Consider the following 114,447-nt stretch of genomic DNA (forward strand, 5'->3'; position numbering starts at 1 on the left):
AGACCAAACGGATCATCGCGGCAACATCTGACGAGTACCGTGCTCACTTACTCGGACTCAAATAAGAATCAATCTCTATGTGCGATTGCCCTGGGTTTCAGGCAAGGGTTCACATCGCTTCACGAATCAAAATCGGTAACGCGTGGTGAGACGCACGTCCCGCCCCGGTTCCGGGGCCGCCTCGGCATCCGAACCCGCCGAGGCCTGGCTGCTGTACTGCGCATCCAGCAGGTTGTTCACTGCCAGCTGCAATTCCAGCCGCCGGGCAAAGCCGGGACGCCACTGCAACTGCACGTCGTGCACCTGGTAACCGTCCCGCTCCACCGCATCCCGATGCACGGCATCCACCCATTGCAGGGTGTATCCCAGCCTCAGATCCTCGTGCAGCGCCCAGGTGCTGCCCCAGGTGAAGCGGTCCCCCAGACTGACTCCCTTGCGCCGGGAGAAGCCCACGGCCTCCCCACGATCGTTGTGGGTCTTGGCATGGAGATAGCCCAGGCGGGTCTCGAATCCCCCCAGCCCCCAGCCGGCGCGAATCTCGTGGCCTTCGCTCTGGATGCCCTCATCATTGAAAAAGCCGGTCACCGGCTCGCCCCGGCGCCCGCCCTCGGCCACGATCCAGTCCTCGATCTCGGTATCGAAGAAGGACACCTGCATGTGGAGATGGTCGCCGGTACGCAGCAGATCCAGCCCCTCGAAGCGCCCGCCCAGCTCCCGGGTACGGGAACGCTCCGGCTGCAGGTCCTCCCCGTAGCGGGGCTTATCCGGTACCTGGTTGACCCTGGCGCCCGGGACGGTGTCCGCCAGCCAGCCGATGGGCACGGTACCCGTGCCGCGGGTGGCCTCGCCGTAACCGGCGAAGGCCGAGAACCCACGGCCCAGATCCACCTCCGCCCCCAGGTTCGGCGAGAGCTCGGCCCCGCTCAGACGCACGTTCCCGAAACGGGTATCGAAGTCGTCATGGCGCACCCCCAGGGACAGATGCCAGCGCCCCGCCGTGAGGCGGTTCTGCAGGTACAGCCCCCGGTTCTCCAGATCCACCCGGGCGCTGTCGCCTCCGCCCGACAGGGCGGTCTGCCGCCCTTCCTCCTGATCCAGGGAGCCCCCCACGGTGAGGGCGTTGTGCACGGAACCCATCTCCATATGAAAGACGTTGCGCAGATCCACTCCCTGACCCTTGCTCTCCATGCGATTGCCCCAAAGCTCCAGGGTCTGCTCGTTCTGATAGAGATTGGCCCGCCAGTGGATCAGGCCATGCCCCGACGATGCATAGCGGTGGTCCAAGACATAGCTCTCCCGCTGAGAGACCTGATGGGTAGGGGCCCGAGCCCCGTCGTCATAGGCCCAGTCCCCCGTGTACAACCCCTCATCCCGCAGACGCTCCGCGCTCAGGCGCAACCGGTGGCCGCTCTCATGGAGCAGGCTGGCCTTGGCGAAGAGGTCTTCCACCTCCCCCTCCGATCCCGTCACCGCCCGACCATCGCCGTCCTCATAGGGATCGAACAGGGTGCGGCTGTGATTCACCAGCATCCCCAGCCCGCCGGAGGTCTCACCAAAGGCCGTGACCCCATGACGATAGCCCTGGTCCACCGTGCTCAGGCCACCGCGCACCAGTGCCCCCCGGTCCCGACCGGGTTCCAGCAGGTCCTGGGCATCCACCGTTTCGAAGCGGATACTCCCGCCCAGGGCCCCGGCCCCCTGATCCGCCGAGGGCAGGGTCTGCACCTCCACGCGCTTGAGCAGCTCCGGTGCGATACCGGTGATCCCGCCCCGGTGCTGAAAGAGATCCTGCCCCTGCCGGGCGCCGTCCACGGAAACATTCACATTGCTGCCCTCGATGCCGCGCAGGTAGAGACGCCGTGCCGCTGGGGTACCACCGCCCACCTCCACGGCAGGCTCATCCCGGAACAGGTCCTGGGTATCCCGTGACTGGGAGCGGGGGCGGACCTCCCGGCGCCAGGGAGCGTCCCCGGCATGGGAAGTGACGCCGATCTCCTCCAGCACCAGGGCCTCCCCCGCATCCCCATTTGCCATGGCCGGGGCCGCACACACCGAAAGGCAGAGCAGTGGGAGCATGCCCCGGTGTCCCCCGGCTGCCCGCGGCCCGATTTGTCGCGTTGGTTTCTTCCTCAAGGCCATACATTCCTCCATCAACAAAGAAATCGCAATGCGATTCATTTGCATTTCATTAGAATGGAGACCGGCCCCGGACAACACCCCAAAAGGCGGAACGATCCGTCCACGAAACGCAACGCCATGCATGATTTCGACGCCCTGCGGGCCCTCCTGGCCCTGCAACAACACGGCACCCTGAGCGCAGCGGCCGGGCAACTGGGCTGCCCCAAGTCCACCCTGAGCCGGCGCCTGGCGAGCCTGGAGAACACCCTGGGCCATCGCCTCACGCGCCCCGAAGGCAGCCGCCTGGCCCTCACCGAGGCCGGACGGGAGTACGCCCGCTATGGCCAGCGCATCCTGGATCTGGCGCATCAGGCCCACCTGGCCGTGGAGGCCACGCGGGAGGCCATGACCGGCACCCTGCGCGTGGGCATCGGCCACGGGCTGGGGGTCCAATGGGCCACCGGGGCACTGAACGCCTTCCTGGAACGCCACCCCGGCATCCGCATGGAGGTGACCTGGATCCCGGCAGGCATCCGGCCGGACCCGGCGCAGGCAGACCTTTGGCTGTGCTGCGCCCGGGAAGAGGTGCCGGGCCTGCACCGCATTCCCCTGGGGGCATGGCGCCAGGAGATCTATGCCGCCGCCGGGGCCGATTGTCCCGAGGCCCTTGCCCCGGAGACCCTCGCCGCCTGTCCCTGGATGCTGCTCAAGGGGACCCGAACCATTCCCCTGCGCCACCGGGACTCCGGGCAGGAGGTGCACCTCACCCCTGAGGCGCGCATGACCCTGGACACCCTGCCCATGCTGGCCGCGGCCATTGCCGGTGAAGGCGGCATCGGCCTGCTGCCCCGCTGGTACGCGCAATGCCCCCGGCACGGCCTGCATTCCCGGCTACGACGGATCCTAAAGGCCTGGGAACCACCCCCGGTGGAGCTGGCCCTCTACCTGCCCCCACCACCGCGAAGCCGGCGTCTGCAGGCCCTGGCCGATCACCTCCAGGCCCAGGCCCCCGGCGCCCTGCCCTCCCCGAAACCCATCCCATCCCCCTGACCGCGGCATCTGCGTACCCGAGGCAAACCCGATTGCGATTCGTCATTGTCTTATGAACGCGAATCATTATTGTTCGCTTTATTAGAAAATCAACACCCACCCATACACAAGGGCGCCCCGGAACGGCGTCCGACCGACCTACCCTGGAGGAATGCACCATGCCCAGACCCACCTGGCCCCTGATCCTGGCCGCCACGGCCCTGCCCGTTTCGGCCATGGCGGCCGACGCAACCCTGGAGGAGATCACCATCACCTCGGCCACCAAGACCGAGCGCAGCGCCCGTCAGACCCCTCTGTCCGTGGAGGTGGTGACCGAGCAGGAGATCCAGGCCCTCGGCGCCGACACCCTGCGGGACGTGCTCCTGCAGACCCCCGGCGTCTTCGTCAATCCGGGCCAGGGGCAGATGCGCATCCGCGGCGCCGGCCCCCGGGGTACGCTGCTGCTCATCGACGGTCGGCGTGTGGCCGGAGAGGCCTCCTTCAAGTACGAGATGGACCGCATCGGCACCGGCACCATCGAGCGCATCGAGATCATCAAGGGCCCCATGGGGGTGCTCTACGGCTCGGACGCCGTGGGCGGCGTCATCCACATCATCACCAAACAACCCCGGGACGTGACCGAAGGCGGCCTCGACCTGCGGGTGGGCAGCGCCGAAGGCGGCCAGGGGGAACGCTACAGCCTGAGCGGCGATGTGCGCGGCAGCGCGGGGGACACCCGCTACAGCGCCTCCTTCAGCCTCATCCGCCAGGAACCCTATACCGAGCGGGAGACCGCCCATCCCCAGGTCCCCCGGGACCCGGGCCAGCCCAAACCCCTGGTCCCCCCGTCCCAATCCAACCTGCCCCCGGCGGGGGCCATCGCGGATCGCTATGCTGTGGACACCACCTACCGCACCCAGGGGGAAACCCTCAACCTGGGGGGCCGCTTGGACCGGCGCCTGACGGATACCCTGGAGGCTGGGATGGACGCCTATCTCACCTGGGAGGACCGGGAAGGCACCTTCATTGGAACCCAGTACCCCGCGGCGGCGGGATTCCCCGTAAAGGACCTCCCGGTGGACGAGGTGCTGGATACCGAACGCCTGGACCTGGCGGGCCGCCTGCGCTGGCAACCCACAGAGAAGATCACCATAAAATGGCGCAGCTACCTCTCGGACTACGAGAAGGAGAACATCCTCTCCCCCACTCCCTACGGGGACCTGGGCTATACCACCGCCCCCGACGGGGGTGGCAGCTGCCGGGGCGAGGTGGACACCCTGAGCCACGAATTCAACCTGCAATGGACCGCCAGCCAGGCCCACCGGCTGCTGCTAGGGGCCGAATACCGGGAGGATGAGCGCACCTCCCCCTGGTTCCGCCCCGACCGGCGCCGCAGCACCATCGACTACACCACGCGCTCGGTCTTCCTGCAGGACGAATGGACCCTGAGCCGGGACACGGACCTGCTGCTGGGGGTACGCCACGACGACTTCTCCGAGTTCGACGGCGAGACCACCGGCAGCCTGGGCGTGCAGCACACCCTCTCCCAAGCCGCCCGGCTGCGGGCCAGCTATGCCCAGGGCTTTCGCGCCCCCTCGGCCCCCGAGCTCTTCGTCAGCCGCAACACCCCCGCCGGATGGGTCCTGGGGGCCCACCTCATCCGCCCGGATTTCAACAAGACGGCCACGGAGCTGGAACCCGAACGCAGCGACCACCTGGAGATCGGCCTGGATGGACAGGGCCCCGGTTGGCACTACGACCTGGCCCTGTTCCACAACGAGATCCAGGACCGCATCCAGCAGGTGCAGGGCGTGGGCTACCGCACCTTCGCCAACGTGGATGAGGCCCGCATCCAGGGCCTGGAGGCCAGCGGCGGCCACCGCCTCACCCCATCCCTGTCCCTCAAAGGCGCCCTCACCCTCCTGGACGCCGAGGACCAGGACACGGGCCGGACCCTGGAATTCACCCCCGAGACCCTGGCGCGCATCGCCCTGGAATACACCCCCGGCCCGGAGTGGCGTTTCCTCATCAGCGCCGACCACACCGGCGACCAGCGCTACACCGACACGGCGGGCGGCACGGCCCGCTGGGCCCGGGCGGACGCCTACACCCTGGTGAACCTCAAGGCCTCCTGGATGCCCGCCGCCCTGCCCGCCACGGAGTTCTACGGCGGCCTGGACAACCTGCTGGACGAGGACATCGACACCGTCCTGGGCTCCCACACGGGCCCGTTCCTCTACGCCGGGCTACGCCGCTACTTCTGAAGCGGCGCTCACCGCCCCCGCCCCCCGGAACTGCTACCATGGGCCGTTTCCCTCCCCGGAAGCGGCCCATGGAAGTCATCCAACTCACCCCCCTGGACCTGTCCCTGGCGGCCCTGTTGGTGATCGCCCTGGCGGCCACGGTCTCCCGCTTTGGCATGGGCCTCTCCCGCAGCCTGCTGATCTCCGCCGCGCGCACCGTATTGCAGCTATTGCTCATCGGCCTGGTGCTCACCACTCTGTTCGAACACGCCGCCCTGCCCTGGGTGGCGGCCATGGCCCTGGTGATGCTTCTGGTGGCCGGGCGCGAGGTGATGGCCCGGCAACGGCGCCGCTTCCGCGGCTGGTGGGGCTACGGCGTCGGCACCCTGGCCATGTTCACCAGCGCCTTCACCGCCACGGTGCTCACCCTGGTGATCGTCATCGCACCGCAGCCCTGGTGGGAACCCCGCTACGCCATCCCCCTCTTGGGCATGCTCCTGGGCAACACCATGACCGGCATCGCCCTGGGCCTGGACCGGCTCACCCAGACGGCCTGGGATCAGCGGCGCATCATCGAGGGGCGATTGAGCCTGGGCCAGACCGCCGCCGAGGCCGTGGCCGACATCCGCCGCGAGGCCGCCCGCAGCGGGCTCATGCCCATGATCAACGCCATGGCGGCGGCGGGCATCGTCAGCCTGCCGGGCATGATGACCGGCCAGATCCTGGCGGGCACCGTGCCCATGGAAGCGGTGAAATACCAGATCCTGATCATGTTCCTCATCACCGCCGGCACCGGCTTCGGCACCCTGGGGGCCCTGTGGCTGGGTGCCAGACGCCTGTTCGACGAGCGCGACCGCCTGCGCCTGGACCGGCTGGCGGGGCCGGTGGGGTGAGACCGCCTATCCCAACCCTGCACGGCTGCATTCCCCGTACAACATCACATCCTGATGAGGACCGATCTGCTCGACCCCACCAACGACGGGAACATCCTGCAGATGAACCTGATCGAACTGAACAAGGCGGATCACCGGGTCTTGCCCCCCTATCCCCCGTGGCCTTGGATTTCAAACCGGCCCGAATTCGTCTAATCTGGATACGAGACGTTACGTACTCATTGCCCTGCCAGAACGCGGGGCTTTGTCTTCTCTGACCTATCGTGGGAGAGGCTTCGATGAAGCACAAGGGAGGAAAACTGGTATTAAGGTGCCTGATCGACCAGGAGGGTGATCTTTACGTGGCCCATTGCATTGACCTGAGCCTGGGCGTGCAAGGGGACTCGGAGGCGGACGTCAAGGAGCGCATGGAAGCGGCCATTGGCTCCTACCTTCAGCGGGTTGCCGAAATCTATCGCGAGGGGGACACCGCATCGGCGATGCAGTTGCTGAACAGGAAAGCACCCCTATCCATCCGCGTTAAGTACCACTTGGCCAAGCTTCTCCAACACTTCCATTCCCTGCGTCCACCCGCCAGCCCGATTTGGGAAGAAAGCCGCCCATACCCGATCATCTGCGCGTAGTCACCGTATCGCAGCATCATTCGCCGTACGCCCGAAGTCTACTCAAGAGCATGCTTAAACAGGCGGGGCTGGGCAAAAAGGAATTCATGCGCTGCCTGGAAGACAAGCACTTCGCTAAGCGGCTCGCACAGAAGCATGCTGCTCAGGTCATGCACGCCGGGAGCAACCAGTGATCAAGGCTCTGCGCAAGCCAGATCATGGAGCGAACGGCAACCTCATCACCGCCACCACCGGCTTCGGCACCCTGGGGGCCCTGTGGCTGGGGGCCAGACGCCTGTTCGACGAGCGCGACCGCCTGCGCCTGGACCGGCTGGCGGGGCCGGTGGAGTGAGACCGCCTATCCCAACCCTGCACGGCTGCATTCCCCGTATAACAGAATATCTTGAAGATGACCGATCTGCTCGACCCCACCAACGACTACGTCTTCAAGCGGCTGTTTGCCGAGGCGCCGGATCTGCTGGTGGACCTGATCAACGACCTGCGCCCGGACCTGCCCGACATCACCGCCGTCGAGGTGCTCAATCCCGGCATCGAGCCCAGCGAACTCACCGGCAAGTACATCATCCTCGACGTGCTGGCCCGGGATGAACAAGGCCACTGCTACAATCTGGAGATCCAGGTGCGCCGCTACGGATCCTGGCACAAGCGCGGCCTGTTCTACCTGGCCCGCACCCTGGGTACCCAGTTGAACAGCGGCGAGGATTACCAGGAGCTACGCGCCTCGGTGGGGATTCACCTGCTGGACTTCGACCTTTTCACCGCCACGGAAGACGAACGCCGGCAGGCGGTATGGCGCTTCGAGATGCGGGATGAATGCCAGCCCCGGGTATCGCTGGGGAACATCCTGCAGATGAACCTGATCGAACTGAACAAGGCGGATCGCCTGGGCCTGCCCGAGGGACCGCTGCGGGCCTGGATCATCTTTTTCAAGCACTGGCGGGAGGAACTCACCATGGCCAAGGTAGCCCACGAACCGGTCCAGCGGGCCATGAGCCGCGTGCGGGAACTCAGCGCCGACGAGGAAGCGCGCCGCCTGGCCTTTGTACGCGAGCGGGCCCTGCGGGATGAGGTCTCCCTGCTCAACGAAGCCAGGCGGGAAGGGGAGCAGGAGGGCTTGCAGAAGGGTTTGCAAGAAGGTCGGCAGGAGGGCCTGCAAAAAGGCCGGCAGGAGAACGCGCGCAGCACGGCCCTCAACCTCCTCAAGCTAGGCGTGCTCACCGACGAACAGATCGCCGAGACCACCGGCCTATCCGTAGCCGAAGTGAAGGCGCTGCAGTCGGACCCATCTCATTAACAAGGGCTGGGACGCCCCATGGCCAAGGTAGCCCACGAACCGGTTCAACGGGCCCTGTGGCTGGGGGCCAGACGCCTGTTCGACGAGCGCGAACGCCTGCGCCTGGACCGGCTGGCGGGGCCGGTGGGGTGACACCGGCGCGCTAGCAGGCCCTGCCCAGGGCCGCCATCTGGCGCTGGGCGATCACATGGCCCCGGGCGGCCGCACGGCGGATCCACTCCAGGCCCGCCTCCTCATCCCGGTCCACCCCCTGCCCGGCGACATGGCAGCGCCCCAGCCAGTACATGGCCTCGGGATAGGCCTCCTGGGCCGCAAGCCTCAGCCATCCCACCGCCAGATCAGGCCGCTGGGCCTGCATCAGGATCAACGCCACATCGTTCTGGGCCTCGGCGTCCCCCCGGTCGGCCCGCTCGACCACGGACAGATCCTCCGCATCCAAATCCACAGGCAGATCAGACAGGATGGTGTCGATGGCCAAAAGGGTACGGGAACCCCCATGGGACTCCCGCCGAGTGGGATAGGGAGACGTGGACACCCGGCGCCAGAGGGAACGCTTGCTCAGGCCAGTGAGCAGCATGGCGGTATTCAGACGGATGGTGCGCATGGTCGCCCCTCCACGGAAGGCTGTAGGACCGATGAGGAACCGAGTACAGCACCGGGAGGATACCCCATGCGCTGTGCCACAGGACATCATGGCACACCCAGGATAATGCCGACAGATAGGGTCGGCATATGCCATCCAGGCCCCACCAAGGCACCCTGCACCCGCCGTGGGGCCTCTCATCCCCCTGCAGGAACCACCCATCCCAGGACCGCCCACTGGCCTGGATCCTGCATAAAACCCCATGCCTCGGCCCCTACCGGGCCATCATTCCGCAAAAGGGGTATTCCACATGATGAAAAGACAAGCAGGTTTTACATTGATCGAGCTGATGATCGTCGTAGCGATCATCGGGATTCTGGCGGCGGTGGCCATTCCGGCGTATAACGATTACACGAACCGGGCAAGAGTCTCCGAAATCATTCTCTCGGCCAGCTCAGCAAGAACTTGCGTCACAGAAATGTATCAAACCGACGGAGATTACACTAATGCAAGCACATGTGCCCCAGAGAGCCTTCCTGGCGTGCTTGATGGTGGGAGTTTCGATATTGATGGAAGCGGGGTAATTACTGTCTCAACTGCAAGTGATGGGGGCGCTGAATTCGATGAACAAGTTTCAATAACCCTGACACCTGCAGAATCTGCTGGCACCCTCACTTGGGATTGCTCAGGCACGCCGACCGAATGGATGCCCGGAAACTGCCGTTAAGTAGCACCGGACAATAAAATCAACTAGCACAATCCACACTTCGGGCCCTGAACAGCCCCGACTTCACCCTAAGTCGGGGCTGTTTTTTCGCCAATACACAAAACACCATCATCTATGCTTGCCATCTCCTCCCATCCTTCTCAACGCCCCGTGGCACGCATCGCCTTATTGGTGCCCGTTTTTCTGGTAATCCTGGCCGTAGGGTTTGCCTATTCAAAAGGGGTCACCGGCAAGCTATTTTACGATGATCTATCCTTCCTTGCCCCGCTGGAAACGATCGATTCCAGGGAAGATGCCTGGGAATTTGTCACGAGCGGTCAAGGGGGGCCGCTGGGTCGTCCCATCGCACTACTCAGCTTCCTCCCCCATGCCGATGACTGGCCGGAAAACAGCCAGGAGGCCCGGTGGGTGAATGTAGGCATCCATCTGGTCAATGGTGCCTTGATCTTCCTGCTGGGGTGGATGGTCCTCCAACTGAGAAATACCCAAACCCTATGGCGGGGCTACTGGATTGCCCTCTTTGCTTACGCCCTTTGGATGGCCATGCCCCTGCTGGCATCCACCAGCCTGATCACCGTACAACGCTGGACCGGTCTGGCCACATGCTGGGGATTAATGGGTCTGGTGGTCTTTGTGGCGGGCTACTTCCTGCAGGCACCACGTCCACGCCTGGCTTTGACCCTGCAGGCATCGGGGCTGGGCCTGTTTACGCTGCTGGCCCTGTACACCAAGGAAAGCGGTGCCCTTTTCCCCATTTATGCCCTGGTCATTGATGCGGTTTTGCTGGCTCACCTTCAGGCACCCCGCTATGTGCGCTGGCTGCGCCGGGGAACCTTGCTGCTGGGCCTTTTGGCCCTGCTGTACTACTTATCCCCCCTTTATAGAGACTGGTTCGCCTTCAGCAGCTTTCGCGGCTGGTCCTCCTTCGATCGGCTGCTGACCGAAGGCCAGATCCTTTGGCAATACCTCTATATGGCCTTCCTGCCGCAGCCCACGGCCTTTGGACCTTTCCATGACAATGTCACCTTGGCAGAAGGCTGGCTGATACCCACCCTATCCTGGGGCGCCTTCCTGGCCTTGACCCTGGCGGCCTTCCTGATCCGGAAACGCAGCCCCTGGCCCTTGTTCGCCCTTCTGTGGTTCTTCACGGGACATCTCATCGAGTCCACCGTGATTCAACTGGAGTTGATGTTCGAGCACCGCAACTATTTGGCGGTATACGGATTCTGTCTGGCCCTGGCCGCCCTGGCCTGGCAAGCCAAAGGGATCTGGAGCCGCCTGGCCCCCGCGCTGCTGACCCTCTATATCCTGCTCATCGGGGCCACGCTCTATGCCACCACGTCCATTTGGGGAAAACCGCTGGAAGCCGCTGAAAACTGGGCCCAGCGTTATCCGGATTCCCCCAGGGCGGTCATGCATCTGAGCAGGGCTTATTATGAGGCCCTCGGCAATCCCAGCTATTCCCTCCGTGCCTTGGATCGTTATGCGGATCAGTGCGATGGATGCACCGATCTCCACCTGCAAGCCATGCTCTATGCCTGCACCACGGAAGGCCCGCAATCCATCCAGCAGCGCTTCGACCAGGTCCTGCATTCAGCAAAAACCGCAAGACGCTCGATTTCCCTCATGGATGGTCTTTATCCGTTATACGATTTAATCCAACAAGATCAATGCAAACCACTTACATTTCAGGATGCCCATCGACTCACAAAAATCCTGCTGGATAACCCCAACTACCAACACAAATCCTATACAACCCACGTGCTTTTCCATGCCGCCAATTTCGCGAAAGAACAAGGGGACTTTGATACGGCTTTCTCTTATCTTTCTCGTGCCGAATCATTGATGCCCGAGATCATGCCCATCCTGCTCATGCAGGTACACTTCCTGATGGATGCGGATCGCCCGCAAGAAGCCCTGGACGCCATTGAACGCAGGCGGGACGTGGTGCATAAGAATCCCTACATGACGGATCAGGCGCTGGATGACCTGGTCCAGATGGTCCGCGAAGGCAGGAAGCCCTCCATGGAGAAAGGCGTTCAAGCCGATGAAGCTCATCGTCCAGATCCCGTGCTTTAACGAAGAGGAGTCCCTGGCCCGGACCCTGGCGGATATTCCCCGGGAGATCCCGGGCATCGATTGCGTGGAAATCCTCATCATCGACGATGGCAGCAGCGACCATACGGCCCGGCAGGCCGCCCTATTGGGCGTGGACCATATCGTGGCCCACAAGCAGAACCAGGGCCTGGCCCGGGCCTTCCGTACCGGGCTGGAAGCCAGCCTCCAGGCCGGGGCCGATGTCATCGTCAACACCGATGCCGACAATCAATACGCCGGCAGCGACATTCCCCGGCTGATCGCGCCCATCCTGCAGGGCCAGGCCGACATGGTGGTGGGCGACCGGCAGACCCGGCAACTGGCCCATTTCTCGGGCCTGAAAAAGCATCTACAGCGCATCGGCAGCGCCATGGTGCGGCAACTGTCCGGCATCGACATGCCCGATGCCGTCAGCGGCTTTCGCGCCTTCTCCCGGGAAGCCGCCATTCAGTTGAACATCCTCTCCAGCTTCAGCTACACCATCGAGACCCTGATCCAGGCGGGCAAGCGCAACCTCACGGTTGCCTCCGTCCCGGTCACTACCCGGCCCACCGAACGCCCTTCCCGCCTGTTTCGCAGCATTCCCCAGTTCATCCAGAACTCCGCCATCACCATGGTCCGGACCTACGCCATGTACAAGCCCCTGCGGGTGTTCTTCTACATCGGTCTGGTCCTGATCCTGCTGGGGGCCGTGCCCATCCTGCGATTCCTGGTCTTTTATCTTCATGGAGACGGCAGCGGGCATATCCAGTCCCTGCTGCTGGGCACCATGCTGGTCTCCATGGGCGCCTTTACCTGGCTCATCGGCCTGGTGGCGGATCTGATCTCCTTCAACCGGCAACTGCTGGAGATGACCCTGGAACGGGTGCGGCGATTGGAACTGGATCGGTCTTCCCACCGTTCGGATCAGGACTGAATGGATCGGTCTTTGAGGATCCCCATGGCGCATTCATCCCGGCCCCGCCTCCTGGTCCTCACCTCCACCTTCCCCCGCTGGGCAGACGACACGGAACCGGCCTTTGTCCTGGAACTGACCCGGCGTCTGGCCGATCGCTTCCAGGTCCATGTACTGGCGCCCCACGCGCCGGGGGCCGCTTCCCTGGAAAACCTGGCGGGCCTGACGGTGCACCGCTTCCGCTATGCCCCCGAAGGATGGCAGACCCTCACCTACGAGGGCGGCATCCTGGCCCGGCTCCAGGCGCGGCCCGGACGCCTGGCCCTGGTTCCCCTGTTCCTGCTGGCGGAGGCCTGGGCCATCCGCCGTCTGCTTCGGCGGCATCGCTTCGCAGCCATCCATAGCCACTGGATCATCCCCCAGACCCTGGCCCTGCGCCTGGCCACCCTGGGTATGCGAAATCCGCCCCCTGCCATCTGCACCAGCCATGGCGGCGACCTGTTCGGCCTGCAGGGGCGGTTCCTGGCCGCCGTGAAACGCTGGGCCTTGCGCCGCTGCACGGGCCTGACGGTCGTCAGCCGGGCCATGGTGCCCGCAGCCCGCACCCTCGCCCCCCATCTGGAACCCCGGATCATCCCCATGGGCACGGACCTTCGGGACACCTTCACCCCGGCCCCCCAGATCCCCCGGGATCCCCACCGGATCCTGTTCGTGGGTCGCCTGGTGGAAAAAAAGGGCGTGCACACCCTGCTCAACGCCGTGGCACGTCTGCTGCCTAGATACCCCCAACTCCATCTGGATCTGGTGGGCCAGGGCCCGGATGAAGCCACCCTGAGAGCCCGATCCGAATCCCCCGACCTGGCCGGAAAGGTCTCCTTCCTGGGGGGCATCCCCCACCACCGATTGCCGGACCACTACCGCCGGGCGGCGGTCACCGTTTTCCCCTCCACTGATCAGGAAGGCTTCGGCCTGGTCCTGGTAGAAGCCATGGGCTGCGGCTGTCCGGTCATCGTCTCGGACCTGCCCGCCATTCAGGATATCGCCCCCAACGACACCTTCGCGCTCCGCGCCCCCCCAGGAGATGCGGATGCACTGGCCCAGGCACTGGAACAAACCCTGCAGAACCCGGCCCAGGCACAACAACGGGCCAAAAAGGCGTTGGGGCATGTGAGGGAGCGGTTTGGGTGGGAGAATGTGAGTAAGGAATATGGTGAATTGCTTATCAAGATGGCGGCCAATGAGCCTAGGGGAAAATAAAATTGAACATGCAGGCTACAAGCAGCATAGCGCATCCCTGTGCGCCGGATGAGACTTCATCGAATTCAGAAAATAGCCCCATACTACTCAGCATCATCATTCCCGTCCTGAACAATGCATCACAGGCCAATCAAACAATCCAAAAACTTGCCGCTGAACCCCCATCGAAGCCTGTGGAAATTATTATCGTAGATGATGGCTCCAACCCGCCAATACAGATCAATACAGAATCAACTGAGAATTTTCAAATCAAATTACTACGCCTGAAAACAAATCAGGGTCGGGCGGGAGCTATAAATAACGGAATCCGGTCTGCCTCTGGCCTCTACATGACCTTTCTTGACGCAGATTGCATACCGGAAACCGGGTATATAAAAAATCTACAGCATAACGTTTCATCAGAAACACCCATCCTCTTCGGCGATATCCATTTTTTTTCTGGGGATCCTTTTTTTGACCGCTATGGAAACCGAGTCCAGGCAAGGAGACGAACAAAACTACAAAAATGGACGATCAGTCTCACGTCGGCTAACGTGACTCTTCATCGAGACCTTGTTCTGGCGGTGAATGGGTTTGATTCTACCTACCGCCATTACGGATTTGAAGATCGTGATTTTTTTCTACGTCTAGCTCAATCCTTCCCGAACCTCACTCCCATATACAAAGCTGATTGCTCAGTAAAACATGTTGACGCTATCTGTCTAAATAAAATTTTGAAAAAGTTTGAAACTTCGGGCCGCCATACCGCCAGGATATTCCAAAGTAAGCATCCGGACGCCTACCGAAAAATGCCCATGTACTATTTCGACACCCAGGCAAACCCAATCTATCACTACATACCCTATTGGATCCTGAGCACCGCAAACCAAGGCCTGAGCACAACCCTTAGGGGTTTATTCTTTTTGGGATATAAGCTGAGCTTGGACTGGCTTGCTATACCAACTCTAAAGGGCATGAATGGTCTAGCCTTCATGCGTGGTACGCTAGCAAAGGATACAACCAATGTCTGAACCATTGGTCAGTGTCGTTATGGCTGTCCATAATAATGAGCGCTATCTTGAAGTAGCGCTGAACAGCATCCTTGAGCAAAGCTGGCAAAATTTAGAATTGATCCTGATAGACGATGCATCCACCGACCGAAGTGCAAGTATTCTTCGGGACTATGCATGCTCCGATTCCAGGATAAGACTTTTGGTTAACGACCAGAATCATGGTCTCACCTGGAGCCTCAATCGAGGACTCGATGAGGTTCAAGGTGAACTGGTAGCACGCATGGACGGAGACGATATTGCATTGCCGGAAAGACTCGCCAAACAAGTCGAAGCATTCAGATCAAACCCTAAACTGGTTCTTTGCGGAACAGCCACCATCAATATAGATGAAAAAGGCAAAAAACACACTCTTGGTGAATGGCCATCCAATCCTAAAGTTCTACGCTGGTATTCCATATTTCGCCCTGCAGTTGCCCACCCTTCTGCGATGTTCCGGGTCAGATTCGGCAACCAAATAATGCGGTACAATGAAAACCTGCGTACCGCACAAGACTATGATTTATGGTCTCGCCTACTTCAGCACGGAGATGGATTAGTCCTGAATATTCCGTTGCTTTTATATCGCCACCATGCAAGCAGAATTTCGTGCACTTTACGTATCGAACAATCCGAAAGCGCCGCCAACATATGCCAGAAAAATCTTTATCGAGAGTTTCCCGATTTTTTCATAAGAAAAAACAATATGCATGCAAAATCTGTCGCAAATTTAATCCATAACTCCATGGCTAGTTTACCGCAAGATGCCACAGCAGCCCTCACCACATTATTAGCACTTGAATCCGAATACCTGACCACAATCGACCAATATGATGAAGAGTCGCGCCGGGCCATACAACGTCTCACCACTCGATGGGTAGCCCAGACTCTGCTCGGGAAAAGCCCGCTCAAGATGAGCGAACGCATCCGTTTATTGACGCAGTTAAGGTCTCGATTGGGGGCACTATCCGAGGAAAGCTTTCACTTCGGCATGCGCAGACTTCGCGCGAGGCTTTAACGAAAAATTATATAAAATGGCATACCATGCATCCCTGAACCACTGCGCGCTCAGCGGTTTGAACACTCAATAGGTGCTGCCAGCACATTTGGATCCTTCACAACCCAAGTCATCCATAACGGTCTTCCTCCAAATACTTTCGACGAACCATAAAGGGGACCTCTATTAATTGCTTACCTCCCCAGGCAACCCATTGATTCTATTGGGCGTAGATTTCGACAAATCGAATTATTAGAGTTTCCCTAAAGACATTCCTCCCATTGCCAGGCCGCCTTTTATCGTGCTCATTGGGGCGATCAAAGCGCATGCCATGTCCAGTTATTCTATTAATCAATAAGCGCGCCATCCACATCAAGACGAGCGGAAAAGTGCTTTATTTTTCATTTTTTCTTAAGGCACTAAAAGAGCTATGACCCAGGCCACTTAGAAGCTTTAAATCTTCCAAAAAGTACTCTGAGAGACGATGTCTCATATCTTCAGAAATGCTTGACCTATGATGCTTTTTTACTAGCTTAGAGTACAGGAACCCCATTATCCCAATACGAAAATAAGGTACACCCATCCCTCTAATTATTGAATCTACCCATCTAACGCTCTCATAAACCCACGGCAATCGCCTCACTTTGGCGCTATTCGCCACGGGAAACACCTCCCTGCCGTCATCATCCAAGCCAAGGAATGCCATCAAGCGCAACCATTCTTCCCGGGGTGAATCCTGGATGCGTTCAAGATGAATCACATGCACCTTCTCCCTGGGCACCAGCCGGTACAGACGTTGCAACTGTTCGCCTAGCTTGCATAGCTTGCCATACTGCAGGAGCTGCGGATCCCTGCATCTTTTTGGTATGCAGTCTCCATGCATTCTCCGCTCCTGCAAGGCCCAGGCCTTTTCAAAATCTGGCTCATCCTCATCGCCGCTGAAGATCGCCTGCCCATGTAATGATGGAGCCATAGATACGGGGTGACGCAACATCACGATAAACCTTGGATGATCTACATAGGATAAGATGGCCGGGACCGCCGTGCGTGAATAAAGATAACGTGTACTTGCCTCGCAGATCACCCGGTGCAATGCTGTCGCCCCCGAAAACAGCTTTTCGTACTGCCGTAAGGTCATGGGCCGCCGGAAGCCATAATCATAATTGAAAAATTGCGGTTCCTTGATGGCACAGAAATGGACCTGGGGATGTTCTGCCAGCCAATGGGCCAGGGAAGTGGTCCCGCACTTGGGGGCGCCGAGGATGAACACATTCGGTCGCGGCATGGTGGGGTGAATCTCCAGAACCTGGGTTGGGGGGGATGGTTGCTTGGCCTATCATGCCCCGGACCTTTCCCACTTGGAAACACGGGCACTTCCCTTTGTCCCTTCATCCCGCGCCTTCCGGTCTGGCCAGAAAACTGCTCCAGGGTGGGGCCGGCAGCCTGCTGGCCCAGGGCCTGGAACTCGCCCTGAGCTTGCTGGTCACCCTCCTCCTGGCCCGATTGCTGGGGCCTTCGGGATACGGGGTGTATGCCTTTGTTCTGGCTGCGGTGTCCTTGATCTCCCTGCCGGTGCAGTTGGGCCTCCCCCCCCTGATCGTACGCGAGACCGCCCGGGGGCACACCTGCGGGGACTGGCCCACGGTGCGGGGGATCTGGCGCTGGTCCCATGGGGTGACGCTGGGCCTGTCCCTGCTGGGGTGGTTGGGCGGGGTGGTGGTCCTGGGCTTTTGGGTACAGGATCCGGTCCTGCGGTCTACCCTGTTGCTGGGGCTCGTGCTGGTGCCTCTGCTGGCCCTGTCCAGTCTGCGGGCGGCGGGGCTGCGGGGGCTGGGGCGGGTGCTGCTGGCTCTGTTGCCGGAACAGGTGATCCGGCCCGGGCTGATGGGCGTGCTGTTGCTGCTGGCCCTGATCGCCTGGCCCCATGGGGTGACACCCGCCGGGGCCATGGCGGTGCATCTGCTGGCGGCCTGTGTGGCCTTTGCGGTCGGAGGCTGGCTGCTGTACCGGTCGCGTCCGCCGCACTGGACGGCCCATGCCCCGGTGTACCGGCCCCGGGCCTGGCTGGCCGCGGCCTGGCCCATGGCATTGACCCAGGGGTTTGGGCAGATCAATCGCCATGCCGATGTGATCCTGCTGGGGTTGCTGGCGGCCACGGTGGATGTGGGGGTGTACCGGGTGGCGGCCCAGGGGGCCTTTCTGGTGTCCATGGGCCTGACCGCGCTGAATATGGTGACGGCGCCGTACATCATCCGTTTGCATGCCCAGGGGGCCCGGCACAAGCTGCAGAAACTGGCCCGCCGCACGGCCCAGGCCGCCCTGGCCTTTGCGCTGTTGGCCCTGGCGGGTTATGTGGTGCTGGGGCCATGGCTGTTGCAGACGCTGTTCGGGCCTGCCTTTGCGGCGGCGTATCTGCCCCTGCTGATCCTGGCCTGCGGGCAGGTGGTGAATGCGGGCTTCGGTTCGGTGGGCTTGTTGCTCACCATGACGGGCCATGAGCGCCAGGTGTCCCGGGTGGTTGGGGTGGCCGCCCTGGTCAATGTGGCGCTGAACCTGGCCCTGATCCCGCTGCTGGGGACGATGGGCGCGGCCCTGGCCACCAGCGCGGGCACGGTGCTGTGGAATGTATGGCTGTGGTTCGTGGTCCGGGAGCGGCTGGGGATCCGCAGTGCGCCGGTTTGAAACAGGCATCCACCAATGAACTTCCCTACCTCCCAAACCATGCATTCCACACCTCCAGAAATTGCCGTCTATCCAAGCTCAAAAGTTCAAGACATTCCGTCCACTCCACTCGATGGGCCAGTCCCCCAGCTTGCGTTGCAGGCGGGCCACCAGGGTCAGGCCGCTGCATTGCGGGTCTTTCGGTGTTCAGCCACGCTCCGCGTCCTCGTAGATGGCCTCGATGGGGAGCTCCATGTCCAGGCAGTGCAGAGGGATGAGGCCGTCCGTGTAGATTTCGTGCACCCAGTCGGCCTCGGTGCGCCGGTAGAGGTCCACCTGCCGGCGGTCCTGGGTCACCAGCAGGTATTCCCGCAGGCTGGGCAGGCCGCCGGTGTAGGCGAAGAGCTTTTCGCGCCGGTCGATGCGCTCGGTGCCCTCGGAGAGCACCTCCACGATCAGGCAGGGGCGTTCGCGGTAGTAGGTGGCCCGGTCGTGGGGGTCGCAGGTGAGCAGCAGGTCGGGATAGTAGAAGGCATCTTCACCGGCCTGGCGGACGTGGACCTTCATGTCATTGACGAATAACTGGCAGCCGCGCTCCCGCGCATGGGGTCGCAGGGATGCGAACAGGGCCCCCGTGATCAGGTTGTGTCGGGCACTGGCCCCGGTCATGGCATAGACCTGGCCGGCAATGTATTCGTGCCGGACTTCACCATCCTTTTCACCTTCGAGGTATGCCTCGACGGTTAGGAACCGATCGCTGGCAGGCAGGTTCATGACGTTGGACTCCTGGAAGGTGCACCTGGGGCCATCATGACATGGGAAGGCAGGCCCCTGAAGCGGCCTGCACGCCCGGCTTGCGCTCGCCGTCTCCGGCGATGCGGGGCGCTGGCGGCCTCAGGTCGCCCGGGCCATCCGGGCCAATAGCCGGTCCAGGTGGCCGGCGAAGGCCTGACGGTCCGCCGGGCGCAGGGCCGGCGGACCGCCGGTGTCCACGCCACTATCCCGCAGGGAGGTGGCCAGATCCCGCATCTTCACCCGTTCGTCGATGTTGTCCCGGGTGAACAGTGTCCCCCGCGGGCTCAGGGCCTGCCCCTGGCGGGCGATGACCTCCGCCGCCAGGGGGATGTCGGCGGTGATCACCAGGTCCCCGGGCTGCATCTGCTGGACGATGTGGTTGTCCGCCACGTCGAAACCGGCGGAGACCTGCACCGCCCGCACATGCCGGGAACGCGGTACGGGAAGGGGATGGTTGGCCACCAGGGTGAGGGGGATACCCACCCGCTCGGCGGCGCGAAAGAGGATCTGCTTGATCACCTTGGGGCAGGCGTCGGCATCCACCCAGATCTGTAGGGTCATTACGGATACGGTTCCGATTGCATTGCCTTCATCTGGGCCACGGATCAGCATGTGGCCCCGGCGTTCTGTGCGGCAGTGAGCAGCGAGGTCTCATCCCGCGGGGCCCGCTGGTGGGGGCAATAGATATTTACTGCAGGGGATCCTCCCCGTCAAAGACCTGCTCCACCCGTTCGGCGGTCAGGATGCGGTCGATCCATTGGTCCAGCTCGGCCGGGGCGGCCCCTTCAACCCGTGGCTGGTAGCGAGCGCGGGCCTCGGGGCCGAACTTGCGCTCGATCTGCCGCAGCAGGGTCTGGGCCTCGCCTTGCTGAACACCTTGCTGGATGCCCTGCTGGATGCCCTGCTGGATGCCTTTCTCGACCCCCTTGGCCTCGCCGCGTTCCATCCATTCCTGCGCCAGTGACATGGTCATCGCCTCCGTCAGGTGGGGTTTGGCCAGGGCCATACCCTGCTTGAAATCGTCTTCGGTCATTGTGTACCGCTGGGTGCGCTTCCCGCTCAGTGGGCCGCATCCCAGTTGGGTCCCACGCCCACGTCCACTTCCAGGGGCACGTCCAGTTGTGCGGCGTCGGCCATGAGTTTCGAGACGTGTTTCCCGACGCGCTCGGCGGCGTCCTGGTCCACCTCGAAGACGAGTTCGTCGTGCACCTGCATGATGAGCAGCGCCGGCTCGCCTTCCTTCTGCAGCCAGGCGTCCACCCGCAGCATGGCGCGCTTGATGATGTCGGCGGCGGTGCCCTGCATGGGGGCGTTGATGGCCAGGCGCTCGGCCTGGCCGCGGGCGGCGCTGTTGCGGGAGCGGATCTCCGGCAGGTAGAGGCGGCGGCCGAAGAGGGTCTCCACGTAGCCCTGGTCCCGGGCGCGTTCCTTGGTGTCGTCCATATAGCGCCGTACGCCGGGGTAGCGGTCGAAGTAGCGGTCCACGTAGTCCTGGGCATCGCCGCGTTCGATCCCCAGCTGGCGCGCCAGGCCGAAGGCGGACATGCCATAGATGAGGCCGAAGTTGATGGCCTTGGCGGCGCGGCGCTGTTCGGGGGTGACCCGTTCCAGGTCCACACCCCAGACCTCGGCGGCGGTGGCGCGGTGGATGTCCAGGCCCTGGGCGAAGGCGTGCAGCAGCCCCTGGTCGCCGGAGAGATGGGCCATGATGCGCAGTTCGATCTGGGAGTAGTCGGCAGCCATGAGCACCCGGCCCTCGGGGGCGACGAAGGCCTGGCGGATGCGCCGGCCCTCGGGGGTGCGCACGGGGATGTTCTGCAGGTTGGGCTCGGAGGAGGACAGGCGGCCGGTGGAGGTGACGGCCTGGTGGTAGGAGGTGTGCACCCGGCCGGTGCCGGGGTGGATGCGTTCGGGCAGGCGGTCGGTGTAGGTGGATCTGAGCTTGGACAGGCCCCGGTGTTCCAGGATGAGCCGGGGCAGGGGGTAGTCGGCGGCCAGTTGTTCCAGCACGTCCTCGGCGGTGGAGGGCTGGCCCTTGGGGGTCTTGCGCACCACCGGCAGCTTCTGGCGCTCGAAGAGGATCTCCTGGATCTGCTTGGGGGAGGCCAGGTTGAAGGCCTGCCCCGCCGCCTCGTGGGCGCGGCGCTCGATCTCCCCCATGCGTTCGGTGAGTTCCCGGCTCTGGGTGAAGAGCAGATCCGGGTCCACCTTCACGCCGGCCCGTTCCATGCGCGAGAGCACGGGCACCAGGGGGATCTCCAGGTCCTCGTAGATGGCCCGCTGCCCCGGGTTGGCCTCCAGTTGCGGCCAGAGGTGGCGGTGCAGGCGCAGGGTGATGTCGGCGTCCTCGGCGGCGTAGGGGGCGGCCTCCTCCAGGCGCACCTGGCTGAAGGGGATCTGCCGGGCGCCCTTGCCGGCCACGTCCTCATAGCTGCGGGTCTTTACCCCCAGGTGGCGCTCGGCCAGGGTGTCCATGTCGTGGCGGCTGGCGGTGCTGTTGAGCACGTAGGAGGAGAGCATGGTGTCGTGGGCGATGCCCTGGAGCTGGATGCCGTGGTTGGCCAGCACGTTGCGGTCGTACTTGAGGTGGTGCCCCACCTTGAGGCGCCGCGGGTCCTCCAGCAGGGGGCGCAGCCGCTCCAGGGTCTCCTCCAGGGGGAGATGGTCCGGGGCATCGGCGTACTCATGGGCCAGGGGCAGGTAGGCGGCCTCACGGGGCTCCACGGCGAAGGAGACACCCACGATGCGGGCCTGCATGTAGTCCAGGCTGGTGGTCTCGGTGTCCAGGGCGAACAGCTCCGCCGCCTCCAGGCGCTGCAGCCAGCGGTCCAGGTCCTTGCGCTCCAGGAGGGTCTCGTAGCGGGGGGGCGGCCCGTCGTCGCCCTGGCCCTCCCCCGGGCAATCCCCCGTGGAATCGCCCTGTTCCGCCTCCAGCTCCCGCAGCCAGCTGCGAAACTCCAGGCGCTCCAGCCAGCCCCGCAGGGCCTCCCGGTCCGGTTCCCCCAGGGTGAGGGCCTCCGGGGTGGTGTCCAGTTCCAGGTCGCAGCGCACCGTGGCCAGCTCCCGGGACAGGGGCAGGGTGTCCAGGCTGGCGCGCAGGTTCTCCCCTGCCTTGCCCTTGATGTCCTGGGCGTTGGCCATCACGCCGTCCAGGCTGCCGTGGGCCTTGAGCCACTTGGCGGCGGTCTTGGGGCCCACCTTGTCCACGCCGGGGATGTTGTCGGAGGTGTCCCCCACCAGGGCCAGGTAGTCCACGATCAGGGCCGGGGGCACACCGAAGCGGGACTCCACGCCGGCCTCGTCCAGGGTGGTCCCGGTCATGGTGTTCACCAGGGTCACCCCCGGCATCACCAGCTGGGCCAGGTCCTTGTCGCCGGTGGAGACCACCACCTCCATGTCCCGTTCCCGCGCCCGGTGCACCAGGGTGCCGATGACGTCGTCCGCCTCCACGCCGGGCACGCACAGCAGCGGCATGCCCAGGGCCCGCACCAGGGCGTGCAGCGGTTCCACCTGGGCCGCCAGATCCTCCGGCATGGGCGGCCGGTTGGCCTTGTAGCGGTCGTACAGGGCGTCCCGGAAGGTGGGGCCCTTGGCGTCGAAGACCACGGCCATGTGGGCCGTGGGGTAATCCTTGAGCAGCCGGCGCAGCATGTTGGCCACGCCCAGCACGGCGCCGGTGGGCTCGCCGCGGCTGTTGCTCAAGGGGGGCAGGGCGTGGAAGGCACGGTAGAGATAGGACGAGCCGTCCACCAGCACCAGGGGGGTCTTTGCGTTCACGTGTGTCGGTCCCGGGGGAATTTGCCTCCATTGTCCCCCAGCGCCGGAGCCAGGCCAAATCCCCGTGTTTGCCCCGCCGGGCGAACGCGATATGCTGGGGACCAACACCACGCCAGGACGGGATCGAGGCCATCATGAAGCGCGACGAACGGGCGACCCATCCGGGCCTGCAGCCCATGGACGACAGCATGCTCACCCGGGAGAGCTGGAAGATCTTCCAGATCATGGGCGAATTCGTGGAGGGGTTCGAGCGGCTGGCGCGCATCAAGCCCTCGGTGAGCATCTTCGGCTCCGCCCGCATCCCCCCGGGCCATCCCACCTATGAACTGGCCGAGCGCATCGCCCGGGACCTCTCGGACTCGGGCTTTGCCGTGGTCAGCGGCGGCGGGCCGGGGATCATGGAGGCGGCCAACAAGGGGGCCTTCGCCGGCAAGTCCCCCAGCATCGGCCTGAACATCGACCTGCCCCACGAGCAGACCGCCAACACCTACCAGGATGTCTCCCTGGGGTTCCGGCACTTCTTTTCACGCAAGGTGATGTTCGTGAAGTACGCCTCGGCCTACGTGGTGCTGCCCGGGGGATTCGGCACCCTGGACGAGCTGGCGGAGATCCTCACCCTGGTGCAGACCCACAAGACCCGGCGCATCCCCGTCATCCTGGTGGATTCGACCTTCTGGCGGGGCCTGCTGGACTGGTTCCGGGAGGCCCTGGTGGCCCGGGGCACCATCGACCCCCAGGACCTGGACCTGTACACCGTGGTGGACGATGCCCAGGGCGTGGTGGACGCCGTGTTCAACTTCTACCAGTACGGCGGTCTGGAACCCACCTCCGAGGAACGCGAGAGGTTGATGGACCTGTGAAGACGCACCGACCCTTATGCCTTTTGCTCCTCGTCCTGGCCCTGCTGGCCGGCCCGCTACCGGCGCAGGATACCGACGTGCCCCCGCCGCCGCCGCTGCTGGACGATTCGGACCAGGTGAACCGGGAGCTGCTGGAGCCCCAGGTGACCATCACCCGCCGGGGCGGGGCCAGGGTCTCGGAATACCGCATCCAGGGGGAGTTGTACATGCTGCGGGTGGAGCCGGACGGGGCCCCCGCCTATTACCTGGTGGACGCCGATGGCGACGGCCGCCTGGAGAGCCGCATGAACGAGCTGGACCCGCGCATCCTCATCCCCAGTTGGGTGATCTTCCGTTTCTAGGGATCCCCTGCACGCAAGGACTCACAGGGGCTGCAGCTTGGCGTAGCCCACCACCAGCCACTTGCTGCCGTGGTCGTTGAACCGCACCTGTATGCGGGCGTTGCTGCCCTGCCCCTCGCAGTCGGTGATCACCCCCTCACCGAACTTGGCGTGCATCACCCGCGCCCCCAGGGACAGGCCCTCCGCCGGCGGCTCGGCGCCCCGCACCGGCCGGGCGGTCTCCGGGGCCTCGGTGGCGGGGCGGCGCAGGCTGGCCCGGGGGCGCACGTCCTCCAGCAGCTCCGGCGGCAGTTCGCCGATGAAGCGAGAGGGGGCGTTGTAGCTGTCCCGGCCGTGCAGACGCCGACTCTCGGCGTGGGTGAGCACCAGGCGGCGGCAGGCCCGGGTGATGCCCACGTAGGCCAGCCGGCGCTCCTCCTCCAGCCGCCCCGGTTCCTCCAGGGACATGCGGTGGGGGAATAGCCCCTCCTCCAGCCCGGTGAGGAAGACCAGGGGGAATTCCAGCCCCTTGGCCGCGTGCAGGGTCATGAGCTGCACGCTGTCCTCCCAGGCGTCCGCCTCCCCCTCCCCCGCTTCCAGGGCCGCGTGGGCGAGGAAGGCGGTGAGCGGGGTCATCTCCCCGTGGCGCTCCGGGTCCGGGACGAACCCCCGGGCGGCGCTCACCAGCTCGTTCAGGTTCTCCACCCGGGCCTCGGCCTTCTCCCCCTTCTCCGCCCCGTAGTGGGCGCGCAGGCCGGAGTGCTCCAGCACGTGCTCCACCTGCTCGTGCAATTCCAGCCCCTGGCAGTCCCGGGCCATGGTCTCCACCAGGGCCTGGAAGGCCTGCAGGGCCCGGGCCGGACGGGCGCTCAGGGCGCCGTGCTCCAGCAGGCGGGCACCGGCGGCCCACAGGGAGAGGCCGTGTTCCCGGGCCTGTTCCCGCAACGTGGCCAGGGTGCGCTCCCCCAGGCCCCGGGCGGGCTGGTTGACCACCCGCTCGAAGGCGGCGTCGTCCTCCCGGCTGGCCACCAGGCGTAGATAGGCCAGGGCGTCCTTGATCTCGGCCCGCTCGAAGAAGCGCAGGCCCCCGTACACCCGGTAGGGGATGCCCGCCTGGATGAGGGTCTCCTCCAGGACGCGGGACTGGGCGTTGGAGCGGTAGAGGATGGCCGCCTCCCGCCAGGCCCCGCCGCCGGCCTGCCAGCGGCGCAGCTGCTCGGCCACGAAGCGGGCCTCGTCGTATTCGTTGAAGGCCCCGTAGAGGGTGATGGGCTCCCCGGAGAGCCCGTCGGTCCACAGCTCCTTGCCCAGGCGGCCGCCGTTGTGACGGATGAGGGCATTGGCCGCGCCCAGGATGGTGGCGGTGGAGCGGTAGTTCTGCTCCAGGCGCACGGTGCGGGTGCCGGGAAAATCCCGGGCGAAGCGCTGGATGTGCTCGATGCGGGCGCCGCGCCAGCCGTAGATGGACTGGTCGTCGTCCCCCACTGCGAAGACGGGGATATCCTCCCCGGCCAGCAGGCGCAGCCAGGCGTACTGGATGTCGTTGGTATCCTGGAACTCGTCCACCAGCAGGTGACGGAAGCGGCTGCGGTAGTGTTCCAGCAGCTCCGGGTGGTCCCGCAGCAGTTCCAGGCTGCGCAGCATGAGTTCGGCGAAGTCCACCAGCCCGCCCCGCCGGCAGGCGGCCTCATAGGCGGTGTAGATGCGGATCATCTGACGGTGCACGGGGTCGCCTGTGTCCTGCATGTGCTGCGGGCGCACGCCCTCGTCCTTGCGCGCATTGATGAACCACTGCATCTGCCGCGGCGGCCAGCGCGCCTCGTCCAGGTCCAGGGACTTGAGCACCCGTTTCACCAGGCGGTACTGATCGTCGGCGTCCAGGATCTGGAAGGCCTCGGGCAGACCGGCCTCGCGCCAGTGGGCCCGCAGCAGGCGGTGGGCCAGGCCGTGGAAGGTGCCCACCCACAGGCCCCGGGGGGGCATGCCCAGCAGGCCCTCCAGGCGGCCGCGCATCTCGTTGGCGGCCTTGTTGGTGAAGGTCACCGCCAGGATGGCGTGGGGCGAGACCCCCTCGGCACGGATGAGCCAGGCCACCCGGTGCACCAGCACGCGGGTCTTGCCGCTGCCGGCGCCCGCCAGCACCAGCACCGGCCCCGGGGGACTGCCCACCGCCTCGCGCTGGGCCTCGTTGAGGGAGTCGAACAGGGGGGAGAGATCCATGGCGGGAGTGTACCAGAAGGGCCGGCGGCCCCGGGATCCGGCGCCGAGGGTCAGGGCGGGTGCCGGGGGTCTCCCCAGGATCCCCTTTCCATGCAGGGGGGGTTGTCAGCGGACCGAGAACGATCAAGACTTGATGCTCAGCAGCAAGACCCGCCCCGATGACATCCGCATAGCCCACGCAGACCCAGACGCCATGACCCGACACAACCCCGCCCGCGACATGCAGAGCCAATGGGACAACTCCTACCTGGACGCGGGCAACGCCGCCTACCTGGACCAGCTCTTCGAGGCCTATCTGCAGTCCCCGGAGAACGTCCCGGAACGTTGGCGACGGCACTTCGAGGCCATGGGGCGCCCCGCGGGAGACGGGGAGGTACTGCACAGCCGGGTGCGGGAGGAGTTCCGCCGCCTGGCGGAGAACGGCACGGCCCGGGGCCTGCCCATGGGCAGCCTGGAACACGAGCGCAAGCAGGTGCGCGTACTGCAATACATCAACGCCCACCGCTTCCTGGGCCACCTGCAGGCGGATCTGGACCCACTGGGACTGACCCGCCCGGAACCCCCGCCGGAACTGACCCTGGAACACCACCAGCTCTCCGAGGCGGATCTGGCCAGCACCTACAACACCGGCTCCCTGGTGGGCCCCGACGAGGCCCCCCTGCGGGAGATCGTGCGCATCCTCAAGGGCACCTACTGCAAGACCCTGGGGGCGGAATACATGCACCTGCGGGAGACCGCCGAGAAGCGCTGGCTGCAGCAACTGCTGGAGTCGGTGCGTGGCGAGCCCCGCTTCAGCGACGAGCGCCGGCGTTCCATCCTGGACCGGCTGACGGCGGCCGAAGGCCTGGAGCGCTACCTGCACAGCCGCTATGTGGGGCAGAAGCGCTTCTCCCTGGAGGGCGGTGAGACCCTCATCCCCCTGCTGGACGAATGCATCCGCCGCGCCGGCGAACTGGGCGTGCGCGAGACGGTGATGGGCATGGCCCACCGCGGCCGGCTGAACGTGCTGGTGAACACCCTGGGCAAGTCCCCGGCGGAGCTGTTCCAGGAATTCGAGGGCAAGGGCCGGCGCCATCCGGGCACGGGGGACGTGAAGTACCACATGGGCTTCTCCTCAGACGTGCAGACCCCCGGCGGCCCCATGCACCTGGCCCTGGCCTTCAACCCCTCCCACCTGGAGATCGTCAATCCCGTGGTGGAGGGCTCGGCCCGCGCCCGCCAGACCCGCCGCGGCGACCGCGAGGGGGACCAGGTCCTGCCCCTGCTGATCCATGGCGATGCCTCCTTCGCCGGGCAGGGGGTGATCATGGAGACCCTGAACATGTCCCAGACCCGGGGGTTCTCCACCAAGGGCACGGTGCACATCGTGGTGAACAACCAGATCGGCTTCACCACCAGCACCCTGCGGGACGCCCGTTCCACCCCCTACTGCACCGACGTGGCCAAGATGGTGGACGCCCCCATCCTGCACGTGAACGGGGACGACCCGGAGATGGCCCTGTTCGCCGCCCAGGTGGCCCTGGACTACCGCATGACCTTCAAGAAGGACGTGGTCATCGACCTGGTCTGCTACCGCCGTCAGGGGCACAACGAGGCGGATGAACCCTCCGTGACCCAACCGGCCATGTACAAGCGCATCAAGGAACTGCCCACCACCCGGGCCCGCTATGCCAGCCGCCTGGAGGAGGCGGGCATCCTGGATACGGACGAGGCCCGGGAGATGGAATCCCGGGTGCGCGAACGCCTGGATTCCGGGGAAGGCATGATGCCGGACCTCATCGGGGGCGGCGACAGTTACGACCAGCCCGTGGACTGGAAGCCCTACCTGGACCGGGACTGGCGCGAACCCGCCGCCACGGCGGTACCCAAGGAGACCCTGCGCGACCTCTGGCGGCGGCTGGTGGAGGTGCCCGAGGGCTTCCAGCTGCAGTCCCGGGTCGCCCGCATCCTGGAGGACCGGCGCAAGATGGCCGCCGGTTCCCTGCCCCTGGACTGGGGCTTTGCCGAGACCAGCGCCTACGCCGCCCTGCTCGCCGAGGGCTATCCCGTGCGCCTGTCCGGCCAGGACAGCGGCCGCGGCACCTTCTTCCACCGTCACGCCGTGCTCTACAACCAGCAGGACGGGGACCGCTGGATCCCCCTGCGCCACCTGACGCAGGACCAGGCGGACTTTCTCGTGGTGGATTCCCTGCTCTCCGAGGAAGGGGTGCTGGGCTTTGAATACGGCTATGCCACCGCCGCCCCCGATACCCTCACCCTCTGGGAGGCCCAGTTCGGCGACTTCGCCAACGGGGCGCAGGTGGTCATCGACCAGTTCATCAGCTCCGGCGAGCAGAAATGGGGCCGCCTGTGCGGCCTAGTGATGCTCCTGCCCCATGGCTACGAGGGTCAGGGGCCGGAGCACTCCTCGGCCCGCCTGGAGCGCTACCTGCAACTTTGCGCCCAGCACAACATGCAGGTGTGCGTACCCTCCACCCCGGCGCAGATGTTCCACCTGCTGCGCCGGCAGATGATCCGGCCCTACCGCAAGCCGCTGATCGTCATGACCCCCAAGAGCCTGCTGCGCCACAAGCTGGCGGTGAACGCCCTGGAGGACCTCACCAGCGGCCGCTTCCGGCCCGTCCTCGACGAGGTGGACGACTTGGACCCGTCCCAGGTCACCCGGGTCATCCTCTGCGCCGGCAAGGTCTACTACGATCTCCTGGAACGGCGCCGCAGCGAGGAGAAGCACGGCATCGCCCTGGTGCGCCTGGAGCAGCTGTATCCCTTCCCCGACGAGGAGCTGGCCGAGATCCTGGCGGCCTACGCCAACGCCAGCGAGTTCTACTGGGTGCAGGAGGAGCCCCTGAACCAGGGGGCCTGGTACGCCACGCAGCACCACATCCGCGCCCTGCTGGGCGAGGGCCGCTATCTGCAGCACGTCACCCGGCCCGCCTCCGCCTCCCCCGCGGTGGGCCACCTGGATGTGCACGTAAAGCAGCAGGAGGCCCTGGTCGAGCGGGCCCTGCGCCTGACCTGAACCGGGCTCCCGCCCAGCATCCCCCATCCCTTCATACGCCGGAACCCACAAGGACTTACACGCAATGAGTATCGAGGTGAAGATCCCGCAACTCCCCGAATCCGTGGCCGACGCCACCATCGTCTCCTGGCACAAGCGCCCCGGCGATACCGTGCAGCGCGACGAGACCCTGGTGGACATCGAGACGGACAAGGTGGTCCTGGAGGTACCCGCCCCGGAGGACGGCGTCCTCGGGGACATCGTCGAGGACGAGGGATCGGTGGTCACCGCCGGGCAGGTGATCGGCCACGTGGAAAAGGGGGAAGGCAAGAAGAAGGGCACGAAGCCGGCCGCCGGCGCCGCGGGCAAGGACGAGGACGGGGGCAAGGACACCCAAAGGCCGCAGGACACGGCCGGGGAGCCGGACCGGGCCGGCGGCGACCAGGCGCCCTCCCTGAGCCCGGCGGTGCGCAAGCTGGTGGCGGAACACGACCTGGATCCCGCCCGCATCGAGGGCAGCGGCAAGGGCGGGCGCATCCTCAAGGAGGACGTGCTGCGCCATCTGCAGGCGCAGGCCCCCGCAAAATCCGCATCCGCCCCCGAGGCCGCCCCCGCCGAGACCGAGGCGGCGCAGACCGCGTCGGAACCCCGTCCCGAGCCGGGCACCCCCGAGGCCCGCCCCGAGAAGCGCGTGCCCATGACGCGGCTGCGGGCCCGGGTGGCCGAGCGCCTGGTGGAGGCCCAGCAGACGGCGGCCATGCTCACCACCTTCAACGAGGTGAACATGAAGCCGGTGATGGACCTGCGCGCCCAGTACAAGGACCGCTTCGAGAAGCGCCACGGGGTGCGCCTGGGGTTCATGTCCTTCTTCGTCAAGGCGGCCACCGAGGCCCTCAAGCGCTTCCCCGAGGTGAACGCCTCCATCGACGGCCGCGACATCGTCTACCACGGCTATTTCGACATCGGCATCGCCGTCTCCTCCCCGCGGGGCCTGGTGGTGCCCATCCTGCGGGATACGGATGCCCTCACCATGCCCGACATCGAGCGGGCCATCGCCGATTTCGGCCAGCAGGCCGAGGACGGCAGCCTGGGCATCGAGGACCTCACCGGCGGCACCTTCACCATCTCCAACGGCGGGGTCTTCGGGTCGCTGCTCTCCACCCCCATCATCAACCCCCCGCAGAGCGCCATCCTGGGGATGCACCGCATCCAGGAGCGCCCCGTGGCGGAGCACGGCGAGGTGGTGATCCGGCCCATGATGTACCTGGCCCTGTCCTACGACCACCGCCTGGTGGACGGCCGCGAGGCGGTGCAGTTCCTGGTCACCATCAAGGACATGCTGGAGGACCCCACGCGCCTGCTGCTGGAGGTCTGAGATCCCCTCTACGGCGCCGGCCCGGGGCCGGCGGCAACCCTTTCCTGAATCATTGCCTGGAGCCACACCATGGCAGAGCAGTCATTTGATGTCATCGTCATCGGCGCCGGACCGGCGGGCTACGTGGCCGCCATCCGCTGCGCCCAACTGGGCCTGAAGACGGCCTGCATCGACCGCTGGCGCGACGACGCCGGCAAGGAGCGCCTGGGGGGCACCTGCCTCAACGTGGGCTGCATCCCCTCCAAGGCCCTGCTGGAGTCCTCGGAACTCTACGAGCACGCCAGCAAGCACCTGCAGACCCACGGCGTGCGCTGCGGTGGCGTGGAACTGGACCTGGGGGACATGATGGCCCGCAAGGACCGGCTGGTGAATCACCTCACCCAGGGCATCCAGGGCCTGTTCAAGGCCAACCAGGTCACCTGGTTCCAGGGCCACGGCCAGCTCAAGGGCGAGCGCCAGGTGGGCTTCACAGCCCATGACGGCCAGGAGGAGACCCTGAGCGCACCCCACATCATCCTGGCCCCCGGCTCCGCCCCCGTGGAACTGGGCAGCGCCCCCTTCGACGGGGAGTCCATCGTGGACTCCACCGGGGCACTGGCCTTCGATCAGGTACCCGGGCGCCTGGGGATCATCGGCGCCGGGGTCATCGGTCTGGAGCTGGGCAGCGTCTGGCGGCGGTTGGGGTCCGAGGTGGTGATGCTGGAGGCCCAGGACCGTTTCCTCTCCTTCTGCGACGAGCAGGTGGCCGGCGAATCCCTCAAGATCTTCGGCAAGCAGGGGCTGGACATCCGCCTCTCCACCCGGGTGACCTCGGCCCGGGTGGACCGGGATGCGGGCGGCGTCACTGTGGTCTACGAGGACGGCGAGGGGGAACACGAGGAACACTTCGACCGCCTGGTGGTCTGTGTCGGCCGTCGCCCCTGCACCGATGGCCTGGTGAACGGGCCGGTGGAACTGGCCATGGACGAGCGCGGCACCATCCACGTGGACGAGTACTGCCAGACCACGGTGCCCGGGGTCTACGCCGTGGGGGACGCCGTGCGCGGTCCCATGCTGGCCCACAAGGGCTCCGAGGAGGGGGTCATGGTGGCCGAACGCATCGCCGGCATGGAAACCACGGTGAACTACGACACCATCCCCAACGTGATCTACACCCTGCCGGAGATCGCCTGGGTGGGCCGCACCGAGCAGGACCTGAAGAAGCAGGGCATCCCCTATGCCACGGGGGTCTTCCCCTTCGTGGCCTCCGGACGGGCCCGGGCCATGGAGGACACCACGGGTTTCGTGAAACTGCTGGCCCATGCCGAGACGGACCGGCTCCTGGGGGCCCACATCATCAGTTCCCGGGCCTCGGAACTCATCGCCGAGTGCGCCATCGCCATCGAGTTCGGCGCCTCCAGCGAGGACCTGGCGCGCACCGTCTTCGCCCACCCCACCCTCTCCGAGGCGGTGCACGAGGCCGCCCTGGCAACCCTGGGGCACCCGCTGCACATCCCGCCCAAGGGCAAGCGCGGGTGATCCTCCATGGGCATCCGGCCCCTCCCCGCGGCGCCTGCTGATGCGGCCCGCCGCGGGCGGGGCCCCGTGCCCCCGGATCTCCCCATGAAACCCGCGGCCGTAGATGTATTCACCCTATGGAAGCCCCTGGGCATGGGTTACCATCCGGTGTATGGCAAGCACCCGGTCCATCCCTTAATACGCCAGAGGTGTCCCATGTACGCTGTCGAGTTCGAGGCCGATATCCGTGATGGGGTGGTCAGGATCCCCGATCGCTATGCGCGCCTACACAACGCCCACGCCCGGGTGGTACTGCTGTTGGAGGAGCCGGATACCGATACCGAAGTGAAGGCCTTTTCCGAGCACACGGCCCATGCCATCGAAGAATGGCGGGCGCCGGACGAGGATGACGTATGGACGTAGTGCCTGGCGATGTGGTGCTCTGCGCGTTCTACTTTTCGGATCTGAAAACCCACAAGCGCAGGCCGGTCATCGTGTTCAAGGACAACCTGCCTTTCGATGATTTCGTCGGCATTCCCGTCAGCAGCCAGACGGCCCAGCTACACGACGATGAATCCATCCTGGAACCCTTCGACCTCAGCATCGGCACCCTTCCCAAGCGCTCCAAGATCATGGTGAGAAAGACCTTCGTGATCGCCAAGCCGGTCATCGTCAAACGCTACGGAAGACTCTCCAAGACGCGCTTTCAACAGCTGCATCGTCATTTCTGTCACTTCTTTGGCTGCTGTCCCAACATGACCGACGGGCCTCGGCAGGCTCAGTCTCAATGCATGCCATGACCAGTGGCGGGACACCTAAGGCCATTCCGCAAAATCATTGCGCTGGGTGATACCAAGCGGGGGGGCATCCGTGGCGCGGCACCTGCTGATGCGGCCCTAGGACTTCTCCAGGGGCGCGCGCCGCCACAGGGACGCCAGCAGCAGCACCAGCCCCAGACCGCCCAGACCCCAGGTGGGCCAGGGCATGCCCAGCAGTCCGGGCATCACCGGGGCCCGGGACACCAGCAGCACCGCGCCGATCACCAGGGCGCCCCCCAGCACCGCGAAGACGGTGCGGCGGTTGGCGTCGCGGATCTCCGCCTGCAGGCGGCGCAGCTGGGCCTGTTGCAGGGCCTGGCGTTCGTCCGCCAGGGTCTGCTGGCGCAGGGCCTCGTGCAAGAGGCCGGGGACATCCGGTGCCTTCTCCAGGATGAAGGGGAGGTTGCGCCGTAGCCCCCGCACCAGGGCCCGCGCCCCCACCTGCTCGTCCATCCAGCGCTGGATGAAGGGGCGCGCCGTCTTCCACAGGTCCAGGTCCGGGTACAGGTCCCGCCCCATGCCCTCGATGTTGAGCAGGGTCTTCTCCAGGAGCACCAGCTGGGGCTGCACCTCCATGTTGAAGCGCCGGGCGGTCTGGAACAGGCGCACCAGCACGTGGCCGAAGGAGATGTCCTTGAGGGGCTTCTCGAAGATGGGCTCGCACACGGTGCGGATGGCCCCCTCCAGGTCGGCGACGCGCACGTCCGAGGGTACCCAGCCGGACTCCACGTGCAGCTCCGCCACGCGGGCGTAGTCGCGGTTGAAGAAGGCGTAGAAGTTCTCCGCCAGGTAGCGCTGGTCCGCCGGGGAGAGGGTACCGACGATGCCAAAATCCACGGCGATGTAGCTGGGGTCCGCCGGATCGCGGGCGTCGATGAAGATGTTGCCCGGGTGCATGTCGGCGTGGAAGAAGTTGTGGCGGAAGACCTGGGTGAAGAAGATCTCCACGCCCCGCTCCGCCAGGAGCCGCAGGTCCACCCCCCGGGCGCGCAGGGCGGCCACGTCGGACACGGGGATCCCCTGGATGCGCTCCATCACCATCACGTCCTGACGGCAGTAGTCCCAGTGGACCTCGGGCATGTACAACAGCGGGGAGCCCTCGAAGTTGCGGCGGATCTGGGAGGCGTTGGCCGCCTCGCGCATGAGATCCAGTTCGTCCAGGAGGGTCTGCTCATATTCCGCCACCACCTCCACCGGGCGCAGGCGCCGACCCTCGGGCCAGTAGCGCTCCGCCAGTTCGGCGATGACGTACATGAGTTCCACGTCCCGGCGGATGGCCTTCTCGATGCCGGGGCGCACCACCTTCACCACCACCCGGCGGCCGTCATGGAGCACCGCGCCGTGCACCTGGGCGATGGAGGCGGAGGCCATGGGGGTGGCCTCGAAGGCGGCGAAGAGGGACTCCACGGGCCGGCCCAGGGCGCGTTCGATGATGGCCCGGGCCTGGTCGTTGGGGAAGGGAGGCACCCGGTCCTGCAGCCGGGCCAGCTCCGCGGCGATGTCGTCCGGGAGCAGGTCGCGGCGGGTGGAGACCATCTGGCCGAACTTGATGAAGATGGGCCCCAGGTCCTCCAGGGCCCGGCGGATGCGCTCGCCGCGGCCATAGGGGACCTTGCGGAACCAGTTCCACGGGGCCATGTAGCGCACGAAGCGCACCGGCCGGAACAGGCGCAGGGTGAGCACCACGTCGTCCAGGCCGTGGCGGATGAGCACCCGGTTGATGGTGAGCAGGCGCAGGATCTGGGAGGGATGCAGGTGCTGTAGCATGGGCGCGCTCAAACCCCGCCGCCGGGGCGGTTCCCTTCCAGGCGGCGGATGCGCGCCTCCAGGCGGTCCGTGTCACTGCGCAGCCGGTCCACCGCGTCCATATAGGCCTCCACCTCGGCGCGGCCGGCCAGGGGGCCGCCGCGCAGCTGCTCACCCACGCGCCCCTGCACCCCGTCGCGGGCGCGGTGCCAGCGCGCCCGCAGGCCGCAGAGCCCCCGGCGCACGCGCTGCGCCCCCGCCTCCCCCACCAGGCGGGCCAGGAGGTCCTCCCAGTGCAGGTCCACGCCCCGCAGCAGGTCGTTGAGGCGCCGCGCCAGCTCCACGTCCCCCACCAGGGTCACCGTCTCCGGCAGCGGGGCCCCGGGGTCGTCCGAAAGCAGCCGCGCCAGGGTGAGGGGGGAGGCGGCGATATGGGCATCCGGTTCGCCATCGTACCGACCCGACACCTGCAGGAAGCCGTCGCCGGGGATGAAGTGGAGGGTCAGGTCGATGCCGGTGATGTGCAGGGCCACCACCCCCGTGCCCAGGGCCTCGAGCCGGGCACGGCTGTTGGGGTCCAGGGCCAGATAGCGGCGGATGGCCGCCTCCAGCAGGGCCGTGACGGGGGCGGGGGGTGTCTTCATGACCGTCTGCTCCTGGCGGGGATGGCCGGGCGGATTCAGAGCTTGTAGCCCCGGTGCAGGGCCACCACCCCGCCGGTGAGGTTGAAGTAATCGCAGCGCTCGAAACCGGCGGTCTCCATCATGTCCTTGAGGGTCTCCTGATCGGGGTGCATGCGGATGCTCTCCGCCAGGTAACGGTAGCTGTCGGCATCACCGGCCACCAGCCGCCCCATGAGCGGCAGCGCCTTGAAACTGTACAGGTCGTACACCTTGCCGAAGGTGCGGGAGACGGGATGGGAGAATTCCAGCACCAGCAGCTTGCCGCCGGGTTTGAGCACCCGGTGCATGGAGGCCAGGGCGGCGTTCTTGTCGGTGACGTTGCGCAGGCCGAAGGCGATGGTGACCAGGTCGAAGTGATCGTCGGCGAAGGGCAGGTGTTCGGCATCGGCCTGTACGAAATCCAGGTTCTCCACCAGCCCCTGGTCCACCAGGCGGGCACGCCCCTGGGTGAGCATGGAGGCGTTGATGTCGCTGAGCACCACCTGCCCCCGGGGTCCGGTGATGCGGGCGAACTTGGCCGCCAGGTCCCCCGTGCCCCCCGCCAGGTCCAGCACCTTCCAGCCCGGACGGGCCCCGGCCACCTCCACGGTGAAGCGCTTCCAGGCGCGGTGGATGCCCATGGACATGAGATCGTTCATGAGGTCGTAGCGGCCGGCCACGGAGTGGAACACCTGTCCCACCCGCCGGGCCTTTTCCTGTACCGGCACCCGCTCGTAGCCGAAATCGGTGGTCTTGTCGTCGGACATGTCCGCTCCCGTCGTCAGTCCCCGCGCCGGTGGCCCGCGGCCTCCAGGCGCTCCAGGTATTCATGCCACAGCCGGTCCCGGTGGGCCCCCAGGTGGTGGAGATAGTCCCAGTCGTAGATGCCGGTGTCGTGACCGTCGGAGAACACCAGCCGGATGCCGTAGTGGCCCACCGGCTCGATGGCGGTGATGTTGACCCCCTCCTTGCCCACCTGCAAGACCTCCTGGCCGGGGGCGTGCCCGCGCACCTCCGCAGAGGGGGAATGGACGCGCAGGAACTCGCAGCCCAGGCGGTGGTGCTGGCCGTCACCGTAGACCAGTTCCAGTTCCCGGGACTGGCGGTGCAGGCGGATATCGGTGGGTCGGTGTCTTGCGCCCATGGTCCGGCATGCGCCTCAGAGGATGTACCGGCTCAGGTCCTCGTCCTGCACCAGGTCCTCCAGCCGGGCGTCCACGTAGCCGGCATCGATACGCACCGGGCTGTCGCAGTCGGGGGCCTCGTAGGAGACCGTCTCCACCACCCGCTCCAGCACCGTGTGCAGGCGGCGGGCGCCGATGTTCTCGGTGCGCTCGTTCACCTGGGAGGCGATCTCCGCCAGGCGGCGCACGCCGTCCTCGGTGAATTCCACGGTGATGCCCTCAGTGCCCAGCAGGGCCGCGTACTGCTCCGTGAGGGAGGCGCGGGGCTCGGTGAGGATGCGCACGAAGTCCTCGGCGGTGAGGGGCTCCAGCTCCACGCGGATGGGCAGACGGCCCTGAAGCTCGGGGATCAGGTCCGAGGGCTTGGACAGGTGGAAGGCCCCGGAGGCGATGAACAGGATGTGATCGGTGCGCACCGAGCCCACCTTGGTGCTCACGGTGCAGCCCTCCACCAGGGGCAGCAGGTCCCGCTGCACCCCCTCGCGGGAGACGTCGCCGCCGGTGTATTCCCCCTTGCGCACCACCTTGTCGATCTCGTCCAGGAAGACGATGCCGTTCTGCTCCACGTGGGAGACGGCGCGCAGCTTGATGTCCTCCTCGTTCACCAGGCGCGCGGCCTCCTCGTCGGTGAGGAGCTTGAAGGCCTCCTTGATCTTGAGCTTGCGGGTGCGGGTGCGCTGGCCGCCCAGGTTCTGGAACAGCCCCTGGAGCTGGCTGGCCATGTCCTCCATGCCGGGGGGGGACATGATCTCCACCCCGGCGGGGATGGCCTGCACCTGGATCTCGATCTCCTTGTCGTCCAGCTGACCCTCCCGCAGGCGCTTGCGGAATTTCTGCCGGGTCTCCGTCTCCTGGCGCTCGGGCTCGGAGGACTCCGCCATGAAGCCGCCACCACTGCCCCGGGCGGGGGGCAGGAGGGCGTCCAGGATGCGCTCCTCGGCGGCCTCCTCGGCGCGGGGGCGCATCTTCTCCATCTCCTGTTCCCGCAGCATCTTCACGGCGGCGTCCACCAGGTCGCGGATGATGGACTCCACGTCGCGGCCCACATAGCCCACCTCGGTGAACTTGGTGGCCTCCACCTTGATGAAGGGGGCATTGGCCAGGCGCGCCAGACGCCGGGCGATCTCCGTCTTGCCCACGCCGGTGGGACCGATCATGAGGATGTTCTTCGGCGTCACCTCCCGCGCCAGGTCCGGGGACAACTGCTGGCGGCGCCAGCGGTTGCGCAGGGCGATGGCCACCGCGCGCTTGGCCGGGTTCTGCCCGACGATGAAACGGTCCAGTTCCTGGACGATCTCTCTGGGGGTCATCTCAGACATGGCGCGGCCCTTGCAAAACGGGGGTGGGACGGGAATGGGGCAGCCTGCGCATCTCAGAGTTCCTCGATGCTCAGGTTGTGATTGGTATAGATGCAGATGTCCGCGGCGATGTTCAAGGCCTTCTCGGCGATCTCGCGGGCGGAGAGCTCGGTGTTCTCGCTCAGGGCGCGGGCCGCGGCCTGGGCGTAGGGGCCGCCGGAGCCGATGGCGATCAGGCCCTCCTCCGGCTCGATGACATCGCCGTTGCCGGAGATGATCAGCGAGGCCTCCTTGTCCGCCACCGCCAGCAGGGCCTCCAGGCGGCGCAGGCTGCGCTCGGTGCGCCAGTCCTTGGCCAGCTCCACGGCGGCGCGCACCAGGTTGCCGCTGTATTTCTCCAGCTTGCCCTCGAAGCGCTCGAAGAGGGTGAAGGCGTCCGCCGTACCGCCGGCGAAACCCGCCAGGACCTTGTCATGGTACAGGCGTCGCACCTTGCGGGCATTGCCCTTCATCACGGTGTTGCCCAGGGAGACCTGGCCGTCCCCGGCCAGGGCCACCTGCCCGTTGCGGCGGATGCTGATGATGGTGGTGCCACGAAACTGTTCCAAGGGTCGCTCCCCCGTACCGGTTCAAAGGGAAAATTGTAACGGAATCGGCCGCGGTGGCGGCAGGGCTCAGCCGCCCTTGGGACGGCGCCGCGCCCGCGGGTGGGCCCCGTCGTAGACCCGGGCCAGGTGCTGGTAGTCCAGGTGGGTGTAGATCTGCGTGGTGCCGATGTCGGAATGGCCCAGCAGTTCCTGCACCGCCCGCAGGTCCTGGGAGGACTCCAGGAGATGGCTGGCGAAGGTATGGCGCAGCAGGTGGGGATGCACATGGCGATCCAGCCCCCGGGCCTGGGCATGCTGCGCCAGGCGCCGTTGCACCGCCCGAGGGGAGAGGCGCCGCCCGCGGCGGCCGACGAACAGGGCGGGCTCCTGCGGGGGCGCCCATTCCCCGCGGCGGGCGAGCCAGGCCTCCAGGGCCTCCCGGGCCTTGCGGCCCACGGGCACGGTGCGCATCTTGCGGCCCTTGCCGGTGACCCGCACGGTGGCATCGGCCAGATCCAGGCCGGTCACGTCCAGGTCCGTCAGCTCCGCCAGGCGCAGCCCCGAGGAATAGAACAGCTCCATGATGGCCCGGTCGCGCACCTGCAGCAGGTCCCCTCCGGGCAGTTCCACCAGACGGGCCACCTGCTCCGCCTCCAGCACCTCCGGCAGGGGACGGTGGCTGCGCGGCGCCCGCACCCCCTGGGCGGGATTGATCCCCGCCACCCCCTCGCGGAGGAGATAATTGAAGAAGCCGCGGATGGCCGAGAGCAGACGCTGCAGACTGGGTCCGGAGGCCCCGGCACGGTGGCGGGCGGCCAGCAGTGCGCGGATGTCGTGCACCGTGACCCGGGACCAGTCCACGGCGCCGTCCTCGCCGCGCTGCACATGGGCCCGCAGCCGGGTCAGATCCCGCCGGTATCCGGCCACGGTGTGCGGCGAGGCGGCCCGCTCCCGGGACAGGTGTTCCAGATAGGCCCGGATCCGGGGGTCCACCGCCCGGTCCTCCCGGTCGTTCATACCGGTGCCAGCCGCCTGGACACGGCGTGGGAGACGATCTCCCCCAGATAACCCAAAAACAGGGTACCCATGCCGGGATGGAAGCGGGAGGCCTCCTGGCTGCCCAGGGCGAGGAGCCCCAGGGGGCTGGAACCCTCCAGGAGGGGCACCACCACCGCGGAACGGGTCTCCGCCGCCGTCTGTGCCGGGAACAGGGCCTCCAGCTGGGTCTGGGAGAGGCGGCCGCAGAGGGGACGCCGGTCCTCGAACAGGTGGGAGAAGCCCTCGATGGCCGGGTCATCCCCGCGCACGAAGTGCATGCCCCGGGCGGGGTCGCCGCACACGCGGATGACCACGGCATCGGCGCGGAACTCGCTGCGCAGGTGCTCCTGGGTGGTGGCCAGGACGGCGTCCAGGTCCTCCGCCTCCATCAGGCCGAGGGCCAGGTGGTGCATGCGCTGGCTCAGACGTTCGTTCTCCCGGGCCAGCTTCACCAGCTCCATGAGCTTGCGCTCCAGGGTGCGGTTCTTCTCTCGCAGCACCGAGATCTGGCGTTCCATGAGGGAGACCGCCCCACCACAGGGATGAGGCAGGCGCAGGACCTCCAGCAGCGGCAGATGGCGTTCGAAAAAGTCCGGATGGGCGCGCAGATAGGCCTCCACCGTTGCCTCGGTGACCGCCTCTTCGGCGAGCGCGCTCTTGCCTGGTGTGCTCATAGTTGAATCCGACCCGTAAAGACCGACTGTGCGGGGCCGGTCATCAGGACCGGCGCATCCTCGCGACCGGCCCACTCTATCACAAGCCGCCCGCCGGGCAGATCCACCGCCACCTGCCGGTCCAGCAGTCCCTGCAGCTGCCCGCTGACCACGGCGGCACAGGCGCCGGTACCGCAGGCCAGGGTCTCGCCCGCCCCGCGCTCGAACACCCGCAGGCGCACCCGCTCCCGGGATACCACCTCCATGAAGCCCGCGTTGGCCCCGCGGGGGAAGCGGGGATGACGCTCAATGAGGGGCCCCAGGCGCTCCACCGGGGCCTTGTGCACGTCCTCCACCACCACCACCGCGTGGGGGTTGCCCATGGACACGGCACCGATCTCCAGGGTCTCGCCCCCCACCTGCAGTGTATGGGTGGGGGCGGCGGCAGCGGCCTCGAAGGGGATCGTCCAGGGCTCCAGGCGAGGCGGCCCCATGTCCACCGTCACCTGACCATCGCCCTGCACCTGCAGGGTGATGATCCCGGCCGCCGTCTCCACCGGGATCACCGTGGCCTCGGTCAGCCCCGCCTCGCGCACGAATACGGCAAAGCAACGGGCGCCGTTGCCGCATTGCTCCACTTCGTTGCCGTCGGCGTTGAAGATGCGATAACGGAAAGCGGCGCGCTGCGGGTCCGCCGGGGGTTCCACCAGCAGCACCTGGTCGCAGCCCACGCCGGTGCGCCGGTGGGCGAGGAAACGCACCCGCTCCGGGGTCAGTGACACGTGCTGGCGCACGGCGTCGATCACCACGAAATCGTTACCGAGCCCATGCATCTTGGTGAAGTTCATTTCCATGGGCGAGAGCCTAAGGTTTTGCGGCGCGGGAGAAAAGCCCGGGGATGCCGCGTCCGCGATCGTTGCTATAGTGGGGTGCGTGATACCCGCCCCGCAAGGATCCTGCATGAGCGCATTCCAGCCCCTTCCCGAACCCCTCAACCCCGAGGGGGAACCGCGCCGCGTCGGCATCGAACTGGAGATGGCGGGGCTCTCCCTGGAGGCCATCGCGGGGGCCATCACGGACCTGTTCGGTGGCGAGCACCGCGCCGACTCCCCCTTCCAGCAGCGGGTCACCGGCACCCGCTTCGGGGACTTCGGGCTGGAGCTGGACAGCGACCTGCTCAAGCGCCGGGAATACCTGGACTACCTGGAGAAGATGGGGGTGGAGGTGGACCGGGACGGACGGCCCCACGCCCTGGAGACGGCCCTCTCCCAGGTGGCCGGGCTGGTGGTGCCCCACGAGGTGGTGGCCCCGCCGGTGCCCCACGACGCCCTGCCGGAACTGGACCGACTGCGCCGGCGCCTGCAGCAGGCCGGGGCCAAGGGCACCCATGACTCCCTGTTCTACGCCTTCGGCCTGCAGATCAACCTGGAACTGGCGCATCTGGACGCGGCCTCCATCCTGCGCCACCTGCAGGCCTTCCTGGTGCTCCATGACTGGCTTCTGGAACATTCACAGACGGACCTCTCGCGGCGGCTGACCCCCTTCGTGGACCCGTTCCCGGAGACCTATGCCCGGCTCATCCTGCAGCCGGACTACGCCCCGGACCTGAAAGGGCTGATCACCGACTACCTGGCCCACAACCCCACCCGCAACCGCCCCCTGGACCTGCTCCCTCTGTTCGCCCATCTGGCCCCGGAGCAGATCCAGGCGGCAGCGGTGGAGCACCACCTGATCCATGCGCGGCCCACCTTCCATTACCGCCTGCCGGACTGCCGCATCGACGAGCCCCAATGGGACCTGAGCCTGCCCTGGGCGGGCTGGGTGGCGGTGGAACGGCTGGCGGCCCAACCGCAGCGCCTGCACCGCATGGCGGCGGAACTCCTGGGGGCGGACCGGGGCGGGCTGGCCGCCCGCATCCAGCAATGGATGGCAGGCCTCACCGGATCGGGGAGTTGACCCCATGCGGCCGCGTCCCCGCATCGGCATCACCGGCCCCGACCGGGGCGGCCTGGCCGCCTGGATCATGACCGCCCGGGCCATCCGCCGCGCCGGCGGCCGGCCGGTGCGCATCACCCCGGCACGGCATCCGCCGCGCGGACGTCTGGACGGCCTAGTGATCGGCGGCGGGGCCGATGTGGACCCGGGGCTATACGGCCAGGACCCGCTGCACCTGATGCGGGAGATCGACGCCAGCGAACCCGCCACCGGACAGCGCCTGCTGGCCTATATGCTCTATCCCCTGCTCTGGCTGCTACGCCGCCTGCTGCGCACCAAGCACCACGGCGGCGACCGGGCACGGGACCTCCTGGAGACGGAGCTCATCCGCCGGGCCCTGGCGGACGGCCTGCCCGTACTGGGCATCTGCCGGGGCATGCAACTGCTCAACGTGGTCCAGGGCGGCAGCCTGCACCAGGACCTGGAGGGCTTCTACCGGGAGATCCCCCGGGTGCGCAGCATCCTCCCGCGCAAGATGGTCACCCTGGCCCCCGGCTCCCGCCTGGCGGCCCTCACCGGCCCCGCCCCCCTGGCGGTGAACGCCCTGCACCACCAGGCCGTGGACCGCCCGGGCCGGGGCCTGCACGCCGTGGCCCGGGAACCCAGCGGCCTGGTCCAGGCCATCGAGGCCAGCGGTCCCCGCTTCGTGCTGGGGGTGCAATGGCACCCGGAATACCTGCCCCAGAAGGTGCGCCACCAGCGGCTGTTCCGCGGCCTGGTGCGGGCCGCCGGCGGTGGATGAGCCTCAGCAGGGCACCCCCGTGCCCCCCAGGCCGCAATAGCCGCCGGGGTTTTTGGCCAGGTACTGCTGGTGATCCGCCTCGGCGAAGTAGAAACCGGGATCGGGCCGGATCTCGGTGGTGATGCGTCCCCGGCCATGGGCCTCCAGGGCCCGCTGATAGGCGTCGCGGCTGGCGGCGGCGGCCTCGGCCTGGGCCGCATCCTGGGTGTGGATGACGGAACGGTACTGGGTGCCCACGTCGTTGCCCTGGCGCATGCCTTGGGTGGGGTCGTGGCGGGTCCAGAAGACCCTCAGCAGGTCTTCATAGGCAACCACCCCGGGGTCGAAGACCACCCGCACCACCTCAGCATGGCCCGTAAGCCCGCCGCACACCTCGGGATAGGTGGGATTCGGGGTATATCCCCCGGCATACCCCACGGCGGTGGTGTACACCCCGGGGATCTCCCAGAAGGCCCGCTCGGCCCCCCAGAAGCAGCCCATGCCAAACACCGCCTGCATCATGCCCTGGGGATAGGGAGGCGCCAGGGGGGTATCCAGGACGGCGTGACGGCGGGGGATCGCCAGGGGGGTGTCCCGCCCCGCGGGGGCCTGATCGGGACGGGGCATGGCAGTCTTGTGGCGGAAGGCGAACATGGCGCGGGGGTTCCATGAAGGGGTTCATCCCTTGGAGTCCCGGCGTCGGGGAAAGTTTGCCTGCCGGGCCCTAGGGCGGCGCATCCCCGCGAGGATCAATCCCGCTCCTCCCCTGGCGCGGACGCGGGCGGCCCGGGAGGCTCCTCCATCTCCAGCTCACCGGTATCCACCTGCAGCGGGGGCACCTCCCGGGGCTCGCCGATGCGGGCACCGGGCTCCGCCAGGGTCAGGCCGGAGAGGTCCACCTGCAATGGCGGCGCTGGCTCCGGATCGCTCAGATCGGCCCCCGGGGGGGCCAGGGTAAGCCCCTCACCCGTATCGGGCCCCGGACCGGACGGGTCCGGTCCGCCCTCCCGTCCGGGGGTAACCCCTGGCGCGGCGCTCTCCTCCGGGGGCTGGGCCGCGACCCGCGCCACCGCCCCGGCCTGCTCCAGCCGGGCGCGATAGCGCTCGGCCGTGTCCGCATCCAGGCCCTTCTTCACCACCACCGGCCGGCCGCCCAGCAGGGCACCGGCCTTTTCCTCCGGGATGCGAAAGAGGACCGCCAGACGGGCGCGGACCCCGGATGGGTCCTCCCCGGCGGCCGTATCCCCCGTAAGGATCACCTGATAGCGCTCTGCCTGCATCTCCCCCTCCCGGGTTTGCCTGGCGATGCACGTGCCCTTAGGTGGCCTCGGAGGAGGCCGCCGGGGTCCCCTCCCCTCGGCCCCGGGCGAAACGCAGCTGCCAGAACAGGAGCACGGCCGCGGTGGACAGTCCCAGGGCATCGGTGATCAGTCCGCCGGAGATGAGCGACAGGGCCCCGGCGAAGAGCAGCCCCCGGGCGAGCCAGGGGGCACGTCCGAAGAACCAGCCCTGGGCCGCCGCCGCCAGCAGGTAGACCCCCACCAGCGAGGTCACCAGGCTCTGGGCGATCTGCCACCATTCCCCTTGCATGAGCAGGGTCGGATGATAGAAGAAGATGAAGGGCACGATGAAGGCCGCCAGCCCCACCTTGAAGGCGGTGACGGAGGTGCGCATGGGCTCGGAGCCGGAGATGGCCGCCCCCGCGTAGGCCGCCAGGGCCACCGGCGGGGTGATGGCGGAGATCACCGAGAAATAGAAGACGAAGAAATGGGCCACCAGCGGCTGCACCCCCATCTGCACCAGTCCCGGGGCCACTACGGAGGCGGCCACGGCATAGGCGGCAGTGGTGGGCATGCCCATGCCCAGGAGCACGGAGATGCCCATGGCGAAGACCAGGGCCAGCAACTGGCTGTTCTCGGCCACCGACAGGAGCATGGAAGAGAAGCGCAACCCCACGCCGGTGAGCCCGATGACGCCGACGATGATGCCCGCGCAGGCGCACACCGCGATGAGCTGGATGGACATGCGCGCCGCCAGCTCCAGGGCCCGGGCCGCGCCCATGGGGCCCAGGCGGAAGGGGGTGAGCCAGCTCACCACCACGGCGCTCATGAGGGCCACGGTACCGGCGCGAATCACCGAATACCCCAGGAACAGGGCCCCGATGAGGATGAGGATGGGGGCGAACAGATACACCTGGCGCAGCAGGGCCCCCAGCCGGGGCAGGTCCTTGGACGGCAGGCCCTTCATGCCCAGTTTCGAGGCCTCCATGTCCACCATGAAGTAGACCGAGGCGAAGTAGAGCACCGCCGGGATCAGGGCGGCGATGACCAGCTCGGTGTAGGGGATACCGGTGACCTCGGCCATGATGAAGGCCCCGGCGCCCATCACCGGGGGCATGATCTGCCCGCCGGTGGAGGCGGCCGCCTCGATGGCGGCGGCGCTCCGGGGCTTGTAGCCCACCCGCTTCATCAGCGGGATGGTCAGGGACCCGGTGGCCACCACATTGCCCGCGGAGGTGCCGTTGATCATGCCCATGAGGCCGCTGGCGAAGATGGCCACCTTGGCGGGACCGCCCCGGGCGCGGCCGGCGGCGGCGAAGGCGAAGTTGACGAAGTAGTCCCCCACCTTGGAGGCCTGGAGGAAGGCGGCGAAGGCGATGAACAACACGATATAGGTGGAGGAGACCGCCGTGGTGGGACCCAGGATGCCGTTGTCCGTGTAGAGATAGGTGAAGAAACGGTCGGCGGCGTAGCCGCTATGCTCCAGCACCCCCGGCAGCCAGGGGCCGATGAAGCCGTAGAGGATGAACACGGCGGCGATCACCACCAGGGCCATGCCGGCAACGCGGCGGGTGAGTTCCAGGATCAGCAGGATCCCCGCCACGGAGACCCAGAAGTCCGGCTGCGTGGGAAGTACCCCGGCCCGGAACTGCAACGCCGCCAGGTGGAACAGCAGGTAACCCGCCACGGAGAGACTGGCCGCCATGAGGGACCAGTCATACCAGCCGATGCGATCGGAGCGGGGCCTGAAGACCCAGGCGAACAGGATGCCCAGGACCGTGGCGGCCACCAGGGCCCAGGCGAAGCTGGGAAACAGCCACGGGGGCATGGACTGGGCATCCAGCCCCTGAAAGGCGCGCAGGGCATGGGCTAAGGCCACCGTCCCCAGGGCGTAGAGGGCCAACCCCCCCGTGAGCACCATGGGGATCAGTTCCAGGGCCCATCGTCGGCGGCGCTGCTCCGCCGGCGGCGTGCAGGCGGCCACGATGGCAAAGCCGATGACCAGGGCCCCGGCCACGTGCAGGATACGGAAACTCCAGGTCTCGATGGGAAAGACATTCAGGACCAGGAGGTGGAAGGCGGTATAGGTCAGACCCAGGGCGAACAACAGCCCGTACTGCCAGCGGGTCAGGTTGCGTTGGGACGAAGTTCCCTCTTCAGCGGCCGCGGCCGCGGCGGCATCGATGGAGCCCGTGTTCTCGGAGCGCGTCATGGACAGGATCTTCTGGGGATACGGTTGGGATGGAATGCAGGGCGGCGAGCGCGGCGGAAACGACACCGGGCCGCAACTGCGGCCCGGTCCCTGTCACACGTCTTCCCTGTTCCGGCTCAGCCCTCGTATTCGGGCGGGATGAGGTCCTCGGGCACCTCGATGCCCTTCTCCTGGTAGTAGCGCACCGCGCCGGGGTGGAACCACATGAAGTCGTTGTACTTCATGTTCTCCGGCAGGGTCTCCTTGGCTGCCCGATGGACCTCCATCATGCGGTCGTTGTGATCCAGCACCGTCTTCATGATCTCGTAGACGAAGTCCGCCGGCATGTCCTTGCTGGCAATGGCGAAGTTCCACAGGGCCACGGCGGGCTGGGCCTCATCCACGGAACTGTAGGTACCGGCGGGGATGGTGATGGGGCTCACCGGGTGCTTGGCCACCATCTCCTCGATCTGCGCCTCACTGAGGGAGAAGATGTTCACCGGCTGCTGGGCCTCCAGCTGGCTGAAGGCGGAGATGGGCACACCGGCGGCGAAGGCGAAGGCATCGATGAGGCCGTCCTGCACCTGACCGGCCAGGTCGGCGGCACCGCCGTAGCGCACGTTCACGTCCAGCCCCAGATCCTCGAAGAAGCGCGGCCAGAACATGCTGGCCGTGCCGCCCCGGGGACCGACGCCCACGGTCTTGCCGTCCAGATCGGAGACGCTGTCGATGCCGGAACGCTGCAGGGCCACCACCTGCATGGGGGTGCGATACATGGGGAACATGGCACGCACGTTACGGGTCTCCATGCCCGGGGCCACCTGCAGTTCACCATGCCAACCCTCGTAGGCCGGGCCCATGGTGGTCATGCCGAATTCCAGGTCGCCGCGGTGCACCAGCACCATGTTCTGGGCGGGGCCGCCGGTCACCTCGGCGGACATATTGACGCCTGTGGCCTCCTGCACCAGTCCGGCCCAGCCAGCGCCGTAGATGAAATAGGTCCCCCCCTGGGAGGCGGTGCCCACCTTGGCCGACTCCGGCCAGTCGTTGTGATCGGCCGCGGTGGCGGTGCCCATGGCCAGGGCGCAGCCCAGGGCGGCCGCGCCAGCCCAACGGATATAGGTTTTCAACATAACAGGAACTCCTTTGGGAGCCTGGGCGTTGCCATGGGGCACGCCCGTGTTCTTCATGGATGGATGCTGCGAATCGCCCGGACAGACAGCCCTGTCCCTGCCGATCGATCCCGAACGGGAAGATAGCACAGACCGGACCGTGAATAGCACGGATTGAGGGATTCGGTTGCAATCGAACCGGCGAGGACCGACCCCCTTCAGGGCATGGGTGCGGTCCCCCCCGCCGCCGCCAGGGTCTCCCGGGCCTGCTCCAGCTGCTCCAGGAAGCGGTGCACATCGCCGTCGTCCCACTTGGCCGCCAGCCGGGACATGAGGTGCTCGTTGCGGTCCCGCACCTCCCGGGCCAGGCTCATCAGCCCCGCCCGTTCGTCCTGGCGCCGCGCCGTCTCCACCGCCGGATCCTCGGGACCCAGTTGCAGCGTCAGGTCGATGAGCCGGCGCATGCGCTCGGCGCCGGCCTCCTCCGAGGCCTGGCCCAATTCCTCGGAAAGGACCTGCAGGTCGTGAATCTCCCCCATCAGGTCCTGCATCTCCTTGAGCTCCTTCACCAGCGCGCCGCCCCCCTGCAGTTCGTCCGCCAGCGGCTCCAGCAGGTAGCGCAGACGCTTGCCGGCGATGCGGGCGCGATGGATCTCCGCCTCGGCGGACTCGCCGTGGATCCGGGCCAGGTGTTCCCCGAACTCACCGGCCGCATCCCCCAGGCGCAGGGCGGTCACCTCGCCGAATGCGGGGGCGTCGTCCTCCTCCGTATCCACCTCCAGACGGGCCTGCATCCGCTTGTCCAGGCGCTTGAAGCCCCGGGGCAGCTCCTCCCGCAGATCCGCGTATTCCTCCTCCAGACGCCGCTCCAGGCGCTGCAGCATCCACAGGTAACCCGGGCGCTGGTGGGGCTTGATGCGCTCCTTGCGCTGGCGCAGCCAGGCCAGTTGCACCTCGGCATCCCGGGCGGGACCGGTGCTGGCGGCCAGATCCTTGACGCGGCGGATCAGCTTCTTGGAGAGCCAGCGCCGGGCGTACCCCTTGTGGGCCCGCAGCAGACTGCGCAGCCGCCTCAGGGCCACGCGGAAGTCGTGCAGGGCCTCCTCGTCGGAGGGATCCTCCAGGCGGGCGCAGGCCTCCCGGGCCCGGGTCAGATAGGTCTTGGACAGGGCCCGCACCACGCGGGGGGCGGGCTGTGCGGCCAGAGCTTCCTTCATGAATCACCAATGACAATGAACGTTCGCGCCGCCATTAACTCGCAGCCCGATGACAGGATGATGAACCCCAAGGCCCCGGCCATGGGGGACGTCGCAGCGGCCCTCAATCGCGGCGGAAGAGGGCATCCACACCGTAGCGTCCGCAGCCCGCCAGGAGGAAGGCCAGCATCACCGCCCCATAGAGCAGCGGCAGTTCCTTGCTGGGACCACTGGTGGCGAACACCGGATCCCCGCCGTGGGCGACGAAGGCCGCCACCGCCATGGCCCCCAGGATGGCGGCGGCGGCCGCACGGGTGAACAGCCCTGCCGCCAGGAGCAAGCCGCCCGCCGCCTCCGCCAGGGCCGCCATCCAGGCGAACAGCAAAGGCGAGGGAAACCCCAGTCCTTCCACAAAGCCCACGAACCCGGGGGAAGGGGGCAGCTTGCCCAGACCATGCCCGAAGGCCATCATCAGCCCCGCCGAGACGCGCGCCACTGCCATACCGGCATCGGCCAGGGGCGCCCCCGGGGCGGCACCGCCAAAGAGCAGGTGATGGAGATCGAAACGCATGGGTTGTCCTCCTTTTCGATGGCCGTTGCAGGATGTCCCCGCCTCCCCCGGCGGTCCCGATTCGCTGACGGACGTCAGGGGAGGCGCCGGCATGGGGTCGTACACTAGCCCCCGGAATGTGAACCGGATCACTGAACACACCGGCACCCCGCGGGAACGTCACGGACGCCCCATGGGTTTGGGCCCTGCATGGGCGCCGGGGTTCCTTGTCCTACACCCCTGAGCACTGAAGGAGATCATGCCATGCAATGGACGACACGTCCCCTGTTCGCCGCCACCCTTTTGGGTCTGGGCCTTTGCACCACCGCCGCCACCGCCCAGGCGGAGGGCTTCGCCCTGGGGGCCAAACTGGGCACCACCGGCCTCGGTCTGGAGGGGACCGTGGGGCTGCGGGACCACCTGAACCTGCGCGGCGGGGTCTACGGCCTGGACTACAGCCGGGAGCTGGAAGAGGACGGCATCGAATACGACGGTGACCTGGAGCTGCGCAGCGCCGCCCTGCTGGCCGACTGGCATCCCTTCGGCGGTGGCTTCCGGGTGAGCGCTGGCGGCTACTACAACGGCAACGAGTTCAGCGGCAGCGCCGAGGGCAGCCTGGACATCGGCAACGACACCTATGACGCCCGCCTGGACGCCACCGTGGACTGGGACAGCTTTGCCCCCTATCTGGGGGTGGGCTATGGCAACGCCGTGGCGGGCGGCGGCTGGTCCTTCGCCTTCGACCTGGGGGTGATGTTCACCGGCTCCCCCAACGTGGACCTGGACGGCCAGGTGAGTGATCCCATCCTGCAAGACCGTTTCGAGGACGACCTGCGCCGGGAGGAGGCCCAGTTGGAGGACGACGTGGAGGACATCGAGTACTACCCCGTCCTCAACCTGGGGCTGGCCTACCGCTTCTGAACCGCCGCCTCCCGCCGGGGACCGTCCCGGCGGGAGGCGATGCGGTCCGCCCGCCGGATGGGCTCCGGCAGGCGGTAGCGGGGAGCGGCCTGCAGCACCAGCTGGCAGGCCGCATCCAGGGCCACGCGATGGCCCGTGGAGACATACACGGGGCGCACCCCGGTGCGGGTGCGCAACACGCGGCCGATCACCTCCCCCCGGTCCGCCAGCGGCACCGTCGAACCGCGCAGCACGCCCACCTCCCCATGACGCCCCACCAGGCGCGACTTGCCCACCCCCACCGACGGCAGATCGGTGATCAGCCCCAGATGGGCGGCGATGCCCAGGCGGCGGGGATGGGCGATGCCCTGCCCGTCGCACAGCAACAGGTCCGGCGGGACCTGCAGCCCCTCCAGGGCCCGGAGCACCGCCGGGATCTCGCGAAAGGACAGCAGGCCGGGCACATAGGGAAAGGCGGTGGGCACGCGGGCGACGGCATCCTCCAGGGGCTCCAGATGCGGCCAGGAGAAGACCGACACCACCGCCCGGGTGATCCCGCCCCCCTGCTCAAAGCCCACGTCCACGCCGGCCACCCGCTCCAGGGGCCCGAAGCGGTCCCCCCGTTCCACCCGCGGCGCCAGCCGCGTCTGCAGCGCCCGGGCCGCCTCCGGGGTCAGGCCCCAGGGGTGATGCAGATCCTCATGCGATGCGTCCATAGGCCTCCGCTTCCCCGAGCCAGCGCTGGATCAGGGGATCCACCTGTTGCGGGTGATCCGCCAGCAGCCGCGCCGCCGCCGTCTGCACCTCTTCCAGCAGATCCTGGTCGCGCACGATATCGGCGATGCGAAACTGCATCATCCCCGTCTGCCGCGTGCCCAGCACCTCCCCGGGGCCCCGCAGTTCCAGGTCGATGCGTGCCATCTCGAAACCGTCGGTGCTGGAGCGCAGGGCCTCCAGGCGCCGCCGGGCCGTGTCCGACAGGGGGGGATGATACAGCAGCACACAGGCGCTGGCCTCGCGCCCCCGCCCCACCCGGCCCCGCAACTGGTGCAGCTGCGCCAGCCCCAGGCGCTCGGCGTTCTCGATGATCATGAGCGAGGCGTTGGGCACGTCCACCCCCACCTCGATGACGGTGGTGGCCACCAGCAACTGCACCTCCCCCGCCTGGAAGCGGGCCATCACCGCCTCCTTCTCCCGGGGCCGCATGCGCCCGTGCACCAGGCCCACGGCGGCCCCCGGCAGGGCCTCTGCCAGCAGGTCCCGGGTCTGCTCCGCCGCCTGGGCCTGAAGCACGTCCGATTCCTCCACCAGGGTACAGACCCAGTAGGCCTGGCGGCCCGCGTCCAGGGCATGGCGGATGCGCTGCACCACCTCGTCGCGGCGGCTGTCGCACACCGCCACGGTGGTCACCGGGGTCCGCCCCGGGGGCAATTCATCGATGATGGAGGCATCCAGGTCGGCGTAGGCGGTCATGGCCAGGGTGCGGGGGATGGGGGTGGCGGTCATGATGAGCTGATGGGGCAGGCGTCCCTCCCCGGCCCCCTTCTCCCGCAGGGCCATGCGCTGGTGCACCCCGAAGCGGTGCTGCTCGTCCACCACCACCAGGGCCAGATCGCGGAAGCTGACCTCCCCCTGGAACAGGGCATGGGTGCCCACCGCCACCGCCGCCGTGCCCGCTGCCAGGGCCTCGGCCGCCTCCCGCCGGGCGCGGGCCCCCTGCTTGCCGGAGAACCAGGCCGTCTCCACCCCCAGGGGGGCCAGCAGGGCGCGGAAGTTGCGCAGGTGCTGCTCCGCCAGGATCTCCGTGGGGGCCATCACCGCCGCCTGATACCCCGCCTCCACCGCCTGCAGGCAGGCGGCCACCGCCACCAGGGTCTTGCCCGAACCCACGTCCCCCTGCACCAGGCGCAGCATGGGATGGGGCCGGGCCATATCCGCCAGGATCTCGGCGATGACCCGCTCCTGGGCCCCGGTGAGGGCGAAGGGCAGCGCCCGGCGCAGCCCCTGCAGCAGCCGGCCGGGGACGCACACGGCGGGCGCTGCGTGGGCCGTGGTATGGGCCCGCAGGCGGCCCAGGCTCAGCTGATGGGCCACCAGTTCCTCGAAGGCCAGGCGGCGCTGCGCCGGATGGCGCCCCTCCAGCAGCCGGGAGACGGCCACGTCCGGCGGCGGGCGGTGCACCGTGCGCAGGGCCGTGGCCAGATCCGGCAGGCCCGCCCCGTCCAGCACCGCCGGGGGCAGGTATTCCACGAGCCGGTCCACCCGCGCCAGGGCCTCGTCGGTGAGCCGCCGCAGGGTGGCCTGGTGCAGGCCCTCGGTGGTGGGATAGACGGGGGTCAGGCAGTCCTCCACCGGTTCGTGGGCGGACTGCAGGACGCGGTACTCCGGATGCACCAGTTCCATACCGGCGCGGCCCATGCGGGCCTCGCCGAAACAGCGCAGCCGGGTGCCGCGCACCAGGGTCTTCTGCTGGGCGGCGGAGAAATGGAAGAAACGCAGGATCAGACCGCCGGAGCCGTCACTCAGGTGCACCAGCCACATGCGGCGGCCCCGATGCAGCACCTCGGTGTGGTCCACCACGCCCTCCACCACACCCTCGTCCCCGGGGCGCAGGGTGGCGATGGGCACGATGCGGGTGCGGTCCTGGTAGCGCAGGGGCAGATGGAAGAGCAGGTCCTGGACACTGCGGATCCCCAGCCGCTCCAGCCGCTGGGCCATGCGCGGCCCCACCCCCCGCAGCGCGTTGACGGGCTCGTTCATGGCGGGGTCGGGGATAGCGGGGGGAGCCTGCGGGGGGCCCCTTGGGGGTCACCCGGTGCGGGGGGTGTCCCGGAAGCGGGTGTGCGCCGCAGGGAAGCGGCGCGCAAGCCTACAGGGAGGTATTCACGGCGTCCCGCTGCAGGGACACCCCCCGCACCGGGTGACCGGCGGCCCGGACGACACCCCGGACGGCGCCTCGGGCCGCGCGCCCCCCGCGGGGATCCCTTCCCTTGCACCCGCATCGCCGCCCGGCGGGGCTCAGCCCAGGACCATGACCGCATCCATCTCCACCGGCGCCCCCTTGGGCAGGCTGGCCACACCGATGGCGGCCCGGGCCGGGTAGGGCTCGGCGAAGTACTCGGTCATGATCTCGTTCACCAGGGCGAAATGCCCCAGGTCCGTGAGGTAGATGTTCAGCTTGACGATATCCGCGAGACCGCCGCCGGCGGCCGCGGCCACGGCCGCGAGGTTGTCGAAGACCCGCCGCACCTGCGCCTCCATGGGGCCCTCCACCATCTCCATGGTCTCGGGCACCAGGGGGATCTGGCCGGAGAGATAGACCGTATCCCCGGCCTTCACGGCCTGGGAATAGGGACCGATGGCCCGGGGGGCGTCGGGGGTGGCGATGATCTCGCGTGCCATGGCAATACCTCGTCGTTGGGGTTCGTCTCTCTCGCCGCTAGCGCTCGTCCGCGGGCAGCAGCGACTCCCGGGCCATGAGTTCCTCCAGGGTCTCGCGGCGGGTCACCCGGTGGGCCCGGTCCCCGTCCACCATCACCTCCGCGGCGCGGGGACGGGTATTGTAATTGGAGCTCATGACGTAACCGTAGGCCCCGGCGGAACGCACCGCCAGCAGATCCCCCGGCTCCAGGGCCAGGGCGCGGTCCTTGCCCAGGAAGTCCCCGGTCTCGCACACGGGCCCCACCACGTCGTAGACCCGCCCCGCCCCGGCGCGTGGACGCACCGGCACGATCTCCATCCAGGCCTGGTACAGGGCGGGGCGCAGGAGGTCGTTCATGGCCCCGTCCACGATGGCGAAGTCCTTGTGCCCGCCGTGCTTGAGGTAGTTCACCCGGGTGAGCAGCACCCCGGCATTGCCGGCGATGGCGCGGCCGGGCTCCATGAGGATCTCGTAGCGGCTGTCCCCCAGGGCCTGCAGGAGGGCACGGGCGTAGTCCCGGGGCGAAGGCGGATTCTCGTCCCGGTAGCGGATGCCCAGGCCGCCCCCCAAATCCAGGTGTTGCAGGGGGATGCCTTCCGTCTCCAGGGTATGGGCCAGGGCAAGGATCCGTTCCAGGGCGGCGGTGAAGGGCTCCAGCTGCGTGAGCTGGGAGCCGATGTGGCAGTCCAGGCCGGTGACGCGCACATGGGACAGCCCCGCCGCCTGGCGGTACAGGGCCAGGGCCGTGTCCACGTCCACGCCGAACTTGTTCTCCTTCAGCCCCGTGGAGATATAGGGATGGGTGCGGGCGTCCACGTCCGGATTCACCCGCACCGAGACCGGGGCGATCCGGCCCAGGGCCGCGGCCTCGGCGTTGAGGCGCTGCAGTTCCGGGGCGGACTCCACGTTGAAGCAGCGGATGCCCACCTCCAGGGCGCGGCGCATCTCGTGGGGCTGCTTGCCCACCCCGGAGAAGACCACCCGGCCGGGATCCCCCCCGGCCCGCAGCACCCGTTCCAGCTCCCCCACGGAGACGATGTCAAAACCCGAGCCCAGACGCGCCAGGACATCGAGCACCGCCAGGCTGGCATTGGCCTTCACCGCATAGCAGACCAGATGGGGATGCCCCGCCAGGGCCTCGTCGAAGGCCCGCCAGTGGCGCTCCAGGGTAGCCCGGGAATAGACATACAGCGGTGTGCCGTGCTCCGCCGCCAGGGCCTCCAGGCTCACCCCCTCGGCGTGCAGCACACCGTCTTCCAGGTTGAAATGATCCATCCGTTGTCCTGCTTGAAGGTCGAAATGAAACGGGCGGCCTAGCGTTCCACCTGCCCCGGCGGGGGTTCCTCGGGGAGATACAGATCCCCTTTCTGGCCGCAGCCGGCCAGCAGGCTGGCGCAGCCCAGGAGCATCACCAGGGCGATGCACAACCGACGGGAGACCCATGGACCCATGGCACACACCTCGCTGAATGCAGTCTATGCGTTCAACCGCCGCCCCCGGCAGCGGATCGTCCTTCCATCCCGGAAACGGGAGATGGCGCAGCGCAACGGCCTGACATCCGGCCCGCCCTCAAGGACGGGGTATGCGCCGTGATGGGCTCATTCCCCGGCCCCGGGATAGGCGATCTCCACCACCTCGTAGCGTGCCACCCCCCCCGGCGTGTGCACCTCCACCTCATCGTCCAGGTGGCGCCCCAGCAGGGCCCGGGCCACGGGGGAGTCCACGCTGATCCAGCCCCGCTCCGGGTCGAACTCGTCGGCCCCGACGATGCGGTAGGTCACCTCCCTCCCATCCGCGTCCGCCAGGGTGACCCGGGCCCCGAAGAAGACCCGGTCCCGGTCCGCCGGCGCATCGCGCACCACCTTGAGATCGGGGATGCGCTTTTGCAGGTAGCGGATGCGCCGGTCGATCTCCCGCAGCTCCTTCTTGCGGTAGATGTACTCCGCGTTCTCCGAACGGTCCCCCTCGGCGGCGGCGGCCGCCAGGTGGCGGGTCACGTCCGCCCGGCGGGTCCAGAGCCCGTCCAGTTCCGCCTCCAGGGTCGCGTGGCCCTCGGGGGTGATATAGGGCGAGGATCGGGGGGACGGGGGACGCCAGCGGGACATGTCCGGGAGCTTATCAGATCGACCACCGGATTTCGTAACACCGGCCTAGGAAGAAGACACCTCCCCCATGGCCTGGGTCACCACACGCTGCAACGTGTTGCGGCAGTTCACGATCTCCCCCAGGACGATGATGGCCGGGGCATCCAGCCCCTCCCGGCGCAGGGTCTCCAGCAACGTCCCCAGGGTGGCCACCACCACCCGCTCCTGGGCGGTGGTGGCCCAGGCCACCACCGCCGCCGGGGTCTCGGGGGCCATCCCCCCCTGTCCCAGCCCCTCCAGGATGAAGGGCAGGTTCTTCAGGGCCATGTAGAGCACCACCGGCTGCCCCAGGCGGGCCACCAGGGGCCAGTCGATGCCCTCGGGTGTGGGCCGGCGCCCGGCGCCGTGACCGGTGGCCAGGAACAGGGCCTGGTTCACGCCCCGGCAGGTGGCGGGGATGCCCACGGCGCTCAGGCCCGCCAGACCGGAGGTGAGCCCCGGGATCACCCGATTGGGGATGCCCGCCTCCACCAGCGCCGCCACCTCCTCGCCGCCGCGGCCGAAGATGAAGGGGTCGCCGCCCTTGAGGCGTACCACGCGAAAGCCGCGCCGGGCCTGATCCATCAGGGTGGCGGTGATCTCGTCCTGATGGGTGGAGGGCCGACCGCCGCGCTTGCCGGCGAAAATGCGCACCGCCTGCGGCGGCGCCAGGGCCAGGGTGCGGGCGTCGATGAGGGCGTCATGCACCAGCACATCCGCCTGCAGCAGGGCCGACAGGGCGTGCAGGGTGAGCAACCCCGGATCGCCGGGACCGGCCCCCACGATCCACACCTCGCCGGGGCGCATGCGCGGCATCCCCGGGATCAGGGTCTCCAGGGCCTCCAGCGCCGCCCCGGGGGCGGGATTCGGTGATGGGGACAGTGGATTCATCGCTTCGGTATACTCCATGCCATGTCTGATCAGACCCCTTCGCATCGACCCCAGGGGACCGCCCTGCGGCGGGGCTGGACCACCGGGGCCTGCGCCACCGCCGCCACCAAGGCCGCCTTCTCGGCCCTGGCGGGCGGGGGCTTTCCCGATCCGGTACGCATCACCCTGCCCAAGGGGCTCACCCCCGCCTTCTCGCTGGCCATGCAGGAGCGGGGCGAGGACTGGGCCCGGGCCGGTGTCGTCAAGGACGCCGGCGACGACCCGGACGTCACCCACGGCGCCCTGGTACAGGCCACCGTGCGCCGGGGGCCGCCGGGCAGCGGGGTACGGTTCTGCGCCGGCGAGGGGGTGGGCCAGGTGACCCGGGCGGGCCTGCCCGTGGCCATCGGCGAACCCGCCATCAACCCCTCGCCCCGGGCCATGATGCGCCGGGCCGTGGAAGAAATAGCCGCACAGTGTAACGTGTCCGGCGATGTTCTCGTGGAAATTTCCATCCCCGGGGGGGAAGGGATCGCCGCGGACACCCTCAACCCCCGCCTGGGCATCCTCGGGGGGCTGTCCATCCTCGGCACCACCGGCGTGGTGGTGCCCTTCTCCTGCTCCGCCTGGATCCACGCCATCCAGCGGGGCATCGACGTGGCCCGGGCCGCCGGCCTGGAACACGTGGCCGGCTCCACGGGGCGCACCTCCGAAAAGGCGGTGCAGGCCCATCACGCCCTGCCCGACGCGGCCCTCATCGACATGGGGGACTTCATCGGCGGCATGCTCAAGTACCTGCGCACCCACCCGGTGCCGCGCATCACCGTGGCCGGGGGCATGGCCAAGATCACCAAGCTCTCCCAGGGCTTCATGGACGTGCATTCCCGCCGCGGCCAGGCGGACCTGGGCCAACTGGCCCGGCTTGCCGCCACCGCCGGGGCGGACCCGGACTGCCAGGCCCGCATCGCCGCCTCCAACACGGTGGCCGAGGCCTTCGGCCACGCCCAGGAGGCCGGCGTCTCACTGGGGGACGCCGTGGCCCGGGCGGCCCACGCATTCGCCCAGGGGCTCATCGACCCGCAACGCAGCCGCCTGGAGATCCTGATCTTCGACCGCGCCGGCCAACGGGTGGGCCGGGCCGGGTTCATGGACTGAACCCGTTCTTTCAGTCCGCCCCGGCCGCCCCCTCCGGTCCGCCGGAACGGTAGCGGCGCCGGTACTCGGGATCGTACAGGGCGCTCTCACGGAAATCCCGGCTGCCCAGGGCCGGGCCCACCAGGATGAGGCCGGTGCGCTCCACCGGCGAGGCCCGCATCTGCTCCACCAGGGTCCCCAGGGTCCCCCGCACCAGCACCTGATCCGGCCAGGTGACCCGGGCCACCACGGCAGCGGGACACTCTTCCCCGTAGAACGGCACCAACCGCGTCACCACCTCCTCCAGGCGGTGCACGGCCAGATGGATGGCCAGGGTCGCTCCGGTGCGGGCAAAGTGCTCCAGGTCCTCCCCGGGGGGCATCTTCGAGGCCCGCCCCGACACCCGGGTAAGGACCAGGCTCTGGCTCACCTCCGGCACCGTCAGCTCCCGCCCCAGCGCCGCCGCCGCAGCACCGAAGGCCGGCACCCCCGGCGTGAGGGTATAGGGGATGCCGTGGCGCTCCAGGCGGCGGATCTGCTCCGCCACGGCGCTGTACACCGACAGATCCCCGGAATGCAGCCGCGCCACATCCTCCCCCGCGGCAAAGGCGCGCAGGTATTCGGCCTCGATGGCATCCAGATCCAGGGGGGCGGTATCCACCATGCGCGCCCCGGAGGGGCAGTGGGCCAGTACCTCCCGGGGCACAATGGAACCGGCGTAGAGACACACGGGACAGGCCGCCAGCAGGCGCACCCCCCGCAGGGTCATCAGATCCGCCGCGCCGGGACCGGCGCCGATGAAATGAACCGTCATGATGGTACCCGTTGCAATCCTGGATCTATGGTTCCCGCCCGTGGTCCCCAAAGGCAGACCCGGGTCCGGGGGGATCCCCGGAGGCGGGTGTGCGCCGCAGGGAAGCGGCACGCAAGCCTGCAGGGAGGGATGCACGGCGGCCCGCCGCAGGGGGCCACCCCCCAAAGGCAGGTCCGGGCCCGGGGGGATCCCCGGAGGCGGGTGTGCGCCGCAGGGAAGCGGCGCGCAAGCCTGCAGGGAGGGATGCACGGCGGCCCGCCGCAGGGGGCCACCCCCCAAAGGCAGGTCCGGGCCCGGGGGGATCCCCGGAGGCGGGTGTGCGCCGCAGGGAAGCGGCGCGCAAGCCTACAGGGAGGTATGCACGGCGGCCCGCCGCAGGGGATCCCCCCGGGCCCGGACCGGAAACCCGGCCCACCGATCCAGAAAACGGCATCATCCCTTCTCCACCACCCACTGCAGCACCGGCATGGCGGGCCGGAAGGCATGCAGCCCACCCACCCGGTCCAGGCGCTCCACGGACAGCCGCGTCAGACTCCCCCCCAGACGTTGCCAGGCCTCCAAAACCACCTGCTGCGTCTCCACCACCACCACATTGGCCACCAGGCGCCCGCCGGGACGCAACGCCTCCCAGCAGCGCTCGATCACCGCCGCATCCCGGGCCCCGCCCCCGAGGAACACCGCATCCGGCGCCGGCAGATCCTCCAGCCCCTCCGGGGCACGGCCCCGGCGTACCTCCAGTCGGGGAACCCCCAGATCGGCGGCGTTGCGCACCGCCCGGGCGGCCCGCTCCGGATGGCTCTCCAGGGCAATGGCCCGGTTGGCCGGATGGGCCAGGAGCCACTCGACGGACACCGAACCGGAGCCGCAGCCCACGTCCCAGAGCAACTCCCCGGCCCGGGGGGCAAGACTGGAGAGGGTCAGGGCCCGCACCTCCCGCTTGGTGATCTGCCCGTCGTGCTCGAACCAGTCATCCGGCAGCCCCGGGGCCCGGGGCAGGATGCGGGCCCCGGGCCCCGGGCGCACCTCCAGGGCCAGCAGATTCAGCGGATCCACATCCGCCAGGTCAAAGCCCCGGGCGGTGGTGGCGCGCACCCGCTCCCGGGGCCCGCCCAGGGCCTCCAGCACCGTCATGACCGTCTCCCCCAACCCCCAGTCCGACAGGGTCCGAGCCACCCGTGCAGGGGTCTGCCCATCGGCGCAGAGCACGAACAGGCCACGCCCCGGCTGCAAGAACGGCCGCAGGCCCTCCAGGGGGCGGCCCGTGAGGGAGACCACGGGGCAGTCCTGCTGCGCCCAGCCCAGCCGGGCCGCCGCCAGGGCGATGCTGGAGGCCTGGGGCAGGCAACGCCACTCCCCGGGATCCAGATGCGGACGCAGGGTACTGCCCACGCCAAAGAAGAAGGGATCCCCGGAGGCCAGCACCGCCACCGGCCGCCCCCGGTGGGCCAAAAGCTCCGGCAACGTGTCCGCCAGGGGCGAGGCCCAGGCCAGGCGGCGCCCCCGGATCAGGGGCCCGGCCAGGGCCAGATGCCGATGGCCCCCCACCACCAGCTCCGCCTGCTCCAGCAGCGCCCGCGCCGCCGGGCTCAACCCCTCGACGCCCTCCTCCCCCAGGCCTATGATGCTCAGCCAGGGCATGTGCGGACCTTCCTTCTCGGGATGGGAGACGGGATTTGGCATCGTTCTTCAGTGTACCGGTGAATGGATTCGACGACGCACCCGCCCGCGGCTCCACCTCCCACAAGGCAGTCCATGACGGCAGTGACCCCACCCCTGCGGCTCCTCATCCTCGGCGGCACCGGCGAGGCCCTTGCGGTGGCCCGCGCCCTGGAGGGCGACGGGCGCTTTGCACCCGTGTACTCCGTGGCGGGCCGCACCCGCAACCCCCGGCTGCCGGATCTGCCCTCCCGGGTGGGTGGGTTCGGCGGCCCGGAGGGCCTGGCCGCCTATCTGCGGGAACAGGGCGTGCAGGTGCTGCTGGACGCCACCCATCCCTTCGCTGCCCGCATCTCCGCCAACGCCGCCGCCGCCGCACGGGCCACCGGCGTGCCCCTGCTGGCCCTGCGCCGCCCCCCATGGACCCCGGGCCCCGGGGACCACTGGCAGATGGTGACGGACATGACCGCCGCCGCCCGGGCCCTGGGGGAGACCCCGAGGCGGGTGCTGCTCACCATCGGCCAGCTGGAACTGGCGGCCTTTTGCCAGGCCCCGCAGCACCACTACCTGGTGCGCAGCGTGGAACTCCCCGAGATCCGACCGCCCCGCTGCGAATGCCTCACCCTGCGCGGACCGTTCCAGTTGGAAGACGAACTGGAACTGATGCGCACCCGGCGCATCGACGCCCTGGTGACCAAGAACTCCGGCGGCGAGGCCACCCGGCCCAAGCTGGAGGCGGCACGCCGCTGCGGCGTGACGGTGATCATGGTGCAGCGCCCGCCGGTGCCGGAGGTGGCGCAAACCGTACCCGGCCCGGAGGCGGCCCTGGCCTGGCTGCGGCGCCGGGCCGGCGGGACCTAGCGGACTAGGCATTCATCCCCACGCGGCGCGGGGTGTACACCCACGGCTCGCCCCCCGGACGAGGGATGAGGCGGGTCTCGGCATTGCCCACCATCACCAGGGTGCGCATGTCCGCCTGCTCCGGCCGGGCATCGGCCAGGGTGGTGATCTCCACGTGCTCCTCGGGCCGGCTCACCGCGCGGGCGAAGATCACCGGCACGCTGCCCGGCAGATGCCGACGCAGGCGCGCCAGGGCCTCCCCCAACTGCCAGGGACGGGCCTTGGAGATGGGGTTGTAGAAGGCCATGGCAAAGCCGGCGCAGGCCGCCGCCTCCAGGCGGTTGAGGATCACCCCCCAGGGCTTGAGGTTGTCCGACAGGGAGAGGACACAGAAATCGTTGCCAAAGGGGGCCCCCAGGCGCGCGGCGGCGGCCAGCACCGCCGACACCCCGGGATGCACCGCCACCTCCAGCGCCCGCCAGCGGGGATCGCCCTGCTCCATGGCCTCGAACACCGCCGCCGCCATGCCAAAGACACCGCCGTCCCCGGAGGAGACCACGGCCACCCGCCGGCCCTGTATCGCCAGATCCAGGGCGAGGCGGGCACGCTGGATCTCCTCGCGGTTATCGGAACCGTGGATGCGCTGCCCGCTGTCCTCCGCCACCCGCTCCAGGTAGGGCACATAACCCACCAGGTCCGTGGCCTGGGCCAGGGCCCCGGCCGCCCGGGGGCAACGCAGGTCCTCGGCACCGGGACCCAGGCCGATGATGTCCACCCGTCCGCTCATCTCACCCCCTGTCTTCCGGGCACCAGCACAATGGTGAAATAGGGCACCGCTTGGTCGGCGGGCCAGTCCGCCAGGGGCGTTACCCGCTCCCCGTTCATGCTGCCCCGCTCCACCAGGATGGCCCGGTGCAGCATCCCGGCCTGCCCCAGGGCGGCGCGGATGCGAGGCAGATTGCGCCCCACCTTCATGAACACGGCGGCGTCCGTGACGCGCAGCCGCTCCACCAGCGCCGCCTCCGGCAGGGTGCCCGGGAGCACGGTGAGCACATCGTCGCCATGGGTGATGGGGGCATCGGCCCGGGTCCAGCAGGCGCTCATACCGGTGATGCCCGGTACCACCTCCGCGGCGAAGCGTCCCGCCAGGCGGTCGTGCAGGTACATGTAGGAGCCGTAGAAGAACGGGTCCCCCTCGCAGATCACCGCCACGTCCCGGCCCGCCTCCAGGTGCGCCGCCAGCTGCCGGGCGCAGTCGTCATAGAAGGCATTCATCTCCCGGTGGTAGCGGGGATCGCTCACCGCCACCTCCAGGGTGAAGGGATACTCCAGGCGCAGCCGGGTCTGCTGCGCCAGCAGATGGGGTTCGGCGATGGTCCAGGCGTTGCCGGTGCGTCCGGCCTTGGCGAAGGCGGCCACCACCGGGGCCGCCTGCAGCCGCCGCAGCCCCTTGAGGGTGATCAGCTCCGGATCCCCGGGCCCCAAACCGATGCCAAGCAGGGTGCCGCAGGCCATCATTCCCGCTCGCAGGCCAGGGCGTTGACGGCCGCCACGGCCATGGCGCTGCCCCCCAGGCGGCCGCGCACGATGATCGACTCCAGGTCCGGGCGCTCTTCCAGGGCCTCCTTGGACTCGGCGGCCCCGACAAAACCCACGGCCATGCCCAGGACCAGGGCCGGGCGCGGCGCGCCGGCGTCGATGAGCTCCAGCAGGTGGAACAAGGCCGTGGGGGCGTTGCCGATGGCCACCACGGCCCCGTCCATGCGCTCGCCCCACAGGTCCAGGGCGGCGGCGGAGCGGGTGTTGCCCATCTGCCGGGCCAGATCCGGCACCCGGGGATCCCCCAGGGTGCAGAGGATGGCGTTGTCCGCCGGCAGGCGGGCGCGGGTGATGCCGTGGGCCACCATCTGGCTGTCGCAGAGGATGGGGCGGCCCGCCTCCAGGGCCGCCTGCCCGGCCCGGGCGGCCCCGGGGGTAAAGACCATGTCATCCACCACCCCTACCATGCCGCAGGCATGGATCACCCGCACGGCGACGCGGGCCTCCTCGGGGGTGAGATGGGCCAGATCCGCCTCGGCGCGGATGGTGGCGAAGGACTGGGCATAGATGGCGGCGCCATCCTTGATGTAGTCGTAGCTCTGGGCCATGGGGAACGGGCTCGGGGCGCGGCCGGCGGCGTCACGGAAGGGGGCAAGAGCATAGCGAGTCCCGGCGGGCGGGGCAATGGGCGGCGGCTGCGGGGCGACGGATGCCCCGGCCGCGGCTTGTATGCATGCAGAGAAAGTCTATATTCTCGTGACGCGGCACGGGCGAGCCACCGGGCGGGACCCGGCTGCGGGGCACCGCAGCCGCGCCGCACACGATGCCGGGGAAGGCGGCAGGCCCCCAGCGGCATTCCGCGCCACCCCGAGCGCTCAATGGAGGATGTCATTCATGGCCGAACACCCCCACCCAATGGAACGCATCGCCGCCCCCCTGCCCGCCCTCATCTACCAGTATCACCTGCACCCGGACGGCACCGCCGCCCTGCCCTACGCCAGCAACGCGATCCATGGGTTCTACGGCCTGTCGCCGGAAGAGGCGACCCGGGATGTAAGCCGCCTGTTCGAGCGCATCCACCCGGAGGACCGCCAGGGTTTCCAGGAGAGCATCACCCGCTCCGCCGAGCAGATGACCCCCTGGCAGGCCGAATACCGCATCCTCCATCCCCACCGGGGGGAGATCTGGGTGCAGGCCCATGCCCTGCCCGAACGCCTGCCCGACGGCGGCATCCTGTGGAGCGGCTACAAGCTGGACATCACCGAACACAAGCGCCTGCAGGCGGAGCTGTCCGAAAGCCGCGCCAAGCTGCAGGAGGCGGGACACCTGGCCCGCCTCGGCCACTGGGAGATCCACCTGGGCCGGGGTGAAGTATGGCTGTCGGACCTGGCCTTCCTCATCCACGGCCACGCCCCCGGCACCTTCCGTCCCACCCTCCGGCGCTACTCCAAACTGGTGCACCCCGAGGACCGGGACCGCATCAAGGCCGTGCTCAAACAGGCCATCCGCGGCGACATCGACGATGTGCAGACCAGCGAGCACCGCATCGTGAAACCGGACGGCACGGTGGCCTGGGTGCACACCGAGACCCGCATCCACCGGGGAGGCAAAGGCAAGGGGCGGACCAAGCGCATCTTCGGCACGGTACAGGACATCACCGCCCACAAGCGCGTCGAGGAGGACCTGCGGGCCTCCAAGAGCGTGTCCGACCGGGCCAACCAATTGAAGTCGGAATTCATCCTGGGGATGAGCCACGAACTGCGCACCCCCATGAACGCCATCCTGGGGTTCGCCCAGCTCCTGGACGCCGATCCGGACTTGAACGCGGACCAGCGGGAGAACGTGCAGGAGATCCTCAAGGCCGGGGACCACCTGCTGGAACTGATGAACGAGATCCTGGACCTGTCCCGGGTGGAATCGGGGAAGATGGAACTGGCCGCCGTCACCGTGGACTGCGAGGCCCTGGCGCGGGAGTGCATCACCCTGGCCCGGCCCCTGGCCGAACCCCGGGGCATCCGCCTGGAGTGCCGCGTGGACGAGACCCCCCATGCCCTGGGGGACGGCCTGCGGCTCAAGCAGGTGCTGGTGAACCTGCTCTCCAACGGCATCAAGTACAACCGCCCCGGGGGCCGGGTGGATCTGCATGTCCGCCCCCAGGGGGAATGGGTGCACATGGAGGTCTCCGACACCGGCTATGGCATCCCCCCGGAACGCCGGGGAGAGCTCTTCCAGCCCTTCAACCGCCTGGACCACAACGAGGTGGAGGGCACGGGCATCGGGCTGGTGATCTGCAAGCGCCTGGTGGAGGCCATGGGGGGCACCATCTCGGTACAGAGCGAGCCCGGCCGGGGCAGCCGCTTTTGCGTGCGCCTGCCCCGGGCCTACCCGGAACAGGCGGCGGCGGGCATGGCCATGGCCCCGGAGTACACCCGGGAGCCCCCCCGGGCCCAGGGCACGGTGCTGCACATCGACGACAACCCGGGCAACCTGCGGCTCATGCAGCGCCTGGCGGCCCGTCTGGGGGAGGTGGAACTCATCGGCGCGGCGACCCCCTCCCTGGGCATCGACCTGGCGGTGGCCTATCATCCCGACCTGATCCTGATGGACCTGCACATGCCCGGGATCAACGGCTTCGAGGCCCTCCACACCCTGCGGCGCATGCCCGCGCTGCAGGATACCCCCGTGGTGGCCCTGACGGCCTGCGCCTCCCGGGACGAGATCCACCGGGGCCGGGAGGCGGGCTTCGACGGCTATCTCACCCTGCCGCTGAACCTCCAGGAAGTGCTGGACACGGTACACCACCACCTTCGCGACGGGAGTCGGCCCGCGAAGTCCGCCTGAACCGCCCTGCAACCAGGAATACCGCCCTGTCCGACCGCGTCCTACCCCTGCCGTCCCTCGCCGCGCTGTGCCTGCTGCTCCTGGTGCTGGGATCACCGGACCCGGTCCGGGCCCAAGTGTCCTGGCCCGCCCCCCTGCCCCTGGAGGCCGGTGAACGCATCCCCCTGGGCCCCCATGCCGCGGTCTACCTGGACCCTCAGGGCCACGACAGGCCGCAGGACCTGCTGGCGGATACAGACACCCGCTTCCGCCCCCTGGGGACACACGCCTTCAACCTGGGCATGCGCCCCGGGGTGCTCTGGGTGGCCTTCGTTCTGGACCGCGGCGCCGCCCCGGGGGACCGCATCCTCAACCTGGACAACCCCCTCTTCGAGCACGTCACTCTGTTCACCCAGGGACCCGAAGGCCACTGGCAGCAGACCGGACGCAACCCCAGCGTGGGCCCTTCCGGGCGGTTGCAGCCCGCCTGGCGGCACAGCTTTCGCATCGCGGCGGCCGGGGAGGACGCGAGCCGGCACCTGCTGCGCATCGACAGCGGCCAGGCCCTGCGCTTCTACGCCGAGATCCAGACCCCCGCCGGACACCGGGCCCAGAGCAACCGCTTCTGGCTGGCCCAGGGGTTCTACCACGGGATGATCCTGGCCCTGGCGCTGTACAACCTGTTCCTGCTCTTCACCCTGCGGGACACCAGCTACGCCTGGTACATCGCCTTCGTGCTCTCCACGGCGGCGTACTTCCTCTTCCAGCGGGGGCTGCACCTGGAATTCCTGCCCGGGATGCCCATCCAGACCACCCACCAACTCATGTTCACCGCCCTGACCCTGATGTCGGTGTTCGCCCTCCAGTTCAGCCGGCGCTTCCTCATCACCCGGCGCCGTGACCCGACCCTGGACCGCCTGCTGCGCCTGCTGCTGCCCGTCCCCCTGCTGGGGCTGGCCCTGAGCCTCTGGGCCGGTCCGGCCGCCGGCGTGCTGTCCTTCTCCCTGGCGGGGCTGGCGGCCATCGTCCTCATCCTCACCGCGGCGGCGCGGGCCCTGTGGCTGCACCGCTTCACCCCCGCGGCCTATCTCCTGGGGGCCTGGTCCGTGCTCATCCTGGGCATGGTGGTGTTCATCGCCGCCGCCCTGGGATGGCTGCCCAACAACACCCTCACCTACTACGGCGCGCAGGTGGGTTCGGCCCTGGACACGGTGCTGCTCTCCCTGGCCCTGGCGGACCGCATCCGGGCGCTGCGGGCGGAACGCGAGGCTCTGGCCCGCCGCGGCGACCAGCTGGAGCGCATCACCCTCATGGATGAACTCACGGGCCTGTTCAACCGCCGCCATCTGGAGCGCCGCCTGCCGGAGATGGTGGCCGAGGCCCGCCGCCGCGGTGACCCCCTGTCGGTGCTCCTCATCGACGCCGACGACTTCAAGCGCATCAACGATACCCATGGCCACCCGGTGGGGGATCAGGTGCTCATCCGCCTGGGCCAGGCCCTGGCGGACAGCGTGCGCCGGGGCGACACCCTGTGCCGCTACGGCGGGGAGGAATTCGTCGCCCTGCTGCCGGGGGCCGACGCGCGCACGGCCGAGGAGGTGGCCCGGCGCATGCTCCGGGCCGTATCCCGCACCCCCACGCCGCTGCAGCCCCAAGAACCGCCCCAGACGGTGAGCATCGGCCTGGCCACCCTGGAACCGGACGACACCCCGAACGACCTCTTCCTGCGGGCGGACAAGGCCCTCTATGAGGCCAAGCAGTCGGGCAAGAACCGGGTGCGCGGCGGCTCCCGCGAACCCGGGGTGCATTCCTGAAGGGGATCAGTACCCGATCAGGGCGTCCAAATGCACCGCCACGGAGCGGCCCAGGCTGGACAGGTCATACCCCCCTTCCAGGCAGGACACCAGCCGGCCGCCGGCATGGCGGTCGGCCAGGTCCTTGAGCTGGCGCGTCACCCAGGCATAGTCGTCCTCCACCAGGCGCAGGTCCGCCATGTCCTCCTCCCGGTGGGCATCGAACCCGGCGGAGATCATCACCAATTGCGGGCAAAGGTCCTCCAGGGCCGGCAGCCAGTGCGCCTGCACCGCCTCGCGAAAGTCCGCCCCGGTGGCGCCCCGGGGCAGCGGGCAGTCCACCAGGTTGGGGGTCTCCTTCTCCGTGCCGGTGAAGGGGTAGAAGGGATGCTGGAAGGTGGAGCAGAACAGCACCCGCGGCTCCTGGCGGAAGATCTCCTCGGTGCCGTTGCCGTGGTGCACATCGAAATCCACCACCGCCACCCGCTCCAGGCCGTGATGGGCCAAGGCGTGGGCCGCACCCACGGCCACGTTGTTGAAGATGCAAAAGCCCATGGCCCGGGCGCGTTCGGCGTGGTGCCCCGGCGGGCGCACGCTGCAGAAGGCGCTGGAGGCCTCGCCGGACATCACCAGGTCCACCCCCAGCACGGCGGCACCGGCGGCCCGGCGGGCGGAGGTGAGGGTGTGTCCGGTCATCACCGTATCCCCCTCGTCCAGGCACACCATGGTGTCGCTGTCCTGCGGCGGCGCGGAGGCCTCCACCCAGTCCACGTAACCGGCGTCGTGCACCCGCAGGAGTTGCTCCCGGGTCACCAGCGGGGCGTCGTAGTGGCTGAGCAGGATGCCGATGCCGGAGGCCAGCAGGCGGTCGTCGATGGCGGACAGGCGCTCCGGCACCTCGGGATGGTGGGCGGCCACCCGGTGCAGGGTGCAGTCATGATGCGTGATGAAGGCGATGGCGGTCATGGGCGGCTCCTGTGGCTCGATCCCATGGTACCCATGGGGGCCGCGTTAGGCCATCGGGCCGGGGGCGCCCCCGCGGATGGCCCGCGGGCGGCTATGCTTCGGGAAGACCGCCGCCCGGGACACCGGTTTCGCTGCACCGCAGCATGCCCCATACTATACTTGCACGTGTCGCCCCCAACCGAGGTGGACCTCCAGCCAGACCATGGGACCGCATTTCCTCAACCGCATCTTCTCCCCCCGCAGCATCGCCGTGATCGGGGCCACCGAGCGCAAGAACGCCCTGGGCAACGTGGTGTTCTCCAACCTCCTGGCCTCCGGGTTCAAGGGGGAGCTCTACCCGGTGAACCCCAAACACAAGCAGGTACGCGGCCACAAGGCCTTCGCGGACGTGGAGGCCATCGGCCGGCCGGTGGACCTGGTGGTGGTGGCCACCCCGGCGCGCACCATCCCGGGCATCCTGCGCCACTGCGGCGAACACGGGGTGCGCGGGGCGGTGGTCCTCTCCGCCGGCTTCGCCGAATCCGGTCGCGCCGGCAAGCGCCTGGAGGAGGCCATGATGGAGGCGGCGCGGGAGTACGATCTGCGCCTCATCGGCCCCAACTGCCTGGGGGTGATGCGTCCCAGCCGCGGGCTCAACGCCACCTTCAGCCAGAACCAGGCCCTGCCCGGCAATCTGGCCCTGGTGTCCCAGTCCGGGGCCATCTGCACCGCCATCCTGGACTGGGCCCAGAGCCAGGAGATCGGCTTCTCCGCCGTGGCCTCCATGGGGGACGCCTCGGATGTGGACTTCGGCGACGTGCTGGACTACCTGGCCCTGGACCGGGAGACCCGCAGCATCCTGTTGTACGTGGAGGGGGTGCACAACGCCCGGCACTTCATGAGCGGCCTGCGGGCGGCGGCGCGCATGAAGCCGGTGATCGTCATCAAGGCCGGACGCCACGCCGAGGGCTCCCGCGCGGCCATGTCCCACACCGGCTCCATGGTGGGGGCGGACGATGTCTTCGACGCCGCCCTGGAACGGGCCGGGGCCGTGCGCGCCATGACCATCCAGCAGCTCTTCTCCGCTGCGCGCATCCTCTCCAGCGGCTACCGCGTGGAGGGCAACCGCCTGGCCATCGTCACCAACGCCGGCGGCCCCGGTGTGATGGCCACCGACCGGGCCGTGGAGCTGGACGTGAGCATGGCCCAGTTCCAGACGGCCACCATGGAGCGGCTCAACCAGGCCCTGCCGGAGCAGTGGTCCCACGGCAACCCGGTGGACATCCTGGGGGACGCCGACACCCAACGCTTCCAGGATGCCACCACCGCCTGCCTGGAGGACCCCGGCGTGGACGCCGCCATCGTCATGCTCACCCCCCAGGCCATGACCGAGCCCCTGGAGGTGGCCCGGGTCACCGCCCAGGTGGCGAAGAAGGTGAAAAAGCCGGTGCTGGGCTGCTGGATGGGGGACAGACAGGTGCGCGAGGCCCGGGAACACCTGACCCACGAACGCCTGCCCCACTTCACCACCCCCGAGGCCTCGGTGGAGGGATTCGCCTATCTGGCGACCTACAAACGCAACCAGCGCCTGCTGCTGCAGGTGCCCAGCCCCCTCACCGACCGCGGCCGCACCGACGTGCAGGGGGCGCGGCTCATCATCGAGGGGGCCCTGGCGGAGGGGCGCAAGGTGCTCAGCACCATGGAGTCCAAGGCGGTGCTCTCGGCCTTCCGCATCCCGGTCACCCAGACCATGCGCGCCACCAGTGCCAGCGAGGCCCTGGTGGCCGCCGGCACCGTGGGCTATCCGGTGGCCATGAAGATCGACTCCCCGGACATCACGCACAAGTCCGACGTGCAGGGGGTGCGCCTGAACATCAGCAGCGCCGAATCGGTGCGCAGCGCCTTCCTGACCATGGTGGAGGATGCCCGCCGCCTGCAGCCCGAGGCCCGCATCGACGGCGTCACCCTGGAGCGCATGCACAAGAGCACCCACGGCCGCGAGCTCATGGTGGGGGTGCTGCGGGACCCGGTGTTCGGCCCGGTGATCAGCTTCGGCTCCGGCGGCACCTCCGTGGAGGTGATCAAGGACCGGGCGGTGGCCCTGCCGCCGCTGAACGAGGTGATCATCGAGGGCATGATCGCCCGCACCAAGGTGGCCAAGCTGCTCAAGCAGTTCCGCAACATGCCCGCCGTGGACGAGGAGGGGCTGGAACAGGTGTTGCTGCGGGTCTCGGAGATGGTGTGCGAGCTGCCCGAGATCCAGGAGATGGACATCAACCCCCTCATCGTGGACGAACGCGGCCTGGCGGCGGTGGACGCCCGCATCAGCGTGGCCTACCCGCCGGCCATGCCCGACCGCTATGCCCACATGGCCATCCACCCCTACCCGGCCCACCTGGTGAGCCAGTGGCAGCTGCCCGACGGCATCAACCTCACCATCCGCCCCATCCGCCCGGAGGACGCCCGCATCGAGCAGGAATTCGTGCGCCATCTGTCGCCGGAATCCCGCTACTTCCGCTTCATGCAGGCGGTGCACGAGCTCACCCCGCAGATGCTGGTGCGCTTCACCCAGATCGACTACGACCGGGAGATGGCCCTGGTGGCCGTACAAGAACAGCCGGACGGCTCGGAGTTGCAGGTGGCCGTGGCCCGCTACACCGCCAACCCGGACCAGCTGAGTTGCGAGTTCGCCCTCGCCGTGGCGGACGAGTGGCAGGGCCGGGGCATCGGTTCGCACCTGATGAACGAGCTCATGGAGGTGGCCCGCTCCCGCGGCCTGCGCACCATGGAGGGCGAGGTGCTGGCGCAGAACACCAACATGATGGCCCTCATGCACCGCCTGGGCTTCAGCGCCCGCAACAGCCCCGAGGACGAGGGCATCAAGCTGGTGAGCAAGCGGCTCTAGGCCCCGTGTCCCAGCGGCTCAGGATGCCGGCCGCACCCGGAACAGCACGGCGTAGAACAACGGCACGGCCACCAGGGTGAGCAGGGAGGCCAGGGCCAGGCCGAACATGATGGCGATGGCCATGGGGGCCCAGAAGGGACCGGACAGGGCCAGGGGGAGCATGCCCAGCACCGTGGTGGCGGCCGCCAGCAGCACGGGGCGGACGCGGCTCACGGCGGCGTCCACCAGGGCGCTGTAGGCATTGCCGTTGCGCCCCGCCTCCAGGTCGATCTGCTCCACCAGGACGATGGCGTTCTTGATGATCATCCCCGACAGGCTCATCACCCCCAACAGGGCCATGAAGCCGAAGGGCTGGCGGAACAGCAGCAGCCCCAGGGCCACGCCCACGATCCCCAGGGGCACGGTGAGCAGGATGATGAGGCTACGGCGGTAGCTGTTGAACTGGGCCATGAGTACCAGGGCCATGAGCCCGAACACCACCGGCGCTGGCTGCAGCACCCCGGCCTGGGCCTCCATGGCCTCCACCGGCTCGCCGTCCCATTGCAGGCGGTAACCGGCGGGCAGGTCCACCTCCGCCAGGCGCGCCTTCAGGTCCTGCAGGACGCGGTGGGCGGTGGCCCCCGGGACCAGGTCCATCTGCAGGCTCAGGGCCCGTTCCCGGTCCATGCGCCAGATCACGGCATCGTCCATGGCCAGGGAGACCTCCGCCACCTGCATCAGGGGGACCGCCGGCCCCCCGGAGGCGGGCCACACGGGCATCGTCTCCACCCGCGCCGGATCGGTGCGCTCCGCCAGGGGGAAGCGCCAGACGATGGGGATGCGCTCGTCCCCCTCATGGTAGACGCCGATGGCCCGCCCAGAGAAGCCGGTATCCAGGGCCCGGGCGATGTCCCGGCTGGTGACCCCGGCCCTGCGCGCCCGCTCCTGATCCACCTCCACCCGCAGATGCGGGGTGCGGTTGCGCCAGTCCAGGCGCACGTGCTGCAGGCCGGGCATCCCCTCGATGCGCCCCATGAGCCGCTCCCCCTGGGTCCGCAGCACCTCCCGGTCCGGGCCGATGATGCGCAGTTGGATGGGATAACGCACCGGTTCCCCCAGCTGCATGGGGCGGATGCGGGGCTCGGCATCCGGGAACCGCCCGCCCACGAAGGCGCCGGTCTCGGCCATGACCCGGTCCAGGGCCTTTACGTCCGACAGGTTCACCAGGATCTGGCCGAAGGCGGGATTGGGGTTCTCCGGCAGCATGGGCAGGTAGAACCGGGGCGCCCCCTCGCCGATGAAGGCGGTCACCGACTCCACCCCGTCGCGGCGGGCGAGCCAGTCCTCGATCTCGGCCATGTCCTCGGCCGTCTGCTGGATGCGGCTGCCCTCCGGCAGCCAGTAGTCCACCAGGAACTGGGCCCGCTGCGCCGGGGGGAAGAAGATCTGCGGCACCAGCGCCATGCCGGCCACGGCCAGGATCATGAGCCCCAACATCCCCGCCAGGGCCCAGCGGCGGTGGCGCAGCACGGCCTCCAGCAGGCGACGGAAGAGGGCGAAGCCGCGGCCGCCGTAGGGATCCCCTCCCCCGCGTGCCGGGGCCTTGATCCCGAGATGGCACATCAGGGGGGTGACGGTGATGGCCAGCACCCAGCTGATGAGCAGACTGAACCCCACCACCCAGAACAGGGAGCGGGTGAACTCCCCGGTGGCGGTCTGGGTGAGGGCGATGGGGGAGAACGCCAGCACGGCGATGAGGGTGGCCGCCAGCAGGGGCCAGGCGGTCTCGGCCACGGTCCGGGCCGCCGCCTGCAGCCGGTCCATGCCCTGCTGCATGCGCACCACGATCATCTCCGCCACGACGATGGCGTTGTCCACCATCATGCCCAGGACGATCACCAGCGCCCCCAGGGAGACCCGGTGCAGGTCGATGCCGGTGATCCACATGGCGATGAAGGTGGCCAGGATGGTGAAGGGTACGCCGGCGCCGACGATGAGCCCGGTGCGCAGCCCCAAGGACAGCAGCAACACGCCGATGACGATGACCACGGCGGTCACCAGGTTCACCATGAAGTCCCCCACCGCCGCCTGCACCTGGCGCGGCTGGTCGGCGATTACGCCGAATGCCATGCCCGCCGGCAGGGTGGCCTCCAGGTCCTGCAGCCGGTCCTTCACCGCCGCCCCCAGGTCCACCACGTTGGCCCCCTCCACGGGGACGATACCCAGGGCCAGGGCCGGCTGCCCCTGGAAACGTAGCAGGGCCTCGGGGGGATCGGCGAAGCCGCGGTGCACCTGGGCGAAATCCCGCAGGTACACCAGGTCCCCGCTTTCGGGGCTGCGGATGCTCAGGTTGCGCAGCGCCTCCAGGGAATCGAAGGCCCCGCTGGCGTCCATGCGCAGCCGCCGGGGTCCCATCTCCACGAACCCCGAGGGCTCCACCCCGTTCTGGTCCTGCAGGGCCTGGACCACCTGGCCGGGGTGCAGGCCCAGCTCGGCGATCCGGTCCCGGGAGGTCTCCACGAAGACCCGCTCCCCGCGGGCGCCGAAGAGCTCCACCTTGGCCACGCCGGGCACCCGCAACAGGGCCCGGCGCACATCGTCGGCCACCTCATCCAGCACGGCGTGGTCGTAGCCCTCCCCGGTGAGGGCCAGCAGCAGGGCGTAGACATCGCCATACTCGTCGTTCACAAACGGGCCGCGCACCTCCGGCGGCAGATCCGGCACGGCCGCCTCCACCTTCTGGCGCAGTTCGTCCCAGATCTGCTCCATGGCCTCTGGAGGACGGCCCTCCTGGATGTCCACGAAGATCAGGGCGCGGCCGTCCCGGCTCACCGACTGCACCTGCTGCAACGACCCCATCTGCTGGATGCGCAGCTCCAGCGGTTCGGTCACCTCCTGTTCCACCCGCAGGGCATCGGCACCGGGGTATTGGGCGTACACCAGGGCCGTGCGCACGGTGAAGTCCGGATCCTCCAGCTGGCCCAGGCGGGTGTAGGCCACCAGGCCCACCACCACCAGCAGCAGCACCACGAACCCCAGCAAGCGGCCGTTGCGGATGGCCCATTGCGCCGGATTCACGGGCGCGCCCCTGCGAGCTCATCCCGGGTCATCGGGGTCACCCGCTGCCCCGCCCGCAGGTGGGTCACCCCGGCGGTCACCACGGACTCCCCGGGGCGCAGGTCCCCGCGGATGCGCACCCCGTCACGCCCCACGGCGGCGGTCTCCACCGCCCGGCGCTGCACCCGGCCCTCACCGGGATCCACCACCCAGACATGGGGCCGCCCGCGGTGATCGAACAGGGCCGTGACCGGGACGCGAAAGGCCCCTTCCTCCCCATCCGGCGCCGGCACCGGCAGCGCCACCTGCGCCGTCATCCCCGGCAGGATGCGGCCCTCGGGGTTGTCCACATGCAGCCGCAGGGGATAGACCTGGGTGTCCTGGACATCCATCACCAGGGCCCGTACCCGGGCCTCGGTCTCCACCCCGGCCGCCGGGAAACGCACCTGGAGGCTGCGGGGCAGGGAGCGGGCCGCCAGGGCCTCCGGCAGCCCCACCACCAGTTCGATGGGGTCCAGGCGCTCCAGGAGGAAGATGGCACGCTGCGGCCCCACCTGCTCGAAGGGCTCCGCCCGGCGCGCCACCACACGGCCGTCGAAGGGGGCCCGGAGCACGGTGTCCGCCAGGGACGCCCGGGCCTGGGCCAGGGTCTCGCGGGTGGCGTCCCGCTGGCCCCGGGCCTGGCGCAGGGCCGAGTCCAGGGCATCGAACTCCGCCTGGCTCATGGTGCCGTCCGCCACCAGGTCACGGCCGCGGCGGTGATTACGCCGGGCCTCCTGCAGACGCGCCTCGGCGGCCTCCAGGCGCGCCTCCAGCTCCGCCACCTTCAGGCGGTAGTCCTCATCATCCAGGCGCGCCAGCACCTGGCCCCGGGTCACCCCGTCCCCCGCGTGCACGGCCATGGAGGTCACGCGTCCGGTCACCTGGAAGGCCAGGGCCGTGTGCTCCGCCGCCCGGGCCCGGGCGCTGAAGCGGCGCAGCACCGGCTCGGAGGCGGGCACCAGGGGGGTGGTGAGCACCGGCCGTGGGGGGATGTCCTCCATCGGCGCAGGGGCATCCGGCGCGGGACCGCAGCCCGCGGCCAGCAGCAGGAGGCATGGCAGCAGGGTACGCAGGCAGGTACGCCGCAGACGGGAACGGTCGTGGGCCGTGGGCGGGTTTGCCCATGGCAGCGGAAGTCGGCGATGGATCGGTCTCGGCTCCATGATCTTGGGGGCAATGACAGGACCCTGCCCCATGGGGAGGGGTTCCGCCCGGGACACCGGTGACACCGGTCCCCTGCAACGGCCCCGAACTTACCCTGCTTCCGCCATCGGGAAAATGATTTTACTCACTGACACCCCGGGGGACGGGCGCTATCCTGCAGGTCATGAACGATTCTAACTCGATGCTGGCATGGATCCTGGTCCCCCTGGCCCTGGTGGCCGGGGTGGTGGGCACACGCATGACCCTGGAGCCGGAGCTGCCCCTGCCGGACCGGGCCCTGGTGGTGCATGTGCAGAACCGCACCTCGGAGACCCTGCCCAAGGTGAACCTGCATTACGCCAACGTGAACACCCAGCAGGAGACCAACATCCTGCAGCTGCGCCCCGGGGAGACCCGCACGGTCACCCTCAACCACGAACCGGGTTTGGGCTACACCGTGCGGGTGCCCATGCCCGACGGGCGCACCCTGGAGGTCTGCGGCGGCCGCGCCAAGGACACCCGGGTGATGCGCGAGGTGATCACCCCCGACTCCATCCTCTCCGGCACCGGCAAGCCCTGACCCCCGCCGGGGCACGACCCCTTAGCGGTTCACATCCACCAGGATGCGCCCGTGGGTCTCCCCCGCCAGCATGCGGTGGCTGGCGGCGGGGACCTCCCCCAGGGCGATCTCCTCGCTGAGGATCTGCTCCAGTCCGGGGATGGCCCAGTCACCGTCGAGCCGCCTCCAGACTGCGCAACGGTCCTCCTGCGGGTGGTGGTCGGCGCTCACGCCCAGGAGCGCCACCCCCCGCAGGATGAAGGGCATCACCGTGGTGCGCAGATCGGCGCCCCCGGCCAGACCCACGGCGACGATGTTGCCCCGCTCGGCCACGGTGCGGGTCAGCCAGGCCAGGGTCTCGCCCCCCAGGGTATCCACGGCCCCGGCCCAGCGGGCCGACTCCAGGGGCCGCCAGCCCAGGGGCAGGCCGCGGCGATCCAGCACCTTCACCGCCCCCAGGGAGCGGATCCAATCGTGCAGGGCAGGCTTGGCGGAGACCGCCACCACCTCGAAGCCTTGGGCCGTCAGCAGGCGGACGGTGAGGCTGCCCACCCCCCCGCTGGCGCCGGTGACCACCACCGGGCCCATCTGCGGGGTCTGGTGATTGTCCCGCAACCGCTGCAGGACCAGGGCGGCGGTGAACCCCGCCGTGCCCAGGATCATGGCGCTGCGGGGATCCATACCCGCGGGCAGGGGCACCACCCAGCCGGCGGGGACGCGGATGCGCGCGGCGAAGCCGCCGTGATGGCGCTCCCCCAGGCCGCAACCGTTCACCAGCACGGCGTCCCCGGGCCGCAGGCCCGACGCCGCCGGGGCGGTGACCACCTCCCCGGCGGCGTCGATGCCCCCCACCAGGGGGGAGTTCCGCAGCACCCGGCCGCTGCCGGTGATGCCCAGGGCATCCTTGTAGTTGAGGGCGGAGTAGTGCACCGCCACCTCCACATCCCCCTCCCCCAGCTCGTCCGCCGCCAGGCGGGTGAGCTGGACGCGGCGGCTGCCCGCCACCTCGTCGCGGATCATCAGGGCTGGGAAGGTGGCGTCCATCACCTAGAAATGATAGCGCACCGCCGCCGCCAGGATGTGCACATGGCCCTGGATCTCCCCGTCGATCCCGGCGCTGCTGGCCACGGCCGGGTTGCTCTCAAAGAAATCCCGGGTCAGGTCCAGGGACTCGCTGGCGATGTCGATGTAGGTGTAGGCCAGGTCCAGGGCCCAGCGGTCCCCGGTGGCGTAGCTGGCCCCCAGGGAGTACCACAGGCGGTCGCCGTCGGGGGTGCGGGTGGTGCGGTAGCCGTCCCGGGTGGGGGTGCGGTCGAACTGCAGGCCGCCGCGCAGGGTCCACTGGCCGTTGAGCACGTACTCGGCCCCCAGGGCCAGGGCCCAGCTGTCGCCGTAGTTCTGTTCCGTCGTGCTGTCCGGGCTGCCGTCGTCGAAGCGGATGCGGATCTCGTCGAAGTTGGACCAGTTGAACCACTTGTACTGGGCCATGAGGCTCCAGCGGTCGTTCAGCTCGTGGCTCATCCCCAGGGCCAGCATGTCCGGCAGGTGCAGCGTGGCCTGGCCGTCCTTGGTGTATCCGGGGGTGCCCTGCATGGCGGCCAGGCCCGTAGGATAACGCACGCTGGCCTCCCCGTCCAGTTCGTGCTCGATGCCCTGGCGGTAATGGGCCCCCAGGCGCGTGGCCGGAGTGGCCTGCCAGGTCAGGCCCAGGTTGAACCCGAAGTCCCAGCTGTCGGCGTCCAGGCGCTGCTCCCCGTCGGTGTCCACGCTGGGGCCGCCGAGCACGGTGGGGTCGGGGATGGCGCTCTTGAGGGTGGCCTTGGCCCGCTGGATGTCCAGGCCGCCGCCGATGGAGAGGCGGTCACTGACCCGGTAGGCCAGGCTGGGCTGCAGGTTGAGCACCTTGAGGTCGGTCTCGGTGGAATCGTAGCGGGCGAAGAAGTCGTCGTCGTAGTCGTTCACCAGGCCGAAGGGGGCGGTGATGCCCAAGCCGATCCAGGTGTCGGCGTTGAGGGGCCGGGCGTAGAACAGGTTGGGCACCGGCGTGGGGTCGTAGGGGTTGCCGCCGGAGCCGCCGGTGACGGGGACGGGGGCGCCGCCGGTGCCCGGCGTGGTGACCGTGGAGCCGTCGTTCTCCACCTCCGCCTTGGGCATGAGCAGGTGGGAGGCCAGCTGCAGTTCCGGCCCGGAGAGGCTGGTCATGCCCGCCGGGTTGAAGAACACGGTGCTGGCGTCCCGGGCCACCGCCGCCTCCCCGGCGAAGGCCCGCCCCAGGCCGCTGACGCTCTGCTCCTGGATGTAGAAGCCGGCGGCCCGGAGCGGCTCGGCGGCGAGCATCCCGCCGGCGGCCAGGACACTGCAGGCCACGGCCCCGGACAGGGTGTTGCGCGCATGGATATTCGGCATGGATTTCCCCCTTGGTGCTGCGTTGGTGTGGTGTTGTCTTCTGGGTGGATGGCCCCCATGGCGGCCGCGGGCCCCCGCCCGCAGACCACCCGGGTGCGGCCTCCCCGCCTTACTTGCGGTGGTTGTGGCCCGCGTACATGGCCTCGATCTGCGGCGCGTAGCGATCCAGGATGAGCCGGCGCTTGAGCTTCATGGTGGGCGTGAGCAGGCCGTTGTCCACCTCCCAGGACTCCAGCACCGGGGTCAGGCGGCGGATCTGGGCGTAGGCGTGGAATTCCTTGAGCTGCTCGGCCACTCGCGCCAGCAGGGCCTTCTCCACCTTGCGGTCCTGCAGGGCCGCAGGATCGTCCGGGTCCACCTCCAGTTCCTCGGCCAGGCGGCGCCATTCCTCCCGGTGGAGCACCACCAGGGCGCTGAGGAAGGGCCGCCCCTCCCCCAGCACCATGGCCTGCTCGAACAGGGGGTCCAGGGTGATGGCCATCTCCATGTCCGCCGGGGGCACCTTCTCGCCGTTGCCCAGCACGAGGATGTCCTTGATGCGGCCGATGATGAAGATATGGCCCTGCTCGTCGAAGCGGGCCTTGTCGCCGCTGTGCAGCCAGCCCTCGGCGTCCAGGGTCTCGGCGGTGGCCTCCGGGTTGTTCCAGTAGCCCTGCATCACCGAGGGCCCCCGAATCAGCAGCTCGTCCTGGGGGCCGATGCGCACCTCCACCCCCGGCAGGGGCCGGCCCACGCTGGCGGGCAGGTTGTCGTCGGGGCGGTTCACGCTCACCACCGGACTGGCCTCGGTCATGCCAAAGCCGTGGTAGACGGGCAGCCCCAGGCCGATGAAGAAGCGGGCGATGGGGGGCGGCAGCGGGGCCCCGCCGCAGACGGCATAGCGCAGGCGGCCCCCCAGGCGGGCGGTCACCTTGTCCGCCACCAGGCGCTTGAGCAGCGGCCACAGCAACAGGCCTGGATGCCAGCCGCCCCGACCCTGCTGGTGCTGGAAGCGGCGCCAGCCCACGCCCACGGTGAGACGGAACAACAGGCGCTCCAGGGCGGAGCGGGACTCCAGACCGGTGATGACGCGGCCGTAGATGAGTTCGTAGATGCGGGGCACGGAGATGAGCACCGTGGGCCGCAGGTTCTGCAGGTCCTCGGAAAGCCCCTGCACGGAGCGGGCGAAGGCCACCTGTGCCCCCACCATCATGGGCATGTAGCAGCCGCCGGTGCGTTCCAGGGTGTGGGACAGGGGCAGGAAGGAGAGGAACAGGTCATCCGGCCCCATGGGGGCGCACTGCTGGGCGGCGTAGGCGTTCTGCAGGATGTTTTGGTGGGTGAGCATCACCCCCTTGGAACGGCCGGTGGTGCCCGAGGTGTAGACGATGGTGGCCAGGGCATCCGGTTCCACATCCCGGATGGTGAGTTCGCCGCCCCCGTCCGGCGGCGCCCACTCCTCCAAGGCCATCAGGCGAGGGTCCTCGGGGAACTCGCCGGGCTCGATGCGCTGCACCGAGACCACCCGCTGCACCGTATCCAGGCGCTCGCGCACCTCCTGCAGGCGCCGCCACTGCATGCGGCCCCCCAGGACCAGCAGCCGGGCGCCGGCATCGCCAAGGACATAGGCGATGTTGTCGGGGCGGTCGTCGGTGTACAGGGGCACGGTGATCAGGCCCAGCCCCAGGCAGGCCTGATCAAAGATCACCCACTCCTGGCAGTTGCGCAGCATCACCGCCACCCGGTCCCCCGGGGACAGCCCCTCCCGCAGCAGGGCCGCCTGCCAGCGGGCCACCTCCCGGCCCACCTGCGCCCAGGTGCGCGGCACCCAGGCCTCCCCCTCGGGATCGTACTGCCGGTACGCGATCCGCTCCGGCGTGCGTGCGATCCGCTCCCGCAACAACCCCGCCAGCGTTCCCGCCTCCGCCGGCGTGATGACGTCGTTGGGCTCGCCCATGTCTTCTCCTCTGCCCGGGGCTCTGCGGCCCCTTGTGCCCGTTTTTTGCGTTGGTTGCCCCGCGCCGCCGCTATTGCCCGGCGGTGTGAAACCCCCTATTTTTGCCTGAATATGACATATTTTCCCAGTCGGGACGCCCCCCATGGTGCAACGGCATAAGGCACCCCCTCGCCGGGCCGCCTCAGCCCCCGGCAAGGGCGGCCCCGCCATGGAGCAGACGGGCGGCCCGCAGCCGGGCACGCAACCCCCAGGGCGTGGTATAACCGAGGTGACGGAAGCGGATGCGGCCCGCGGGGTCGACGATAAAACTGGCGGGCACCGCCCCGACCCCGAAGCGGGCGGCCAGGGCCCCGGTCTCGTCCACCAGCACCGGCTGGTGCAGGCCCCGCGCCCGCAGGTAGGCCCCCACCGCCCGGGCATCCCCCGACTGCATGGCCACGGTGAGCACCGGCCAGTCCCGGGCGACGGCCTCGATGGCCCCCTGCTCCAGGCGGCAGACCGGGCACCAGGTGGCCCAGAAGTGCACCAGCACGGTGCGGCCCCGGTAATCGGACAGGGCCAGGGGCACCCCCTGCGGGTCCTGCCCGTAGAGGGCCGGGGCCATGCCGGAGACCAGACCCCGCTGCAGCCAGGCCTGGAGGGCCAGGAGGATCAACGCCAGGGCGGCCAGTTGCGCGCCCCGGCGCCGCCAGGCCCGGCCACGGCCGGAGGATCCCCCGCCCCTCATGGGATGCGATCTCGATGAACAGGCATCATGGGCACCGGTCCAAGGACCAAGAGGCCCAAGACTGCCCGCAAGCCGACGGGAATGACAAGATCCATGACCACAGCGAACCCACAGCCCCTGCGCCACTTCCATGTGCCGGAAACGGCGTGGGTGGAACGACAGATGCCCCGCTTCACCGGGGCCGAACGCGAGGCGGTCCTCCAGCGCATCAAGGCCCTGCTCCAGGAGCGGGACGCGGTGCTGGTGGCCCATTACTACGTCCACGAGGACCTGCAGCGGCTCGCCGAGGAGACCGGCGGCTGCGTCTCCGACTCCCTGGAGATGGCCCGCTTCGGCCGGGATCACCCCGCCTCCACCCTGGTGGTGGCCGGGGTGCGCTTCATGGGGGAGACGGCCAAGATCCTCAGCCCCGAGAAGCGGGTGCTCATGCCCACCCTGGAGGCGGAATGCTCCCTGGACCTGGGGTGTCCGGCGGATGCCTTCGCCGCCTTCTGTGACGCCCATCCGGAGCGCACCGTGGTGGTCTACTCCAACACCTCCGCCGAGGTGAAGGCGCGGGCGGACTACGTGGTCACCTCCAGCATCGCCCAGAGGCTGGTGGCCCACCTGGCCGGGCGGGGGGAGAAGATCCTCTGGGCCCCGGACCGGCACCTGGGCCACTACATCCGCGAGACTACCGGGGCCGACATGGTGCTCTGGGACACCACCTGCGTGGTGCACGACGAGTTCCGCGCCCGGGCCCTGGAGGACCTGCGCCGGGAGCACCCGGAGGCGGCGGTGCTGGTGCACCCGGAATCCCCGGCCCGGGTCATCGCCCAGGCGGATGCGGTGGGCTCCACCTCCCAGCTCATCCAGGCGGCGCGGGAACTGCCCCACGAGACCCTGATCGTGGCCACCGACAGCGGCATCTTCTACAAGATGCACCAGGAGGTCCCCCACAAGACCCTGCTGGCGGCACCCACCGGCGGACGCAGCGCCACCTGCCACAGCTGCGCCCACTGCCCGTGGATGGCCATGAACGGCCTGGGCAACCTGCTCCATGTGCTGGAGCACGGGGGCAACGAGGTCCACGTGGAGGAATCGGTGCGCCAGGGGGCCCTGCGCTCCACCCAGCGCATGCTGGACTTCGCCCAGGGCCGTCAGACCCCGGTGCTGGGGCACGGGGACGCCTGAACCCCGACACGCGAGGCCGTCAGTAGACCTTCGCCTCCCCCGGGGGGCGGGTCTTGAAGAAGCGCAGGGTCCAGAGATATTGGGCCGGGTACGCCCGGATCAGCGCCTCCAGGGCGGCGTTCATGCGCGTCGCGTCCGCCACCGCATCGCCGCTGGGATAGCCCTGCAGCGGCGCCTCCAGGACCAGTTCATAGCGGTCCTCCCCGGGGTGATAGAGGGCCATGGCCGGGATCACGGGTGCGCCCCCCAGGCGGGCCAGGCGCCCCAGGGCCGGCACCGTGGCCTTGGGTACGCCGAAGAAGGGGGCGAAGACCGTGTGCGCGGGGCCCAGGTCCTCATCCCCCAGGTAGTAGAACAGCCGCCCCCGGCGCAGGTGGCGGATGGCGGGGCGCAGGCCCTCGTGGCGGGCGAACACGATGGCCCCGTGCTGGCAGCGGCTGCGGGTGTTGATCCATTCCACCACCGGGTTCTTCAGGGGCTTGGCGAAGGAGACCCCGCCCACCTCCAGGCTCAGGCGCAGTCCGCCGAAATCCAGGGCCGGGGCATGGGCGGCGCAGACGATGACCGGCTCGCCCCGGCGCTGGCGTTGCAGCACCCCGCCCCGGTCGCGCAGCCGGATCAGGCGCCGGTGGCGCCTCCGGCCGCCGAACCAGAGCAGCGGATAGTCCACCAGGCACTGGCCGGCGATGCGGAAATGGGCGCGCAGCACCGCCTCCCGCCGGGCCTCGTCCCAATCCGGGAAGCACAGCCGCAGGTTCACCCGGGCCAGGTGACGGCGCCGCGGTGAGGTGTGCCAGGCCAGCCGCCCCGCGAGACGGCCCAGGAGCCGGGCGGCGGGGCGCGGCAGCCGCGCCAACAGCCACAGGCCGCCGATGCCGAGCCAGGTCCCCCAGTGGCGGGGATGCAGCAGGGCAGGATCGAAGGGAGGGATGCGGCGGCGGTTGGCGGCGTCGGCGAACGCCTCAGTCATGGCCGTCCTCGGCCCGGTCCAGCTCGGCCTGCACCCGCTTGCGGAAGACGCGCATCTCCTTGGCGGCCTGGATGTCCCCCCGCTCCTCCGCCACCGCGATGCCCTCGTTATAGGCCTCCATGGCCTCGTGCAGGGCCCCGCTCTCCGCCAGGGCACGGCCCAGGAGCTTCCAGGCGGCGGAATAGCCGGGATCGTGCCCCACGGCGGCACGCAGGTGGATGGAGGCCTCCCCGGGGCGCCCGTCATTGAGATAGGCGTTGCCCAGGGAGAAACGAAGCAGCTGGTTGTCCTCGCCATCGGCCAGCATCGCCTCGAAGCGTTCGATATTGGTGATCATCACTCGTCCGCTTTCCAGAATGTGTCCCGAGTATACCCCATGGCACGCAATACCCGAGGGGGATAGCAGGACTTGACCGGGGGAGGCTACTGCCGCCAGAAGGCGGGGCTGAGCAGGACCAGGACGGTGAAGATCTCCAGCCGACCCATGAGCATGGCCAGGCTGAGCAGCCACTTGGCGGGATCGCTGAGTGCGCCGTAGTGGGCGCCCACCGTGCCCAGGCCCGGCCCCAGGTTGTTCATGCAGGCGGCCACGGCGGAGAAGGCGCTCACCTGATCCAGCCCCGTGCCCATGAGGACCAGGAGGAGGACGGTGAACACGGCCACATAGGCGGCGAAGAAGCCCCAGACCGCATCCAGGATGCGGTCGGGCACGGGCTTGCCGTCCACCTTCACCACGATGCGGGCGCTGGGGTGTACCAAGCGCACCACCTCCCGCTGCCCCTGCTTGAGCAGCAGCAGGAAGCGGATCACCTTGATGCCGCCGCCGGTGGAGGCGGCGCAGGCGCCGATGAAGCTGGCCAGCAGCAGCATCACCGGCAAAAACCCCGTCCACAGGTGGAAATCGGCGGTGGTGAAGCCGGTGGTGGTGGCGATGGAGACGGCGTGGAAGATCCCCTGGCGCAGGGCATCCATCCAGCCCCCGGTGAGGGGATGGGTGAGCAGGTAGGCCACGCTCACCGCCGCGAGCAGGGACAAGATCTTCACATAGGTGCGCAGCTCCGCGTCCCGCCAGTAGTGGGCCAGGCCCAGGCTGCGCCAGGCGAGGAAGTGCAGGCCGAAGTTGACGCCCCCGGCGAGGATGAAGACCACCGCCACCGCCTCCACCCAGGGGCTGTCGAAATACCCCAGGCTGGCGTCGTGGGTGGAGAACCCCCCCAGGGAGACGGTGGAGAAACTATGGGCCACGGCGTCGAAGGGGGTCATGCCCGCCAGCCAGTAGCCCCCGGCGCAGGCCACGGTGAACCCCAGGTAGAGGTACCACAGGGCCTTGGCGGTCTCGGTGATGCGCGGGGTGAGCTTGTTGTCCTTCACCGGGCCGGGCGTCTCGGCACGGTAGAGCTGCATGCCCCCCACCCCCAGCATGGGCAGGATGGCCACGGCCAGGACGATGATGCCCATGCCCCCCAGCCACTGCAGCTGCTGGCGGTAGAACAGCAGCGCCCGCGGCAGGGCGTCCAGGCCCGTGAGCACCGTGGCCCCGGTGGTGGTAAGGGCCGACATGGACTCGAACACGGCATCGCTGGGGGAGACCTCCAGGGCCGGATCCAGGTACAGGGGCGTGGCCCCGAAGACCCCCAGCACCAGCCAGAACAGGAGCACCACCAAAAACCCGTCCCGCAACCGCAGGTCCCGCTGCACCCGGCACACCGGCAGCCAGATGGCGAAACCGGTGAGCCAGAGCAGACCGAAGGACTCCAGGAAGGCGTACAGGCTGCCCGTCTCGCCGTACATCCAGGCCACGGCCACGGGGGGCAGCATGGCCCCGGAGAAGAGCATCACCAGAAGGCCCAGCAGGCGTTGGACGGCGGTGAGCTGCACGGGGTCAGAGGAAGGTGACGCTCACCTGGAACAGGCGCTCCACCTCGGGCACGCGGCGCTTGTCGGTGAGGAACAGGATGACGTGGTCCTCCGGCTCGATGAGGGTCTCGCCGTGGGCGATGACCACCTCCTCGCCGCGCACCAGGGCGCCGATGGTGCAGCCCTTGGGCAGGTGGATCTCCCGCACCCGCCGCCCCACCACGCGGGAGGTCTTGCGGTCGCCGTGGGCCACGGCCTCGATGGCCTCGGCGGCGCCGCGGCGCAGGCTGTGCACCGCCACCACGTCGCCGCGGCGCACGTGGGTGAGCAGGGCACCGATGGTCACCTGCTGCGGCGAGATGGCGATGTCGATGACGCCGCTCTGCACCAGCTCCACGTAGCTGGGGCGGTTGATGAGGGACATCACCGTGCGCGCCCCCAGGCGCTTGGCCAGCATGGCGGAGAGGATGTTGGCCTCGTCGTCGTTGGTGACGGCCACGTACACGTCCGTATTCTCGATGTTCTCCTCCATGAGCAGTTCCTTGTCGGCGGCGTCCCCGCTCAGCACCACCACCTTGTCCAGATCCTCCGCCAGGGACTGGGCCCGCACCGGGTTCTGCTCGATGAGCTTGACGGAGAAATGCCGCCCCAGGGACTGGGCCAGGCGCTTGCCGATGTTACCGCCGCCGGCGATCATCAGCCGCCGGTAGGGCTTGTCCAGGCGGCGCAGCTCGCTGGTGACGGCGCGGATGTTCTTGCGCGCGGCGATGAAGAAGACCTCGTCGTCCACCTCGATGACCGTGTCCCCCTCGGGGAAGATGGGTTTTTCGCGGCGGAAGATGGCCGCCACCCGGGTCTGCACCCCCGGCATGTGGGTGGACAGGTGGCGCAGGGCCTTGCCCACCAGGGGGCCGCCGTGATACGCCCGCACCGCCACCAGGGAGACCCGACCGTCGGCGAAATCCAGCACCTGCAGGGCCCCGGGATGCTCGATGAGCCGCTGGATGTAGTTGGTGACCACCTCCTCGGGGCTGATGAGCACGTCGATGGGCAGGGATTCGGGGGCGAACAGGGCGGGATAGCCCAGGTATTCCAGGCCCCGCACCCGGGCGATCTTGGTGGGGGTGTGGAACAGGGTATAGGCCACCTGGCAGGCCACCATGTTGGTCTCGTCGGAGTTGGTGACGGCGATGATCATGTCCGCGTCCCGGGCCCCGGCGGCGATGAGCACGTCCGGGTGGGAGGCGAAGCCGGACACGGTGCGCAGGTCCAGACGGTCCTGCAGGGCGCGGAGGATGTCGCTGCGGGTGTCCACCACCGTGATGTCGTTGGCCTCGTTGGCCAGGTTGTGGGCCACGGTGCTGCCCACCTGTCCCGCCCCCAGTATCAGAATCTTCATCGCTCCCGGGACCTTTTCGGCTCGATGCCCAGGGCGCGCAGTTTACGATACAGGTGGGTGCGTTCAAGCCCCACGCGGGCGGATAGTTGCGTCATATGGCCGTCCACCGCCGCCATCTGCCGCAGCAGGTAATCGCGCTCGAAACGCTCCCGGGCCTCGCGCAGGGGCAGGGACAGATCCAAGGCCTCCGCCGCCGGCGGCGGGCCCTCCCCCCCCTGCACCGCCGGGTGGCTGGCCAGGGCGGCGTCCGCCTCCGCGGCCTCCACCTGCTCGTCGTTGCCCAGGATCAGCAGGCGCTGCACCAGGTTGCGCAGTTCGCGCACGTTCCCCGGCCAGGGGTGGCGCGCCAGGCGTGCGCAGGCCCCGGGGGCGAAACGGCGCCGGGGCAGACCCTCCTGCTGGTGCAGGGCCTCCACGTGGTACGCCAGCAGCGCGGGCAGGTCATCGATGCGCTGCCGCAGCGGGGGCACGTGCAGGGGCACGCCGTTGAGCCGGTAGTACAGGTCCTGGCGGAAGCGGCCCGCCGCCACGCGCTGCGCCAGGTCCTCCCGGGTGGCCGCCACCACGCGCACATCCACGGCGATGGCATCGGTGCCCCCGGCGCGGGTCATGCGCCCCGTCTCCAGGGCGGTGAGCAGCCGCCCCTGGGTGTGGGGGTCCATCTCCGCCACCTCGTCCAGGAACAGCGTGCCCCCGCCCGCCTGCTCCAGCAGGCCGTAGCGCACGCGGTGGCCCTGCTCGTGGCCGAAGAGCTCCAGCGCCGCCTCGTCGGCGTCCATGGCCCCCAGGGGGACCTCCACGAAGGGGCGGCCGGCACGGGGGCTGCAGGCGTGCAGGTAGCGCGCCAGGGTGCGCTTGCCCACCCCCGGTTCGCCGCTGAGGAGCACACCGGTGTCGTGGCGGGCGATGCGCTCCACCCGGGCGCGCAGGTCCACCATGGCGGCGCTGTCCCCCACCGGCGGGGCGTCCGGGCTCAGGCGCCGGCGCAGACCCCGGTTCTCCCGCGCCAGGCGGTCCGCCTCCAGGGCCCGCTCCACGGTGAGGGTGAGCTTGGCCAGGGACAGGGGCTTTTCCAGGAAGTCGTAGGCCCCCAGGCGGGTGGCCTCCACGGCGCTCTCCACGGTGCCGTGGCCGGACATCATGATCACCGGGCTGGGCTGCCCCCCGGCCTCGAGCCATTCCTTGAGCAGGCCGATGCCGTCCCCATCGGGCATCCAGATGTCCAGCAGCACCAGGTCGAAGCGCCGCCGCCGGCGCTGGATGCGGGCCTCCTCCACGGTGCCCGCCACCGAGACGCGGTAGCCCTCGTCCTCCAGGATATCCCGCACCAGGCTGCGGATGTCGGGCTCGTCGTCCACCACCAGGATGTCGCTGTCTTTCATGTCGCCTCCCGGTCCCCGTCCCCGCACAGCGGAAGATGGATGCCGATGACGGCCCCGCCTTCCGGCCGGTTGCCGGCCCAGACCCTGCCATTGTGTTCCTCGATGATCTTCTTGACGATGGCCAGTCCAAGGCCGGTGCCCTTGTGCTTGCCGGTCACATAGGGCTCGAACATGCGCGTCATCATCTCCTCGTCCAGGCCGCGGCCGTTGTCCATCACCCGGATCTCCACCATCTGGCGGGCGGCCTCCTCCAGGCGGCGGGTGACGAGGGTGAGGCGGGCGTCCCCGCGCCCCTCCAGGGCCTCCAGGGCGTTCTTGATCAGGTTGTGCAGCACCTGGCGCAGGCGCCCGGCATCGGCCCGCAGGGGCGGCACGTCCGCACCCAGATCCAGCTCCAGGGCCACCGCCTGGCCGGGCTGGTCATAGAGCCCGGCCACCTCCTCCACCAGTTGGTTCAGGTCCAGGCGCTCCGGGTTCAGGGCCGGCGGCCGGGCGTAATGGCTGAAGGCGTTCACCATGGTCTTGAGGGCCTCCACCTGCTGCACGATGGTGCGCGTGGCCCGTTCCAGCACGTGGCATTCCTCCGCGCCCAGGTGGGGGCGCAGCTTGCGATCCAGCCGCTCGGCGGAGAGCTGGATGGGGGTGAGGGGGTTCTTGATCTCGTGGGCCAGGCGCCGCGCCACCTCCGCCCAGGCGGCGTCCCGCTGCGCCTGCAGCAGGGCGGTGATGTCGTCGAAGACCACCACCGGGCCGCCGCGCAGGCCGCCGCCATGGGTGAGCCAGACGCCGCGGCACATGAGCACCTTGCGGCCGTTGGCGCCAAAGGCGGTCACCTGCTCGCTCCAGGGTTCCGGGTGTTCCTCGAGGTGGGGGGCCAGGGCCTCGCGGAAGCGGGCGGCCACGGGGGACTCGGCGGCGATCTGCTCCAGGGCATGCCCCAGGTGGCGCTCCAGGTCCACCTCCAGGATGCGCGAGGCGGCGGCATTGACGGTGCGCAGGGCCAAACGGCGGTCCAGGGCGATGACCCCGGAGGAGAGGTTCTGCAACACCGTCTCCAGGTACATGCGCTGGCTCTCCGCCAGGCGGCGGCTGCGCTCCACCTCGTCCCGGGTGGCCGCCAGGGTGGCGGTCATGGCATTGAAGGAGCGCACGAGAAAGCCCAGCTCGTCGTTGCGGCTCACCGGCAGCTTCTTGTGGTATTCCCCCGCCGCCACGGCGCGGGTGCCCTGGGCCAGTTCCTGGATGGGGGCCACCAGGCGCCCGGCGGCGAGGATGGCGGCCCAGATGGCGGTGAGCACCGACACCAGCAGGGCCAGGGAGAGGGTGATGGAGAAGCTCTGCTTCAGCGGCGCCCGCAGGTAGGCGAAGGCCTTGTATTCGGAGAAGGCGTCCTGGACGCTGTCGGCCAGGGTCCCCATGCGCGGCGCCACCGGATACAGGGCCTGGAGGATGCGCCCGTCCCCGGCGGGGGTGCGGCTGGGCACGGGGGTCACCACGCGGATGTGCAGGCCGCTGCCATGGACCGGTTCCAGGGCGGCGTAATCGTTGCCCTGGGACAGGGTCATGAGCACCTCCCCCTCCGGCAGCAGGGGCAACTGCCGCACGGCCTCCCCGCCGGAGAAGGCGATGATGCGGTTGTTGGCACCGAACAGGGTCAGCTCCATGGCGCCGCTGTCCTCGCGCATGTCTTGCAGCCGCAGCGCCGCCAGGGTCTCGGAGACCTCCTCCAGCTCCCGGGCCATGGAGCGGGTCTCCCGGGTGTACTGCCGCACCCGCAGGTCCAGGGAGATGCGGGAGAGCTCCAGGGCGTCCTCCAGGGCCTGCTCCACGCGCACGTCGAACCAGCTGTCGATACCCTGCTCCAGGAAGGTGATGGAGAAGTAGTAGACGACGATCACCGGCACCAGGGAAAGCCCCACGAACAGCACCACCAGCTTGAGGGTGAGGCGCGACCCGGGTTCCATGCGCAGGGCACTGCGGGTCACCCGCAACAGGTGGTGGCCGATGACCCCGGCCAGCAGCACCAGGGCCAGGGAGTTGAACAGCAGCAGCCAGATGTAGAGGCGCTCGAAGCGCTCCGAATTCTGGGCGGCGTCGCTCATGACCCAGAGGGAGGCCAGCAGCGCCAGGAAGATGAAGCCCATGGACAGCAGCCCCAGGGGCAGGCGTCTCAGTCCAGCGGCCATGTGTACCAGTCGCTTTCGGGTTTCCAGTCGGGGAGCAGGTAGCCCCGCAGGCGCAGCGGCAGCGGCAGGGCGTCCACCCGCAGATAGGCGCGCAGGCGCACGCGGTAGTCCGTGCCCGCCTCCAGGAGGGCGGCGTCCAGCAGCGGCAGGGCCTCCACCTGTCCCATCCGGGCCAGGGCCGATTCCAGGCGCTGGAAGCTGCGCTGCACCCCGGTGTTCAGGGAGGTGAGCAGATAGAGGCGGCTGAGGGGATGGTACTCCAGGCGGTAGCCCTGGGTGAGTCCCGCCACGGTCTCGTCCCATAGCCAGTCCCGCTGGCGGGTGATCTCCACGCGCATCTCGAAGGTAAGGCGCACCCCGTTGTGCAGCGCCTCGCGCAGATTCGGCGCCAGGCGGTAATCGATGCGGGCATCCAGCAGGTAGATCCCCTCGGCGCGCTGGGTGTCCGCCCAGAGGACGCGAAAGGGCGGGGTCTCGTCGGCCAAGGCGACCATGGGGAGGCAGAGCAACAGGCAGGCCAGCAGCACCACCGCCCCGGAGCGCAGTCCGCCCTGGAAGCCCTCTCCCCTCAACGCTTGATCAGCCGGGCATAGTAGAAGCCGTCCATGCCGTCGGACCCCGCCGGCACCTGCCGCCCCACCTGCCGGGGCACGCCCCAGGGGGCCTGGATGGGGTCCTCCGATGCCGACGGCTCGTCTTCCAGGAATCGCAGCACGGTCATGTCATTCTCATCCGGCAGCAGGGAGCAGGTGGCATACAGCAGGATACCCCCCGGTGCCAGCAGGGGCCAGAGGGCCCGCAGCAGATCCGCCTGGGTACGGGCCAGGGCCGGGATGTCCCCCTCCCGGCGCAGGTGCTTGATGTCCGGATGACGGCGGATCACCCCCGTGGCCGAGCAGGGGGCGTCCAGGAGGATGCGGTCGAAGGGGGGGCTCTGATGCCAGGTGTCGGGGTGGGCGGCGTCGGCGGCCACCAGCGCCGCCCGGTGACCGCCCCGCTGCAGGTTTTCCGCCACGCGCTCCAGGCGCTTGCCGCTGCTGTCCACGGCGGTGAGCGCCAGGCGTCCCCCGGCCCGGTCCAGCAGGTGCAGGGTCTTACCGCCGGGGGCGGCGCAGGCATCCAGCACCCGCGCCCCGGGGGGGCAGTCCAGCAGCGGGGCCGCCAGCTGGGCGGCGGCGTCCTGTACCGAACACAGCCCTTCGGCGAAGCCCGGCAGGGCGGACACCTCCACGGGCCGCTCCAGCACCAGGGCCGTCTCCACCTGGGGGTGGGGCGCGGCGGCAAGGCCCGCCCCGGCCAGGCGCTCTTGGTAATCCCCCCGGGGGATGCGGGCCGTGTTCACCCGCAGGGTCATGGGGGGATGGGCGTTCAGGGCCTGACACACCGCCTCGGTCCCATCCCCGTAGGCCGCCGCCAGGCGGCGGTAGAGCCAGTCCGGCAGGGCATGGCGCAGCGCCGGATCCCGGTCCACCGCCGTGGCACAGGCCGCGCCCTCGCGCTGGGCGCGGCGCAGCACGCCGTTGATCAGGCCCACGGCCCAGCGCTTGCCCAGGCCCCGTCCCAGGCCGGCGGTCTCCTGCACCGCGGCATAGTCGGGGGTGTCCAGGTACAGCAACTCGAACAACCCCATGGCCAGGGCGCAGGCCACATCCCGATCCCGGCGCTTGAGGGGGCGTTCCAGCCAGCAGGCCAGGATGGCCTCCAGGCGGCGGTGCCAGCGCAGGGTGCCGTAGCACAGGGCCTGGGCCAGACCCCGGTCCCGGGGGGACACCCGGGCCAGCAGCGGCGGCAGGGCGTCGGACAGGGAGGCACCGTCCCGGAGGACGCGCAGCAGGGCCTGGAGGGCGGCTTTGCGGGGGGAGAGGGGGGACGACATGGGATGAGGACTTCCGGCGGCTTGGGGGGATGCAGGCAAACGGGGGGGAAGGATCAGGACTCGTCCCCCAGTCGCTCCCCCTGCAGCGAACGGCCGTTGAGGAACTCCCGGGCCGTCAGGGGCCTGCCGCCGGGCAGTTGCAGGCGGGTCACCCGCAACACGCCGTCGCCGGTGGCCACGTCGATGCCCTCCGGACCCTCGGCCACCACCGTGCCCGGCGGGGCGTCGGCATGGGCCTGTGGGGCCACGGTGGACATCCACAGGCGCAGGGGCTCGCCGCGCCAGCGGGTCTGGGCCACGGGCCAGGGGTTGAAGGCGCGGATGCGCCGGTCCAGGGCCGCCGCAGCCAGTTGCCAGTCCAGCACGGCCTCGGCCTTGTGCAGCTTTTCGGCGTAGGTCACCTGCTGCGGGTCCTGGGGCTCGCCGCCAAGGCGCCCGGCGGCCAGGTCGTCCAGGGCGGACACCAGCAACTCCGCCCCCTGCCGCGCCAGGGTGTCGTGCAGCGTACCGGCGGTGTCCTCGGCGCCGATGGGGCAGCGGGTCTTGCGCAGCATGTCCCCGGTGTCCAGCCCCTCGGCCATGCGCATGAGGGTGATGCCCGTCTCCCGGTCCCCCGCCAGCAGGGCGCGCTGGATGGGGGCGGCCCCGCGCCAGCGGGGCAGCAGGGAGGCATGCAGGTTGACGCAGCCCAGGCGGGGGATCGGCAGCACCTCCCGGGGCAGGATCAGGCCGTAGGCGGCCACCACCATCAGATCCGGGGCCAGGGCCCGCAGGCGCTCCAGGGCGGCATCGTCCCGCAGGGTGGCGGGTTGTTCCACGGGCAGACCGTATTCCAGGGCCTTCTGCTTGACGGGGCCGGGGCGCAAACGCCGCCCCCGGCCTGCCGGCCGGTCCGGCTGGGTGTACACGGCCACCACTTCGTGGCTCGTCTGCAGCAGGGCCTCCAGGGCGGGCACGGCGAACTCGGGGGTGCCCGCGTACACCACCCGCATCAAACCGCCTCCCGTTGCCGGCCGCGGGCGCCTTGGTGCGCACCCCCCTGACGCTGCTGTTTCTCCAGACGCTTGCGGATGCGGTCCCGCTTCAGGGTGGAGAGGTGATCCACGAACAACCGGCCGTTGAGGTGATCCACCTCGTGCTGGATGCACACCGCCAGCAGGCCGCCGGCCTCCAGTTCGAAGGGCCGGCCGTCCCGGTCCAGGGCGCGCACGCGGATACGCTCGGCGCGGCGCACCGGTTCGTAGAACCCGGGCACCGACAGGCAGCCCTCGTCCGTCTCCACCAGACCCTCGTGCTCCAGGATCTCGGGATTGATGAAGCAGCGGGGATGCAGGCCCTGGCCGGAGCGCTCCTCGGAGCCCTCCTCGGCCACGTCCATGACCACCACCCGCTTGTGCACGTTCACCTGCACCGCCGCCAGGCCGATGCCCTCGGAGGCGTACATGGTCTCGAACATGTCGTCCACAAGCCTGCGAATGGTGTCATCCACCACCGGCACCGGCTCGGCCTGGTGGCGCAAACGTGGATCGGGAAACTGCAGGATATCTAACAATGCCATGGCCGCCTGTCCGCTGGATAAGTAGGTTTATGCCGTGTCAATGACAATCTGCTAAAGTCGTGGTCTCGTGCCGGTGGTGCCCAACACCTCGAGGAAAGACCGATGTCCGTTCCATTTCCGCCGCGTGCCGGATCCGCCGGGTCCATTGTGACGCTTATTCTAGCGCTCCTGGCCAGCGGATGCGCCACCGCACCCCAGGAGCCGGTTCCGGAGCCCGCACCGGAACGGACCCAGACCGCGACGCAAACGGCGCAGGATTCGGCTGCACAACCCCCTAGTGAAGAACCGGACCGGGCCCAGGTGAAGGACACCGCCCCCGAGCGCTATGTGGTGCGCCCCGGGGATACCCTCTGGGACATCTCCACCACCTTCCTGGAGACCCCCTGGTACTGGCCCGAGATCTGGGTGGACAACCCCCAGATCGAGAATCCCCATCTCATTTACCCCGGGGATGTCATCACCCTGCACTACGTGAACGGCCGCCCGCGCCTCATGGTGGACGGCGGCCCCCGGGTGCGGCCCACGGTGAGGCTCTCCCCCAAGGTGCGCGCCGAACCCCTGCCCCCCTCCCTGGAAACGCCCGTACAGGCCCTGCAACAGTTCCTGATCCGTCCTCGGGTTGTGACCGAAAAGCAGATGGAAGATTCCCCCTACCTGCTGGCCTCCCGGGATGAGCGCATGATCTTCGGGGCCGGCGACCGCCTCTACGCCCGGGGCCTGGACGGGGATCCCGAGGGCACCCGCTATCACGTCTTCCGCCCCGGCGGAGAACTGCGGGATCCGGACACGGGGGAACTGCTGGGCTTCGAGGCCATCCCGGTGGCGGGGGCCGAGCTGGTGCGCGGCGGCGACCCGGCCACGGTGGTGCTCACCCGCAGCGACCGCGAGGCCCTGCGGGGGGACCGCCTGCTGCCCCAGGACGACAGCGCCCAGGACTTCCTCTTCACCCCGCGCCCCCCGCACCCGGACGCCCGCGGCCAGGTCATCTCCCTGTTCGATGCCATCAGCCGCATCGCCCGCTTCCAGGTGGCGGTGATCAACCTGGGGGAGCGGGATGATGTGGAACAGGGTCAGGTCTTCGCCGTCTATCACTCCGGGCGCACGGTGCGGGACCGGATCGCCGGCGGCGGCGAGCGGGTCACCCTGCCGGACGAGCGGGCGGGGCTGGTCATGGTCTTTCGCACCTTCGAGAAGGTGAGCTACGCCCTGGTGGTGGAATCCACCCATCCCATCGCCAAGGGCAACGCCGTACGCCATCCCTGAAGGGAGCCCCTTGGATACGCGGCAACACCCCCTGGTGCCCTGGCTGCACCTCTGGCACACCCCGGGCCTGGGACCGGCCACCTTCCTGCTGCTGACCGCGGCCCACGGCGGCCCCCGGGCCGTGCTGGAGGCGGGCCCCGCCGCCTGGCGCGAGCAGGGGCTGGACGATGCCGCCGTCGCCTTCCTGGAGGGCCCCACCCCCGAAGGCGTGCTGCGGGACCTGGAATGGGCCCAGGACCCGCAGCGCCACATCCTCACCCTGGAGGACCCTGCCTATCCGCCGCGCCTGCGGGCCATCGCCGCCGCCCCGCCGGTACTCTACGTGGTGGGCGACCCCCGGGTGCTGCACTGGCCCCTGCTGGCCGTGGTGGGCAGCCGCCACCCCACCCCCGGCGGCCGCGACACCGCCCATGCCTTCAGCGCCCACCTGGCCCGCTCCGGCCTGGTGATCGCCAGCGGCCTGGCCCAGGGCATCGACGCCGCCGCCCACGGCGGCGCCCTGGATGGCGGCGGGCTCACCGTGGCGGTGACGGGCACCGGCCCGGACCGGGTCTATCCCGCCGGCCACCGCGACCTGGCGCGGCGCATCGCCGCCGAGGGCGCCCTGGTCACGGAACTGCCCGTGGGCACCCCCGTGCGCCGCGAGCACTTCCCGCGGCGCAACCGCATCCTCTCGGGGCTGGCGGTGGGCACCCTGGTGGTGGAGGCGGCCCACCGCAGCGGGTCCCTCATCACCGCCCGCCACGCCGCGGAACAGGGGCGGGAGGTATTCGCCATCCCCGGCTCCATCCACAACCCCATGGCCCGGGGCTGCCACCGCCTCATCCGCCAGGGGGCCAAGCTGGTGGAGACCGCCGACGACATCCTGGAGGAACTGGGGCCGCAGATCTTCATCCCAAGGGAGGAAGAAGGCCCCTCCCCGGGGAACGAGGCCGACGCCACCGCGGCGCCCGGGGAGGCGCCGGATGCGGAGCATGCCGCCCTCCTGGAGGCCATGGGCCACGACCCCGTGGCGGTGGACCAGCTGGTGGAGCGCACTGGATTGACCGCCGGTGCGGTTTCCTCCATGCTGCTTCTCATGGAGTTGCGCGGCCAGGTGGCCTCCCTGTCCGGTGGTCGATACGTCCGCCTGCAGCCGGAACACGAGAGATGAAAGAGAACGTGCTAGACGTACTGATGTATCTGTTCGAGAACTACATCGACGACGATACCGAACTGGAGCCGGACCGGGAGCAGCTGCAGAACCTGCTGCTGGACGCCGGTTTTCCCGTGGCCGAGATCCACAAGGCCTTCGATTGGCTGGAGAACCTGGCCAGCCAGGACCCTTCCCTGAAGGACCTGCGCACCGACTCGGCCCTGCGCGTCTACACCGACCGGGAGACGGGCCGCATGGACGCCCAGAGCCGCGGTTTCCTGCTGTTTCTGGAACAGAACGGCGTGCTCGATCCGTCCACCCGCGAACTGGTCATCAGCCGCGTCATGGATCTGGACAGCGAGGAGATCGGCCTGGACGAACTCAAGTGGATCACCCTCATGGTGCTGTTCAACCAGCCGGGCCAGGAAGCCGCCTACACCTGGCTGGAGAACATGATGTTCGACCACCCGCCGGAGTACCTGCACTGAGACCCCTCCACAGCCCACGGGTAGCCGGGCCATGAGCAAGCACCTGGTCATCGTCGAATCGCCGGCCAAGGCCAAGACCATCGAGAAGTACCTGGGCAAGGACTTCGAGGTGATGGCCTCCTATGGCCACGTGCGCGACCTCCTGCCCAAGGAGGGGGCCGTGGATCCGGACCACGGCTTTCGCATGAACTACCAGGTGATCGAGCGCAACGAGAAGCACGTGGAGCGCATCGCCCGGGCCCTGAAGAAGGCCGATTCCCTGATCCTGGCCACTGACCCCGACCGCGAGGGCGAGGCCATCTCCTGGCACCTGTACGAACTGCTGCAGGAGCGCGGGCTGCTGGAGGACAAGGAGACCCAGCGGGTGGTCTTCCACGAGATCACCCAGCGGGCCGTGAAGGAGGCCATCGAACACCCCCGGGGGCTGTCCTGGGAGCTGATCAACGCACAGCAGGCCCGGCGCGCCCTGGACTACCTGGTGGGCTTCAACCTCTCCCCCCTGTTGTGGAAGAAGATCAAGCGCGGCCTCTCCGCGGGCCGGGTGCAGAGCCCCGCCCTGCGCATGATCGTGGAGCGGGAGCAGGAGATCGAGCGCTTCGTCAGCCGCGAATACTGGACCCTGGACGCCCTCGCGGCCAAGGACGGCGAGGGCTTCACCGCCCGCCTGCAGGTGCTCGGCGGCCACAAGCTGGATCAGTTCGACATCGCCTCCGAGGACGACGCAGAGCAGGCCCGCCAGACCCTGACCCAGGCCGCCGGCGGCCGCCTGCGGGTGGCCAAGGTGGAGAAGAAACAGCGCCGGCGCAACCCGGCCCCGCCCTTCACCACCTCCACGCTGCAGCAGGAGGCCTCGCGCAAGCTGGGCTTCTCCGCCAGCCGCACCATGCGCGTGGCGCAGCAGCTCTACGAGGGCATCGACCTGGGCACCGGCCCCATCGGCCTGATCAGCTACATGCGCACCGACTCCGTCACCCTGGCCAACGAGGCCATCCAGGAGATCCGGGGCCTGATCGCCCAGCGCTACGGCCAGGACAAGGTGCCCGACAGCCCGCGCACCTACAAGACCAAGTCCAAGAACGCCCAGGAGGCCCACGAGGCCATCCGTCCCACCTCCGTGCAGCGGCTGCCCGAGGAGCTCAAGGACCACCTCTCCCAGGACCAGCGGCGCCTGTACGAGCTCATCTGGAAGCGCACCGTGGCCTGCCAGATGATCCACGCCACCCTGGACACCGTGGCGGCGGAGCTGGAGGCCGGTGGGCCCGAACACGTCTTTCGCGCCACCGGCTCCTCGGTGCGCGACCCCGGCTTCATGGCCGTCTACCGCGAGGACCAGGACGACGCCAAGGTGGAGAGCGACGAGCGCCTGCTGCCGGAGCTGTCCGAGGGCGAACAGGTGACCCTGAACGAGGTCCAGGCGGATCAGCACTTCACCGAACCGCCGCCCCGCTACTCCGAGGCCAGCCTGGTGAAGGCCCTGGAGGAGCACGGCATCGGCCGTCCCTCCACCTATGCCGCCATCATCAGCACCCTGCTGCAGCGGGAATACGCGGAACTGGTGAACCGCCGTTTCATCCCCACGGACATCGGCCGCATCGTCAACACCTTCCTCACCCAGCACTTCACCCAGTACGTGGACTACGACTTCACCGCCCGGCTGGAGGACGAGCTGGACGAGATCTCCCGGGGCGAGAAGGAATGGATCCCGGTCATGGAAGGGTTCTGGCAGCGCTTCTCCGAACAGGTGAAGGAGAAGGAGGCCACGGTGACCCGCGAGGAGGCGGTGCAGGCCCGGGAGCTGGGCACCGATCCCAAATCCGGCCGTCCGGTGACGGTGCGCATGGGGCGCTACGGCCCCTTCGTGCAGATCGGCACCAAGGACGACGAGGAAAAGCCCCGCTTCGCCGGCCTGCGCCCCGGGCAGAAGATGGATGCCATCACCCTGGAGGAGGCCCTGGCCCTGTTCAAGCTGCCACGGGAACTGGGCGAGACCCCGGAGGGGGAACCGCTCCTGGTGAACATCGGCCGCTTCGGCCCCTACGTGAAATTCGGCAGCCGCTACGCCTCCCTGGGCAAGGAGGACGATCCCTACACCATCGAGCTGCCCCGGGCCCTGGAGCTGGTGGCCGAACGCAAGCGCCTGGATGCGGAGCGCTTCATCCAGTCCTTCGATGAAGAGGGCATCCGGGTGCTCAAGGGCCGCTACGGCCCCTACATCACCGACGGCAACAAGAACGCCCGCGTGCCCAAGGACCGGGAACCCAAGGACCTGACCCTGGAGGAATGCCGGGAGCTCCTGGCCGCCGCCCCCGAGAAGAAGGGGCGGGGCCGCAAGGGGGCCACCGCGAAGAAATCCGCCCAGTCCGCGGACAAGGGCGACGGCAAGACCGCGGACAAGGGGACGGGCAAGACCACCGGAAAGAAGAAGGCCGCCACCGGCAAGTCCTCCACCACCACCGCCAAGGCCAAGTCGGGTACCGGTTCCCGGGGCACAACGGCCAAGGGCAAGACCACGGCCAGCGCCAAGGGCAAGGGCGGCAAGACCACGGCCAAATCGGCGGCCAAGTCCGCCACGGGCCGGAGCGCCGGCGCCTCGCGGTGACGGGCCGCGGCACCCGCCGCCGGGCCCTGCGGCCCCGGGCGGCGGCGGCGGTGATCCGATCCGGGGGCGTGGTGGCCTACCCCACCGAGGCGGTCTACGGCCTGGGCTGTGCCCCCTGCAACCGGACGGCGGTGCAGCGCCTGCTGCGCATCAAGGGGCGTGCCCAGGCCAAGGGGCTGATCCTGGTGGCCGCCGATCCAGCGCAGCTCACCCCCTTCCTCGCCCCCGTGGACCCCGCCCTGCAGGACCGGGCCCTGGCCACCTGGCCGGGGCCGGTCACCTGGCTCTGGCCCGCCGCCCCCCACACCCCGCGCTGGCTCACGGGGGACCACGACACCCTGGCGGTGCGGGTCACCGACCACCCCCTGGCGGCCGCCCTGTGCCGCCACGCCGGCACCGCCCTGGTCTCCACCAGCGCCAACCGCAGCGACGCACCCCCGTGCCGCCACGCCCAGGCCGTGGACGATACCCTGGGCCATGGGCTGGATCTGATCCTGGCGGGCGACACCGGCGGGCGGGATCGCCCCAGCGAGATCCGCGATCTGGGCAGCGGCCGGGTGCTGCGCCCGGGGGGATAGCGGGCGGGAACTCAGTCCTCCCGGGGCTCCACGTCGCCGTACTCGTTGAGCACCGCCTCGCTGCGGGCGTCCACCTCATAGAGCCGTACCGGGTATCCCCACAGGCGCGCCAGGTGCGCCAGCACCCTGTGGGCATCCGGCTCCGAGAGCAGGCGGCCGTCCTGGGTGCGGTGCTCCAGGATCAGGCGGCGGTCCCCGGCCAGGTCCACGTCCACCACCTGGATATCCGGCTCGTGACGGGCCAGGTCGTACTGGGCGGACAGGGCGCGGCGCACCTCCCGGTATCCCGCATCGTCGTGGATGGCCTCCACCGTCAGGTGCGGCTCGCGGGCGTCGTCCCGCAGGGCGAACAGGCGCAGGTCCCGCATCACCTTCGGCCCCAGAAACTGCAGGATGAAGCTCTCGTCCCGGTATTCCGCCCAGGCGTGCTTCCACACCGCGAGGAAGTCCCCGCTGCCGGCGATGTCCGGGAACCAGCGCCGGTCCTCCTCGGTGGGCTCCAGGGCCATGCGCTTGAGGTCCTGCAGGATGTGGAACCCCAGGGCGTAGGGGTTGATGCCGGAGTAGCGGGGGTCGTCAAAGCCGGGCTGGAACACCACGTTGGTGTGGTGGTGCAGAAACTCCATGAAGGCCCCGTCGGTGAGCCGGCCGGTCTCGTGCAGCCGCGTCATGATGTGATAGTGCACGGCGGTGGCGCAGCCCTCGTTCATCACCTTGGTCTGCTTCTGCGGGTAGAAGTACTGGGACACCATGCGCACGATGCGCAGGATCTCCCGCTGCCAGTGCTCCAGTTTCGGCGCCCGCTTCTCCAGGAAGTAGAGCAGGTTCTCCTCCGGCAGGCCCAGGGCCTGGCGCCGGTCCCGCACCCCGGCGGCGATAGCCTCGCCATCCCCGTCCCCCTTCTGCGGCAGGGTCCGCCAGAGGTCGTTGAAGGTCTGCTCCTCGTGGCGCACGCGGGCGCGGCGGCGGTCCATCTCCTCCTGCAGGTTCAGGGGCTGGCGCCGGGGGTAGCGGTGCACGCCGTGGGTCATGAGGGCGTGGGCCGCATCCAGCACCCGTTCCACCTCCCGCTGGCCGTAGCGCTCCTCGCAGCGGGCCACGTAGCCCTTGGCGAACTCCAGGTAGTCCAGGATGGACTCGGCATCGGTCCAGGAGCGGAACAACTGGTTGTTCTTGAAGAAGTGGCTGTGGCCGAAGGCGGCATGGGCCATGACCAGGGTCTGCAGGGTCATGGTGTTCTCTTCCATGATGTAACACAGGCAGGGGTTGGAGTTGATGACGATCTCGTAGGCCAGACCCGTCATCCCCTTGCGGTAGTACATCTCGTCCCGGGCGAAGTGCTTGCCGAAGGACCAGTGGCGGTAGAACACCGGCATGCCCATGGAGGCATAGGCGTCCAGCATCTGCTCGGAGCTGATGATCTCCACCTGGCCGGGATAGGGATCCAGCCCCATCTCCCCCACGGCCACGGCCTCGATGGCGTCGTAGGCCTTCTTGATGAGCGCATAGTCCCAGTCGGCCCCGGTGTAGAGCGGGCGGTCCTGATGGAGCACTTGGGTCATGGCATCACCTCCAGGCCAGGGATGGGGCTTGCCCCGTCAGCGTTTGAGCTCCACGGGGGTGAACAGGTCGCGGAACACCGGGAAGATGTCCGCCCGCCTGCGCACCCGGCGCATGGCCATGGGCCGCCCGGCCTTCACCAGGCGCTCGTACACCTGCCACAGGTCGGTGGTCATGTCCCAGCCCCGGTCCTCGGCCACCTCGATGTAGGCGAAGTAGCGGCACAGGGGCAGGATGGCCGACTCCATCATCTCCACCACCGTGGGGTTGTCGGCGGGGGTGTTGTCGCCGTCGGAGGCCTGGGCGGCGTAGATGTTCCATTCCCCCGGGTCGTAGCGCTCGCGCACCACCCGCTGCATCTCCTCCAGGGCGGGGGAGACCAGGGTCCCGCCGGTCTCCCGGGAGTAGAAGAAGGTGTCCTCGTCCACCTCCTGGGCGATGTGGGTGTGGCGGATGAAGACGATGTCCACGTGGCGGTAGCGCCGCTGCAGGAAGAGATACAGCAGCATGAAGAAGCGCTTGGCCAGGTCCTTCATGTCCTCGGTCATGGAGCCGGAGACGTCCATGAGGCAGAACATCACCGCCTGGGTGATGGGCCGGGGCACCGGGCTGAAGCGGTTGTAGCGCAGGTCGATGGGGTCGATGTAGGGGATGGCCCGGGTGCGCCGGGTGAGGTCCTCGCGCATGCGGATCAGTTCCCGCAGGCGTTCCGGATCCCGCCCGGAGCGCTCCAGGCGGTCGATCTCCTCGTCCAGGGCGCGGGTCTCCTCCCGCCGGGGACGGCGCAGGGCCAGACGCCGGGAGAGGGAGTTGCGCATGGTGCGGGTGAGGTTGAGGTTGGAGGGGGAGCCGCTCACCGAGTAGCCCGCCCGCTGCAGGCCCTGGGTCTCGGTGCGGCTGAGGCGGGTGCGCAACAGGTCCGGCAGCTCCAGGTTCTCGAAGAACAGGTCCAGGAACTCGTCCCGGCTCACGGTGAACTGGAAGGCGTCCTCCCCCTCGCCGTCGGCGCTGGCGCCCCGGCCGCCACCGCCGCCCCCCTGCTCCGGCCGGGGAATGGTGTCCCCGGAGACGTATTCGCGGTTGCCCGGCAGGACATGATCGCGCACGCCGCGGCCGCCCCCCTTGTGGAAGCTGGGCTCCTGCAGGCCGTCGGCGGGGATGCGGATCTCCTCCCCGCCCTGGCCGATGTCCGCCACCCGACGCCGGGACGAGGCGTCCCGCACCGCGTCCAGGATCTGGCGGCGGGCACGGCCGATGAAGCGCTGGCGGTTGGCCAGGCTCTTGTCCTTGGGGTTGAGGCGTCGGTCGATGATGTGGACCACGGGGGTCGTTCCTCCCGCAGCACGGGCCGGATCAGCCCGCCTGCTTGACTCGCATGTACCATTCCACCAGCCGGCGGACCTGGCGCTCGGTGTAGCCGCGCTCCATCATGCGCAGCACGAAGTCGTTGTGCTTGCGCTCCAGTTCGGAATCGCTCTTGGCGCCGAAGCTGATCACCGGCAGCAGGTCCTCCACCTGGCTGAACATGCGCTTCTCGATCACCTCACGGATCTTCTCGTAGGCCGTCCAGGAGGGCATCTGCCCGCCCTGGGCCGCCTGCGCCCGCAGGGCGAACTTGACCACCTCGTTGCGGAAGTCCTTGGGGTTGGCGATGCCCGCGGCCTTCTCGATCTTGGTGAGCTCCTGATTCAGGGCCTGGCGGTCCAGCAGCTGGCCGGTGTCCGGATCCTTGAAGTCGTTGTCCTCGATCCAGGCGTCGGCATAGGCCACGTAGCGCTCGAACAGGTTCTGGCCGAAGTCGCTGTAGGACTCCAGATAGGCCTTCTGGATCTCGTTGCCGATGAAATCCGCGTAGCGCGGCGCCAGTTCCGCCTTGATGAACTCCAGGTAGCGGCGCTCCGTCTCCTCGGGGAACTGCTGCCGGCGGATGGACTGCTCCAGCATGTAGAGCAGGTGCACGGGGTCGGCGGCCACCTCCCGGGTGTCGTAGTTGAAGGTCTCGGAGAGCACCTTGAAGGCGAATCGGGTGGAGATCCCGTCCATGCCCTCGTCCACCCCGGCCATGTCCCGGTATTCCTGCATGGACTTGGCCTTGGGATCGGTGTCCTTGAGGCTCTCGCCGTTGTAGACCCGCATCTTGGAGTAGAGGTTGGAGTTCTCGTGCTCGCGCAGGCGGGTGAGCACGGAGAACTTGGCCAGCATGTCCAGGGTGGCCGGGGCGCAGGGGGCCTCGGCCAGTTCGCTGGACTGGATGAGTTTCTCGTAGATGTGCTGTTCCTCGTCCACCCGCAGGCAGTAGGGCACCTTCACCACGGAGATGCGGTCGATGAAGGCCTCGTTGTTCTTGTTGTTGCGGAAGGTCTGCCACTCCGCCTCGTTGGAGTGGGCCATGATGATCCCCTGGAAGGGGATGGCGCCGATGTTCTCCGTGCCCACGTAGTTCCCCTCCTGGGTGGCCGTGAGCAGGGGGTGCAGCATCTTGATGGGCGCCTTGAACATCTCCACGAACTCCAGGATGCCCTGGTTGGCGCGGTTGAGCCCGCCGGAGTAGCTATAGGCGTCGGTGTCGTGCTGGCTGTAGAGCTCCAGCTTGCGGATGTCCACCTTGCCCACCAGGGAGGAGATGTCCTGGTTGTTCTCGTCCCCCGGCTCGGTCTTGGACACGGCGATCTGCCGCAGCCGCGAGGGATACAAGCGCACCACGGTAAAGCGCGAGAGATCGCCGCCGAACTCGTCCAGTCGCTTCACCGCCCAGGGGGACATGAGCCCGCTGAGGCGCCGTTTCGGGATGCCGAAGCGCGGCTCCAGTTCGTCCCCCATGGCCGGGTCGAACAACCCCAGGGGGCTCTCGAACACCGGCGAGATCTCGTCCCCCGCCTTGAGCACGTAGATGGGGTGGCGCTCCATGAGGGCCTTGAGCCGCTCCGCCAGGGAGGACTTGCCGCCCCCCACGGGGCCCAGCAGGTAGAGGATCTGCTTGCGCTCCTCCAGGCCCTGGGCCGCATAGCGGAAGAACCCCACGATGCGCTCGATGGTCTCCTCCATCCCGTAGAAGTCCTCGAAGGCGGGATAGAGCTTGATGGTGCGGTTCATGAAGATGCGCCCGAGGCGCTCGTCCTTGGAGGTATCCACCACCCGCGGCTCGCCGATGGCGTCCACCAGGCGCTCGGCGGCAGTGGCGTAACGCATGGGATCGTCCCGGCATCCCTCCAGGAATTCCCCCAGGGACATCTCGGCTTCCTGCCGCTTCTGATAGCTGCGGGCATACTGCGCGATCAAGGCTTCGGCCGAATCCATCGTCATCACCCCCTCGTTGGCGTCCGATGTGGCTACCCCCCTACGGGCGGGCGGCCGGATGTTGTCGCACCCGATCCACCGGGCTGCCGCGTTGTGCACACGTCCTGGTTCGATGACAGCCTGGGTGGGAGATCGGGTGGGGCCGTCGCGGCGGTATCCGCCGGCGGCATACCTGTTCATTGGACGTTGCTCCGGGCAGGCAGTTCCTGCCCCGCACCCGGCGGTCCACCGGGCCAGCCCGATCCATCGGGTGGTTCTTCGAGCATAGTACAAGCTGCCAAGGGCGAATCCGGGGGCGGCGACGCCGGACCATGCCCGGGTTATCATGGGGCGCCAGCCCGGGGACCGCCTCCGGAACGACCCACAGGGGAGGACCCATGGAACCCAAAGACCAAGCCCGCAACGAGGCCTACAAGGGCTTCACCAACCACGACTGCCCCTTCATGCCCTGCCACGAGGGCGTGACCCGGGAGTTCAACTGCCTGTTCTGCTACTGCCCCCTCATCGCCTACGAATGCCCCGGCCCCTACCGGGTCTTCGTGGATCGCCACGGCATGCGCCGCAAGGACTGCAGCGCTTGCAACCTGCCCCACAACGGCTACCGTCAGTCCTGGGGGTTCATCCAGAAATGGCTGGAGCGTCCGGTGCTCTGGGATGGGCATGAACAGACCCGATACGACGCCCGCCTGCCGGAGGAGGCGGACCCCCCGGCCATGGACCCCGATGGACGCGGCGAGCCCCACGATGAGCGGGATGGGGCGGCGAAAGACTGACCCGTGTCCTTGACCCGGCAAGCCCCCGCGCGGCGGCTGTCCAGCGCGGTTGACAGTCTTGAAAGGGCGCGGGTAGCATCCTTTGATTCGGGGACCAGAGGGCAGCCCCGCCAGATCTGTTCGTCGCGATCGTTTCAGGGAGCGGCGTCATCACCGTTTAGCGGGAGCGTGAACATGCGAATCCTTTTCGTACATCCGAACTACCACTCCGGGGGCGCCGAGATCGCCGGCAACTGGTCTCCCGCCTGGGTGGCCTATCTGGCCGGCTACCTCAACACCCATGGCTACACGGAATACGCCTTCGTGGACGCCATGACCGACGACATCTCCGACGAGGACCTGCGCAAGATCTTCGCCGAGCAGCAGCCGGACATCGTCGCCTGCACCGCCATGACCCCCGCCATCTACAAGGCGGAGCAGACCCTGAAGATCGCCAAGGAGGCCTGCCCCAAGACGGTGACCCTCCTGGGCGGCATCCACGCCACCTTCATGTTCCAGCAGGTGCTCACCGAGGCCCCGTGGATCGACGCCATCATCCGCGGCGAAGGCGAGGCGGTGACCCTGGAGGTGGTGCGCACCGTGGACGAGGGCCGCTGGCCCGAGGCCCGCAAGGACGTGCGCGGCATCGCCTATCTGGAGGACGACAAGGTGGTGGCCACCCCGGCGGCCCCCACCATCCGTGACGTGGACTCCATCATCCCCGACTGGGGCGTGCTGGACTGGCAGAAGTACATCTACATCCCCACCGGCACCCCTGTGGCCACCCCCAACATGGCCCGCGGCTGCCCCTTCACCTGCAGCTTCTGCTCCCAGTGGAAGTTCTGGCGCGACTACCGGGTGCGCGATCCCAAGAAGGTGGTGGACGAGATCGAGATCCTGGTGAAGGAACATGGCGTGGGCTTCTTCATCCTCGCGGACGAGGAACCCACCATCAACAAGGCCAAGTTCGTGGAGTTCTGCCAGGAGCTCATCGACCGCGACCTGGGCATCCTCTGGGGCATCAACACCCGCGTCACCGACGTCATGCGCGACGAGGACCTGCTGCCCTTCTACCGCAAGGCGGGCCTGGTCCACGTCTCCCTGGGTACCGAGGCCGCGGCCCAGCTGAACCTGGACAAGTTCGTCAAGGAGACCACGGTGGCCCAGAACAAGCGGGCCATCGAACTGCTGCGCAACGCCGGCATCGTCACCGAGGCCCAGTTCATCGTGGGGCTGGACAACGAGACCCCCGAGACCCTGGAAGAAACCTACCAGATGTGCGTGGACTGGAACCCGGACATGGCCAACTGGGCCATGTTCACCCCCTGGCCCTTCTCCGACCTCTACACGGAGATGAGCGACCAGGTGGAGATCTTCGACTTCGAGAAGTACAACTTCGTCACCCCCATCATGAAGCCCAAGAACATGACCCGGGGCGAACTGCTGGACGGGGTCATGAAGAACTACCGCCGCTTCTACATGAAGAAGGCCCTGTTCGGCTACCTGTGGGAACGCAACCCCCAGCGCCGCAGCTACCTGGTGGGCTGCCTCAAGGCCTTCCTCAAGAGCGCCTTCCAGCGCCGCTTCTACGACCTGGGCAAGGCCGGCTACTGGGGCCCGCAGACGCGCAAGACCGTGGACTGGAAGTTCGACTACTCCCGCAAGCTGGTCAAGCCCGAGCCGGAGCTGGAACAACAGGTGGTGGAGTGGAAGAGCGCCCCGGCGCGCAAGCGCGGCGGCAAGCCCGAGGCCCCCAAGGCCTGCGGCGGCGGCGATCAGCAGCTGGAAGACACCCAGGCCGCCCAGGTGAAGATCTGCGGCGGGGGCGACCAGCAGCTGGCCGAGAGCCTGGACGACGCCAAGATCAAGGAAAAGATCAAGGAAGACGTCTGAGCGCTCCCCGGGCGCACGACATCACCGCAGCATCGGGAGGGCGCCACGGGCGCCCTCTTTTGATTGGACCCGCCCCATGATCGAAGACCCCACCGCCCCCATCGACTTCCCCGCCCTCACCCGTCCCGGACCCCGCAGGGCCCGTGCCCTCATGATCCAGGGCACCAGCTCCGACGTGGGCAAGAGCCTGCTGGTGGCCGGCCTGTGCCGGGCCTTCACCCGCCGGGGGCTGGCGGTGCGCCCGTTCAAGGCGCAGAACATGAGCAACAACGCCGCCGTCACCCCCGACAGCGATCTGCCCCCGGGCCCCGACGGACAGATCCCCCGGGGCGAGATCGGCCGCGCCCAGGCCCTGCAGGCCCGGGCCTGCCGCGTGACCCCCTCCATCCACATGAACCCGGTGCTGCTCAAGCCCCAGACCCTGGCGGGCTCCCAGGTGGTGTTGCGCGGCCGGGTCCTTGGCAACTGCCGCGCCAAGGTCTACCACAAGATGAAGCCCCAGCTCATGCCCGCCGTGCTGGACAGCTTCGCCCGCACCGCCGCAGAGGCGGACCTGGTGCTGGTGGAGGGGGCCGGCAGCGGCGCCGAGGTCTACCTGCGCAAGTCCGACATCACCAACATGAAACTGGCCCAGAGCGCCGACCTGCCGGTGGTGATCCTGGGGGACATCGACCGCGGCGGCGCCCTGGCGGCGGTGGTGGGCACCCACGCCCTGCTGGACGAGAGCGAGCGCGCCCGGGTGGTGGGCTACATCATCAACAAGTTCCGCGGCGATCTCTCCCTGTTCGAACCCGCCTGCACCCTCATGACCAAACGCACCGGCTGGCCCTGGCTGGGGGTGGTGCGCTGGTTCGAGGGGGCCGCCCGCCTGCCGGCGGAGGACTCCCTGGCCCTGGAGCGCCCCGCCGAGGGGGAAGGCCGCGGCCTGAACATCGCCGTGCCCCAGCTCTCCCGGGTGGCCAATTTCGACGATCTCGACCCCCTGGCGGCCGAACCCGGCGTGAGCGTGCGCTGGGTCAAGCCCGGCACCCCCATCCCCCGGGACACCGATGTGGTCATCCTCCCCGGCTCCAAGGCCACCCGCGCCGATCTGGAGGTGCTGCGCCGCGAGGGCTGGGACATCGACATCCTCGCCCACGTGCGCCAGGGCGGGCGCATGCTGGGTCTGTGCGCCGGCTACCAGATGCTGGGCCGCGTGGTGCGCGACCCCCAGGGCATTGAAGGCCCGCCGGGGGAGACCCCGGGCCTGGGCCTGCTGGACCTGGAGACCGAGATCCGCGGCGAAAAGCACCTGGTGGAACTGGACACCCGCGACCGCACCAGCGGCTGTAGGGTCACCGGCTACGAGATGCACATGGGCCGCACCCAGGGTCCGGGCCTGGAGCGCCCCTGGCTGCTGTTGGAGGAGGACGGCCATGCCCGCCCCGAGGGGGCCGTCTCCGCCGACGGCCGCGTTGCCGGCGGCTATGTCCACGGGATCTTCGGCAGCGACGCCTTCCGCGCCTGGTGGCTGCAGCAGGTGGGTGCCCAGGCCTCGGCCCTGGACTACGAGGCCCGGGTGGAGGCGGCCCTGGAGGCCCTGGCGGATCACTGCGAGGAGAACCTGGACCTGGACGCCCTGCTGGCCCTGGCCCGGTGACCCCCGCCATGCCCCCTGCCCCCTTCACCCCGCTTGGCGAGCACATCCCCCGGCGCGCGCGGGTGCTCATGATCCAGGGCACCAGCGCCGACGTGGGCAAGAGCCTGGTGGTGGCCGGGCTGTGCCGGGCCTTCACCCGCCGGGGGCTCACGGTGCGCCCCTTCAAGGCCCAGAACATGAGCAACAACGCGGCGGTGACGGTGGACGCCGACGCCCCCCCCGGCGCCGACGGCACCCCCGCCCGGGGCGAGATCGGCCGCGCCCAGGCCCTGCAGGCCCTGGCCTGCGGCGCGCCGCGGTCGGTGCACATGAACCCGGTACTGCTCAAGCCCCAGAGCGACCGGGACAGCCAGGTGGTGCTGCGGGGCCGGGTGCTGGGCACCTGGTCCGCCGCTGGCTACCAGACCATGAAACCGGAGCTACTGCCCGCCGTGGTGGACAGCCTGCACCGCCTGGCCGCCCAGGCGGACCTGGTGCTGGTGGAGGGGGCCGGCTGCGGGGCGGAACGCTACCTGCGGGCGCAGGACATCACCAACATGGGCCTGGCCGAGGCGGCGGACCTGCCCGTGGTCCTGCTGGGGGAAGACGCCCGCGGCGGCATCAGCGCCAGCGTCATCGGCGCGCACCACCTCTGGACCCCCTGCGAGCGGGGCCGCGTCGTCGGCTACCTGGTGAACCGCTTCCGGGGCGATCCGGCGGTCTTCGCCCCCGCCATCCAAGACATGACCGCCGCCACCGGCTGGCCCCACCTGGGCACCCTGGGCTGGTTCGACGGCGCCGCCCGCCTGGCCCAGGAGGACAGCCTGGCCCTGGAAGGGGCCCACAGCAGGGACGGGCGCGGCCTGCGCATCGCCGTCCCCCGCCTGCCCCGGGTAGCCAACTTCGACGATCTCGACCCCCTGGCGGCGGAGCCTAACGTGGAGGTGCGCTGGATCCCCCCCGGGCAACCCCTGCCCCGGGACAGCGATGTCATCCTGCTGCCCGGTTCCAAGGCCACCCGGGCCGATCTGGAGGCCCTCTACCGCGAGGGATGGCACCACGACATCCACGCCCATGTGCGCCACGGCGGCCACGTGGTGGGCCTGTGCGCCGGCTACCAGATGCTGGGCCGCGTGGTGCGGGATCCCGACGGGGTCGAGGGCCCGCCGGGGGAGACCCCCGGCCTGGGCCTGCTGGAGATGGAGACCACCCTCACCGGCGACAAGCGCCTGCAGGACCTGGACCTGCGGGAGCGGCGCAGCGGCGCATCCCTGACCGGCTACGAGATGCACATGGGCCGCACCACCGGAGCGGCCCTGCAACGCCCCTGGCTGCTGCTGGAAGGCCCCGACGGCCCGCGCCCGGAGGGGGCGGAATCCAGGGATGGCCGGGTCATGGGAGGCTATGTCCACGGCCTCTTCGCCGGCGACGGCTTCCGCGCCCACTGGCTGCGGCAACTGGGGGCGCGCCCCTCGGGCCTGGACCATGGGCGGCGGGTGGAGGACACCCTGGACGCCCTAGCCGAGCGCATGGAGACGGAACTGGACCTGGATCGCCTCTGGTCCCTGGCGCGGCCGCTGGGATAGCCCCCAGCGGGGCGCCGCACCGGCCACGGGGCAGATCCGTCCCCCCCCGCAGGGGGACGGACGCTGCACAGTCCAAGGGGCAAAAACAGGTTGGCCAATGGCTGGTCCCTGCCGGCAGGCGGGGACTCACCTGCCGGGGTCGGCCTCAGGGACGGGCGATGGCGAAGAGGGCGGCGAGGAGGACGAGGGTCTGACCGGCCAGCAACCCCACCACCCAGCGCAGGATGCCGGAGCGCATCTGTTCCATCCGCTCAATGAGATCGGCCCGCAGCTGTTCGATTTTCCCGGTGAGATCGGCCCGGGTCTGTTCGATATCCCGTCCCAGATCGGCCCGGATCTGCTCGGACTCCCGGCCCGCATCGGCCCGCAACTGCTCGATGTCCCGGCCCACACCGGCCCGCAACTGCTCGATGTCCCGACCCACACCGGCCCGCAACTGCTCGATGTCCCGGCCCATATCGGCCCGCAACTGCTCGATCTCCAGGCGCAACCGGCCCTCCGCCTCGACGATCTCCTTCTGCAGCCGCAGTTCGGTCTCCCGCATGCCGGACTGGGTGGCCAGCTCCTTTACCTCCGGATTGCGCTCCTCCATGCGCTCGAAGGCCTCGGCAATGAGGCGGGCCCGCGTCTTGTCATCGGGCGCGGAGGCCAGCTGCTCGTAGAATTCGACGACGGAGGTCATGGGCAAACGCTAGCAGCCCGCCCCAGGCGCGGCAAGACCCGGCGGACACCCCATCCATCCCGCCCCGACCAAGGCAGTCCAGGGCCGTGATCATGCCCCGCCCTGTTTCACGGAGGCCGGCGTGATGTCCCCTCGGGGTTGAAGGCGGTCGTAGACCTCGTGCATCAGATGCTCCCCGGCCACCCGGCGGAAATCATCGTCGTTCATCAGGCGTCCAAAGATTTCCTCATTCCCGTCCATGCGCTCGATGAACAGGCTCTCCAGCATACGGTTAAAGACATAGGCGAAGTTGTCGCGGGTGTTGGCCCGGGCGGCTTCGCGCAGGGTGTCGTTCTCGACGGCGCTCTCGGCGATCTGGTCGAAGAAGAGCTGGTCGGCGGGGGTGAACTCGGTACCGAAGCGTTCATTGAGTTTGCCGATCAGGGTGGACAGCTCCACCTCGTCATCCTCGGCCCTTCCGGTGCCCACCTCGGTGGGTCCGTATAGTGGCTGCGCCTCACCCACGCCCAGGTCGATGGCGCCCTCGCTGATCTTCTGCAGCCGGTAATACTTCAGCGAGACCTCGTCCTCCAACTCGAAGACGGTGTCGTCGGCGCGCCGGGGCAGCTTGTGCAGCAGGAAGCGGGCATAGCTATAGAGCTTTTCCAGACTGCTGTCCTGGTAGGGGATGATCTGGGCCAGGAAGGCGTACAGGTTGCGGAAACTGGCCAGCTGACCCTTGAACTGGTCCTGATGGTCGTCGTCCAGTGCCCGGTAGCGCTCCACGGCCCGGTCGAGAATGGTGTTGATCTTCCGGTGATCCGCTGCGGTGGGTTCATTGCGGTTCTTGTACCAGATCCCGGCGAAGGCATTGACCTCATCCATAGTGAAGACCTGGTGCTCTTCCAGCCGGTGTTGCAGGTCGTAGAGCTGATGGGGGTCGCTGGGCTCGCCGGCCGGGGTGACTTCGTAATAGGGCTTGAAGGCTTTGAAGATCTCGCCCGGCTCGTTGACGAAATCCAGCACGAAGGTGTCCTCCTTGCCGGGGGCGGTCCGGTTCAGGCGGGAAAGGGTCTGCACCGCCTGGATCCCCGACAGGCGCTTGTCCACATACAGGGTATGCAGCAGCGGCTGGTCGAATCCGGTCTGGTACTTCTCGGCCACCAGCAACACCTGGTAATGCTCCGAGGCAAACCGCTCCGGCAGCTCGGTTTCCCTGATGCCCTCGTTCATGCCCACTTCGGTATAGGAGTGATCGGGGAAATCCGGATCAACGACGCTGCCGGAGAAGGCCACCAGGGAGCGGATTCCCTGGTAACGGGTATCTTCCTTCGCTTTCTCCCGGATGTACTGATCGAAGGCCTGCTTGTAGCGCACCGCATGCAGGCGCGAGGCGGTCACCACCATGGCCTTGGCCCGGCCGCCGATGCGGTGGCGGGTGTTGTGGCGGAAATGCTCGACGATCACCTCCACCTTCTGGGCGATGTTGTGCGGGTGCAGGGACATGAAGCGCGCCAGCGCCTTGGCCGCCTTGCGCCTGGGCACCTGCGGGTCGTCCTCGATGGACTTGATCAGCCCGTAATAAGTCTTGTAAGTGGTGTAGTTCTCCAGCACATCCATGATGAAGCCTTCCTCGATGGCCTGGCGCATGGAGTACAGGTGAAAGGGCGGCTGGCCGCTCTCGCCCGGCTCGTTGAACACCGCCTGGGTCTTGAACTTGGGCGTGGCGGTGAAGGCGAAGAAGCTGATGTTGGGCTGGCGCGGGCGCTTGAGCATCTCCTTGAACAGCCCCCGGCGCGCCTCCTCGGACAGGTCTTCCTCTTCCACATCCAGAAACTCCTCGGCGATGGCCGATTCGATGCCATCCCGGTTGAGCACCTTACGCAGCTCCATGGCGGTCTCTCCGGACTGGGAGCTGTGGGCCTCGTCCACGATCACCGCGAAGCGCTTGCCCGCTGTATACAGCTCCACCGCCTCCCCCTTCTTCGCCAGGGTGTCCATGGCGTGGCTGATGAACGGGAACTTCTGGATGGTGGAGATGATGATGGGTACCCCGGAGGCCAGCGCCTGGGCGAGCTGCTGGGAGTTGTCGTCGATCTTCTGCACCACCCCCTGCTTGTGCTCGAACTGGTAGATGGTGTTCTGCAACTGCTGGTCCAGTACCCGGCGGTCGGTGATCACCACCACGGTGTCGAACACCTTGTGGTCGTCACCGTCATGCAGGCTGGCCAGGCGATGGGCGAGCCAGGCGATGGAGTTGGACTTACCCGATCCCGCCGAATGCTGCACCAGATAGTTGTGCCCCGGCCCCTGCGCCCGGGCGCTGGCCACCAGCTTTCGCACCGCGTCCAGCTGGTGATAGCGGGGGAAGATCAGCGCCTCCTTGCGGTGCCGTTTGACGCCCTTTTGGGTAGTGACCTGGGTCTCGCTCACCTCCAGATGCAGGAAGCGGGCGAGGATGTCCATCAGGCTGTCGCGGGTCAGCACCTGCTCCCACAGATAGCTGGTGCGATAACCGCCCTCAGCGGCGGGCGGGTTACCGGCACCATGATTGTGGCCACGGTTGAAGGGCAGGAAGACCGTCTTGCTGCCGTTTAACCGCGTGGCCATGAAGGCCTGGTCCGGGTCCACGGCGAAATGCACCAGGGCCCGCTCCTTGAAGCGGAAGATGGGCTCGGCCGGGTCGCGGTCGTTCTTGTACTGGCGGATGGCGTCGTCCACCGTCTGCCCGGTCATGGGGTTCTTCAGTTCCAGGGTGACCACCGGCAGGCCGTTCACCGACAGCACCACGTCCAGGGATTTCTTCGGATGCCTCTCGCTGAAGTGCAGCTGCCGGGTCACCCGCAGGCGATTGTGGCCGTAGGCCGCGGCGGCCTGCGGGTTCATGCCGGTATTCGGCGCGAAGTAGGCCAACCGGAAGGTCTTGCCGAAGCACTTGAAGCCGTGGCGCAACACATGCAGGGCATGCTTGGAGGCCAGTTCCTTGACCAGCGCGCCCAGCAGCACCTCACCGGCCTGATCCCCGTGCAGCTTCACCAGCGATTGCCAGCGCTCGGGCTGGCTGGCGGAGACAAAGGCAATGACCTCGTCGGGAAAGAGCGCCCGGGCCGAGTCAAAACCCTGGGGGTCGCCTTGCTCATAGCCGCCGTGATCGATCAGCGACTGCTCCATGGCCTGTTCGAAGTAGATTTCCTGGTGCATGGGCTTCTCCGGTTCAGGCCACCTTGATCTGGCCGGTGACGGCGTTGGTGATCAGGGCGGAGCGGTATTCTTCCAATTTGGAGATAGCACTTTTTATCGACTCTTCTATTTTCTTTATGTTCTCGCTTACCTCTAACGCAAATGAAATAATCTGCGATTGTTCATCATCGGGAGGAACGGGCAGCGCTTCATTTACAATATAACGATTTTCTAAGCTTTCAACCGTACAACCAATTTTAAACCATAACGGGAGAAGAGATTTTTTTTTGGCAAAAATCAACCAAAAGAGATACCTGCTGGATAATCTATCAATAGAGATCATGGCTTTAATATCTTGATTAATTGCCACATCTCTAGATGCAACACCAACAGGCATGGTATGCCTAAGTATTCCCGAACGCATTACGATTAGTACCGAGTCACATGGCACCATGTTCGTCGAGGTCTCATCTATAGCTAATTCCGTAATATAGTCAATAGTCTCCGAT

Annotated in this window: 96 protein-coding genes and 1 pseudogene (1 of these 97 only partly in view); 39 read left to right on the top strand and 58 right to left on the bottom strand. The window is 68.5% G+C overall.

All coding sequences use genetic code 11. The annotated features are described in order from the left end of the window. Positions 1-126 precede the first annotated feature (126 nt). Positions 127-2,076 carry a TonB-dependent receptor domain-containing protein gene (locus tag BM214_RS07715; RefSeq protein ID WP_177217619.1) on the bottom strand — a complete coding sequence of 650 codons (1,950 nt, stop codon included), beginning with the start codon at positions 2,074-2,076 and terminating at the stop codon, positions 127-129. Between the two features lie 180 nt (positions 2,077-2,256). Here BM214_RS07715 and BM214_RS12400 point away from each other — a divergent pair, with 180 nt between their 5' ends. The 6 genes and pseudogenes from BM214_RS12400 to BM214_RS07745 all read left to right on the top strand — a co-directional run bounded on the left by BM214_RS12400 (position 2,257) and on the right by BM214_RS07745 (position 8,200). Next, positions 2,257-3,168 (top strand): LysR family transcriptional regulator, encoded by a 912-nt coding sequence (locus BM214_RS12400; RefSeq protein ID WP_177217620.1) that lies wholly within the window; start codon positions 2,257-2,259, stop codon positions 3,166-3,168. A 158-nt stretch (positions 3,169-3,326) separates the two neighbouring features. Continuing rightward, positions 3,327-5,411 (top strand): TonB-dependent receptor plug domain-containing protein, encoded by a 2,085-nt coding sequence (locus BM214_RS07730; RefSeq protein WP_090485210.1) that lies wholly within the window; start codon positions 3,327-3,329, stop codon positions 5,409-5,411. A 68-nt stretch (positions 5,412-5,479) separates the two neighbouring features. Continuing rightward, positions 5,480-6,283, top strand: a complete 804-nt coding sequence (locus BM214_RS07735; RefSeq protein WP_090485213.1) for an ABC transporter permease — start codon at positions 5,480-5,482, stop codon at positions 6,281-6,283. Positions 6,284-6,561: 278 nt separating this feature from the next. Then, positions 6,562-6,906, top strand: coding sequence for a hypothetical protein (locus BM214_RS07740; protein WP_090485215.1), 345 nt, complete (start codon positions 6,562-6,564; stop codon positions 6,904-6,906). A 214-nt stretch (positions 6,907-7,120) separates the two neighbouring features. Then, positions 7,121-7,237: pseudogene (locus BM214_RS12405) on the top strand (ABC transporter permease); the annotation flags it as partial. 57 nt (positions 7,238-7,294) lie between these two features. Continuing rightward, entirely contained in the window at positions 7,295-8,200 is a 906-nt protein-coding gene (locus tag BM214_RS07745) for an Rpn family recombination-promoting nuclease/putative transposase (RefSeq protein ID WP_090485218.1), read from the top strand. A 142-nt stretch (positions 8,201-8,342) separates the two neighbouring features. Here the strand turns inward: BM214_RS07745 and BM214_RS07750 are convergent, their stop codons facing one another. After that, the gene (locus BM214_RS07750; protein WP_177217621.1) at positions 8,343-8,804 is read right to left on the bottom strand and encodes a tetratricopeptide repeat protein; all 462 of its coding nucleotides are present in this window, start codon (positions 8,802-8,804) and stop codon (positions 8,343-8,345) included. Between the two features lie 289 nt (positions 8,805-9,093). Here BM214_RS07750 and BM214_RS12995 point away from each other — a divergent pair, with 289 nt between their 5' ends. From BM214_RS12995 to BM214_RS07780, 6 genes are all read left to right on the top strand, one after another. After that, a complete protein-coding gene (locus BM214_RS12995; RefSeq protein WP_090485224.1) occupies positions 9,094-9,510 on the top strand; it encodes a pilin in 417 nt (138 codons plus the stop codon). 150 nt (positions 9,511-9,660) lie between these two features. Further along, positions 9,661-11,589, top strand: coding sequence for a tetratricopeptide repeat protein (locus BM214_RS07760; protein ID WP_143096373.1), 1,929 nt, complete (start codon positions 9,661-9,663; stop codon positions 11,587-11,589). Further along, a complete protein-coding gene (locus BM214_RS07765; protein WP_090485229.1) occupies positions 11,558-12,523 on the top strand; it encodes a glycosyltransferase family 2 protein in 966 nt (321 codons plus the stop codon). The genes BM214_RS07760 and BM214_RS07765 overlap by 32 nt, the downstream gene beginning before the upstream one ends. A 24-nt stretch (positions 12,524-12,547) precedes the next feature. Next, entirely contained in the window at positions 12,548-13,759 is a 1,212-nt protein-coding gene (locus tag BM214_RS07770; protein WP_177217622.1) for a glycosyltransferase, read from the top strand. An 8-nt stretch (positions 13,760-13,767) separates the two neighbouring features. Further along, entirely contained in the window at positions 13,768-14,769 is a 1,002-nt protein-coding gene (locus BM214_RS07775) for a glycosyltransferase family 2 protein (RefSeq protein ID WP_143096374.1), read from the top strand. Continuing rightward, positions 14,762-15,805, top strand: a complete 1,044-nt coding sequence (locus BM214_RS07780) for a glycosyltransferase family 2 protein (protein WP_090485238.1) — start codon at positions 14,762-14,764, stop codon at positions 15,803-15,805. The genes BM214_RS07775 and BM214_RS07780 overlap by 8 nt, the downstream gene beginning before the upstream one ends. A gap of 373 nt (positions 15,806-16,178) precedes the next feature. Here BM214_RS07780 and BM214_RS07785 read toward each other — a convergent pair whose 3' ends face one another. Beyond that, on the bottom strand, positions 16,179-17,069 hold the full coding sequence (locus BM214_RS07785) for a sulfotransferase (RefSeq protein WP_090485241.1): 891 nt from the start codon (positions 17,067-17,069) through the stop codon (positions 16,179-16,181). Positions 17,070-17,164: 95 nt separating this feature from the next. On the opposite strand from BM214_RS07785, the gene BM214_RS07790 reads away from it, so the two are divergent. Next, positions 17,165-18,466: an oligosaccharide flippase family protein gene (locus tag BM214_RS07790; RefSeq protein ID WP_244887895.1), complete on the top strand. Its 1,302-nt coding sequence runs from the start codon at positions 17,165-17,167 to the stop codon at positions 18,464-18,466. Positions 18,467-18,652: 186 nt separating this feature from the next. On the opposite strand, the gene BM214_RS07795 is transcribed toward BM214_RS07790, so the two are convergent. The 4 genes from BM214_RS07795 to polA all read right to left on the bottom strand — a co-directional run bounded on the left by BM214_RS07795 (position 18,653) and on the right by polA (position 23,017). Beyond that, positions 18,653-19,219, bottom strand: coding sequence for a Uma2 family endonuclease (locus BM214_RS07795; protein ID WP_090485248.1), 567 nt, complete (start codon positions 19,217-19,219; stop codon positions 18,653-18,655). Positions 19,220-19,339: 120 nt separating this feature from the next. Next, positions 19,340-19,801, bottom strand: coding sequence for a YaiI/YqxD family protein (locus BM214_RS07800; protein ID WP_090485251.1), 462 nt, complete (start codon positions 19,799-19,801; stop codon positions 19,340-19,342). Positions 19,802-19,928: 127 nt separating this feature from the next. Further along, complete coding sequence (locus BM214_RS07805; protein ID WP_090485254.1) at positions 19,929-20,273, bottom strand: RpnC/YadD family protein; 345 nt, start codon at positions 20,271-20,273, stop codon at positions 19,929-19,931. Between the two features lie 26 nt (positions 20,274-20,299). Beyond that, on the bottom strand, positions 20,300-23,017 hold the full coding sequence (gene polA, locus BM214_RS07810; RefSeq protein WP_090485256.1) for a DNA polymerase I: 2,718 nt from the start codon (positions 23,015-23,017) through the stop codon (positions 20,300-20,302). Positions 23,018-23,151: 134 nt separating this feature from the next. Here polA and BM214_RS07815 point away from each other — a divergent pair, with 134 nt between their 5' ends. Both BM214_RS07815 and BM214_RS07820 read left to right on the top strand, forming a co-directional pair. Next, positions 23,152-23,877: an LOG family protein gene (locus tag BM214_RS07815; protein WP_090485259.1), complete on the top strand. Its 726-nt coding sequence runs from the start codon at positions 23,152-23,154 to the stop codon at positions 23,875-23,877. Positions 23,878-23,900: 23 nt separating this feature from the next. Continuing rightward, positions 23,901-24,218: a DUF2782 domain-containing protein gene (locus tag BM214_RS07820; protein ID WP_238619808.1), complete on the top strand. Its 318-nt coding sequence runs from the start codon at positions 23,901-23,903 to the stop codon at positions 24,216-24,218. Between the two features lie 21 nt (positions 24,219-24,239). Here BM214_RS07820 and uvrD read toward each other — a convergent pair whose 3' ends face one another. After that, positions 24,240-26,417, bottom strand: a complete 2,178-nt coding sequence (gene uvrD / locus BM214_RS07825; RefSeq protein WP_090485264.1) for a DNA helicase II — start codon at positions 26,415-26,417, stop codon at positions 24,240-24,242. 193 nt (positions 26,418-26,610) lie between these two features. On the opposite strand from uvrD, the gene BM214_RS07830 reads away from it, so the two are divergent. The 5 genes from BM214_RS07830 (at position 26,611) to BM214_RS07850 (ending at position 33,087) form a co-directional block, all read left to right on the top strand. Next, positions 26,611-29,436, top strand: coding sequence for a 2-oxoglutarate dehydrogenase E1 component (locus tag BM214_RS07830; RefSeq protein ID WP_090485466.1), 2,826 nt, complete (start codon positions 26,611-26,613; stop codon positions 29,434-29,436). A 64-nt stretch (positions 29,437-29,500) separates the two neighbouring features. Then, on the top strand, positions 29,501-30,790 hold the full coding sequence (odhB, locus tag BM214_RS07835) for a 2-oxoglutarate dehydrogenase complex dihydrolipoyllysine-residue succinyltransferase (RefSeq protein ID WP_090485266.1): 1,290 nt from the start codon (positions 29,501-29,503) through the stop codon (positions 30,788-30,790). A 69-nt stretch (positions 30,791-30,859) separates the two neighbouring features. Then, complete coding sequence (gene lpdA, locus BM214_RS07840; RefSeq protein WP_090485268.1) at positions 30,860-32,308, top strand: dihydrolipoyl dehydrogenase; 1,449 nt, start codon at positions 30,860-30,862, stop codon at positions 32,306-32,308. A gap of 195 nt (positions 32,309-32,503) precedes the next feature. Then, positions 32,504-32,710: a hypothetical protein gene (locus BM214_RS07845; protein WP_090485271.1), complete on the top strand. Its 207-nt coding sequence runs from the start codon at positions 32,504-32,506 to the stop codon at positions 32,708-32,710. Continuing rightward, on the top strand, positions 32,701-33,087 hold the full coding sequence (locus BM214_RS07850; RefSeq protein WP_090485274.1) for a type II toxin-antitoxin system PemK/MazF family toxin: 387 nt from the start codon (positions 32,701-32,703) through the stop codon (positions 33,085-33,087). Before BM214_RS07845 ends, BM214_RS07850 begins: the two co-directional genes overlap by 10 nt. 96 nt (positions 33,088-33,183) lie before the next feature. Here the strand turns inward: BM214_RS07850 and ubiB are convergent, their stop codons facing one another. The 9 genes from ubiB to dapF all read right to left on the bottom strand — a co-directional run bounded on the left by ubiB (position 33,184) and on the right by dapF (position 41,127). Next, complete coding sequence (ubiB, locus tag BM214_RS07855; protein ID WP_090485277.1) at positions 33,184-34,872, bottom strand: ubiquinone biosynthesis regulatory protein kinase UbiB; 1,689 nt, start codon at positions 34,870-34,872, stop codon at positions 33,184-33,186. 8 nt (positions 34,873-34,880) lie between these two features. Continuing rightward, positions 34,881-35,495, bottom strand: coding sequence for a ubiquinone biosynthesis accessory factor UbiJ (locus tag BM214_RS07860; RefSeq protein ID WP_090485280.1), 615 nt, complete (start codon positions 35,493-35,495; stop codon positions 34,881-34,883). Between the two features lie 35 nt (positions 35,496-35,530). Next, complete coding sequence (gene ubiE, locus BM214_RS07865) at positions 35,531-36,280, bottom strand: bifunctional demethylmenaquinone methyltransferase/2-methoxy-6-polyprenyl-1,4-benzoquinol methylase UbiE (RefSeq protein WP_090485284.1); 750 nt, start codon at positions 36,278-36,280, stop codon at positions 35,531-35,533. Positions 36,281-36,294: 14 nt separating this feature from the next. Then, positions 36,295-36,657 carry a gamma-butyrobetaine hydroxylase family protein gene (locus BM214_RS07870; RefSeq protein WP_090485288.1) on the bottom strand — a complete coding sequence of 121 codons (363 nt, stop codon included), beginning with the start codon at positions 36,655-36,657 and terminating at the stop codon, positions 36,295-36,297. A 15-nt stretch (positions 36,658-36,672) separates the two neighbouring features. Beyond that, positions 36,673-38,016, bottom strand: coding sequence for an ATP-dependent protease ATPase subunit HslU (gene hslU / locus BM214_RS07875; RefSeq protein WP_090485290.1), 1,344 nt, complete (start codon positions 38,014-38,016; stop codon positions 36,673-36,675). 53 nt (positions 38,017-38,069) lie between these two features. Next, complete coding sequence (gene hslV, locus BM214_RS07880) at positions 38,070-38,603, bottom strand: ATP-dependent protease subunit HslV (RefSeq protein ID WP_090485293.1); 534 nt, start codon at positions 38,601-38,603, stop codon at positions 38,070-38,072. 66 nt (positions 38,604-38,669) lie between these two features. After that, positions 38,670-39,599, bottom strand: a complete 930-nt coding sequence (xerC, locus tag BM214_RS07885; protein WP_090485296.1) for a tyrosine recombinase XerC — start codon at positions 39,597-39,599, stop codon at positions 38,670-38,672. Beyond that, positions 39,596-40,294 (bottom strand): DUF484 family protein, encoded by a 699-nt coding sequence (locus tag BM214_RS07890; protein WP_090485299.1) that lies wholly within the window; start codon positions 40,292-40,294, stop codon positions 39,596-39,598. The genes xerC and BM214_RS07890 overlap by 4 nt, the downstream gene beginning before the upstream one ends. Further along, positions 40,291-41,127: a diaminopimelate epimerase gene (dapF, locus tag BM214_RS07895; protein ID WP_090485301.1), complete on the bottom strand. Its 837-nt coding sequence runs from the start codon at positions 41,125-41,127 to the stop codon at positions 40,291-40,293. Before dapF ends, BM214_RS07890 begins: the two co-directional genes overlap by 4 nt. A 106-nt stretch (positions 41,128-41,233) precedes the next feature. On the opposite strand from dapF, the gene BM214_RS07900 reads away from it, so the two are divergent. Further along, positions 41,234-42,229, top strand: coding sequence for an amidoligase family protein (locus BM214_RS07900; protein ID WP_090485304.1), 996 nt, complete (start codon positions 41,234-41,236; stop codon positions 42,227-42,229). Between the two features lie 4 nt (positions 42,230-42,233). Next, a complete protein-coding gene (locus tag BM214_RS07905; protein ID WP_090485307.1) occupies positions 42,234-43,010 on the top strand; it encodes a gamma-glutamyl-gamma-aminobutyrate hydrolase family protein in 777 nt (258 codons plus the stop codon). A 3-nt stretch (positions 43,011-43,013) separates the two neighbouring features. On the opposite strand, the gene msrA is transcribed toward BM214_RS07905, so the two are convergent. The 6 genes from msrA to BM214_RS07935 all read right to left on the bottom strand — a co-directional run bounded on the left by msrA (position 43,014) and on the right by BM214_RS07935 (position 49,339). Beyond that, on the bottom strand, positions 43,014-43,643 hold the full coding sequence (gene msrA, locus BM214_RS07910; protein ID WP_090485310.1) for a peptide-methionine (S)-S-oxide reductase MsrA: 630 nt from the start codon (positions 43,641-43,643) through the stop codon (positions 43,014-43,016). Between the two features lie 95 nt (positions 43,644-43,738). Then, on the bottom strand, positions 43,739-44,269 hold the full coding sequence (locus tag BM214_RS07915) for a hypothetical protein (protein ID WP_090485313.1): 531 nt from the start codon (positions 44,267-44,269) through the stop codon (positions 43,739-43,741). 37 nt (positions 44,270-44,306) lie between these two features. Further along, positions 44,307-46,481 carry a TRAP transporter permease gene (locus tag BM214_RS07920; RefSeq protein ID WP_090485316.1) on the bottom strand — a complete coding sequence of 725 codons (2,175 nt, stop codon included), beginning with the start codon at positions 46,479-46,481 and terminating at the stop codon, positions 44,307-44,309. Positions 46,482-46,597: 116 nt separating this feature from the next. Further along, on the bottom strand, positions 46,598-47,593 hold the full coding sequence (locus BM214_RS07925; protein ID WP_090485319.1) for a TAXI family TRAP transporter solute-binding subunit: 996 nt from the start codon (positions 47,591-47,593) through the stop codon (positions 46,598-46,600). Positions 47,594-47,790: 197 nt separating this feature from the next. Then, entirely contained in the window at positions 47,791-48,789 is a 999-nt protein-coding gene (locus BM214_RS07930) for a CHAD domain-containing protein (RefSeq protein ID WP_090485322.1), read from the bottom strand. A 103-nt stretch (positions 48,790-48,892) separates the two neighbouring features. After that, positions 48,893-49,339 (bottom strand): DoxX family protein, encoded by a 447-nt coding sequence (locus BM214_RS07935; protein WP_177217623.1) that lies wholly within the window; start codon positions 49,337-49,339, stop codon positions 48,893-48,895. 243 nt (positions 49,340-49,582) lie between these two features. Here BM214_RS07935 and BM214_RS07940 point away from each other — a divergent pair, with 243 nt between their 5' ends. Next, a complete protein-coding gene (locus BM214_RS07940) occupies positions 49,583-50,239 on the top strand; it encodes a hypothetical protein (RefSeq protein ID WP_090485325.1) in 657 nt (218 codons plus the stop codon). Here the strand turns inward: BM214_RS07940 and nfi are convergent. From nfi to cobA, 7 genes are all read right to left on the bottom strand, one after another. Then, positions 50,227-50,934 carry a deoxyribonuclease V gene (gene nfi, locus BM214_RS07945; RefSeq protein ID WP_090485328.1) on the bottom strand — a complete coding sequence of 236 codons (708 nt, stop codon included), beginning with the start codon at positions 50,932-50,934 and terminating at the stop codon, positions 50,227-50,229. The genes BM214_RS07940 and nfi overlap by 13 nt on opposite strands. After that, a complete protein-coding gene (gene recG, locus BM214_RS07950) occupies positions 50,918-52,978 on the bottom strand; it encodes an ATP-dependent DNA helicase RecG (RefSeq protein ID WP_090485332.1) in 2,061 nt (686 codons plus the stop codon). The genes nfi and recG overlap by 17 nt, the downstream gene beginning before the upstream one ends. 258 nt (positions 52,979-53,236) lie before the next feature. After that, a complete protein-coding gene (locus BM214_RS07955) occupies positions 53,237-53,620 on the bottom strand; it encodes a Rid family detoxifying hydrolase (protein ID WP_090485335.1) in 384 nt (127 codons plus the stop codon). A gap of 37 nt (positions 53,621-53,657) precedes the next feature. After that, the gene (lysA, locus tag BM214_RS07960) at positions 53,658-54,914 is read right to left on the bottom strand and encodes a diaminopimelate decarboxylase (RefSeq protein WP_090485338.1); all 1,257 of its coding nucleotides are present in this window, start codon (positions 54,912-54,914) and stop codon (positions 53,658-53,660) included. Between the two features lie 38 nt (positions 54,915-54,952). Next, complete coding sequence (gene lptM, locus BM214_RS07965; protein ID WP_090485341.1) at positions 54,953-55,090, bottom strand: LPS translocon maturation chaperone LptM; 138 nt, start codon at positions 55,088-55,090, stop codon at positions 54,953-54,955. A gap of 147 nt (positions 55,091-55,237) precedes the next feature. Next, positions 55,238-55,744, bottom strand: coding sequence for a transcription elongation factor GreB (greB, locus tag BM214_RS07970; protein WP_090485343.1), 507 nt, complete (start codon positions 55,742-55,744; stop codon positions 55,238-55,240). 45 nt (positions 55,745-55,789) lie between these two features. Next, entirely contained in the window at positions 55,790-56,653 is an 864-nt protein-coding gene (gene cobA / locus BM214_RS07975; RefSeq protein ID WP_090485346.1) for a uroporphyrinogen-III C-methyltransferase, read from the bottom strand. Between the two features lie 21 nt (positions 56,654-56,674). On the opposite strand from cobA, the gene BM214_RS07980 reads away from it, so the two are divergent. Then, a complete protein-coding gene (locus BM214_RS07980; RefSeq protein ID WP_090485350.1) occupies positions 56,675-57,787 on the top strand; it encodes a cobalt-precorrin-5B (C(1))-methyltransferase in 1,113 nt (370 codons plus the stop codon). Positions 57,788-57,797: 10 nt separating this feature from the next. Here the strand turns inward: BM214_RS07980 and cobM are convergent, their stop codons facing one another. Continuing rightward, the gene (cobM, locus tag BM214_RS07985; RefSeq protein WP_090485353.1) at positions 57,798-58,580 is read right to left on the bottom strand and encodes a precorrin-4 C(11)-methyltransferase; all 783 of its coding nucleotides are present in this window, start codon (positions 58,578-58,580) and stop codon (positions 57,798-57,800) included. Between the two features lie 432 nt (positions 58,581-59,012). Continuing rightward, positions 59,013-60,218 (bottom strand): precorrin-6y C5,15-methyltransferase (decarboxylating) subunit CbiE, encoded by a 1,206-nt coding sequence (cbiE, locus tag BM214_RS07990; protein WP_244887896.1) that lies wholly within the window; start codon positions 60,216-60,218, stop codon positions 59,013-59,015. Between the two features lie 114 nt (positions 60,219-60,332). On the opposite strand from cbiE, the gene BM214_RS07995 reads away from it, so the two are divergent. Then, positions 60,333-61,097 carry a cobalt-precorrin-6A reductase gene (locus BM214_RS07995; protein WP_090485359.1) on the top strand — a complete coding sequence of 255 codons (765 nt, stop codon included), beginning with the start codon at positions 60,333-60,335 and terminating at the stop codon, positions 61,095-61,097. 4 nt (positions 61,098-61,101) lie between these two features. Here the strand turns inward: BM214_RS07995 and cobJ are convergent, their stop codons facing one another. The 3 genes from cobJ to BM214_RS08010 are packed head-to-tail and all read right to left on the bottom strand — an operon-like array spanning position 61,102 to position 63,223. After that, positions 61,102-61,863, bottom strand: coding sequence for a precorrin-3B C(17)-methyltransferase (gene cobJ / locus BM214_RS08000; RefSeq protein ID WP_090485362.1), 762 nt, complete (start codon positions 61,861-61,863; stop codon positions 61,102-61,104). Beyond that, positions 61,860-62,591 carry a precorrin-2 C(20)-methyltransferase gene (locus BM214_RS08005; RefSeq protein WP_342351308.1) on the bottom strand — a complete coding sequence of 244 codons (732 nt, stop codon included), beginning with the start codon at positions 62,589-62,591 and terminating at the stop codon, positions 61,860-61,862. Before BM214_RS08005 ends, cobJ begins: the two co-directional genes overlap by 4 nt. Beyond that, the gene (locus BM214_RS08010; RefSeq protein WP_090485366.1) at positions 62,591-63,223 is read right to left on the bottom strand and encodes a precorrin-8X methylmutase; all 633 of its coding nucleotides are present in this window, start codon (positions 63,221-63,223) and stop codon (positions 62,591-62,593) included. The genes BM214_RS08005 and BM214_RS08010 overlap by 1 nt, the downstream gene beginning before the upstream one ends. Positions 63,224-63,509: 286 nt before the next feature. Here BM214_RS08010 and BM214_RS08015 point away from each other — a divergent pair, with 286 nt between their 5' ends. Together BM214_RS08015 and BM214_RS08020 are read left to right on the top strand one after the other, a co-directional pair. Beyond that, positions 63,510-65,456, top strand: a complete 1,947-nt coding sequence (locus BM214_RS08015) for a PAS domain-containing hybrid sensor histidine kinase/response regulator (RefSeq protein WP_177217624.1) — start codon at positions 63,510-63,512, stop codon at positions 65,454-65,456. Between the two features lie 116 nt (positions 65,457-65,572). Next, complete coding sequence (locus tag BM214_RS08020; protein ID WP_177217625.1) at positions 65,573-67,249, top strand: sensor domain-containing diguanylate cyclase; 1,677 nt, start codon at positions 65,573-65,575, stop codon at positions 67,247-67,249. A 6-nt stretch (positions 67,250-67,255) separates the two neighbouring features. Here BM214_RS08020 and BM214_RS08025 read toward each other — a convergent pair whose 3' ends face one another. Then, on the bottom strand, positions 67,256-68,194 hold the full coding sequence (locus tag BM214_RS08025) for a histone deacetylase family protein (protein ID WP_090485376.1): 939 nt from the start codon (positions 68,192-68,194) through the stop codon (positions 67,256-67,258). Between the two features lie 202 nt (positions 68,195-68,396). Between BM214_RS08025 and BM214_RS08030 the strand changes: the two genes are divergently transcribed. Beyond that, positions 68,397-71,078 (top strand): bifunctional acetate--CoA ligase family protein/GNAT family N-acetyltransferase, encoded by a 2,682-nt coding sequence (locus BM214_RS08030; protein ID WP_090485378.1) that lies wholly within the window; start codon positions 68,397-68,399, stop codon positions 71,076-71,078. Positions 71,079-71,096: 18 nt separating this feature from the next. On the opposite strand, the gene BM214_RS08035 is transcribed toward BM214_RS08030, so the two are convergent. Then, the gene (locus BM214_RS08035) at positions 71,097-74,135 is read right to left on the bottom strand and encodes an efflux RND transporter permease subunit (protein ID WP_090485381.1); all 3,039 of its coding nucleotides are present in this window, start codon (positions 74,133-74,135) and stop codon (positions 71,097-71,099) included. Beyond that, complete coding sequence (locus BM214_RS08040) at positions 74,132-75,157, bottom strand: efflux RND transporter periplasmic adaptor subunit (RefSeq protein ID WP_177217626.1); 1,026 nt, start codon at positions 75,155-75,157, stop codon at positions 74,132-74,134. Before BM214_RS08040 ends, BM214_RS08035 begins: the two co-directional genes overlap by 4 nt. A gap of 344 nt (positions 75,158-75,501) precedes the next feature. Between BM214_RS08040 and BM214_RS08045 the strand changes: the two genes are divergently transcribed. Further along, a complete protein-coding gene (locus BM214_RS08045; protein ID WP_090485388.1) occupies positions 75,502-75,879 on the top strand; it encodes a hypothetical protein in 378 nt (125 codons plus the stop codon). A gap of 21 nt (positions 75,880-75,900) precedes the next feature. Here the strand turns inward: BM214_RS08045 and BM214_RS08050 are convergent, their stop codons facing one another. From BM214_RS08050 to BM214_RS08065, 4 genes are all read right to left on the bottom strand, one after another. Further along, positions 75,901-76,902 (bottom strand): acrylyl-CoA reductase family protein, encoded by a 1,002-nt coding sequence (locus BM214_RS08050; RefSeq protein ID WP_090485391.1) that lies wholly within the window; start codon positions 76,900-76,902, stop codon positions 75,901-75,903. A 3-nt stretch (positions 76,903-76,905) separates the two neighbouring features. Next, positions 76,906-78,264, bottom strand: coding sequence for an OmpP1/FadL family transporter (locus BM214_RS08055; protein WP_090485394.1), 1,359 nt, complete (start codon positions 78,262-78,264; stop codon positions 76,906-76,908). Between the two features lie 109 nt (positions 78,265-78,373). After that, positions 78,374-80,200 (bottom strand): AMP-dependent synthetase/ligase, encoded by a 1,827-nt coding sequence (locus BM214_RS08060; RefSeq protein ID WP_090485397.1) that lies wholly within the window; start codon positions 80,198-80,200, stop codon positions 78,374-78,376. A 181-nt stretch (positions 80,201-80,381) separates the two neighbouring features. Further along, positions 80,382-80,927, bottom strand: coding sequence for a redoxin domain-containing protein (locus BM214_RS08065; protein ID WP_090485400.1), 546 nt, complete (start codon positions 80,925-80,927; stop codon positions 80,382-80,384). 93 nt (positions 80,928-81,020) lie between these two features. Here BM214_RS08065 and nadA point away from each other — a divergent pair, with 93 nt between their 5' ends. Next, positions 81,021-82,100 (top strand): quinolinate synthase NadA, encoded by a 1,080-nt coding sequence (gene nadA / locus BM214_RS08070; protein ID WP_090485403.1) that lies wholly within the window; start codon positions 81,021-81,023, stop codon positions 82,098-82,100. Positions 82,101-82,119: 19 nt separating this feature from the next. Here nadA and BM214_RS08075 read toward each other — a convergent pair whose 3' ends face one another. The 10 genes from BM214_RS08075 to def all read right to left on the bottom strand — a co-directional run bounded on the left by BM214_RS08075 (position 82,120) and on the right by def (position 93,328). Continuing rightward, positions 82,120-83,070 (bottom strand): LpxL/LpxP family acyltransferase, encoded by a 951-nt coding sequence (locus BM214_RS08075; protein WP_090485406.1) that lies wholly within the window; start codon positions 83,068-83,070, stop codon positions 82,120-82,122. Continuing rightward, positions 83,063-83,404 (bottom strand): tetratricopeptide repeat protein, encoded by a 342-nt coding sequence (locus tag BM214_RS08080; RefSeq protein ID WP_090485472.1) that lies wholly within the window; start codon positions 83,402-83,404, stop codon positions 83,063-83,065. The genes BM214_RS08075 and BM214_RS08080 overlap by 8 nt, the downstream gene beginning before the upstream one ends. 89 nt (positions 83,405-83,493) lie before the next feature. Beyond that, positions 83,494-84,906, bottom strand: a complete 1,413-nt coding sequence (locus BM214_RS08085; protein ID WP_090485475.1) for a TrkH family potassium uptake protein — start codon at positions 84,904-84,906, stop codon at positions 83,494-83,496. A 46-nt stretch (positions 84,907-84,952) separates the two neighbouring features. Further along, on the bottom strand, positions 84,953-86,326 hold the full coding sequence (trkA, locus tag BM214_RS08090; RefSeq protein ID WP_090485409.1) for a Trk system potassium transporter TrkA: 1,374 nt from the start codon (positions 86,324-86,326) through the stop codon (positions 84,953-84,955). After that, on the bottom strand, positions 86,323-87,708 hold the full coding sequence (locus tag BM214_RS08095; protein WP_090485412.1) for a sigma-54-dependent transcriptional regulator: 1,386 nt from the start codon (positions 87,706-87,708) through the stop codon (positions 86,323-86,325). The genes trkA and BM214_RS08095 overlap by 4 nt, the downstream gene beginning before the upstream one ends. Beyond that, positions 87,705-89,894 (bottom strand): sensor histidine kinase, encoded by a 2,190-nt coding sequence (locus BM214_RS08100; RefSeq protein WP_090485415.1) that lies wholly within the window; start codon positions 89,892-89,894, stop codon positions 87,705-87,707. The genes BM214_RS08095 and BM214_RS08100 overlap by 4 nt, the downstream gene beginning before the upstream one ends. After that, on the bottom strand, positions 89,879-90,466 hold the full coding sequence (locus BM214_RS08105; RefSeq protein ID WP_244887897.1) for a DUF4390 domain-containing protein: 588 nt from the start codon (positions 90,464-90,466) through the stop codon (positions 89,879-89,881). Before BM214_RS08105 ends, BM214_RS08100 begins: the two co-directional genes overlap by 16 nt. Then, positions 90,463-91,770: a 16S rRNA (cytosine(967)-C(5))-methyltransferase RsmB gene (gene rsmB / locus BM214_RS08110; protein WP_090485418.1), complete on the bottom strand. Its 1,308-nt coding sequence runs from the start codon at positions 91,768-91,770 to the stop codon at positions 90,463-90,465. Before rsmB ends, BM214_RS08105 begins: the two co-directional genes overlap by 4 nt. Positions 91,771-91,823: 53 nt before the next feature. Next, on the bottom strand, positions 91,824-92,762 hold the full coding sequence (fmt, locus tag BM214_RS08115) for a methionyl-tRNA formyltransferase (protein ID WP_090485421.1): 939 nt from the start codon (positions 92,760-92,762) through the stop codon (positions 91,824-91,826). Next, positions 92,762-93,328, bottom strand: a complete 567-nt coding sequence (gene def / locus BM214_RS08120; protein ID WP_090485424.1) for a peptide deformylase — start codon at positions 93,326-93,328, stop codon at positions 92,762-92,764. Before def ends, fmt begins: the two co-directional genes overlap by 1 nt. 102 nt (positions 93,329-93,430) lie before the next feature. On the opposite strand from def, the gene BM214_RS08125 reads away from it, so the two are divergent. The 5 genes from BM214_RS08125 to tsaC are packed head-to-tail and all read left to right on the top strand — an operon-like array spanning position 93,431 to position 99,391. Beyond that, positions 93,431-94,591 carry a LysM peptidoglycan-binding domain-containing protein gene (locus tag BM214_RS08125; RefSeq protein ID WP_090485427.1) on the top strand — a complete coding sequence of 387 codons (1,161 nt, stop codon included), beginning with the start codon at positions 93,431-93,433 and terminating at the stop codon, positions 94,589-94,591. A gap of 10 nt (positions 94,592-94,601) precedes the next feature. Continuing rightward, positions 94,602-95,744: a DNA-processing protein DprA gene (gene dprA / locus BM214_RS08130; protein WP_244887899.1), complete on the top strand. Its 1,143-nt coding sequence runs from the start codon at positions 94,602-94,604 to the stop codon at positions 95,742-95,744. Continuing rightward, positions 95,741-96,214, top strand: a complete 474-nt coding sequence (locus tag BM214_RS08135; protein ID WP_090485430.1) for a DUF494 family protein — start codon at positions 95,741-95,743, stop codon at positions 96,212-96,214. The genes dprA and BM214_RS08135 overlap by 4 nt, the downstream gene beginning before the upstream one ends. Positions 96,215-96,245: 31 nt before the next feature. Further along, the gene (locus BM214_RS08140; protein ID WP_090485432.1) at positions 96,246-98,813 is read left to right on the top strand and encodes a DNA topoisomerase I; all 2,568 of its coding nucleotides are present in this window, start codon (positions 96,246-96,248) and stop codon (positions 98,811-98,813) included. Further along, positions 98,810-99,391 (top strand): L-threonylcarbamoyladenylate synthase type 1 TsaC, encoded by a 582-nt coding sequence (tsaC, locus tag BM214_RS08145; RefSeq protein ID WP_244887900.1) that lies wholly within the window; start codon positions 98,810-98,812, stop codon positions 99,389-99,391. The genes BM214_RS08140 and tsaC overlap by 4 nt, the downstream gene beginning before the upstream one ends. A gap of 11 nt (positions 99,392-99,402) precedes the next feature. On the opposite strand, the gene BM214_RS08150 is transcribed toward tsaC, so the two are convergent. The 3 genes from BM214_RS08150 to BM214_RS08160 are packed head-to-tail and all read right to left on the bottom strand — an operon-like array spanning position 99,403 to position 104,248. Further along, positions 99,403-100,953, bottom strand: a complete 1,551-nt coding sequence (locus BM214_RS08150; protein WP_090485435.1) for a SpoVR family protein — start codon at positions 100,951-100,953, stop codon at positions 99,403-99,405. Between the two features lie 36 nt (positions 100,954-100,989). Beyond that, positions 100,990-102,273 (bottom strand): YeaH/YhbH family protein, encoded by a 1,284-nt coding sequence (locus BM214_RS08155; protein WP_090485438.1) that lies wholly within the window; start codon positions 102,271-102,273, stop codon positions 100,990-100,992. 31 nt (positions 102,274-102,304) lie between these two features. After that, entirely contained in the window at positions 102,305-104,248 is a 1,944-nt protein-coding gene (locus BM214_RS08160; RefSeq protein ID WP_090485442.1) for a PrkA family serine protein kinase, read from the bottom strand. A gap of 377 nt (positions 104,249-104,625) precedes the next feature. Between BM214_RS08160 and BM214_RS08165 the strand changes: the two genes are divergently transcribed. From BM214_RS08165 to BM214_RS08180, 4 genes are all read left to right on the top strand, one after another. After that, the gene (locus tag BM214_RS08165; RefSeq protein ID WP_090485445.1) at positions 104,626-105,021 is read left to right on the top strand and encodes a cysteine-rich small domain-containing protein; all 396 of its coding nucleotides are present in this window, start codon (positions 104,626-104,628) and stop codon (positions 105,019-105,021) included. A gap of 174 nt (positions 105,022-105,195) precedes the next feature. Beyond that, the gene (bchE, locus tag BM214_RS08170; RefSeq protein WP_090485448.1) at positions 105,196-106,893 is read left to right on the top strand and encodes a magnesium-protoporphyrin IX monomethyl ester anaerobic oxidative cyclase; all 1,698 of its coding nucleotides are present in this window, start codon (positions 105,196-105,198) and stop codon (positions 106,891-106,893) included. A 76-nt stretch (positions 106,894-106,969) separates the two neighbouring features. After that, positions 106,970-108,532, top strand: coding sequence for a cobyric acid synthase (locus BM214_RS08175; RefSeq protein ID WP_177217627.1), 1,563 nt, complete (start codon positions 106,970-106,972; stop codon positions 108,530-108,532). Between the two features lie 8 nt (positions 108,533-108,540). Continuing rightward, positions 108,541-110,097 (top strand): cobyric acid synthase, encoded by a 1,557-nt coding sequence (locus tag BM214_RS08180; protein ID WP_244887901.1) that lies wholly within the window; start codon positions 108,541-108,543, stop codon positions 110,095-110,097. A gap of 145 nt (positions 110,098-110,242) precedes the next feature. Here BM214_RS08180 and BM214_RS08185 read toward each other — a convergent pair whose 3' ends face one another. The 3 genes from BM214_RS08185 to BM214_RS08195 form a co-directional block, all read right to left on the bottom strand. Beyond that, complete coding sequence (locus tag BM214_RS08185) at positions 110,243-110,779, bottom strand: DUF1640 domain-containing protein (protein ID WP_090485451.1); 537 nt, start codon at positions 110,777-110,779, stop codon at positions 110,243-110,245. Positions 110,780-110,869: 90 nt separating this feature from the next. Continuing rightward, positions 110,870-113,959: a type I restriction endonuclease subunit R gene (locus BM214_RS08190; protein ID WP_090485454.1), complete on the bottom strand. Its 3,090-nt coding sequence runs from the start codon at positions 113,957-113,959 to the stop codon at positions 110,870-110,872. Positions 113,960-113,972: 13 nt separating this feature from the next. Next, positions 113,973-114,447: the final stretch of a restriction endonuclease subunit S gene (locus tag BM214_RS08195; RefSeq protein ID WP_218149044.1), read on the bottom strand. Its footprint extends 848 nt past the window's final position; 475 of the gene's 1,323 nt are visible here — the last part of the coding sequence; its start codon lies beyond the right edge, outside the window; the stop codon is at positions 113,973-113,975.

Source organism: Ectothiorhodospira mobilis (assembly GCF_900114895.1).
Taxonomy (GTDB): domain Bacteria; phylum Pseudomonadota; class Gammaproteobacteria; order Ectothiorhodospirales; family Ectothiorhodospiraceae; genus Ectothiorhodospira; species Ectothiorhodospira mobilis_A.

What these genes read in the sequence shown, in the direction of transcription:
- BM214_RS07715 (WP_177217619.1), bottom strand. Translation starts at nt 2,076, where the DNA reads ATGCTCCCACTGCTCTGCCTTTCGGTGTGTGCGGCCCCGGCCATGGCA.
- BM214_RS12400 (WP_177217620.1), top strand. Translation starts at nt 2,257, where the DNA reads ATGCATGATTTCGACGCCCTGCGGGCCCTCCTGGCCCTGCAACAACAC.
- BM214_RS07730 (WP_090485210.1), top strand. Translation starts at nt 3,327, where the DNA reads ATGCCCAGACCCACCTGGCCCCTGATCCTGGCCGCCACGGCCCTGCCC.
- BM214_RS07735 (WP_090485213.1), top strand. Translation starts at nt 5,480, where the DNA reads ATGGAAGTCATCCAACTCACCCCCCTGGACCTGTCCCTGGCGGCCCTG.
- BM214_RS07740 (WP_090485215.1), top strand. Translation starts at nt 6,562, where the DNA reads ATGAAGCACAAGGGAGGAAAACTGGTATTAAGGTGCCTGATCGACCAG.
- BM214_RS07745 (WP_090485218.1), top strand. Translation starts at nt 7,295, where the DNA reads ATGACCGATCTGCTCGACCCCACCAACGACTACGTCTTCAAGCGGCTG.
- BM214_RS07750 (WP_177217621.1), bottom strand. Translation starts at nt 8,804, where the DNA reads ATGCGCACCATCCGTCTGAATACCGCCATGCTGCTCACTGGCCTGAGC.
- BM214_RS12995 (WP_090485224.1), top strand. Translation starts at nt 9,094, where the DNA reads ATGATGAAAAGACAAGCAGGTTTTACATTGATCGAGCTGATGATCGTC.
- BM214_RS07765 (WP_090485229.1), top strand. Translation starts at nt 11,558, where the DNA reads ATGAAGCTCATCGTCCAGATCCCGTGCTTTAACGAAGAGGAGTCCCTG.
- BM214_RS07770 (WP_177217622.1), top strand. Translation starts at nt 12,548, where the DNA reads ATGGCGCATTCATCCCGGCCCCGCCTCCTGGTCCTCACCTCCACCTTC.
- BM214_RS07775 (WP_143096374.1), top strand. Translation starts at nt 13,768, where the DNA reads ATGCAGGCTACAAGCAGCATAGCGCATCCCTGTGCGCCGGATGAGACT.
- BM214_RS07780 (WP_090485238.1), top strand. Translation starts at nt 14,762, where the DNA reads ATGTCTGAACCATTGGTCAGTGTCGTTATGGCTGTCCATAATAATGAG.
- BM214_RS07785 (WP_090485241.1), bottom strand. Translation starts at nt 17,069, where the DNA reads ATGCCGCGACCGAATGTGTTCATCCTCGGCGCCCCCAAGTGCGGGACC.
- BM214_RS07795 (WP_090485248.1), bottom strand. Translation starts at nt 19,219, where the DNA reads ATGAACCTGCCTGCCAGCGATCGGTTCCTAACCGTCGAGGCATACCTC.
- BM214_RS07800 (WP_090485251.1), bottom strand. Translation starts at nt 19,801, where the DNA reads ATGACCCTACAGATCTGGGTGGATGCCGACGCCTGCCCCAAGGTGATC.
- BM214_RS07805 (WP_090485254.1), bottom strand. Translation starts at nt 20,273, where the DNA reads ATGACCGAAGACGATTTCAAGCAGGGTATGGCCCTGGCCAAACCCCAC.
- BM214_RS07815 (WP_090485259.1), top strand. Translation starts at nt 23,152, where the DNA reads ATGAAGCGCGACGAACGGGCGACCCATCCGGGCCTGCAGCCCATGGAC.
- uvrD (WP_090485264.1), bottom strand. Translation starts at nt 26,417, where the DNA reads ATGGATCTCTCCCCCCTGTTCGACTCCCTCAACGAGGCCCAGCGCGAG.
- BM214_RS07830 (WP_090485466.1), top strand. Translation starts at nt 26,611, where the DNA reads ATGACCCGACACAACCCCGCCCGCGACATGCAGAGCCAATGGGACAAC.
- odhB (WP_090485266.1), top strand. Translation starts at nt 29,501, where the DNA reads ATGAGTATCGAGGTGAAGATCCCGCAACTCCCCGAATCCGTGGCCGAC.
- lpdA (WP_090485268.1), top strand. Translation starts at nt 30,860, where the DNA reads ATGGCAGAGCAGTCATTTGATGTCATCGTCATCGGCGCCGGACCGGCG.
- BM214_RS07845 (WP_090485271.1), top strand. Translation starts at nt 32,504, where the DNA reads ATGTACGCTGTCGAGTTCGAGGCCGATATCCGTGATGGGGTGGTCAGG.
- BM214_RS07850 (WP_090485274.1), top strand. Translation starts at nt 32,701, where the DNA reads ATGGACGTAGTGCCTGGCGATGTGGTGCTCTGCGCGTTCTACTTTTCG.
- ubiB (WP_090485277.1), bottom strand. Translation starts at nt 34,872, where the DNA reads ATGCTACAGCACCTGCATCCCTCCCAGATCCTGCGCCTGCTCACCATC.
- BM214_RS07860 (WP_090485280.1), bottom strand. Translation starts at nt 35,495, where the DNA reads ATGAAGACACCCCCCGCCCCCGTCACGGCCCTGCTGGAGGCGGCCATC.
- ubiE (WP_090485284.1), bottom strand. Translation starts at nt 36,280, where the DNA reads ATGTCCGACGACAAGACCACCGATTTCGGCTACGAGCGGGTGCCGGTA.
- BM214_RS07870 (WP_090485288.1), bottom strand. Translation starts at nt 36,657, where the DNA reads ATGGGCGCAAGACACCGACCCACCGATATCCGCCTGCACCGCCAGTCC.
- hslU (WP_090485290.1), bottom strand. Translation starts at nt 38,016, where the DNA reads ATGTCTGAGATGACCCCCAGAGAGATCGTCCAGGAACTGGACCGTTTC.
- xerC (WP_090485296.1), bottom strand. Translation starts at nt 39,599, where the DNA reads ATGAACGACCGGGAGGACCGGGCGGTGGACCCCCGGATCCGGGCCTAT.
- BM214_RS07890 (WP_090485299.1), bottom strand. Translation starts at nt 40,294, where the DNA reads ATGAGCACACCAGGCAAGAGCGCGCTCGCCGAAGAGGCGGTCACCGAG.
- dapF (WP_090485301.1), bottom strand. Translation starts at nt 41,127, where the DNA reads ATGGAAATGAACTTCACCAAGATGCATGGGCTCGGTAACGATTTCGTG.
- BM214_RS07900 (WP_090485304.1), top strand. Translation starts at nt 41,234, where the DNA reads ATGAGCGCATTCCAGCCCCTTCCCGAACCCCTCAACCCCGAGGGGGAA.
- BM214_RS07905 (WP_090485307.1), top strand. Translation starts at nt 42,234, where the DNA reads ATGCGGCCGCGTCCCCGCATCGGCATCACCGGCCCCGACCGGGGCGGC.
- msrA (WP_090485310.1), bottom strand. Translation starts at nt 43,643, where the DNA reads ATGTTCGCCTTCCGCCACAAGACTGCCATGCCCCGTCCCGATCAGGCC.
- BM214_RS07915 (WP_090485313.1), bottom strand. Translation starts at nt 44,269, where the DNA reads ATGCAGGCAGAGCGCTATCAGGTGATCCTTACGGGGGATACGGCCGCC.
- BM214_RS07920 (WP_090485316.1), bottom strand. Translation starts at nt 46,481, where the DNA reads ATGACGCGCTCCGAGAACACGGGCTCCATCGATGCCGCCGCGGCCGCG.
- BM214_RS07925 (WP_090485319.1), bottom strand. Translation starts at nt 47,593, where the DNA reads ATGTTGAAAACCTATATCCGTTGGGCTGGCGCGGCCGCCCTGGGCTGC.
- BM214_RS07930 (WP_090485322.1), bottom strand. Translation starts at nt 48,789, where the DNA reads ATGAAGGAAGCTCTGGCCGCACAGCCCGCCCCCCGCGTGGTGCGGGCC.
- BM214_RS07935 (WP_177217623.1), bottom strand. Translation starts at nt 49,339, where the DNA reads ATGCGTTTCGATCTCCATCACCTGCTCTTTGGCGGTGCCGCCCCGGGG.
- BM214_RS07940 (WP_090485325.1), top strand. Translation starts at nt 49,583, where the DNA reads ATGCAATGGACGACACGTCCCCTGTTCGCCGCCACCCTTTTGGGTCTG.
- nfi (WP_090485328.1), bottom strand. Translation starts at nt 50,934, where the DNA reads ATGGACGCATCGCATGAGGATCTGCATCACCCCTGGGGCCTGACCCCG.
- recG (WP_090485332.1), bottom strand. Translation starts at nt 52,978, where the DNA reads ATGAACGAGCCCGTCAACGCGCTGCGGGGGGTGGGGCCGCGCATGGCC.
- BM214_RS07955 (WP_090485335.1), bottom strand. Translation starts at nt 53,620, where the DNA reads ATGGCACGCGAGATCATCGCCACCCCCGACGCCCCCCGGGCCATCGGT.
- lysA (WP_090485338.1), bottom strand. Translation starts at nt 54,914, where the DNA reads ATGGATCATTTCAACCTGGAAGACGGTGTGCTGCACGCCGAGGGGGTG.
- lptM (WP_090485341.1), bottom strand. Translation starts at nt 55,090, where the DNA reads ATGGGTCCATGGGTCTCCCGTCGGTTGTGCATCGCCCTGGTGATGCTC.
- greB (WP_090485343.1), bottom strand. Translation starts at nt 55,744, where the DNA reads ATGTCCCGCTGGCGTCCCCCGTCCCCCCGATCCTCGCCCTATATCACC.
- cobA (WP_090485346.1), bottom strand. Translation starts at nt 56,653, where the DNA reads ATGAATCCACTGTCCCCATCACCGAATCCCGCCCCCGGGGCGGCGCTG.
- BM214_RS07980 (WP_090485350.1), top strand. Translation starts at nt 56,675, where the DNA reads ATGTCTGATCAGACCCCTTCGCATCGACCCCAGGGGACCGCCCTGCGG.
- cobM (WP_090485353.1), bottom strand. Translation starts at nt 58,580, where the DNA reads ATGACGGTTCATTTCATCGGCGCCGGTCCCGGCGCGGCGGATCTGATG.
- cbiE (WP_244887896.1), bottom strand. Translation starts at nt 60,218, where the DNA reads ATGCCCTGGCTGAGCATCATAGGCCTGGGGGAGGAGGGCGTCGAGGGG.
- BM214_RS07995 (WP_090485359.1), top strand. Translation starts at nt 60,333, where the DNA reads ATGACGGCAGTGACCCCACCCCTGCGGCTCCTCATCCTCGGCGGCACC.
- cobJ (WP_090485362.1), bottom strand. Translation starts at nt 61,863, where the DNA reads ATGAGCGGACGGGTGGACATCATCGGCCTGGGTCCCGGTGCCGAGGAC.
- BM214_RS08005 (WP_342351308.1), bottom strand. Translation starts at nt 62,591, where the DNA reads ATGGCCTGCGGCACCCTGCTTGGCATCGGTTTGGGGCCCGGGGATCCG.
- BM214_RS08010 (WP_090485366.1), bottom strand. Translation starts at nt 63,223, where the DNA reads ATGGCCCAGAGCTACGACTACATCAAGGATGGCGCCGCCATCTATGCC.
- BM214_RS08015 (WP_177217624.1), top strand. Translation starts at nt 63,510, where the DNA reads ATGGCCGAACACCCCCACCCAATGGAACGCATCGCCGCCCCCCTGCCC.
- BM214_RS08025 (WP_090485376.1), bottom strand. Translation starts at nt 68,194, where the DNA reads ATGACCGCCATCGCCTTCATCACGCATCATGACTGCACCCTGCACCGG.
- BM214_RS08030 (WP_090485378.1), top strand. Translation starts at nt 68,397, where the DNA reads ATGGGACCGCATTTCCTCAACCGCATCTTCTCCCCCCGCAGCATCGCC.
- BM214_RS08040 (WP_177217626.1), bottom strand. Translation starts at nt 75,157, where the DNA reads ATGGAGGACATCCCCCCACGGCCGGTGCTCACCACCCCCCTGGTGCCC.
- BM214_RS08045 (WP_090485388.1), top strand. Translation starts at nt 75,502, where the DNA reads ATGCTGGCATGGATCCTGGTCCCCCTGGCCCTGGTGGCCGGGGTGGTG.
- BM214_RS08050 (WP_090485391.1), bottom strand. Translation starts at nt 76,902, where the DNA reads ATGGACGCCACCTTCCCAGCCCTGATGATCCGCGACGAGGTGGCGGGC.
- BM214_RS08055 (WP_090485394.1), bottom strand. Translation starts at nt 78,264, where the DNA reads ATGCCGAATATCCATGCGCGCAACACCCTGTCCGGGGCCGTGGCCTGC.
- BM214_RS08060 (WP_090485397.1), bottom strand. Translation starts at nt 80,200, where the DNA reads ATGGGCGAGCCCAACGACGTCATCACGCCGGCGGAGGCGGGAACGCTG.
- BM214_RS08065 (WP_090485400.1), bottom strand. Translation starts at nt 80,927, where the DNA reads ATGAGGGGCGGGGGATCCTCCGGCCGTGGCCGGGCCTGGCGGCGCCGG.
- nadA (WP_090485403.1), top strand. Translation starts at nt 81,021, where the DNA reads ATGACCACAGCGAACCCACAGCCCCTGCGCCACTTCCATGTGCCGGAA.
- BM214_RS08075 (WP_090485406.1), bottom strand. Translation starts at nt 83,070, where the DNA reads ATGACTGAGGCGTTCGCCGACGCCGCCAACCGCCGCCGCATCCCTCCC.
- BM214_RS08085 (WP_090485475.1), bottom strand. Translation starts at nt 84,906, where the DNA reads ATGCTCTTCTCCGGGGCCATGCTGCCCCCCGTGGCCGTGGCCTGGATG.
- trkA (WP_090485409.1), bottom strand. Translation starts at nt 86,326, where the DNA reads ATGAAGATTCTGATACTGGGGGCGGGACAGGTGGGCAGCACCGTGGCC.
- BM214_RS08095 (WP_090485412.1), bottom strand. Translation starts at nt 87,708, where the DNA reads ATGAAAGACAGCGACATCCTGGTGGTGGACGACGAGCCCGACATCCGC.
- BM214_RS08100 (WP_090485415.1), bottom strand. Translation starts at nt 89,894, where the DNA reads ATGGCCGCTGGACTGAGACGCCTGCCCCTGGGGCTGCTGTCCATGGGC.
- rsmB (WP_090485418.1), bottom strand. Translation starts at nt 91,770, where the DNA reads ATGTCGTCCCCCCTCTCCCCCCGCAAAGCCGCCCTCCAGGCCCTGCTG.
- fmt (WP_090485421.1), bottom strand. Translation starts at nt 92,762, where the DNA reads ATGCGGGTGGTGTACGCGGGCACCCCCGAGTTCGCCGTGCCCGCCCTG.
- def (WP_090485424.1), bottom strand. Translation starts at nt 93,328, where the DNA reads ATGGCATTGTTAGATATCCTGCAGTTTCCCGATCCACGTTTGCGCCAC.
- BM214_RS08125 (WP_090485427.1), top strand. Translation starts at nt 93,431, where the DNA reads ATGTCCGTTCCATTTCCGCCGCGTGCCGGATCCGCCGGGTCCATTGTG.
- BM214_RS08135 (WP_090485430.1), top strand. Translation starts at nt 95,741, where the DNA reads ATGAAAGAGAACGTGCTAGACGTACTGATGTATCTGTTCGAGAACTAC.
- BM214_RS08140 (WP_090485432.1), top strand. Translation starts at nt 96,246, where the DNA reads ATGAGCAAGCACCTGGTCATCGTCGAATCGCCGGCCAAGGCCAAGACC.
- BM214_RS08150 (WP_090485435.1), bottom strand. Translation starts at nt 100,953, where the DNA reads ATGACCCAAGTGCTCCATCAGGACCGCCCGCTCTACACCGGGGCCGAC.
- BM214_RS08160 (WP_090485442.1), bottom strand. Translation starts at nt 104,248, where the DNA reads ATGGATTCGGCCGAAGCCTTGATCGCGCAGTATGCCCGCAGCTATCAG.
- BM214_RS08165 (WP_090485445.1), top strand. Translation starts at nt 104,626, where the DNA reads ATGGAACCCAAAGACCAAGCCCGCAACGAGGCCTACAAGGGCTTCACC.
- bchE (WP_090485448.1), top strand. Translation starts at nt 105,196, where the DNA reads ATGCGAATCCTTTTCGTACATCCGAACTACCACTCCGGGGGCGCCGAG.
- BM214_RS08175 (WP_177217627.1), top strand. Translation starts at nt 106,970, where the DNA reads ATGATCGAAGACCCCACCGCCCCCATCGACTTCCCCGCCCTCACCCGT.
- BM214_RS08180 (WP_244887901.1), top strand. Translation starts at nt 108,541, where the DNA reads ATGCCCCCTGCCCCCTTCACCCCGCTTGGCGAGCACATCCCCCGGCGC.
- BM214_RS08185 (WP_090485451.1), bottom strand. Translation starts at nt 110,779, where the DNA reads ATGACCTCCGTCGTCGAATTCTACGAGCAGCTGGCCTCCGCGCCCGAT.
- BM214_RS08190 (WP_090485454.1), bottom strand. Translation starts at nt 113,959, where the DNA reads ATGCACCAGGAAATCTACTTCGAACAGGCCATGGAGCAGTCGCTGATC.